We start from the raw sequence: 113,163 nt of genomic DNA, 5'->3' as shown, positions 1-113,163 counted from the left end.
TCCGTGCGTGTCACCAGGCGTGTGCCGTGTTCGCAGGTGACGAGGCGACCGAGACGGTCTCGGGTCTGGCCGTTGGAGAAATTCGACGGCGCACGAAAGGTGGAGAGCCCGCCATCCGGCGACCATCGCAATATGCGGTCGTTGGGGATGTCGGAAAACAGGAGGCAGTTGAGGTCCCCGAACCAGACCGGACCCTCGACCCAGTCGAAGCCGGTCGCCAGTTGCTTCACCGGCGCATTGCCCAGCACATAGGTCGAAAACACGGGATCGATAGCTTCGAAAAACGACATGGCGCTCTAACTCCTCTCTCTAGGCTTTCCCCACCGCGCTCCCTTATCTGGGGCGACGAGGAGATTTGTCATGACGGGTACGGACCTTTCCCGACTGTATCGCGACTATATCGGTTGTCTCAACCGGCAGGACTGGGATGTGCGCGCCGGTCGGTGATCGACAAGGCGGCCATCGAGGCGCAAATTCCGGATCGCCGTCAAACGGCAATGACGACACGAGTGGAGACAGAAGAATGAGCCTGGACCTTTTCGACCTCACCGGGCGCCGTGCTCTGGTTACCGGATCTTCGCAAGGCATCGGGCTTGCACTGGCGCGCGGGCTTCAGTCGGCAGGCGCGGAGGTGGTGCTCAACGGGCGGGACGCGGCAAAGCTGGCGGCGGCGGTTGCCGGGGTGCCGGGCGCACGCAGCCTCGCTTTCGACGCGACGGATCATCATGCCGTGCGGGCCGCCATCGACGGGTTCGAGGCTGAAGTCGGGCCGATCGACATTCTCGTCAACAATGCGGGCATGCAGCACCGGGCGCCGCTCGAGGATTTTCCGGCGGAGGCCTTCGAGCGGCTGTTGCAGACCAATATCGCCAGCGTCTTTCATGTGGGGCAGGCGGTGGCGCGTCATATGATCGGCCGTGGCACAGGCAAGATCGTCAATATCGCCAGCGTCCAGAGCGCGCTTGCCCGCCCGTCGATCGCGCCCTACACCGCGACGAAGGGAGCGGTTGCGAACCTCACCAAGGGCATGGCGACGGACTGGGCGCGATACGGCCTCCAGTGCAATGCGATTGCGCCCGGCTATTTCGAGACGCCGCTGAACGCCGCGCTGGTTGCGGATCCGGAGTTCTCGACGTGGCTCGGCAAGCGCACGCCGGCAGGGCGGTGGGGGCAGGTGGAGGAACTGGTCGGCGCCTGCGTGTTCCTGTCGTCCGCCGCATCCTCCTTCGTGAACGGCCATGTCCTCTATGTCGATGGCGGTATTACCGTTTCTTTGTGATCGATCGAAGAGCCGGGCGCGGTCCGCATCGGCTTGCCTGCGCGGCGCAACGCATCGAGCGCGATGACGAGGAGCAGGAGGCTTGCCGCAAGAAGCAGCACGCCGCCTACAGACTGGTAGATCAGAACACCCGCAACGCCGCCGCTGAAGAAGGCCCCGATCGTATAGACGTGCAGCCGTAGCTTGGCGCGGTTGCTGGCCGCCTCGCCTGATACGTCGCGACCGCGCAGAATGTCGATGGCAATGGCAATCTCGATGCCGATATCGGTGGCCATGCCCGAAACATGGGTGGTGCGCACGCGGGCATCGGAGATGCGGGTAACCGTTGCATTCTGCAAGCCCATCAGAAAGGCGAGGCCCAGAACCAGGATCTCGACGCGCCACGTGGCCGTGACGAAAACATCCGCAAGGCCGAGCGGTGCGAGCAGCAGCGCCTCGAGCAGGATGCACCACGCATAGATGCCGCCGATGCCGCGTCTGCGGCCGGCATTGATGATCAGCGACGATACCGTCGAGCCCAGAATGAAGACGAGCACGATCGACAGGTAGAACAGGCTGGACCAGCCCTGAAACGTGGCGATGTGATCGGAAAGGGCGGAGACGTTGCCTGTCATGTTGGCCGCAAAGAAGCCGATGGCATAGAAGGCAGCCGCATTCAACGCGCCCGCGATGCCGGCAAGCCAGCAGGCGAGAAAGACGTCTATCCGTTCGTTGCGGGCTGCGCCCTGATGAATCAGCATGCGAAAGCTTATGCCGCGAACGCCTTGCGCGAAAGCGGCGGTGCTTCAGAGCGGGTGCAACCACGACGGTGCACTGCCGCATTTTCCCGTTGTGCCATATCGATCAAGCTGACACACTCCCTTCATGAAGGCCTCGGGAAGGCTGTAACGAGGGAACGAAGATGAAGCGTTTCGACATGAGCACGACCCGGGTGGGCACGATCCGTGGGATCCGCGCGATCCTGACCGGGGCAGCGCTTTGCACGGCGCTGCTCTTCTCTTCCGAAGGTGCATTGGCTGCCCGGACATCGCTGGTGCTCGGCATGTCGGTCGAGCCGCAGGGCCTCGATCCCACCGTCGCAGCACCGGTCGCCATCGGACAGGTGACCTGGCAGAACGTGTTCGAGGGGCTGGTCGCCATCGACCGCGAGGGCAAGATCGTGCCGCAGCTCGCCCGTAGCTGGGAGATCTCGCCGGATGGGCTGACCTATACGTTCAAACTGCGGGAGGGTGTGACCTTCCACGATGGCGAAGCTTTCGACAGCGGGGTCGCGAAGTTCTCGCTCGATCGTGCCCGGGGGCCGGATTCGACCAATGGACAGAAGCGCTTCTTCGCCGCGATCGACACGATCGAGACGCCGGACAAGACGACGCTGGTGCTGAAGCTGAAGAAGCCGCAGGGAAGCCTTATCTACTGGCTCGGCTGGCCGGCCTCCGTCATGGTCGGCACGAAGAGTGCCGCGGATGACAAGATCAAGCCCGTGGGAACCGGCCCCTTCACCTTTGTCAGCTGGACCAAGGGCGACCGGGTGGAGCTGGCGGCCAACCCGAACTACTGGAACAAGGACACGAAAATCCGGCTGGAGACCGTGACCTTCCGTTTCATCCCCGATGCGCAGGCGCAGGCCGCGGCCGTGACGACTGGCGGCGTCGACGCCTTTCCGGAGTTCGCCGCGCCTGAGCTGATGGAAAGCTTCAAGGACAAGTCCGACCTCGTGACCGTCATCGGCAATACCGAGCTGAAGGTCGTCGCCGGCATGAACAATGCCCGCAAACCTTTCGACGACAAGCGCGTGCGGCAGGCGCTGATGATGGCGATCGACCGGCAGACCGTGATCGACGGCGCATGGTCCGGCCTCGGCACGGCTATCGGCAGCCATTATACGCCGAACGATCGTGGCTATGTCGATCTCACCGGCACGCATCCCTACAACGTGGAGAAGGCAAAGGCGCTTCTGGCGGAGGCGGGTTATCCCGACGGCTTCGCCTTTACGATCAAGACGCCGCAGATGGCTTACGCGCCGCGCAGCGCGGAAGTGATGCAGGCGATGCTGGCCGAGATCGGCGTGACCATGACCATCGAGCCGACCGAGTTTCCGGCAAAATGGGTGCAGGACGTGCTGAAAGGCGCGGATTACGACATGACCATCGTCGCCCATGCCGAGCCGATGGACATCGATATCTACGCTCGCGATCCCTACTACTTCAACTACAGGAACCCGGCATTCTCGGCGATCATCGACAAGATCGAGGCGACGACCGATGTGGGCGAGCAGGATGCGCTCTATCAGGATGCGCAAAAGGTCCTCGCCGAGGACGTGCCGGCGCTGTTCCTGTTCGTCCTGCCGAAGCTTGGCGTGTGGAACGCCAAGCTGAAGGGCCTCTGGGGGAATGAGCCGATCCCTTCGAATGTGCTGAGCGAGGTCTATTGGGAGGAATGACAGCGAGTGTGTCATGCGCGATGGCGGCAGTGGAGGCGAGAGCGTGCTCGGCGTTCGCGGGCGTAAATGGCGCGTGCCACTCGTGGCACCGGGATGAGGGGCCGCCCTACCGCAGACGCCGAGCTCCCTGGCAGCCCCTCACCCTAACCCTCTCCCCGCTTGCGGGGAGAGGGGACGTGGCATGCGCCTCGGTCGCGGGTTTGGAAAACGGTCGCTCCATGTCCCTTCTCTCCGTCCTGACGGGGAGAAGATGGCGGCAGCCGGATGAGGGGCCGGCCGCGGGCGCGACGATCGAGGTCGACCCGACGCCGTCATCATACCTCTCTCGCTGTCGGTCGATGCCATGACCGGCCTGCTTCTGCGGCGTTTCGCCAGCCTGTTCCTGACGCTCCTTGCCGTCTCCGCCCTGATCTTCCTCGTCATGGACGTGCTGCCGGGCGATCCTGCGGCTATCATGCTGGGGACGTCGGCAACGCCGGAAACGCTGGAAGCTCTGCGGCGGGAGCTTGGGCTCGATCAGCCATTGCCGCTGCGATATCTCTCATGGCTCGCCGGCGTCGCGACGGGCGATCTGGGCACGTCCTATACCTATGGCGTACCCGTTGCCGGCTTGATCGCCGAGCGACTGGCGGTGACGCTGCCGCTCGCCTTTATCGCCATCCTCCTTTCGGTCGCCATCGCCATTCCACTCGGCGTCGCATCGGCTGCCCGGCGGAATGGCGCGGTGGACTACGCGGCGGGCCTGCTGTCGCAGATGTTCATCGCCGTTCCCGGTTTCTGGGTGGGGCTGCTGCTGGTGCTGGTCTTTTCCGTTTCGCTCGGCTGGGTTCCCTCCGGCGGTTTTCCCGGCTGGCAGGCAGGGTTGATGCCGGCGCTCGGCGCGCTGGTGCTGCCGGCGGTCGCGCTCGCTCTGCCGCAGGCGGGCGTGCTCACGCGGGTCACGCGCTCGGCCGTCATCGAGGTGATGAACGAGGATTTCGTTCGGACGGCGCGCGCCAAGGGGCTGCCACGGCATAAGGCGCTGTGGCGTCATGCGGTGCCGAATGCTCTGGTGCCGGTGGTGACCATTCTCGGGCTGCAGTTCACCTTCCTGATCGCCGGCGCGGTGCTGGTCGAAAATGTCTTCAACCTGCCGGGGCTCGGGCGTCTGGCTCTTCAGGCATTGTCCCAGCGCGACATTATCGTCATGCAGGATGTCGTTCTCTTCTTCGCCGCGCTGGTCATCGTCATGAATTTTCTTGTCGATCTCTCCTATCTCGCGCTCGACCCGCGCCTGAGGAAGCGCGCATGAGCGCGGTGATACCCTCCGGCACAGGCCAAATCGTGCCATCGCGGGGAAAACTGCGGCGGGCGGTATCGCGTGGCAATCTCGTGATCGGAGGCCTGCTGATCGGCCTCATCGGTGCGATCGCACTGCTGTCGCTCGTCTGGACGCCGCTGCCGCCGGGCAAGCTGAACATCGTGCAAAAACTGAAACCGCCGTTGGCGCAGGGACTGCTCGGTACGGACCATCTTGGCCGTGACCTTGCCTCCATGCTGATGGTCGGCGCCTGGAACTCCCTGTCGATCGCTGTTCTGGCCGTTACGATGGGTGCGTTCGCCGGCACGCTCATCGGGGTCACGGTTGCGGCGCGGCGCGGCTGGTTCGAGGCGATCATGATGCGGGCGAATGACGTGATCTTCGCGCTGCCACCCATCCTCTCAGCCATGATGCTTGGCGCGCTGCTCGGCACGGGCCGCCGCACCGCCATCATCGCCATTGCCGTGTTCATGGTGCCGGTCTTTGCGCGCGTGACGGCCAGCGCCGCGTTGCAAGTCTTGTCGCGGAACTATGTGCTTGCGGCGCGCGGCGCTGGCAAGGGCGGCATCCGCATCACGGTCGATCATGTCCTGCCCAACATCGCCAACCAGATCATCGTGCAGGTGACGATCCAGCTCGGTCTTGCGATCCTCACCGAAGCCGGCCTCAGCTTCCTTGGTCTCGGCATGGCGCCCCCTGCGCCGACATGGGGACGGATGCTCGCCGATGCCCAGACCTATCTCGGTCGCGCGCCGTGGCTCGCCATCCTGCCCGGCCTTGCCATCGCGCTGACCGTGCTCGGCTTCAACATGCTCGGCGATGGCCTGCGCGATCTGCTCGACCCGCGCGAGAAGGGCCGCTGATGGTATCGCCGCTGCTCCAGATCGAAGACCTCGCAATCTTCATCGACGTGGCCGATGGCGGGCGACAGCCGATCCTGACCGATATCGATGCCACGCTTTATGCCGGTGAGACGCTCGGCATCGTCGGAGAGAGCGGCTCCGGCAAGTCGCTGTTGTCACTCGCCATCATGGGGCTCCTGCCACCGGCGGCGCATGCGACGGGCCGTATCCTGCTGGAGGGCCGCGACCTCCTGGCGATGGACGAGAATACGCTCTGCACTGTCCGCGGACGCAGCATCGGCATGATCTTTCAGGAGCCGCTAACGGCGCTCAATCCCTCTATGACGGTCGGCGACCAGATCGCCGAGGGGCTGGTGGTTCAGGAGGGTCTTTCCTGGCAAGCGGCGCGGCGCGAGGCGATCACGCTTCTCGACCGCGTGCGGATGCCGGATGCCACACGGCTCTCGCGGACCTATCCGCATGCGCTTTCCGGCGGGCAGCGACAGCGGGTCGGCATCGCCATTGCGCTCGCCATGAAGCCGGCCTTGATGATCGCGGACGAGCCGACGACCGCGCTCGACGTGACGGTGCAGGCCGAGGTGCTGGATATCCTCGACGACCTCACCCGGGATGCCGGCATGGCGCTCATCCTCGTCAGCCACGATCTTGGCGTGATCGCCCGCATGTGCGCCCGCACCCTCGTTCTCTATGCTGGCCGGCGCATGGAGGAGGGGGTGACGCGCGACGTGCTGACATCGCCGCTCAATCCCTACACCCGCGGCCTGCTGCGGGCCGTACCCCGGCGCCACGCGTCGGGCGCGCGGCTTCAGACCATTCCCGGCGCGGTTCCCTCTTTCGCGGCGCTTCCGCCCGGCTGCTGCTTTTCCGACCGCTGTCCCGACGTCGTAACCGCTTGCCATTCCGGCGAGCCGGCGTGGACGCTCGTCCGGCCCGGTCGCGGCGTGCGCTGCATCCGGGCGCTTGAGGAGGCCACGTCATGAGCGCGGTGCCGCTTCTCGATATCCGCAACCTGTCGCGCAATTACGCAAGCGGTGGCCTGTTCGGCGGCAGGCAGACGACCCGCGCGCTGGATGATCTGAGCATGACCGTTGCGCCGGGGACGATCCATGGCATCGTCGGCGAGTCCGGCTGTGGCAAGTCGACGCTTGCCCGTCTCGTCATGGCGCTCGACCGGCCGACCTCCGGTAGCGTGTCGTTCGACGGCGAAGACCTGTTTCGCCTTTCGGATCGGGATCTCAAGCGAAAGCGGCGCGACTTCCAGATGGTGTTCCAGGACCCGTTCGGCTCGCTCGATCCCCGCCATACGGTCGGTCGCATCGTCGCCGAACCGCTGCATGTGCTGAAGGTGAAGCCGGGCCGTGCGGAGCGCCGTGACCGGGTTGCCGCGATGCTGGAGGCCGTGGGTCTTTCGCCCGACCATGCGGCACGCTATCCGCATGCGTTTTCCGGCGGGCAACGCCAGCGCATCGCGATTGCCCGGGCGCTGATCACCGAGCCGAAGCTGGTCGTGGCCGACGAGGCGGTCTCCGCGCTCGATCTTTCGGTGCAGGCGCAGGTGCTGAACCTGTTGATGGACCTGCGCGACCGGCGCGGGGTGACGTTTCTCTTCATCACGCACAATCTCGCCGTCGTCGATGCCGTCGCCGACCGCGTGGGCGTGATGTATTGCGGGCGTCTGGTGGAGAGCGGCCCGGCGCAGGCCGTCTTTGCGCGTCCGCTGCATCCCTATACGAGGCTTCTCGCCGATGCCGAGCCGGATGTGACCCGCTTTGGCCGGCCGGATCGCCCGCCCGTGACGGTGGCGGAGCCGATCGATTTCGGCGTGGGGTGCAGCTTCCGAAACCGCTGTCCGCTCGCCATGAGACGATGTGCGACCGAGCGGCCGGAATTGCGCAGTCTCGAGGGCGGGCCGCAGATGCGCGATCGCCAGACGGCCTGCCACTGTGCGGAAATGCTGCTGGAAATGAACACGCCGGTATGATGGACACGATATGACCGACCTTCTCGATGCCACCATTCCGCAGCTGCGCGCCCGTTTCGCGGACCGCTCGCTATCGCCTTCCGAATACTGGCTGGCCGTCGAGGCGCGGATCGCGGCCTTCGAGCCGTCCGTGGCGGCGCTCTATGCCTATGACCCGGAAGAGGCGCGAGCCCAAGCGGCAGTGTCCACCGCGCGCTGGCTGAGGGCCGAGCCGCTTGGGCCGCTCGACGGCATTCCCGTGACGCTGAAGGAGCTGATCGCCACGAAGGGTACGCCCGTGCCGCTCGGCACGGCCGCGACGGTCCTGACGCCGGCCGAGGCCGACGCGCCCGTTGCCGCCCGGATGCGGGAGGATGGCGCTGTCATCTTCGCCAAGACCACCTGTCCCGACTACGGCATGCTGTCCTCCGGCCTGTCGAGTTTTCACCCCTTGAGCCGGAACCCCTGGAATACGGCCATGAACCCTGGCGGATCGAGCGCCGGTGCCGCTGCGGCCGGTGCGGCCGGATACGGGCCGCTGCATATCGGCACGGATATCGGTGGATCGGTTCGCCTGCCTGCCGGCTGGACGGGGCTCTTCGGCTTCAAGCCTAGCAATGGCCGCATCCCGATCGATCCCTATTACGTCGGCCGTTGCGCCGGGCCGATGACGCGAACGGTCGAGGACGCCGCTTTCGCCATGTCGACGCTGTCCCGACCGGACGAACGCGATGCCACGAGCCTGCCGCCGAACGCCATCGACTGGATGGATCTCGACATCGACGTCAGGGGCATGCGGATCGGCCTGATGCTGGATGCCGGCTGCGGGCTGGACGCAGAGCTGGAGGTAAAGGCAGCCATTATCGCAGGTGCCCGGCACTTCGAGGCCGCGGGAGCCGAGATCATCGAGGTCGGGCCGGTGATGACGCGGGCAATGCTGGACGGGCTCGACCATTTCTGGCGAGCGAAGTTCTGGGGCGACATCCGGGGCCTGACAGCCGAGCGCCGCGCAATGATCCTGCCCTACATCCATGCCTGGGCGGAAAAGGGTGCCGACGTGACCGGGGTTCAGGCCGTTGCAGGCTTCGGGCAGACGATGGAGATGCGCAGGGCGGCGGCAAAGCTCTTTTCAAAGGTGGATGCCGTCATCTCGCCCACCAATCCGGTCGTCTCGTACCCGGCCGACTGGGCCTCGCCGACGAACGATCCGGAACGACCGTTCGAGCACATCGCCTTTACCGTGCCGTGGAATATGTCGGAGCAGCCGGCGGCGTCGATCACTGCGGGCTTTTCCATCTCGGGAATGCCGATCGGGCTGCAGATCGTGGGTCCGCGTTTTGCGGATCTCGCGGTGCTGAAGCTGTCGAAGCTGTTCGAGACCCTGACAGGCGGGATCCGCTGCTGGCCGCGCCCAGGCTGAGCGGCTTTACTCGGCGGCCACGACCTCGGGACGGTCGAGTGTGACGGCGATATGCGGCCAGAGCGGTTCGGTATCGGCGATCAGCGCCGCCGTGCCGGCAGCAATCCACGGGACATCGGTGCCGGGTCGCGTGCCGATGCGCACCTCGAGCCCCGCCTCGCGGGCGATGACGGCGCCGCCGGCAATGTCCCACATCGTCGTGTACATCTGAAGGTGGCCATCATAGGTCCCGCGTGCGGCAAAGAGCAGGCCGATAGAGGTCGAGCGGATCGACTGCACCACCCAGCCGGCATGACGCAGGCCGACGGTGAGGGCTGCGACCTCTTCGGCCTCATCAGGCGAGGCGTCACCTAGCGACATGACCCTGACATCCTCGAACGGCACGGTGCGCGTCACCGGCTTGCCGTTGCGCATCAGGCCCGTGCCGTCGGCTGCGGCGTAGATCTCGCGAAACACCGGCATGGCGACGACGCCGAGATCCGGCCGGCCGTCGGTGACATGGCCAAGCGAGATGCCCCAGAGCGGTGAGCCTCGCAGGAAGTTCGCCGTCCCATCGATCGGGTCGATGATCCAGTAGGCATTGCCGCCGACGCCGCCCATTTCCTCGCCGACCACAGCTTCGCCCGGAAAGGCCTCCGCCAGCCGTTCGCGGACAAGCCGCTCGACGCTCGTGTCGGCCTCGGTCACGAAGTCCTGAAAGCCTTTGGCGCCCGTCGCAATCGTCGCGCGGGTTTCGAAGAAGCCAAGCGCCATCTCCATCGCCTCCTCGATCACGGCAACGGCCTTCTCCAGTCGGGTCTGCGTCATCGTCATGTCGGTATCCCTGATTGTTTCGGGCCGTTCGCCCCGGCGCCTTCCGTCGTCTCTATCGCGGGTTTTGTGCGCTGTGCAAGAGCCTCGTGAACCTCTGTTTCGCTGCTGTGGCATCCCATTCCACATGCTTCGAATGACGTTCCGAACGCACGTGATGCCGCCGAGATTGACAGCATCAAGGCTGTTAACTACAGTTAACAAATGATCGAAGTCCGCCAAACCCCTGTCTTTGCCAAATGGGTCGGCGACCTTCGCGATCACAACGCCGTGGCACGAATCGTCACGCGCATTCGCCGGATAGAAACCGGCAACTTCGGTGATGTGAAGCCAGTCGGTGAGGGTGTCAGCGAGTTACGAATTCCCTACGGTCCCGGTTATCGCATTTATTTTCTACAGCAAGGCCGTCAGGTCGTTATCCTCCTGTGTGGTGGCGATAAATCGAGCCAGGCCAAGGACATCGTTGAAGCCAAGAAACTGGCAAAGGAGATTTGAACATGCCCATCGAAACGACGAAATTTGATATTCAGGATCATCTTAAGAGCGATGAACAGCGCCTTGCCTATCTTGAAGCGGCCCTAGAAGAAGGTGATGCAAAATTCGTCGCGGTGGCGCTTGGCGACATCGCCCGTGCAAAGGGCATGTCAGCGGTCGCAAGGGACAGCGGTCTTACCCGTGAAGCGCTGTACAAGGCGCTGAGTGAAAAGGGCGACCCCAAGCTTTCGACCCTCTTCAGCGTCATGAAGGCTCTCGGTTTGAAGGTTTCCATTACCGCGTAGTCGACGATGATCGCTCTGTCGTTCAAACGTGTTTGCGAGGTGAAGATGTGTTCTCTCGGCCAAAGCTAACGGCGCTGAAATGCACCTGTTTGGACGCAGGAGGTGGTGCAAAGGCAGCGTGCGGAAGGGTGTTGACAAAAACCGTTTTGTTTTCATAGGTAGGCGGCATTCCGACGGGTGTCCTTTCGAGGGCTGAGATGGCGAGAGCCGAACCGTTATGAACCTGATCCGGGTCATACCGGCGTAGGAACGGAAACAGGTGTCCGCACTCGGCCCTTTCTCTCTTCTCCGCTCGCCTGGATCTCCGTCGTCAATGTGGAGATCGCTCATGCCGTTCCCTGTCCATACGCTTTTCCCGTCGCCTTACGTCTGCGCCTAGCCATGCGGGCACTTCATGCGGCGCTCGGGCTCGGCGTGCTGGTTCTGCTGTGGCAGGCTGGAACCGCCATGTTCTCGCCGCCGGCCTATCTGCTGCCATCGCCGCTCGCTGTCGCCAGGGTATTTCGGGATCAGTCGGCGTTTCTGCTGTCTCAAAGCCTTGTTACGCTGTCGGAAATTCTCATCGGGCTTGTGGCCGGTGCGGTGCTCGGCGCGGGAACGGCGTTCGTCCTCGCAGCCAGTCCACGCATCGGACCCTTCGTGTGGCCGACGATCCTCATTCTTCAGGCGCTGCCGGTTTTCGTGCTGGCACCTATTCTCGTCGTCTGGCTCGGTTTCGGCATGGCCTCCAAGGTCGCGATGACCGTGCTCATCATCTTCTTTCCCGTCGCCTCCGCCTTTGCCGACGGGTTGAACCGGACGGAGCGGGACATTGTGGACGCGGTGTCCTTGACGCAGGCCTCGCACTGGCAGGCTCTGGTGTCCGTGCGCGCGCCGCTGGCGTTGCCGAGCCTCGTGTCCGGCCTGCGCGTCGCTGCACCCCTGGCGCCGCTCGGCGCTGTGGTCGGCGAATGGGTCGGCGCATCCGCGGGCCTCGGCTTCGTGATGGTGCAGGCCAATGCCCGCATGCAGACCGCGACCGTTTTCGCCGCCATGGTCGTGCTTGCCGTCATGACGCTTCTGCTGCGCCTTCTGGTCGATCTCTTCACCCGCCGCCTCGCGCCGTGGGCGCGCGAGGGTGGCCGTCTTCATCCCGAACGTCGAACCTCTCAAACCGCCTCATTCTGGAGATCTTCATGATCCGTCTTTTCATCGCGACGATGCTTGCCCTGACGAGCCTCTTCGCCACCACCTCCGCGCAGGCAGCCGACAAGCTGACCGTGTTGCTCGAATGGTTCGTCAACCCAGACCATGCGCCCATGGTTATCGCGCAGGAAAAGGGCCTGTTCGCCAAGGCGGGGCTCGACGTCGAACTCGTGCCGCCGGCCGATCCCTCCGTGGTGCCGCGGCTGGTGGCCGCAAAGCAGGCGGATATCGGCATCCACTACCAGCCCAATCTCTATCGCGATCATGAAGCAGGTCTCCCGCTCGTGCGCTTCGGTACGCTGGTGGAGACGCCGCTGAACACGGTGACGGTGCTGGCCGACGGGCCGATCAAGAGCCTCAAGGACCTGAAGGGCCGGAAGGTCGGCTATTCCGTTTCCGGTTTCGAGGACGTGCTGTTGCAGCGCATGCTGGCATCGGAAGGCCTCGGCAAGGGCGACGTCGAACTTGTGAACGTCAATTTCTCGCTGTCGCCCTCGCTGATCTCAGGCGCCGTCGACGCGACGATCGGCGGATATCGCAATTTCGAGCTGACGCAGATGAAGCTCGAAGGGCATCCCGGCCGCGCCTTCTTTCTGGAGGAGCATGGCATCCCCGTCTATGACGAACTCGTCTTCGTCACCCATCGCGACCTCGTGAAGGACGATCGCCTGCCGCGCTTCCTGTCGGCCGTCGAAGAGGCTTCGATCTTCCTCACCAACCACCCGGACGAGGCCTGGGCGCTGTTCTCCAAGGCCTATCCGAACCTGAACGACGAGCTGAACCGGACGGCTTTCTTCGATACGCTGCCGCGCTTCGCCAAGCGTCCCTTCGCGCTCGATACCGGCCGCTATGCCCGGTTCGGCGCCTTCATGCAGGCAGAGGGGTTGATCGCGAAGGCACCTGATGTCGCCGATATCGCCGTGGAGCTGAAATGAGCGACATCACACCGCAGGCCATCGCAGGCATGCTGGCGCGGGTGCGGGAGGCGCGGCCGCGCGTCCATTGCCTCATGAACAGCGTGGTGCAGAAGTTCACTGCCGACGGTATCACCGTCGTCGGGGGCATCCCCTCGATGACCGGTTCGCTGGAGGAGGTGGAGAGCTTCGTCGGTCGCGCCGATGCGCTGACCGTCAATCTCGGAACGCTGGATGCGGAGCGGCGCGAGGCGATCCGGCTCGGCGTGGCGGTCGCGCGGGAACAGGGCAAGCCGTGGATCGTCGATCCCGTCCACTGCGACTACTCGCCATCCCGGCTGGCCTTCGCGCGGGAGCTGATCGCGCTGCAACCGACTGTCGTGCGCGGCAACCGTGCCGAGACGGCGCTGATCGGGGAAACGCCGGGTATTCTGCGGATCGTCACGGGGCCGGTCGATCTCTTGCAAATCGGTCGTGCTTCCGTCGAAATCGGCAACGGGCATCCCTTCATGGCGCAGGTGACCGGCACCGGCTGCCTCTCGGGCGGCGTCATCGCCGCGTTTCTGGCCACCGAGCCGGATGCGCTTGCGGCGGCGTCGGCAGCGCTGACGGTGACCGGTGTTGCGGCGGAGCTGGCAGCGCCCCATGCACGCGGCCCCGGCACGTTCGCTGCGGCCTTTCTCGATGCGCTGGCAACTGTCGGCGACACCGACATTCTTCATCTCGCAAGGATCCGACATGATCACCATGAACACTAGCAAGGTCGACGACCGCCTCAACGCGATCGTCGATGCATCGCTGGCGGGTATCGCGCCGCTGCATGAACTGGCGCTGCTGGCCGCCCGCAATGGCGCAACGTTGATCCAGTATCGCGACAAGACGGCCTCAACGCGTCTCATGGTCGAGCGTGCGAGCACAATCCGGGCGGCTCTTGCCGGCACGGGTGCTGCCTTTGTGGTCAACGACCGGGTGGACGTGGCACTGGCGGCGGGGGCCGACGGCGTACATCTCGGGGCCGACGACATGGATGCGGAGACGGCGCGGCGGTTGCTCGGCGACGCCGCCATCATCGGCCTCACGGTGAAAACGGCTGGAGATGCGGAGCGGGCCGGGCGGGCACCGGTGGACTATGCCTGTATCGGCGGTGTGTTCGAGACGCTTTCCAAGGTCAATCCGGATCCACCGGTCGGTCTGGAAGGATTGCGCGCTCTGCGCGAGACGATCCGCGCCCTTCGGCCTGATATGCCGGTCAGCGCCATTGCCGGCATCGGCCTGTCGCGCGTGCCGGAAGTGATGGGCGCCGGCGCGGATGGCGTGGCGGTGATCTCGGCGATCTTCCGGGCCGATGATATCGCCGGGGCGAGCCGGGCGTTCCGCGCGGCTGTGGATGCCGCGCTGGAGGGTCTGGCATGACGGCGATCGCGCTGACCATTGCCGGCTCCGACAGCGGCGGCGGTGCCGGCATCCAGGCCGACATCAAGACGTTTTCCGCGCTGGAGACGTATGCCACGAGCGTCATCACCGCCGTGACGGCACAGAATACGACAGGCGTGACGGCGGTCGAGGATATCTCGTGCAGTCTGATCGCCGCGCAGATGGCAGCTGTATTCGCCGATATGGATGTCCGGGCGCTGAAGATCGGCATGGTGTCGCGGGCCGAAACCATCGAGACGATCGCGGCGGGTCTCCTGGGTTTCGCCGGGCCCGTCGTGCTTGACCCGGTCATGGTCGCGACCTCGGGCGACCGGTTGCTGCAGGAAGAGGCCATCGATGCGCTTCGGACCGTGCTCGTGCCACGGGCCAGGATCGTGACGCCGAACCTGCCGGAAGCGGCGCTTCTGACGGGGCTGCCGATCGCGCATGACCGCGCCGGTATGACAAAACAGGCGGAGGCCCTTCTGAAAGCCGGAGCGGCGAGCGTGCTCATCAAGGGCGGGCACGGCGATGGGCCGGAGAGCACCGACCTCCTGTTCGACGGCGAGAGCGTGCGAACCTTCGCCGCACCGCGCATCGCCACGCGCAACGACCACGGCACCGGCTGCACGCTGGCTGCCGCCATCACCGCCCATCTTGCACGCGGTTATGCGCTGGTCGAGGCCGTCAGCCTGTCGAAGACCTACCTGCATCAAGCGCTGGAAGCCGGTCGCGGCACGTCGATCGGCAGGGGGCGGGGTCCGGTGCACCATTTCTACAGGTGGTGGACCGCGTGACGACGGCGCGCATCGCCCGTGCAATTCTGCGCGTGCTCGACCGTGTTCTCGGCACCCTGGCGGGGCTCGTCCTCGCGATCATGCTGGCGGTCGTGCTTGCCGGTGTCGTGCTGCGCTACGGTTTTGGAACCGGCCTGATGGGTGCGGAAGACCTCGGGATCTGGCTTCACATCGCATTGATCGCGCTCGGCGCGCCGCTGGCGCTGAACGGGCCGCTCGCCATGCGGCTCGATATTCTCGTGTCGCGGCTGCCGCCTTTGCCGCAGCGGCTCGTCGGCATCGGGGCGGACGGTGTGTCGGTGCTTGCCGGTCTCGTGCTTGTTTACGGCGGCAGTGCGGTCATGGCGATGGTCGGTGGCACGTCTCCGACGCTGGGCGTGCCCGAGGCGTTGCGCTTTGGCCTGCCTGTGCTGGGGGGCGCGGCTCTGATCGTCATGCTGGTTCTCACCCGGGTCGCCGAAGGCGACATGGCGCGTGCGGTCGCCGGACCGGTGCTGGGCGTCGCGGCTCACCTTTTTGCGGGCCATGTCGCCATCGATACAGCGTGGCCGCCGAGCCTGTGGCTGGCAGTGGTTGCGGGGCTCGGGCTCCTCATGTCGGCGCCGCTGGCGCATGCGTTTCTTGCGGCGGCCGCATTCGCGATCACCTTCGGCAGCAGCCTGCCGGAGCCGGCGATCCTGTCGACAACGGTGGCGGGCCTGTCCAAATTCCTGCTGCTCGCCGTGCCGTTCTTCCTGCTGACGGGGTCCTTGCTGACGGCATCGGGTGCTGCGGACAGGCTGGTGCGGTTCGCGGCAAGCCTCGTCGGGCACCGCCGCGCAGGGCTTGCGCAGACCGTGCTTCTGACCGGTGTCCTCTTTTCGGGCGCTTCCGGCTCCTCGGTTGCGAATGCAGCCTTCGGGGCTGCGACGTTCCAGCCGGAGCTTGTGCGTCACGGCTATCCTCCGGCGCAGGCAGGCGCCATCGTCGCTGCAACCTCCGTGCTCGACAACGTCATCCCGCCGTCGATCGCCTTCCTGCTCCTCGCCGCCGCGACCAACCTGTCGATCGGCGCGCTGCTTACCGGCGGCTTTGTCGCAGGCGGGCTGATGGCATTGTGTCTTGCGGTCGCCATTGCGATCACGGCCGGCGATCACGGACGCATGCCGCGTGTCGGGCGCAGCATCCGGATGCGTGCGGCGCTCTCGGCTCTTCCCGCCTTCGGGCTCGGGCTCATCGTCGTCTTCGGCATCCGCATCGGCATCGTCACGACGACGGAGGCTGCGGCGCTGGCGGCAGCCTATACGCTCGGCCTCGCGCTTTTCGCTCGAGGTGACATGCTCGGCATCGCCGGCGTTTTCCGTCAGGCGGCGGTGGAGGCATCCGCCATCGGCCTTCTCATCGGCACCGCCGCACCCTTCGCTTTCCTCCTCGCGGTTGACGATATCGCTGGCGCGATGCAGTCCGTGGTAACCCTGCTCGGCGGCAGCGCGCTTGCGGTGCTGCTCCTGTCGAACATCGTTCTTCTCGTGCTGGGACTCATCCTCGACATCGGCGCGGCGATCCTTCTGATCGGGCCCGTGCTGCTGCCGGCCGCGGTCGCTGCCGGTATCGATCCGGTGCATTTCGGGGTGATCCTCGTGGTCAACCTGATGATCCACGGCCTGACGCCGCCGCTTGGCCTCCTCGTCTACGTCGTGTCCGGGGTCACCGGGGTGCCGGCGTCTGCCCTGTTCCGGGCCGTGCTTCCCTATCTCGGCGCGCTTCTCGTCGCCCTCTTCATCCTGTCCGCGCTCGCGCTCGTCTTCCGCCCCTGAGGAACCAAAGATCATGCCCACCATCGCCCGACGCTCCTTCCTGACATCCACCGTTGCTGCCGCACTCTTCGCACCGGCGCTCGTGCGCCCGGCTGCGGCGAGAACGACGAGCCTCACCGTTGCCTCGCTGCTCGGGGAGGACAAGCCGGAGACGAAGATCTGGCGGCACATCGCCGAGCGGGTGGAAAGCCGCATGCCCGGTCGCTTCCGGTTCAACATCGTCGCCAACGGAGCTCTCGGCGGAGAGAAGGAGGTGGCCGAGGCGACAAGGCTCGGCGCGGTACAGGCCAGCCTGTCCACGGTTTCCTCGCTGTCCGGCTGGGTGCCGGAGTTGCAGATCCTCGACCTTCCGTTTCTCTACCGCGATGCCGCGCATATGGCGCGCGTCGTGAATGGCGAGACCGGTGCCGAACTCGCTGGCAAGCTCGAAGCAGAGGCCTTCATCGCCACCGGCTTCATCGATTACGGCGCCCGGCATCTGCTCGCCAAGGAACCGATCCTGCGGCCGCAGGATATGGTTGGACGGAAGATCCGTGTGATCCAGAGCCCGCTGCACACCAAGCTCTGGTCCGGCTTCGGCGCCGTACCGGTCGGCATTCCGATCACCGAAACCTACAACGCGCTATCGACCGGCGTCGCCGACGCCATGGACCTGACGAAGTCCGCCTATGCCGGTTTCAAGCTCTATGAAGTGGTGCCGGTGATGATGCTGACGGGTCATATCCGCGCGTCCGGCGTCGTCTATTTCGCCGGCAGCTTCTGGAGCGGGCTCTCGCCGGAGGAGAAACAGGTCTTGGCGGAAGCGTCCCGTGAGGGTGCCGCGTTCTTCAACGCGCTGATCGTTGCCGACGAGGAGAAGAGCGTGGCGACCGCGCTTTCGCATGGCGGGCAGGCGCTGGATGTGCCCGACATCGCGGAATGGCGGCTGGGCGCGCGGGGCGTGTGGGAGGCGTTCGCGCCCGTCGTCGGCGGGCAGGCGCGCATCGACGCTGTCGAGGCGATCTGATGCCCGAGAGGGCGAAGCGAGTGCTTCGCCCGTCAGTTCCGTCACGCGACCGGCTGCGTCGGGCCGGGAGCAGGCACGGTGAACCATTTCGGGCCCGTCTCGGTCATGTAGATGTGATCCTCCAGCCGGATTCCGAACCGGTCGGGGAAGACGACCATAGGCTCGTTGGAGAACACCATGCCCGCGCGGAGGGCCAGGGTGTTGCCACGCACGATGTAGGGATGCTCGTGAATCTCGAGCCCGAGGCCGTGGCCTGCGCGGTGGGGCAGGCCGGGCAGCGTATAGTCGGGGCCGAGGCCGTGGCGGACGAGCACCGCGCGGGCGGCATCGTCGAGGCTGTGGCAGGGCGCGCCGATGCGGGCGGCATCGAACACGGCCTGTTGCGCCTCCCGCTCGATGCCCCAGGCACGGGCGAATTCCGGCGTCGCTTCGCCCAGCATGTAGGTGCGGGTGAGGTCCGAGTGATAGCCGTCGATCTGCGTGCCGGTATCCACCAGGATTGCATCGCCCTCCGAGAGAACCTGATCGCCATCCGCGCCGTGAGGCAGGGAGGTCGCAGTGCCGAAGGAAACGATGCAGAAGGTGGAGCCGGAACCGGCCAGCGCACGATGCTCACGGTCGATGAAGCGCACGATATCGGACGCCCGCACGCCCGGCGCCATCTGCGCATGGGCGCGCTTGTGCACCTCCAGCGTGATGTTCATGGCGTGCTGGATGATGGCGATTTCGGCCGCCGATTTGACGATCCGGATGTCGCGAATGACAGGACCGCCATCCACGAGACGCTCGGCGCCGAATGCCGTTGCCAGCGGATGGTAGATGGCGAGAGGCAGGGCATCGTCGAGCGCCAGCGTGCCTTGCGCGCCGATCATTCGGCGAACGAGATCGGCGGGGCTCTCTTCTTCCTGCCAGACGGCGATCTCGCCCGGCACATGCGGCAACGTCTCGACGCGGCTCTGCTCGAAGCCGGGGACGATGTAGTGAAGTGCTGTCGGCGTGACCAGTGCGCCCAGCAGGCGCTCGCTCGCATGCCAGTGAAGGCCTGTGAAATACTGCAGGCTCTTGGACGAGCCGAGGAGAAGACCGGCAAGGCCCTGAGCGTCAAGGCCCGCGCGCAGGCGGTCCAGACGCTCCCGCCGCTCGGCATCGGAAATGAAGGTTGGGAGACCAAGGTCGGAGGGGGACATCATAAGCTTTCTGTCTGTATGGCGCGGTGAGGGGCGAGCCGGCCTTGGCCGTCGCTCAGAGGTTCTGGATGGCGGTCGCCTTGCCCATGTCGCGGGCGACATATTCCTGGATCTGCCGCACGATCTGCGCGGCATGGGCCATGGCCAGCCGGTCGCATTCTTCCACGTCGCCGGCCTCGATCGCGACGATGAACGCCTCGTGTTCATCGACATATTGCCGGGGAAGACGGTCGTCGAAGGTGGAGTAGTAGAGCCGCAGGATCCGCCGTCCCTCGTCCAGCAGGCGGCTGAAGAAGGTGACGTAATAGGGATTGCCGCCGAGGACGGCGATGGCGACGTGAAACTCGCGGTTTGCCTCGATCATGCCATAGGCATCATGTGCTTCGACCGCTTCGGCAAAGGCGCGTTGATGCCGGCGGATCTCCGTCATCTGCGCGGCGTCGCGGCGCGAGGCGGCCGCCCGGGTCGTGACGCGGTACATGAGGGTCAGCGCATCGAAATAGGTGGGAAGTGCTGCAAAATCGATGGTGGCGACGATGGTGTTGCGGTTGGGAAGCGTCGTCACGAGACCGTCGGCAGACAGGCGCAGCAGCGCCTCGCGGATCGGTGTTCGCGACATGCCGAAACGCTCTGACAGCCGGACCTCATCGAGGGGGCTCCCGGGCGACAGCGCCATGGAGAGAATCTCGGCCCTGAGAGCGGCATAGACGCTCTGGGTTCCCGAGCCGCGAGCGCGAACCGTTTCCGGGGAGATGGCTTCCGTCATGAGACCCCTCTGTGCGTTCCGATACACCCTTCGTGATGAGGGCCTATGCCGGTTCTAACATGGGGTAATACAGGCTGTCGACATAATGACTGCATCCGGCACGACGAAAAACGGCGCGGCAGATATGCCGCGCCGCTGAGGCCTGATCGGTTACGGGAGACCGGTCAGAGGTTGACCTTGGCGTTTTCGCCCATGTCGGGCTTCGTGTTGGAAACAGCGGCGGCTGCCATCTTGATGTAGCTGATCACGGTGCCGGGGCTGTCCCAGTATTCCGCGAAGGATGGCGTCACACGCAGGATGCGGATCTTCGGATCATCCGGGCTGTCCCACCAGGCCTTGGCCGGTGTGCCCCAGAGTTCCTTGATCTTTTCGCGGTCGTTTTCGATGGATGCGGTGCCGGACAGCGAAACGTATTTCTGGCCCTTGGTATCCGCGAAAGCCAGGCAGACGTTCGGATGCGCTTCGACCTCGTCGTCTTTGTGACTGTCGGCATCCGTCAGAAAATATACGGAATTTTCCATGCGTTCGACATAGGCCGCCATCGGCCGGGCGCGAATATCGTTGCCTGTCTCGGTCGCGAGCATGCAGAAGCCGATCTTGTCGATCAGATCCCAGACCTTCGTCGTGTCATCGGTATGCGCCATGTGGGTCTCCTTGGGTTCGTTTCGCCAGGAAGAACAGCGGAGACCGGCTTTCTGTTCCGTCTGTCGTCGGATGGGATGTCCAAACGGCGGCCGGTGACTCAGGCTATCTGGTTACTCAGGCTATCTCCAGCAAGCCCCGCGCAGCCGCCTCGTCCGTGATCAGCGTGTGGCACCCGGTACGCGCCATGGTCGCACGAATGGCCGCGACCCGTTTGCGACCGCCGGATGCGATGACGACATGACGGGCCTTGGCGACGGCGGAGAGGCCCACGGACATCACGCGCCGGTTCAGCGGATGATCGACGCTGTTTCCCGCCGCATCCAGAAAATGACAGAGCGTATCGCAGACCGTGCCTGCCGCCAGCAGCGCCTTCAGATCTTCCGGCAACAGGAAGCCCGGGGAGAGCGACGAGCCGTGAGCGCTGAAATCGCCGCAGCTGACGACAGCGATGTCGAGCATTTCAGCCGTCGCGAACAATCGGTCCAGTCCGCAGCGCTCGATGAGGCGTGCCTTGGTTTCTTCCGAATCCACGATCAGTGGCGCCAGCATCAGCATGCAGTCCGCGCCGAGCGCGCTCGCCAGCCGCCACGAGTAGTCGACCGGATTGAGCGTTGATGTCTCGACCAGCCCGCCCAGCAGCGAGACGATCTTGGCGTTCTCCATGCGTGGGGGGCGGAAGGTCTGGAGCGAGGCACTGAGCGTGCGGCCCCAGCCGACCCCGACGACATTGCCGTCGCGGATCACCTCCGACAGGAAGGTGCCGAGCGCCGCCCCGACATCGCGGGCGGTTTCATCCACATCGCCTTCGCCCGGCACGACGATCGCCTCGTCCAGGCCCAGCTTTTCCTCGAGACGCAGCGCCAGGCCGGTGCAATCCTCCGGTGTTTCGTTGATCCAGATCTGCACCTCCGCGCGCTTCACGGCCTCATCCAGCATGCGAATGACGGTTGCGCGGCTGATGCCGAGGTTTTCGGCGATGTCCTTCTGGGTCAGGCCTCTGTTGTAATAGAGCCAGGCCGCCCGCAGGCGCAGCGAGCGTGTGTCGAGCAGGATATTGGGATTGGTCCGGTCCAGTCTGGCCAAGGCGTCTTCCTTCCGCGGATCGCGGTCTGAGGTGCCTCAAAAACAGGAGATTTCCCACCGGAATTCTCGCAAGAGAGGCACAACTTTTGAATAAACGATTTGACAAAAGTCATCAAGCTACTCATATCGGGACGTGCCGGAAGCGGAACCCGATGCTCGTATTCCCGTTCGGTCTCATGATCCGTCGCGTCGCGGCGGAGGTCCTATCGAGGGCAGTCGTGTGGCTCCGAAGAGGCCGCATGCAGGACCCTCCGACAAAAGATGACGAAAGGCGAAGATGATGTCCAAGCTGGAACAATTACGCGGCATCACGACCGTTGTGGCCGACACCGGTGATGTCGAGGCCGTTGCCCGCCTCAAGCCGGTGGATTGCACGACCAATCCGACCATCGTGCTGAAGGCTTTGGGAACGCCGCTGTTCGACGAGATCAATGCCGAAGCTGTGACCTGGGCCAAGAGCCAGTCGACCTCCGGCGATGCGCTGGTGAGCGCCGTTGCCGACCGTCTGGCCGTGTCCGTCGGCGCCGAGCTTTCCAAGCTCGTTCCCGGCCGTGTCTCGACCGAGGTCGACGCCGACCTGTCCTTCGATACGGAAGGCTCGATCGCCAAGGGCCGCGCCATCATCGCAGCCTACAAGGAGCGCGGCATTGAACGCGACCGCATCCTGATCAAGCTCGCCTCCACGTGGGAAGGTATCCGCGCGGCCGAAGTGCTGCAGAAGGAAGGCATCGACTGCAACCTGACGCTGCTTTTCAGCATGGCCCAGGCCGTCGCCTGCGCCGATGCGAAGGCTTTCCTGATTTCGCCCTTCGTCGGACGTATTCTCGACTGGTATGTCAAGTCCACCGGCGAAAAGTACACCTCGGAAACCGATCCGGGCGTCGTCTCCGTGCGCGAGATCTACAACTACTACAAGGCCAACGACATCAAGACCGTCGTCATGGGCGCCTCGTTCCGCAATATTGGCGAGATCGAAGCGTTGGCCGGTTGCGACCGCCTGACGATCAGCCCCGCGCTGCTTGAAGAACTCTCCAAGGATGACGGCAAGCTCGAGCGCAAGCTTTCGCCCGAGAACGTTACGCCGGTGGATAAGATCCACATGGACGAAAAGACGTTCCGCTGGATGCTGAACGAAGACGCGATGGCGACCGAGAAGCTTTCCGAAGGCATCCGTGCCTTTGCCAAGGACCTGCATGCGCTGCGCGATCAGGTTTCAAAGCGTCTCGCTGTCTAAGCAGGCGGGAGCGTTATTCGACGTCCATGAGGGCCGGTGCATCGATGCATCGGCCTTCTTGCTGTCATGCTGCCGTGGCAATCTGCACCCGCTCGCGCGGGTCACGTGACGTCCATGCGGAAAACCAAAAGTTCTCTGTTTACAAAAGTATTACAATATGATTTTTCTGTCCGCGCCGTTCGAGGAACGGCATTCTTCGGGAGGGGAATCAGGATATTGCTGCATGCGCGTCGGCGGGCTCTATAGCTGCGTCGATCATGTCATGCACGGTGGGCGTTGTCGGTCCGGGAGGTCGGAACCGCATCGCACCTGACCTCCCTGCTGCGATCCCAGCGCGTGTCTGCACAGCGCGTTGTGGTCGCCGCAGTCCGTGACATCTAGGCAGGCTGACGTTTCGCATTTTTCTGGAGCTTTCATGTTCACTCTCGGTATCGACTACGGCACCAACTCGGTTCGCGCCCTTATCGTGCGCGCGTCCGACGGCAAGGAATACGGCACGGGCGTCGTGGATTATCCGAGCGGGACGCAGGGCGTGTTGCTCGATCCTCGCGACCACAATGTCGCCCGCCAGAGCCCGGCCGATTATCTCTACGGCCTGCAGGAAAGCGTGGCGCGCGCGTTGAGCCAAGCCGTTTCGCAGCCGGATTTCGACGTGTCGAAGGTCGCCGGCATCGGTGTAGACAGCACGGGCTCGAGCCCCCTGCCGGTGGATGCGAGCAACCAGGCTCTTGGCATGCTGCCGCAGTTCCAGGCCAACCCGAACGCGCAGTGCTGGCTGTGGAAGGATCACACGAGCTGGCGCGAGGCGGCCCGCATCACGGAACTCGCGGGCGAACACCGCCCGCAATATATCGCGATGGTCGGCTCGACCTATTCGTCGGAATGGTGGTGGTCTAAGATCTGGCGCTGCCTGACGGTTGCCCCGGATGTGTTCGCCGCCGCCCATTCCTGGGTCGAGCTTGCCGACTGGGTGCCGTCGGTCCTCGCCGGGGTCAAGAACCCGAGCGACATCGTTCGCGGCGTCTGCGCGGCCGGTCACAAGGCGCTCTACAACAAGGCGTGGAACGGGCTGCCGGACAAGGAATTCCTGGCGATGCTCGATCCGAAAATTGCGGATCTGCGCGACCGTCTGTACGACAACGCCCATGACGCCGCGACACCGGCCGGCGCTCTCTCTGCGGAATGGGCCGAGAAGCTGGGCTTGCCAGCCGGCATTCCCATCGCTGTCGGCGCGTTCGACGTTCATTACGGCGCTATCGGCTGCGGCGTCGAAGAGGGCACGCTGGTCAAGGTCATCGGCACGTCCACCTGCGACTGCGCAGTTGTTCCCGTGAAGACGCAGCCGGGCGATATTCCCGGTATTTGTGGCATCGTGGAAGGCTCGATCCTGCCCGGCTTCTTTGGCGTCGAGGCAGGTCAGTCGGCTGTCGGCGATATCTTCAAGTGGTGGGTCGAGGGCGTCTGTGGCGGCTCCGGCGCGCTGCACGGCGAGCTGACGGCGGAAGCCGAGCAGCTGAAGCCCGGCCAGACTGGCCTTCTCGCGCTCGACTGGAACAACGGCAACCGCACGATTCTGGTCGATCAGCGCCTGTCCGGCCTGATCCTCGGCCAGACGCTCTACACGACCCGCGCTGAGATCTACCGCGCTCTGGTCGAGGCGACGGCGTTCGGCGCGCGCGCGATCATCGAGCGCATCCGCGAATATGGCGTCGCGGTCGACCGCGTCGTCTGCACCGGCGGCATTGCCGAGAAGAACCCGATGCTGATGCAGATCTATGCCGACGTGACGGGCTGCACCATGCTGGTCGCCGGCTCCAGCCAGACCTGCGCGCTTGGTGGCGCGATCGCGGCTTCGGTTCTTGCCGGCGGGCATGCCGATTTCGAAACCGCGCAGTCTGCCATGACGTCGCTGCGCGAGGAGCGCTACGCGCCGATTGCAGAAAACCAGGCGGTCTATAACGATCTCTACAAGCTTTACCGCGACCTGCATGACAGCTTCGGCGGTCTGAACAAGCAGGCCGATCTCTCGGGCCTGATGAAGAGCCTGATCGACATCAAATACGCCGCCAACAGCTGATAATTCCGCGCCCCTCGGGTGCGACAGGATAGACAACAAGGACTGATACGATGTTTGGTTTGAAGCCCGCTAAAATCTGGTTCGTCTGCGGATCGCAGCATCTCTATGGCCCGGAAGCGCTGCAGCAGGTCACGGCGCATGCCGAGGAAATCGCCAAGGCGCTCGACGCTACGGGCAATTTTCCGCTGGAAATCGTCTGCCGTCCGATCGTAACGACGCCGGAGCAGGCTGCCGATCTCTGCATCGAGGCCAATGCCGATGCGGAGTGCGCCGGCCTTATCCTCTGGATGCACACCTTCTCGCCAGCCAAGATGTGGATCCGCGGTCTGGCGCAGCTTAACAAGCCGTTCCTGCACCTCCACACACAGTACGATCGCGAACTGCCCTGGGCGACGATCGACATGGACTACATGAACCTGAACCAGTCGGCGCATGGCGACCGCGAAGCCGGTTTCATGCACACGCGTCTGCGCCTCGGCCGCAAGGTCGTCGTCGGCCACTGGACGGACCCGGAAGTTCATCAGCGCATCGACGCCTGGATCCGTGCCGTTCGCGCCTGGCATGACTGGCAGGGCGCCCGCTTCTGCCGCTTCGGCGACAACATGCGCTTCGTCTCCGTTACCGACGGCGACAAGGTTTCGGCTGAAATGGCCTTCGGCTTCTCGGTCAACACCTACGGCATCGGCGATCTCGCCGCCCGCATGAACGCCGTCAGCGATGAAGACGTGAAGGCGCTCGCCGCAGAATACGTCAAGCTCTACAACGTCGTGCCGGAACTCGCCGAGGGCGGCGCCCGTCATGACTCGCTGCTCTACAACGCCCGTCAGGAACTCGGCATCCGCGCATTCCTCGAAGAAGGCGGTTTCAAGGGCTTCACCACCACGTTCGAAGATCTGCATGGCCTGACGCAGCTGCCCGGCATGGCGCCGCAGCGCCTGATGGCCGACGGTTACGGCTTTGCCGGCGAAGGCGACTGGAAGACGTCCGCTTTGCTGCGTGCGCTGAAGGTCATGGGCGAAGGCCTGACCGGCGCGACGTCCTTCATGGAAGACTACACCTACCATATGGCGCCCGGCTCCGAGCAGGTTCTCGGCTCGCACATGCTGGAAATCTGCCCGACCATCGCAAGCGGCACGCCGTCGGTCGAGATCCACGCGCTCGGCATCGGCGGCAAGGACGATCCGGTCCGCCTCGTGTTCGACGCCATCAAGGGCCCGGCGCTGAACGCGTCGCTGATCGATCTCGGCAACCGCTTCCGCCTGCTCGTCAACGAGGTCGAGTCGGTCGAGCATCCCGACCTGCCGAAGCTGCCGGTCGCCCGCGCCGTCTGGGAGTGCAAGCCGGACTTCAAGACCGCCTGCACCTCCTGGATTCTCGCCGGCGGCGCGCACCACACGGTCTACAGCTATGACGTGACCACGGAAATGCTGGAAGACTTCGCCACGATCGCCGGCATCGAGCTCGCCGTCATCAACGACGACACGACGCTGCCCGCCTTCAAGCAGGACCTGCGCAACAACGAGGTGTATTATCACTTCGCCCGCGGCATCCGGGGCTGAGGGCGTCATGTCGGTCTATACGGAACTGAAGCGCGAAGCTTACGAGGCGAACGTCTCGCTGCCGCGCCACGGCCTGATCAACCTGACCTTCGGCAATGCGAGCGCGGTCGACCGTGCTCGCGGCGTCTTCGCGATCAAGCCGAGCGGCGTCGATTATTCCGCGATGACGGTCGAGGACATGGTGATCGTCGACTTCGACGGCAAGCGGGTGGAGGGGACGCTCAACCCGTCCTCCGACACGCCGACACATCGCCGCCTGCTGATGGCTTTCGAGGAGATCGGCGGCGTCGTGCACACGCATTCCTCGCACGCGACCGCTTTTGCTCAGGCCGGCATGCCGATCCCGATCTTCGGGACGACGCATGCCGACTATTTCAACGGCGATATTCCGGTAACGCGCAAGATGACCGCTGAGGAAATCGGCACGGCCTATGAATGGGAAACCGGCAACGTCATCGTCGAGTGCCTTGGCAACGCCGATCCGCTCGATTTTCCGGGCGTCCTCGTCAACCGCCACGCCCCATTCACCTGGGGCAAAACGGTGGCGAAGGCGGTGGAAGTTGCCGTCGCCGTCGAGTGCATCGCGCACATGGCGATGATGTCCCTGCAGCTCGCACCGAAACTGCCGCAGATCGAGCCGGAACTCCTTGCAAAGCATTTCAAGCGCAAGCATGGGCCGGGTGCCTATTACGGGCAGAGCGACAGCAAAGCCACATCTTAAGTCGCTGTATTTCAACCACCCGCGCCTCACGGCGCGGGTGGTTTCGCATGGGCTTCAGAGGGCGGAGCGAGACCTCGAAATCTACGCAAAAAATGTCAAATCCCTTTAATTTTGCTCAAGCATCTACTTTACTAAAGTCATATTGTATGACTATATACCGGCATCGCCGAGGGCGATTTTTGGGAGGAAATCATGAAGTTTATCAAGGCACTTAGCTGTGCAACCGTTCTCGCTGGCTGTGTTTTCTCGGGCGCATCTGCTGCTGACATGACGGTCGGCTTCTCGCAGATCGGTTCTGAGTCCGGCTGGCGCGCGGCTGAAACCACGGTGACGAAGCAGGAAGCTGAAAAGCGCGGCATCGACCTCAAGTTCGCCGATGCCCAGCAGAAGCAGGAAAACCAGATCAAGGCGCTGCGTTCGTTCATCGCGCAGGGCGTGGACGCGATTTTCGTCGCGCCCGTCGTTGCGACCGGCTGGGACGAAGTGCTCGGCGAAGCCAAGGATGCCAATATTCCGGTTATCCTGCTCGACCGCACTGTCGATGCCGACAAGAGCCTCTACATGACCGCCGTCACGTCGGATCTCGTCCATGAAGGCAACGTTGCCGGCAAGTGGCTGGTGGACACGACTGCTGGCAAGCCTTGCAACGTCGTCGAGCTTCAGGGCACGACCGGCTCGTCGCCGGCCATCGACCGCAAGAAGGGCTTCGAAGAAGCGCTGAAGGGTCACGACAATCTCAAGATCGTGCGCTCGCAGACCGGCGACTTCACCCGCACGAAGGGCAAGGAAGTCATGGAAAGCTTCCTGAAGGCTGAGAACGGCGGCAAGAATATTTGCGCTCTCTATGCCCACAATGACGACATGGCCGTCGGCGCTATCCAGGCCATCAAGGAAGCCGGCCTGAAGCCGGGCACCGACATTCTCGTCGTCTCCATCGACGCCGTGCCGGATATCTTCCAGGCCATGGCGGCCGGCGAAGCCAATGCGACGGTCGAGCTGACCCCGAACATGGCCGGCCCCGCCTTCGACGCTCTCGCCGCCTTCAAGAAGGACGGAAAGGAGCCGCCGAAGTGGATCCAGACGGAATCCAAGCTCTACACCCAGGCCGACGAGCCGCAGAAGGTGTACGAAGCCAAGAAGGGCCTCGGCTACTAAGACACGAAGCTCGGGTCGGGACCTTGAGGGCCTGACCCTGGTTTCCAGCATGCGACCGGCGGGAGCAAAGGCCTCCGCCGGTTCATGTCTGCCGGTCGGCAATGACGCGTTCTGTTTCAGCGCTTCCGACCGCCGTCGCGCCGTATATCAGGCTGTATCTTCTCCTTGAACCGGAGAGGTGGGTCCTGCCCGGGCGACACCATCCACTGACAGCATTGGAGCGATCCGGGCGCATGAACGCCGACGGGCGCTCCGGGAGGGATCATGCAGCCAGATCCGGATACCATTCTATCCGCCAACCGCATCGACAAGGTGTTTCCGGGCGCCAAGGCGCTCAGTAATGTGGATTTTTCTCTCCGGCGCGGCGAGGTGCATGCGCTTCTCGGCGAGAACGGTGCGGGCAAGTCCACGCTCGTGAAGTGCCTGACAGGCGCCTATCATCGCGACGGTGGCACGATCCTGCTCGAAGGGGCCGAGATCGACCCGCGTGATACGCTGGATGCGCAACGGCTGGGTATCGGAACCGTTTATCAGGAGGTCAACCTTCTGCCCAATCTCAGCGTCGCCGAGAATCTCTTCCTCGGTCGTCAGCCCCGCCGATTCGGCCTGATCGATACGGCCGCCGTCAACCGCCAGGCGCGGGCGCTGCTGGCCGAATACGAACTCGACATCGATGTGACCGACGGTCTCGACAGCTTCTCGGTCGCCATTCAGCAGGTGATCGCCATTGCGCGCGCTGTCGATGTCTCCGGCAAGGTGCTCATCCTCGACGAGCCCACCGCCAGCCTCGATGCCCATGAAGTCGCCATGCTGTTTCGCGTCGTGCGGCGGCTGAAGGCGAGGGGGCTCGGCATCATCTTCATCACGCACTTCCTCGAACAGGTTTACGAGATCACCGACCGCGTCACCATTCTGCGCAACGGCCAGCTGGTCGGCACGCGCGAGACGGCGAGCCTCGAGCGGCGCGAACTGATCGCCATGATGCTCGGTCGCGAGCTGGCCGCGGAGGTTCACGACGAAGCGGGCACGGCGAAGACAGCCGATGGTCCGGTGCGCTTCCAGTTCCGCGACTTCGGCCGCAAGGGTCGTGTCAATCCCTTCAATCTCGATGTCAAGGCGGGCGAAGTTATCGGCATTGCCGGCCTTCTCGGCTCCGGCCGCACGGAAACGGCCGAAGTTATGTTCGGAGCGCGCCGCGCCGACAGCGGCACGGCGACGATCGACGGCAAAGCAGCCGATCTTTCCTCCCCGCGTGCCGCGATCCGCCATAAGTTCGGCTTCTGCCCCGAGGACCGCAAGACCGATGGCATCATCGGCGACCTCTCGGTGCGCGAGAACATCGCACTTGCGCTCCAGGCCCGGCGCGGCTGGGCGCGGCCCATCCCGCGTGCGGAGCAGGACCGGCTGGCAGCCGAGTACATCAAGGCGCTCGACATCCGCACGACGGATGCGGAAAAGCCTATCCGGCTGCTTTCCGGCGGCAACCAGCAAAAGGCGATCCTTGCCCGGTGGCTTGCGACCAATCCTGAGTTTCTCATTCTCGACGAGCCGACGCGCGGCATCGATGTCGGTGCGCACGCCGAAATCATCCGGCTCATCGAAACGCTGTGCGAAAAGGGCATGTCGCTCATCGTGATCTCGTCCGAAATCGAGGAACTGGTGGTCTACAGCCACCGCGTTATCGTGCTGCGCGATCACGAGCATGTGGCCGAACTCACAGGTGCCGAAATCACCACCGAGAGCATCGTCAATACGATTGCCGGACCGGCGAAGACGCCATCCAAATCAGCCGCAGCGGCCGGGGAGATCGCGTAAATGTCCATGATCGGTCTCTATGGAAAACGGCTGCTGCCGCAGTTCATCGCGCTTGCCATCATCCTCGGTCTCGTCTCGATTGCCTTTCCCGGTTTCTTCAACCTTCAGATCCAGAACGGCCGGCTCTACGGTTCGCTGATCGACATTCTCAACCGTGGCGCGCCGGTGGCGCTGCTGGCAATCGGCATGACCGTCGTCATCGCCACAAAGGGCATCGACCTCTCCGTCGGCGCCGTCATGGCAATCTGCGGGGCGGTGGCGGCCTCCGCCATCACTTCGGGCTATTCGTTGCCTGCTACGCTGCTCATCACGGTCGGCGTCGGTGTTCTCTGCGGCCTGTGGAACGGAATCCTCGTCGCCGTGCTCGACATCCAGCCGATCATCGCCACGCTGGTGCTGATGGTGGCCGGGCGCGGTATCGCACAGATGGTGACGAACGGCGCCATCCTGACCTTCAACGACGAAGGCCTGATCTTCATCGGCAGCGGCTCGCTGTTCGGCCTGCCGATGCCGGTGGTCATCTGGATCACGGCTGGCATTCTCGTCGCGCTTCTGGTCCGGCGCACGGCGCTCGGCATGCTGATCGAAGCGGTCGGCGTCAACCGCCGGGCGAGCACGCTTGCGGGTGTTTCAACGCCGGTGCTGCTGATCGCGGCCTATGTCCTTTCCGGCCTCTGCGCCTCCGTCGCCGGCATCATCGCGGCTGCCGACATTCGTGGTGCCGATGCCAACAATGCGGGGCTCTGGCTCGAACTCGACGCCATCCTCGCCGTCGTCATCGGCGGCACGTCGCTGCTTGGCGGACGATTCTCCGTCGCGGCGTCGCTGCTGGGTGCCATGATCATCCAGTCGATCAATACCGGCATTCTCCTGTCCGGCTTCCCGCCGGAGTTCAATCTGATCATCAAGGCGGCGATCATCGTCTTTATTCTGGTGCTGCAATCGCCGAAGCTGCAAGGCACGCTTGCCTTCTTCTCCCGGTCGAATGCCGCACCCAAGCCTGCGGAGAGCAAAGCGAAATGAAAGCCAAACATCTCCCTCTGGCTGCGACGATCCTCATCTTCGTCTTGTCCTATGCGCTCTGCGCCTTCCAGTTCCCCAATATCCTGTCGACGCGCGTCATCGGCAACCTCCTGACGGACAACGCCTTTCTCGGCATCGCAGCGGTCGGCATGACCTTCGTCATCCTGTCAGGCGGCATCGATCTGTCGATCGGTTCGGTCATCGCCTTCACCGGCGTCTTCCTCGCCGTGATGATGGAGAATACGTCCATCCATCCGCTCGCGGCCTTCGTGCTGGTGCTCGCCATCACGACCTGCTTCGGCGCGATCATGGGCGCGATCATCCATCATCTGGAGATGCCTGCCTTCATCGTAACGCTCGCCGGCATGTTCCTCGCGCGGGGCATGGCCTTCGTCCTGTCGATCGACAGCATTCCGATCCGGCATCCGTTCTATGCGACGATGAAGAGCTTCTATCTGAAGCTGCCCGGTGGCGGGCGGCTGACGCTGATCGGCGGCATCATGCTGCTCGTCTTCGCGCTCGGCATCCTCATCGCGCACCGCACACGGTTCGGCACCAATGTCTACGCGCTGGGCGGCGGGGCGCAGACGGCGCGGCTGATGGGGGTTCCCACGGGTAAGACGACGATCATGATCTATGCGCTCTCGGGTCTGCTTGCCGGCCTTTCGGGCATCGTCTTCTCGCTCTATACGTCCGCCGGCTATTCGCTGGCCACCGTCGGCGTCGAGTTGGATGCCATCGCGGCCGTGGTTATCGGTGGAACGCTTTTGTCCGGTGGTTCAGGCTTCGTTGCGGGAACGCTGATCGGCATCCTGATCCAAGGTCTTATCCAGACCTACATCACGTTCGACGGAACCCTGTCGAGCTGGTGGACGAAGATCCTCATCGGCTTCCTGCTCTTCGCCTTCATCCTGCTTCAGAAGGGCATTCTTTACCTCTCGCGCAACAATCGCGCGCTTGCAGCCTGATACGACAAGGCCGCGTCAAAGACGCGGCCTTGTCGTATTCCACGTGGCGGGTATCAGGAAGCCTTGCCAGGCTCTCCGGCGCTGGCGTCGCGCTCGTTGAAGTTCAGGTCGAAGTCCTTGCTTTCGCGCTTGGCGCCGGCCGGGCCGCTGTTGACGGTGCTGTCGTCGGAGCCTGTCAGCACGGTTGGCTTCGCGCTCGTGACGCCGTTGTTGTAGCGCCCGATGGTGGGGCGCTTGAAGGCGCCTTTGGCGTCCGTCTCTGCGGCGGGCTTATGGTTGTCCGTCATCATCAGTCTCCCTTGACCTTGCCTGCATCCGTCGCCTTTGCACGTTCCGGCTCTGCCAGCGTCTCGCCGTTCGCGTCGGGATGATGGTCGGGATCGTCGGTCGCCGGCAGGTAACCGCTCGGGCGGCTGGCTTCGGGGCCTTCCCAGCGGGGCTTCTGGTCGATCGTGCCGGCAGCGCCGGTGCTTTTGAATGCTTCTGTCATTTCGGTCTCCTCTCGCTATCTGCAAGGTGAACCGTCCGAATGGCTGGAGGTTCCATCGCCGGGATCCGCGCGGATGTCCGTGGAACTTCGACGGCGGCCCGCGGTTCGCTCTCCTTGTTCAAAACAGGGAGCAGTGCCTGCGCGGACATTTGCAAAGCCTGTGCCGATGATTGCGAACCCGTCGGTGACATGGACGAATGCGTTTCGGCTTGCCGTGCCTGCGCTGAAAGCTGCCGGCAGATGGCGGCCTGACGATCGGGGCCTGACAATCACGAGCGGGACAGCCAGTTCTCGGTATCCAGTATGTCCAGCTGGACCGAGAACCGGTTGCCAAGCACACGCAGCGTCGCATCATGCGTTTCGTCAGCCGAGCTGCAGATCGCGTCCTTGATCAGGATGACATTGAAGCCAAGATCGATGGCGCCGAGCAGCGTCGTCATGACGCAGACATCGGTTTCCCCGCCGGTGATCACCAGCGTCTCCACGCCTTCGGCGCGCAAGATGCGCTGCAGGTCTCCGCCAAACCACGGGGTGTAAACGGGCTTGTCATAGATATGCGCGGGCGGGGCGAAACGGGCCAGTTCCGGCACAAGGTCGAGCATGCCGGGCTCCAGCGCCTCGCGCGTCATGTTGCGCCACTTCTCGTAATAGGCTTTCCACGCGCCGATAGCCTCATTGGGGGAAGCGGGCGGAATGAAGCGGGTGAAGATCGTGCGTTCCGGCGCCCGCTCCACGCAGGCGACGGTGTTGGGAAGGATGCGGCCCATCCAGTCGACATGCCATGGCGTGTCCTCGGCGAACAGGCGTTGCATATCGACGCAGAGATGGCGCCATGTTCCGGTTGCGGGTGTAATCATGCTTCGGGTCGCTTATACGATGTGGTCCGTGGTCTTCCAGTGTTCTGCGATGTCGATGAAGGCCGCCTTGATCTCCTCGCGGCTCCAGCCGGCATGCATGGCGGCTTCCGTCACCTGCTGAACCTTGGCGCCGATCGCCTCGCGGCAATCGAGCGCGCGGTCCGCATAATCTTCCTTTTCCCTTGGCTCCTTGATGGGCTGCATGGTGGCTCCTCCTTATCCTGCACGGACAAGCACCGCCGTCCCGACGGATGGCTGCCGTGCGTCGGCTCTCTATGGGCCGATCTCATCCAGAAGAACCGCGGGCTGTCGCTAAGGTTCCTGCGGCCACTGCGCAACCAATCCGGCGCTTGCCTGTTCGGGATGCTCCATCACAGGTCTCCATCCTCGAGGAACGATCCATGCCAGATTATCCCACACCACCTTTTTCCGCCGAAAAGCAGCCGATGCCCGGCCTGACGCAAGCCATGAACCCGGTGCCGGACCATGGCGAGACGAGCTATGTCGGTTCCGGGCGCCTCAAAGGGCTGAAGGCGCTCATCACCGGCGGCGACAGCGGCATCGGCCGTGCGGTTGCGCTCGCCTATGCGCGGGAAGGGGCTGACGTCGCCATCGCCTATCTCAGCGAAGACGAGGATGCCGAGGCGACGCGCGCGCTGATCGAGAAGGAGGGGCGCAAGGCGCTGGTCCTCAAGGGCGATATTCAGGATGCCTCCCATTGCCGCGACCTCGTGGAGCGCACCGTCCGCGATCTCGGCGGCATCGACATCCTCGTCAACAATGCCGCGCATCAGGCGACGTTCAGCGATATCGGGGAGATCAGCGACGAGGAGTGGGAGATGACCTTCCGCGTCAATATCCACGCGATGTTCTACCTCACCAAGGCCGCGGTGCCGCACATGAAGCCCGGCAGCGCGATCGTCAACACCGCCTCCATCAACTCCGACAATCCCAATCCGTCGCTGCTCGCTTATGCCACCACCAAGGGTGCCATCCAGAACTTCACCGCCGGCCTTGCCCAGATGCTCGCCGAGAAAGGCATTCGTGCGAATGCGGTGGCGCCGGGGCCGATCTGGACGCCGCTCATTCCCTCCACCATGCCGGAAGAGCAATTGCGGAATTTCGGCAAGCAGGTGCCGATGAAACGGCCGGGCCAGCCAGCGGAACTAGCCACGGCCTATGTCATGCTCGCGGATCCGCTTTCCAGCTACGTCTCCGGCGCAACCATCGCCGTCACAGGCGGCAAACCGATCCTCTGATCTCAACTTTCTCCCTCGACGGGCCCGGTGCACTCTTGCTCCGGGCCTTCGCCTTTTCCGCCTCATCGATGAGGCCATTCCAGGATAAGATCATGTCGTACACCGAACCGCGTCTCAAGGCGCTCGCTCTCAACGCGACGCTCAAGCCGTCCACCTCCGACACGCCGTCTTCGACGGAGCGTCTGCTGTCGCTGATTTCCGCCAGCTTCTCGAAGCTCAATGTTCAGACCGAGATCGTCCGGTTGAGCGAGCACAACATCCTGCCGGGCGTGACGTCCGACGAAGGCGAGGGTGACGACTGGCCGGCGATCCGCCAGAAGCTTCTTGCCGCCGACATCCTCATTCTGGGAACGCCGATCTGGCTCGGGCAGCTGTCCAGCATCGCCAAGCGCGCACTGGAGCGCATGGATGCGTTTCTGGACGAGATGGATGGGGAAGGACGCATGGTTTCCTATGGCCGGGTTGCCACCGTCGCAGTGGTCGGAAACGAGGACGGCGCGCACAATGTCTCGGCGCAGGCGTTCCAGGCGCTCAACGATCTCGGCTTCACCCTTCCGGCCAATGCGGTTGCCTATTGGGTTGGCGAGGCGATGGGATCGACCAATTTCTCCGATCTCGAAGAGATACCCGAGGCGGTTACGAATGCCATCGACATGATGACCCGCAATGCCGCGCATCTCGCAGGCCTTCTGCAGGGGAACAACTACCCCGGGGAGGAAGAGACTTAGCGGCTGGCGAAGTAGGCGGAGAGCGCCTGAATGTCGGCCTCATCAAGATTTTCGGCGGCTGTCTTCATCAGGTCCGCATAGGGCCCGCCGCCGCGTTTTCCCGAGACGAACAGGCGGAGCTGGGTCGCGAGATAGGCCGGGCTCTGACCGGAGAGCCGGGGATAGGACGGGTTCCCATCGCGTTTCTCATGACAGGTGAGGCAGGCAGGGATGCGGCGGGCCGCATCTCCGGTCTCGGCGAGCCTGCGGCCGTGATCGAGAGCTTGAGGGTCGGCACTTTCCGGTGCCAGTCTTTGGCGCGGCCGGGCGGCATAGGCAGCGGCAAGCGCGGGAAAATCATCCTTGTCGAGCGCGCTCATGGCGGTCTGCATGACGCCGCTCGGGCGCTTGTCTTCGGCATAGGCGCGCAGGCTCTCGAGAAGATAGGCTACGGATTGCCCGGCGAGCGAGGGAATGAGGCTGCCCGCATCGAGGCGGCTTTCGGCGTGGCAGCTGTCGCAGGTCATGGAGGGCGGCTCGACCGTGCCGGATGGCGTGGCGGAGAGGCCTGCCAACTCGCGATAGGTATCCGCGTGCATGCCCGGCACCTTGCGCAGGAAGGCAACCATCGACCAGACCTCGTCCTCGCGGTTGGTGGTCGGCCAGGCCGGCATGCCGGTGTAGCGAATACCGTGCTGGACGATCTGGAACAGTTCGGCATCGGTCCAGGTCGGCACCACGCGCCCGAGATCCGGAGGCGGCGGCAGCATGGCCAGTGTTGCGGCCGAGCGGCCCTGCGCGGGTGATCCATGGCAGCGGGCGCAGCCCATCTCGAACTGACCGGCCGCCAGCGGCAGGCGGGCGGGATCGTCGAGCGGCGGTGGCGTTTCCACGCGCAGAGCCGCGGTGCGTGTCGAGTTGCGCATGACCCAATGCAGGAACCAGTCGGTGACCGCCCAGTGCCCGCCGCTTGCGCCGAGCGGGATGATGCCGAGCCAGCCGATGAAGAAGCCGAGGAGCGGAAGGGCCACCAGCGTGGCGACGACGTGGCGCCAGCGGATCAGCATCTGGCCTCTCCCGTCTGTTGGTCACGGTTGAGGATGCCGGCGAGCAGGGCGACGCCGCCGATGAGATAGGAGACGGCGCCGACGGCGAGCATGACGACCCCGCCGGCCTGCTGATCGATGGTAGCGCCAAGTGGTATGCCGAAGCAGGTGACGTCGCCCTCGCCATAAAGCGGTCGGGGGCTGAGCGCGAGGAGCACTCCCAGAAGCGTCATGTGCATGGAGGTGAAGAGCAGCCCCAGCGTGCCGGCAAGTTGCCGTCCCATGCGCCCGTCGGCAGCACCGCCGAGGCAGGCAAGCCAGAGGATAAGGCCGCCCGCGAGAAACATTCCCTGCTCCAGAAGACCGAGGGCCGGGCTCGCCTCGACCAGAGCGCGTACCGCCGGCACGTGCCAGAACCAGACGATGACGAGTTCGAGAAGCGAGGCCAGCAGAGGCGTCATCCAGGGCATGCGGCGCAGCGGATCGAGCCGGGTCCCGGACAGTGCGATGGAGAGAAAAGGGGCAGCGATAGCGACGATGGCCATATGCAGGATCATATGGGCGGCAAAGGAGGATTCGTTCCAGCTGGCGACGACCCCGGCTGTTATGGCGGCGAGGACGGCGAAACCGGAGAGAAGGGCTACCTTACGGGCGAGGATCATGACTGGCAGGCTCCGATGAAGAAAAGCGGAACCGTGACGTAGAGGACGGAGACGAAGCTGAGGCCCGACAGCAACAGAGTGGCAAAGCCCTGGAACTTGCGCCGGTCGTCCTGTGTCGGGGCATCGTGGGGCGGCACCTCTGTGCCGAAACCCCATTGCCGCCACGCAAGCCAGGCCGATAGCACGATGACGGCGAGTGCAGCGACCGTGATGCCGCCGAGCAGCCAGCGCATCGTCTCGAAGGACATGGCGAGCGCGCCCTGCTTGGCGCAGTAAACGGCAACGGCGACATAGCAGACGAGGAAATGAAGCGCCCAGACCGTTGGCGCTGTGAACAGCGTCCAGAAGGTCTCGATTTCCTTGATCCACCGCATGTCTCACCTCACCAGCGGAAACAGGCCGAGGACGCCGAAGGACGTCACGGCGGTGATGACCATGAAGTGCCAGTAGAGCACGACATTGTCGATATCCATGTCATAGCGCGCCGTCATGCGGCCGGTCAGGCTGCGGGCAAGACAGTAGAGCTGCATGATGATGCCGACGGCGCCGTGGACGACCGTCCAGATGGCGACGACCCAGACGATGGCGGGATAGACGTAGAGCGTCGGGTCCATCTCGTAGGCAAAGGGACCGGCGAGCCCGGCCGCGCATCCGCCGAGCGACAGAAGCGCGGCTACGCCGAGTGCTGCTTGTGTCAGGCGCGGCCTGTCGTGGGCGTTCAGGCTGCGGGCCGCAAGCATTGCGCCCCAGGCGATGACGAAGAGCGTCAGCGCCACCATCGGCCAGAACACGCCGGGGCCGGCATGGCCGCCGGTGAAGTCGTCATGGATCGTCCAGTAGAAGAAATAGCCGAAAATCAGGCTGGCATAGGCGGTGCCGTCGCCGACCATGGTGATGAACATCGCCCACCAGCCGACGGAGTCCGGGCCGGAGGCATAGACCGGCAGGCGGACGCCCATGCCGACATCATAGTCGTCGGATTCCGGAATGGTCGCCGTGCCTGTCCACAGCCAGTAGAGGATGGCGCCGAGGGTTATCACGGCGCAGGCGATGGTGACCAGCCACCAGTGGAAGGTGAGGGCGATGAAGACACCGCCGAGCGAGAGCGCGGCCACGATGGTCACGACGGATGTGCCACCGACGCGCAGGCACTGGACGGGACGCGCATCGAGTACGGTCGTCACCAGCGTTTCGCGCTGCCCGCTTTGGCTGTCGGGCAGGAAGTAGCGGCCGGCGCTGATGTTTTCGACCAGATCCTTCTGGTCCCAGACGGGGTAGCGGCTGTGGATGACGGGAACGGAGCGCACACCCCATTTCTCGTCAGGCGAGCCGATAAACTCCAGCGTACCGGCATTCCAGGGGTTCTCGGGGCAGCGCGGCTGCTTCTTCTTCGGCCTGACGACGTCGATCACCACGAGCCCGACACCGGCTGCGAAGATGAAGGCGCCGATGGTCGAGATCATATTGAACCAGTCCCAGCCGACATCCGCCGGGTAGGTGAAGACGCGGCGGGGCATGCCGCGCAGACCCGCGAAATGCATGGGGAAGAAGGCGGTGTTGAAGCCGGTGAACATCAACCAGAAGGCGATTTTGCCGAGCCTGTCGGAAAGCTTTTTTCCGTCCAGCAGGGGATAATAATAGTAGATGCCGGCAACGACCGGGAAGAGCATGCCGCCGATCAGGACGTAGTGGAGGTGGGCGACGATGAAGTAGGTATCGTGCGCCTGCCAATCGAAGGGCACCAGCGCCACCATGACGCCGGTCAGGCCTCCGATGATGAAGATGGCAAGCCCACCCGCGCCGAACAGCATCGGCACGGAGAAGATGACCCGCCCGGCCAGCATGGTGGCGATGAAGACGAAGATCTGCACGCCCGTGGGAATGGCGACCGCCTCGGATGCCGCCGAGAAGAAGGCGAGCGACATCTGCGGCAGGCCGGTCGCGAACATATGGTGGACCCAGAGCCCGAAGCTCAGGAACCCGGTGCCGACGGCCGCCAGCACGATCCAGGAGTAACCAACGATGGGGCGCTGCGAGAAGGTGGGCACGACCATGGCCATGATGGCGATGGCGGGCAGGAAGATGATGTAGACCTCGGGATGGCCGAAGATCCAGAACAGGTGCTGCCAGAGCAGGGGATCTCCGCCACGCGCCGCATCGAAGAAAGGCCAGTCGAACATCCGCTCCATCTCGAACAGGATGTCGCCGGCGATCAGCGGCGGAAATGCGAAGAGGATCATACCGGCGACGATCAACAGGTACCAGGCAAAGAGCGGCATGAGATTGATGCGCATGCCGGGCGCCCGGCATTTCATGATCCCGACGATCAGCTCGACGGCGGCGGCAATGGAGGCGACCTCGATAAAGGAGAGGCCGAGCAGCCAGATATCGGCGCCAATGCCGGAATATTCCTTGTCGGTGGCGAGCGGCGGGTACATGAACCAGCCCGTATTGGGCGCGGCGTTGAAGAAGATCGAGCCGCAGACGAAGACGCCGCCGAGCGCAAAACTCCAGAAGCCGAAGGCCGAGAGGCGCGGGAAGGGCAGTTCCCGCGTGCCGAGCATCGAGGGCAGCAGGTAGATCGCCACGGCCTCGAAGATCGGCACCGCAAACAGGAACATCATGATGGTCCCGTGCAGCGTGAACGCCTGATTGAACAGATCGGCGGAGATGAAGGTGTTCTCGGGCACGGCGAGCTGCACGCGCACCATGAGGCCGAGAAGGCCCGCAAAGAGCATGAAGATGAAAGCCGCCGCGCCGTACCAGAGGCCGATCTCCGTATTGTTGACCGAGGTCCAGTAGCGCCAGCCCGATGGCGTCGTCCACACCTTGCGCAGACGTTCCTCCTGCGCGGCACGGATCTCCGGCGGTGCTTCCGGTGCGGGGGCCAAGGGAACGTTCGCGCTCATTTCAGGCCTCCGAGCCAGGCGGCTATGGCTTCGATGTCACCATCGGGCAGCATGCCGAAAGCCGGCATCTCGACGCCGGGCTTGATGGCATCGGGCTCGCGGATGAAGCGGGCAATGTTGTCTTTGGTGTTTGCCAGCGTGCCCGCCGCAATGGTCTGGCGTTCGCCAATGCGGGTGAGGTCCGGCCCGATGCGGCCGATGGCCGGCGTGCCCGCGATGGTATGGCAGGCAGCGCAACCGTGACGGAAGAAGAGGTCTCGGCCGGGATGGGCCGGTTGGGGCATAGCCGCCGCCTCGATGCGCGACTGGCGCCACGCGTCGAAATCCGGGCGCTCCATGACGATCACGGAGAAGGCCATGAGGGCATGCGACGTGCCACAGAATTCGGCGCAGGGGGCGCGATAAACACCCGTCTTCGTCGGCTCCAGCGAGAGCACGTTGTCGCGACCGGGGATCATGTCCATCTTGCCGCCGAGCGACGGGATCCAGAAGGAGTGTATGACATCAGCCGCCTTCAGCCGGAACGTCGTCCGTTCGCCGACCGGGAGCCGCAATTCGTTCGCGGTCTCGAAAGCCGTATTGCCGCCGTCGTCCAGATAGCGCAGGCGCCACCAGAATTGCTCGCCGGTCGCCTCGATCTGCGGCTTGTTGTCCATCAGCGCGGGCATGAAGGGCCGGATCTGCGGCATCAGCCAGACGGCATAGGCGAGCAGGCAGAACAAGACAATTACAGGGAATGCGACGCCACCGCCAAGGATAAGCCAGCTCGCCTTGCGGGCCGTGATCGGCTCCCGCCGGGCGTGACCCGCATACAGCAACAGCCCGACCACCAGCGCCCAGATGATGGCGCCGCCGACGACCATGACGATGAAGAGATGATGGACAGATGTTGCCTCGACGCCGGCGGGATCGAGTGCCGACTGTTTGCCGGAACAACCGGAAAGGAAAACACACCCGGGAAGGACCGCGCTCCTGAAGAGGATCGCCGGCGTCAGGCGACAGTGAATGTGAGGCGGGGTCTGGAGCCGTCCTGAAATCGCCGCGTCTCTCCTGTGTTCAGTAAGTCCATCGTGTCGAAAGCCTGTTTTGGCGATATGTTGCGCAAGCCCGCAATGGCAAGTGGTAAAAACGACGGAAAAACCTGAAAATGGTCATGTTTCCCGGTGCTTGAAAAGCTTTGTCTGCTTTCCGTTTCGGCTCGGGGGGTAAGTTGATGTTGAAGCGGAACCGGTGTGGCCTGAGGTCGTTCCTGTTGCTACCGTCTCTGGAGCTTCCGATATGTCCAACGTGCCCAAGATCACGACCTACGCCGCGCCTGCCGGCGGATGGGGGTCGGTCAAGTCGCTGATGCGCCAGGCGCGGCAGAGCAAGCGGCCGGTTTCCATCCTGCCGGGGCTTTCCAAACAGAACAAGCCGGATGGGTTTGCCTGTGTCAGCTGTGCCTGGGCAAAGCCTGCAAAGCCTCATCCGGCGGAGTTTTGCGAGAATGGTGCGAAGGCGACATTCTGGGAGCTGACGGCCGACCGTGCGACGCCGGAGCTGTTTGCACGCCATACGTTGACGGAAATGAAGAGCTGGGACGATTTCAAGCTCGAATCCACCGGTCGCCTGACGCATCCGATGCGCTACGATGCCGCGACCGATCGCTATGTCGAAACCAGCTGGGAAGACGCCTATGCCGCCATCGGCGCGGAGATGAAGGCGATCCAGGCGGAGGACCCCAAGCGAACCGTGTTTTACGCATCGGGCCGCGCCTCGCTCGAGACGTCCTATATGTATGCCCTGCTGGCCCGGCTTTACGGCAATAACAACCTGCCGGATAGTTCGAATATGTGCCATGAATCGACGTCCGTCGGTCTGCTGGAAAGCATCGGCCAACCGGTCGGCACCGTGCGGCTGGACGATTTCGAGGCTGCGGATGCGATGTTCTTCTTCGGGCAGAACCCGGGCTCGAACAGCCCGCGCATGCTGCATCAGTTGCAGGAGGCCGTGCAGCGCGGAGCGCGGATCGTCACCTTCAATCCGCTCAAGGAGCGCGGCCTCGAGCGGTTCGTCAATCCTCAGGATCCGGTGCAGATGCTGACGCAGAACGCGACCGAGATATCCTGCCAGTACCATCAGGTGAAAGCCGGCGGCGATATCGCGGTAATCGTGGGCATGGCGAAGGCGCTGCTGGAGGCGGACGATGCGGATCTGCAGCGCGGCGGCAAAGGCGTGCTCGACCGCGAATTCCTCGCCGAGCACACGACCGGCGTCGATGACTTCATCGCCTATGTCAGGGCGCAGGACTGGCTGGCGCTGGAGCGGGAATCCGGTCTCAGCCGCACCGCGATCACGGAAGCAGCCGGCGTTTACATGAGCGCAAAGAGCGTCATGGGTATTTATGGCATGGGGCTGACCCAGCACAAGCTCGGCGTCCAGACAGTGCAGGTGCTTGTCAATCTCCTCCTGTTGCGCGGCAATTTCGGCCGTCCCGGCGCGGGCATCTGTCCCGTGCGGGGTCATTCCAACGTACAGGGCCAGCGGACCGTCGGGATTTCGGAGAAGCCGGAACTGGTGCCGCTCGACAAGCTTCGGGAGCTCTATGGCTTCGAGCCGCCTCTCGAGGAGGGGCTGGCGACCGTGGATGCCTGCAAGGGCATCATCGAGGGAACGGTGGACGCCTTCATCGGCCTCGGCGGCAACTTTCTGCGAGCCGTGCCGGAGCAGGGGCTGATGGAGGAGGCATGGCCGCGTATGCGGCTGACGGTGCAGATCGCGACCAAGCTCAATCGCGGCCACCTTTTCAATGGCCGTGTCGCCTATCTCCTGCCATGCCTTGGCCGCACCGAGATAGACCGGCAGGCGAGCGGACCTCAGACCGTGACGATGGAGGACAGTACGTCCTGTTTTCACGGGTCGAAGGGGTTCCATGCGCCGGCCGCCGATACGCTCCAGTCGGAAATCCGCATCGTCGCCGAACTGGCGAAGGCGTCTCTCGCACCGAACCTGCGGGTTCCCTGGGATCGGTGGGTGGACGATTACGCCACCGTGCGCGATGCGATCGAGGCGACCTATCCCGACCTCTTCAAGGACTTCAACAAGCGGATGCACACGCCGGGCGGCATGGAGAAGCCCCTGCCGGTGCGCGACAGGATCTGGAAGACGGAGAGTGGAAAGGCCGAGTTCAAGCTACCGACGTCGCTGTCGGCAAGCTTTTCCGGAGACGGCCCCGACGTACTGCGACTGATGACGCTACGCTCGAACGACCAGTTCAACACGACGGTCTATGGCTATGACGACCGGTTCCGTGGGGTGGACGGCACGCGCATGGTGCTGTTCCTCAACAAACGGGAGATGGCGCGGATCGGAGCGCGGGCAGGCGAGAAAATCGCGCTCGAAACCGTTGCCGATGACGGCGTCGCGCGCCGGATCGATGGTCTGCAGATCGTACCCTACGACATTCCGGACGGATGCTGTGGCGCCTATTATCCGGAGTGCAACGTGCTGATCCCGCTTTGGCAACATGCCGAGCGGAGCAAGGTGCCGGCTGCGAAATCGGTGCCGGTGCGGATCGTGCGATAGCCGGTCTTGGATGCAAAAAAGCCCGCTTGCTGAAACAGCAGGCGGGCTTTTTTGCATGGTCTGAAAGCCTATTGAGGTGGCTGACCGTTGGAGGCGGAGACGCCACCATCAACCGCGATATTGGCGCCGGTGATGAAGCTGGCATCCGGGCTGGCGAGGAAGGCGATAACGGACGCGACCTCCTCTGGCTCGCAGACGCGACCGAGAGGGATGCGCTCGTAGAACGTCTGGAGCAGGGGCTCGTCGTCCATCATGTCCTGCGTCATTCCGGTGCGGGTGAGGCTGGGGCAGACTGCGTTGACGCGGATGCCGCGCTTGCCGAGGTCCATGGCCAGCGCGCGGGTGAAGTTGACGACGGCGCCCTTGGCGGCGTTGTAGGGGCTCATCCCCCAGTCACCGCCCATGCCCGAAACGGAGGCGGTGTTGACGATGACGCCGCCGGTCTTTTCCAGATGCGGGATTGCGGCGCGGCAGCCGTAGAAAACACCGTCCGCATCCGTCGCCATGACCTTGCGCCAGGCATCGTCGGTTATTTCCTCCGGCTTGCCGCTCTCGGCGGTACCCGCATTGTTGACGAGGACATCGATCTGCCCGAAGCGATGGACCGCGGTTTCCACCAGCGCGTCTACGGACGTGGATTGGGAGACATCGGCGACCTGCACGAGGGTGCGATCTTTCGGAAAGGCCTGCGCGGACGTCGTGAGCGTCTCTCCATCCTTATCGACCATAACGACGCAAGCGCCTTCGTCGGAGAAGCGGCGCGCTGTCGCCGCGCCGATGCCGGAGGCTGCACCGGTGATGATGACAACCTTGTCTTTGAAGCGATTCATGCAAATTTCCTTATTCCAGTCTCTGCTGCAGCACGGAAACGCTGCGGCATTCGTATCCCCGCCTTATTCGGCGGCAATGGGACAGCGGGCGCCGGGTTCGCGCACGGGCACGGGGTTGCGCTCCGAGCGGAAGGCTGCGGATTTGTCATAGGCTTCGCGGCGCATCCGCATGATGGAGCCGAGCGGCTGGTGCTCGACGATGCCGTTCCACGGGCGGAAGGACATGCCGTCGTCGATGCGCTTCTGCTTTTCGTCCGTCCAGGCATCCTGCGATCTCACAGTCAGCCTTGCGACCGGGATGAACGGGCTTTCGTCTTCGTCCCAGAGGGCGGACGCATCTTCGACGGGCATGGTTTCCAGATCCGTACAGAGCTGCACGCGCAGTTCCCATGTTGCCGTCTCGCCGCCGAAGAAGCTGCGGACCGCGTGCCGCAGCGCATCTTCGTCCTTGTTCGCATTGATCGGCTGATCCTTCAGGGCTTTCAGGTTCTCGCTCACCGGGACCAGTGCAAACTTGGCGATATAGTCGCCATAGCGATGCGGCAGCTGCGTGAAGAAGCTCTCGCCGAGAATATGCGTTTCGGGATGGCCGCCGAGCGTCTTCAACGTTGCGCTCTCTGCGCCGAACGTCTCCAGCGCGCTTTCCACGGCGCGGAAGACCTTCGATGCCACTTCCTTCGTCCGCTCCATGCGGTCCGTGGTCAGCGCCAGACCCTTGAGGTTTTTCAGGAAGGCCTTGGCGCTCGGCGAGTTGAACTGCTTGCCATTGACCATCAGGAAATCCTGGCTGGTCGAACCTTCCAGTCCGCCCGGCAGGCGCTCTCCATCGACATCGAGGATCTTCAGAGAGAAGCCGCGCGGTGTCGACACGCTGTCGTGGAGGATATCGCCCGGCGACGTCGAGAGGCGAATGACCGCCTTGTGCCGGCCGGACTTTGCGAAGATGCCTTGGGCCAGAGGTGCGGGCAGATCCGGCAGGATGTCCAACTCGCCATCGAGCAGGCCATGGCTCTTCGCATGCACGCTGCGCACGGCGTGGCCGCCATTGCGCCATGTGGTGTGGGCGATGGACAGCAGCGTATCGGCCAGCGCACGGGACGTTTCCGGCTCGTCCTTCTCGATGATCTCGACGTCTGAACGATAGCGTTCAAGCTTTTGGGGAAGCTGGGTCATCAGTGCTTCAACTCGCTTTCGAGGATCTTGTCGATGGTGATGGGGAAGTGGCGGAAGCGGGTGCCGGTCGCATGATAGATCGCATTTGCGACCGCTGAGGCCACACCGACGATGCCGATTTCGCCAAGGCCCTTGACGCCGATCGGACTTGCCTTGTCATCGTGTTCCTCGACGAAGATCACCTCAAGGTCGGGAATGTCGGCGTGAACAGGCACGTGATATTCGGCGAGATTATGGTTCATGATGCGGCCGGTGCGATGGTCGATCATGCCTTCCTCGTGCAGCGCCATGCCGATACCCATGACGATGCCGCCCAGAATTTGGCTGCGGGCCGTCTTGGGATTGAGGATGCGGCCGGCGCCGATGGCGCTGACCACGCGTGTCACCCTGATAACGCCGAGCTGCTCGTCAATCTTGACCTCCACGAACACTGCGGAGTGGGTGTAGCTCACAAACTTGCGCATCTGCAGCATGTCCGGCCCGGCCTTGCCGGGCTCCTCGACGGAGGACAGTTGTTTCGAGGCGAGAATATCCGACAGGGCCACGCCGACCTGGCTGTTGACATCCAGCACCAGCCGTCCATCCCGGATCACGACCTCCTCCGGCGTCGCGTCGGCGAGCGGGGACGCGTCCATGTCCTGCGCCATGTCGAGCAGCGTGGCCTTGACCGCTTCCGCCGCGATCTGCACCGCGGAGCCGGTGGAGGCCGCCGTCCAGGATCCGCCTTCCACGCCTGTGGTCGGCAAGGTCGAATCCGCTATCGCGACGTGGACGGATTCGATCGGCACATCGAATGCCTCGGCCCCCAGCTGGGCAAGGATCGTGTAGGTGCCGGTGCCGATATCGGTTGCCGCGGCAGACACCGTGACCTTGCCGTCGATCGCATAGCGGACTTTTGCCTCCGCCTGCGCCATGCCGGCTTCCCAGAAGCCGGTCGCCATGCCCCAGCCGACGAGATCGTGCCCGTCGCGCATGGAGCGGGGCGCTGTCGACCGCTGGTTCCAGCCGAACGCTGCCGCGCCCTCGCGGTAGCAGGAATGCAGCGCCTTCGACGTCAGCTGCTTGTCGTCGTTCTGGTCGAAGTGGATGAAGTTCTTCACCCTCAGCTCCAGCGGGTCCATGCCGATTTCCGATGCAAGCTCGTCCATGGCGGATTCGAGCGCCAGAACGCCCGTCGCCGCACCCGGAGCGCGCATGTCGCCGGGCGTCGACATATCGACCTGGGCGAGCTCATAGGTCAATTTGGCATTGTCGCATTTGTAGGCAAGGCCCGACCAGTTGACGACCGTCTCCTGATAGTCCTCGTAACGCGATGTCGCCTCGACAGCGTGGTGCATGACCGATTGCAGCATGCCGTCCGCATCGGCAGCCAGCGACACTGTCTGCACGGAGGAAGGCCGCCATGTCAGCGCGAACATCTCCTGTCGCGACATTTCCACCTTCACGGAACGCTTGAGGTCGAGACTCGCCATGACCGCAAGGAAGAGCTGATGCTTCGGGCGCAGGCCCTGGCCGAAGGCGCCGCCGACATAGGCATTCTTGACCACGACATCATCCGGGTCGAGCCCGAAGATGTTGCAGATATAGTCGCGCGAGGCCTGAGACCCCTGCGTCTTGTCATGCACCGTCAGTTGCTTGTCGTTCTCCCAGAACACGGTGGTGGCAAACAGCTCCATCGGATTGTGGTGCTCGCCCTCCATCACGTATTCCGCCGAGATCCTGTAGGCGGCCCCTGCGAAGGCCTCTTCCGGCTTGCCGCGGGGCTTGGGCGGCGGCTGGATGCCGGAGCGCTTCTTCTTCGGCTCGTAGGAATTCGGGTACACCTTGAGAAGATTGGTCTCCGGCGTTTCCGCCTTGTATTCCACGGTGACGAGCGAGGCGGCATCGCGGGCAGCCTCGTAGGTTTCCGCGATGACCAGTGCGACCGGCTGACCGTCGTACTGGATCTGCGGCTTTTCGAGGGGCCGGAACGGGCTGCCGGGCGGGGCGACACTGTCCTGCCACTTGCTGTCCCACCAGGCAGCGCTCGGGCGGTTCTCATGCGTATAGACCTTGACGACACCGGGGAAAGCCTCTGCCTTCGACGTGTCGATGCTGCGGATCTTGCCGCTGGCAATGGTCGAGACGACAACCGCGCCGTGCAGCATTCCCGGCTCGTAGTGCTCGGCCGCATAGGGTGCCTTGCCGGAGACCTTCAGCGGGCCATCGATACGGGAGACCGGCACTCCCACGATTTTGGACGGGTTGAACATGACGGTCTCCTAGCGGATGGCTTTTTCGGACTGGACCTGCGGCGTGCCGCTGGCGGCCTGCGTCAGGGCGCGGATGATCGTCCGCTCAGCCATCGGGATCTTGAAATCGTTGCCGCCCTGACCCTTGGCGCCGGCAAGAAGCCGCTGTGCCAGCTGGCGGAACGTCGCCTCATTGGCAGGCTTCCCGGCGCACTCGGCTTCGGCGAGCGGATCGCGCCATGGCTTGTGCGCGACGCCCCCCAGCGCCACCCTGATATCCACGATCTCGCCGTCCTTCATGTCGATGGCAGCGGCAACCGAGACGAGGGCAAAGGCGTAGGACAGGCGGTCGCGGATTTTCAGATAGCTGTGGTTTGCAGCAAAATGATCCGGCGACAGGCGTAGGGCGACGACCATCTCGTTTGGTGCGAGCGTGTTGTCATGTTGCGGCTCGTCGCCGGGTAGGCGATGGAAGTCGAGGAAGGAAATGTCGCGGCGACCATCCGGGCCCTCGACCTCCACCACCGCGTCGAGCGCCGCCAAGGCAACGCACATGTCGGAGGGGTGCGTGGCGATGCAGGACGCGCTTGTGCCGAGGATCGCGTGGATGCGGTTCACACCGCCGATCGCGCCGCAGCCGGACCCCGGCTCGCGCTTGTTGCACGGGCTTGCCGGGTCGTAGAAATAGTAGCAGCGTGTGCGCTGGAGGAGGTTACCTCCGGTGGTCGCGGCATTGCGCAGCTGGGGGGACGCGCCCGCAAGGACGGCGCTCGCCAGCAGAGGAAAGCGCTCGATGATAACAGGATCATAAGCGAGGGCCGCGTTGCTGACCAGTGCGCCGATCCTGAGTGAGCCATCTTCAAGGGTCTCGATGTCCTTCAATGGCAGGCGGTTGATGTCGATGACCGTAGCGGGGCTCATGACATCGTATTTCATGAGGTCGACCAGATTGGTGCCGCCTGCCAGAAGCTTTGCTTGCGGATCTGCGGCAAGGGCTGCCACGGCGCCCGCGACATCTTCGGCGCGGATGTAAGAGAACTGTTTCATTCCGCAGCCTCCTTGAAGTCTTTGGAAGTCTGGCCCATCACCTGCTCGATCGCATCCGCGATGTTGGTGTAGGCTCCGCATCGACAGAGATTGCCGCTCATCAGTTCGCGGATCTCCTCGCGCGAATGCGCGTGGCCTTCACTCATGAGGCCGGCGGCGGAACAGATCTGTCCGGGCGTGCAGTAGCCGCACTGGTAGGCGTCGTGATCGACGAAGGCCTGCTGCAGCGGGTGAAGGTTTCCGGGCTGTCCAAGCCCTTCGATCGTGGTGATCTCGGCCCCATCGAGTGTGACGGCGAGTTTGAGGCAGGAATTGACGCGCTGTCCGTCGATCAGGACGGTGCAGGCGCCGCACTGGCCATGGTCGCAGCCTTTCTTGGTGCCCGGCAGCTCCATCGGCCCGCGCAGCAGGTCGAGAAGGGTGACCCATGGAGCGACGTTCAGCTGCTCTTGCCTCCCATTCAGCGTGATCACGATGGGAATGGCCATTCGTTCGGCATCGGCTTGAAGCATAGCAAACCCTTTCCTGTTTCGTCCGGCCTGCCTAAATCCGGTTCGCCCTAAATCTGGAGATGCCACTCAACTGGATGCGGGTTGGAATGTTCCGGCCGGAACCTCTGCCCGGCCATTCCGTTTGGTTTGCACACGGAAGCGAACAGAGTAGCGAGGACGCGACGGATGGCACGACGGGCGAGCTGGAAAGGCCAGCTGAAACTGCGAGATCTCACCTGCGCGATCGGTCTCTACACCGCCATCTCCTCGTCGGATAAGATCTCGTTCAACATCATCAATCGCAAGACCGGGCATAGGGTCGAACGGCAGTTCGTGGACAGCGAAACCGGCAAGCCGGTCGAACGCGACGACCAGATAAAGGGCTATCCGCTCGACAATGGCGATTATATCGCGATCGAGGGGGATGAGCTGGCGGCTCTGATGCCCGATAGCGACAAGGTGCTGAAGGTCACGCGGTTCATCGCCATCGATGCGGTGGATACGCTCTATTTCGACAAGCCCTACCATCTCGCGCCTGTCGAGGATCACGACGAGGAAACGCTCGCGCTGATCGCGCGCACGATGCGCGATGAGAACGTTGCCGCGATTGCGGACGCCATCCTCTTCCGGCGCAATCGCACCGTTCTCATCCGCCCTCAGGACGACACGCTGATCGCGACGACGCTCAACTTCGATTACGAGGTTCGCTCGGCGAAGACCGCGTTCAAGTCCATTCCCGAGATCGAATTCGACGATGAAATGCTGGAGCTTGCCGGGCACATTATCGGCACGAAGTCCGGCAGTTTCGATCCGGAGAGCTATTCCGATCGCTATAACGATGCGCTGGCTGAATTGGTGAAGGCGAAGATCGAGGGGCGGACCATCGAAAAGAAGGCGCCGCCGAAGCACAACAACGTTGTCGACCTCAAGGAGGCCCTGCGTCAGAGCGTTGCGCGTTCGGGCACGAAGGAAAAACCCGGTGCCAAGGGCAAGGCTTCAGGCTCCCGGCAGAAGAAGGCGAGTTAGGCATGAGCCTCGACACCTACAACGCCAAGCGACGTTTCGACGCAACGCCGGAGCCGAAAGGCGAGGCTGCCAGATCCGGTAAGCGGAAGGCTGCAGCAAGCGGCGCGAGCTTCGTCATCCAGAAGCACGATGCGACGCGGCTGCATTATGATTTCCGGCTGGAAATGGATGGCGTGCTGAAAAGCTGGGCCGTGACCAAGGGGCCGAGCCTCAACCCGGAAGACAAGCGGCTGGCGGTCCATGTCGAGGATCATCCGCTCTCCTACGGAGATTTTGAAGGGGTGATCCCCAAGGGTCAATATGGCGGCGGCACGGTGATCGTCTGGGATCGCGGCACATGGGCGCCGATCGGCGATCTCGCGAAGGCGTATCGCAAAGGTCATCTGGAGTTCACGCTTGAGGGGGAGAAGCTTCAGGGGCGGTGGCATCTGGTGCGCATGCATGGCCGACCGGGCGAGACGCGCGAAAACTGGCTGCTGATCAAGGGCGATGACGAGGCGGCCCGGGACGACAGCTTCGACATCCTCAAGGAGCGACCGGAATCCGTGAAATCGGGGCGAGACCTGAAGGACGTGGCAGATAACCCCGACGATACCTGGAACTCGAAGAGCACGGCCAAAGGCAAGGCAAGCACATCGAAGCCTGCTGCGCAAAAACGTGGCAAGCCTGCCAAGGTGACGACGGCTGCGGAGGGGCAGGCGCATGCCTGGCCGAAGGGCGCGAAGAAGGCGGCGCTGCCGGATTTCGTGGAGCCGGCGCTGGCGACCCTCAAACCCAAGGCGCCGTCCGGCGAGCGATGGGTGCACGAGATCAAGTTCGATGGCTACCGCCTGCAGGCGCGCATCGAGAACGGCACGGTCCGGCTGCTCACCCGAAGCGGCCTCGACTGGACGGATCGGTTCGGCGATCAGGTGGCAGCGGCTTTCATCGGCCTGCCGGTGGAAACGGCGCTGATCGACGGCGAGATCGTCGTGCAGAAGGACAATGGCGCATCCGACTTTTCTGCTTTGCAGGAGGATCTGAGCGTCGGGCGTAGCGACCGGTTCATCTATTACGCCTTTGATATTCTGCATCTCGACGGGCACGACCTGAGAAATGCAGCGCTGATCGACCGCAAGAACCTGTTGCAGAAGCTCATCCTCGCCGACAGCCCCACTGTTCGCTTCAGCGAACATTTCGAGGACAATGGCGATCTCGTGTTGACGCATGCCTGCCGTTTGAGCCTCGAAGGCGTGGTGTCCAAGGAAAGATCCGGCAAATATCTTTCGGGCCGCAACGGCAGCTGGATCAAGTCGAAATGCTCCGAGCGTCAGGAATTCGTGATCGGCGGCTATGCTCCGTCCTCGACATCGGATCATTCGATCGGTGCGCTCGCGCTCGGCGTCTACGAGGATGGCGAATTGCGCCATGTCGGCCGTGTCGGCACCGGGTTCAGCCACGCGACGGCAGACATGCTGTTCGAGGCGCTTTCTGCAATCGAGCGCTCGGACAATCCGTTCCGTGACAAGTTGACGGCGGACGCGCGGCGCGGCCTGCACTATGTCGAGCCGAAGCTGGTGGCGGAGGTCGAGTTCCGGGCCTGGTCGGCGGATGGCAATTTGCGCCATGCGTCTTTTCGCGGTCTGCGAGAGGACAAGCCGGCAAGCGAGGTACGTCAGGAAAGCCCGGCCGCGGAAAAGGGCCGCAAACCGCCAGCCCTTCCCAAGGCAGCGATCACCCTGACGCATCCGGACAGGGTCTATTGGCCAAGGGAAGGCGTGACGAAGCAGGGACTGGCCGAATATTACGCGCAGGTCTGGTCGTTCATGGCGCCCTATGTAGTGGACCGTCCGCTTTCGCTGCTGCGCTGCCCGGATGGCATAGACGGCAAGCAGCGCTTCTTTCAGAAGCATGCCTGGCGCGGGATCAACAAGGCAATCGACCAGATCAAGGACCCGAAGGACAAAGCGGGCGAGCCATCGTTGCGCATCACCGATTTTGACGGCCTCATCGCGCTCGTCCAGTCCGCAGCGCTCGAGATTCACCCCTGGGGAGCGACGACGCGGAACTGGGAAAAGCCCGACATGATCACCATGGACCTCGATCCCGGGGAGGACGTGAGCTGGGCAGAGATCATCGAGGCCGCTCTTCTCTTGAAGGAAGAGATAGAGGCGAAGGGGCTCGCTGCTTTCGTCAAGACATCCGGCGGCAAGGGCCTGCATGTGGTGGTTCCCTTGAAACCCTCCGCCGGATGGCCGGCTGTCAAAGCCTTCGCCAAGGCACTTGCAACGGATGCGGCGAAGAAGGATCCGGATCGCTACCTCGCGGTGGCGACCAAGGCCAAGCGTCGCGGGCGGATCTTTATAGACTATCTTCGGAACGGTCGCGGAGCGACGGCGGTTGCACCGTACTCAACGCGCGCGCGGCCGGGTGCAGGCGTCTCGGCACCGCTCGAATGGTCGGAACTGTCGGAGGCCATCGGGCCGGATTACTTCACGGTCGATAACATGCCTCCCCGGCTGTCCGCTTTGAAGAAAGACCCTTGGGACGGGTTCTTCTCCGCCGCAAAGGTGCTTCCGAAAGCCTAAGGGAGAACACGGAGAAGCGTGGCCTTAGCCGCTCTTCTCCTGTTGCAGGCTTTTCTTCAGGGCATCCATGATGTTGATGACGTTGCCAGAGGATTTGACGGGAGCACGCGCCTTCGTGGCCGGCTTGCCGTCCTTCTTCTGGCGGCTCTTGATGAAGGCCTTGATTTTCTTCTGGACGGGGTCCTGAACCAGCGTCGGGCTCCACGCCCCCTTGTCCTTCTCGACGAGCTTTGCGAGCGCCGTCATCTCCGCCTTGTCGCCCTTCGCCTTCACGTCGAGTTCCGCGATGGCCTCGCGAACGTCTTCTCCATAGTGCAGTGTCCACAACACGATGCCCTTGCCGTTGGGAACGAGCAGTACGGCGCGCTCCCGGCGATAGAGGACAAGGCGGGCGATGCCGACGACGTTCTTGCGGGTCATCGCCTCGCGGATCACGCAGAAGGCCTCTGCGCCGACCTTGTCTTCGGGTACGAGAAAATGCGGCTTGTCGTACCAGATCCAGTCGATGGAATCGCGGGGTACGAAGGTGGAGATGTCGATGGTGCGTGTGCTCTCGAGACCGACACCCTCGATCTCGTCGTCTTCGAGCAGGACATAGTCGTCCTCGCCTTTGGGGAAGCCCTTGACCTGGTCCTTGTCCGCAACCTTCTTGTGGGTCACGCTATCGATGTAACGACTTTCCACGCGGTTTTTCGTGGCGCGGTTCAGGACGTGGAAGCGGACCTTTTCGCTCTCGGTGGTCGCGGGCGTTAGCGAAACCGAGGCGGTGACGAGCGAGAGCCGGAGGTAGCCTTTCCAGAAGCTGTTGCGGGCCATGTCGGGTTTCTTGTCCTTGATAAGAGGTGGCGGATCATCAACCCGCCACCTCCGAAAAAGTTGCCGAATGGCTGCGCGCGATCAGCCCTGCCGCGCGAGCCTCAGGATGGCCGACGTACCCTCCTTCGGGTTTTCAGTGACGGCATAGATCGCGCCGTCGGGGCCGATCTTCACGTCGCGGATACGGGCATCGAGGGGTATGCGCTCCTCATGGCTGACCTTGTCGTCATCCATGTGCAGCACGACAAGGCCGGTGGAAACGAGGCCACCGATAAGGGCCGCACCGTCCCATTCCGGAAACTCGGTACCGCTGTAGAACACCATGCCGGAGGGGCCGATGACCGGATCCCAATAGTAGACAGGCTGCTCCATGCCGTCCTTCGCGGTGATGCCGTCGCCAATCGCAGAGCCGCTATAGTCGATGCCGTAGGTGATGACCGGCCAGCCGTAGTTGAGGCCAGCTTTCGGCATGTTCAGCTCGTCGCCGCCCTTCGGCCCGTGTTCGACGGTCCAGAGCCGGCCCTTGGCGTCGAGTGCTGCCGATTGCAGGTTGCGGTGGCCGTAGCTCCATATTTCCGGCTGTGCGTCGCCCTTGCCGGCGAACGGGTTGTCGGCGAGCGCCTTGCCTGAGGTATCGATGCGGAAGACCTTGCCGAAGCCGCTCTTCAGGTCCTGCGCGAAAACCCGCGTCTCGCGGTCGGAGCGTTCGCCCACCGTCACGTAGAGTTCGCCATTGTTGCTGAAGACGAGGCGGGAGCCGTAGTGCTTGGTGTTGTCGTAGCCAGGCATCTGGCGGAAGATGACGGTGACATCTTCCAGCGCCGCGCCGCCCTGCTCGTCGGTGACCAGCCGGGCGGAGGCGACGGAGGTGCCATTGCCCTCTTCGCGGGGCTCGGAAAACGAGAAGAAGATGCGGTTGGAGGTGGCGAAGTCCGGAGCGATGGCGACGTCCAGCAGGCCGGCCTGACCGTCCGAGATGACGGCGGGAACGCCTTTCAGCGCCGTACTGGGCTTGCCGTCGGCACCGACGATATGCATGGAGCCCTTCTTGGCGGCGACCAGCATGCGGCCGTCCGGCAGGAACTCCATGGACCAGAGCTGCGGCAGGCCTTCCGCGACTGCCTGATGGGTAACGGTCGGCATCTTGTCCGGCTGCGGCGCGCGCGTCTGGTTCTCGAAGGCAGGTTTCTGGTCGGGAGCGTTCGCCTCTTCCGTCTCGACCGGCTTGCCCGCGGCCTTCACCTCGCCGGTGGCGGGCGGTTGTCCTTCGACATGGTCGATCGGAGAGGTGTCGCCCGTCGACTGCGCCATGATGGGACCGGCGGCGAAGAGTGCGGTCAGGACGGTTCCGGCAAGGAGGCAAGCACGCGTTTTCATCGAAGTTCCTGTCTTTATGACGGCGTCAGGCGACGCATTGACGATGAGCCAAATGTAGCGCGCGGATGACGGAATACTCATCGCGGCCTGTTCAAGAATATTTTATCGCCGCGTCAGCAGGCACACTGACCCGAGCGATCCGACCGGAATCATGTTCGAGCAGAAGCGTTTGGAGGCGGAGGCGAGGATGGTGTAGATCAAGGCGCATGAAAATCGCATTCTACGCCCCCCTCAAATCGCCCCGTCATCCGGTGCCCTCCGGCGACCGGCTCATGTCGAGGCTGATGATGCAGGCGCTGGAGCTGGCCGGGCATCAGGTGACGCTCGTCTCCGAGTTGCGCAGTTTCCTGCGGGCGCCGGAGGACATTGGCGGTATCGAGGCGATGGCGGCCGTTGAGCGTGAACGCATCTCGCAGGATTGGCAAGCGAATGGCGTACCCGACTGCTGGTTCTGCTATCACCCCTATTACAAGGCGCCCGATCTGCTGGGGCCGTCCCTCTCCGGCGCTTATGGTCTCGGTTACGTTACGGTCGAGGCTTCCTATTCCGCACGTCGCGACAGGGACGGATGGGCCGCGGCGCAGGGGGCTCTTCTCGAAACGCTGACGTCGGCATCCGTCAATATCTGCATGACCGAGCGCGACAGGATCGGCATTCTCGACGGTGCGCCGGTTGCGTGCGTCGAGCGGATGCAGCCGTTCATCGATCCCGCGCTCTTCCTCGCCCGTGAACCAGCGCCACATCCCGGTCGTCTCGTCACCGTGGCGATGATGCGTCCGGGTGACAAAATGGACAGCTACCGGATGCTGGCCGATGCGCTTTCGCGCCTGCTGCATCTCCCCTTCACGCTGTCGATCATCGGCGACGGAAAAGCGCGCGCCGAAGTGGAAGCTCTGTTCGCACCGCTTGGGCCCGGCCGGGTCGTGTGGTGCGGCGAGCGATCTGCGGAAGAGGTCGCGGCTCTCCTGTCGACCTCAGCGCTTTATGTCTGGCCCGGCTGCGGCGAGGCTTACGGGCTTGCCTATCTGGAGGCGCAGGCCGCAGGTCTGCCCGTGGTGGCGCAGGCGATTGCCGGCGTTCCCGAAGTGGTGGAAAACGGGCACACGGGCGTGCTGACGCCGCCAAGCGATACGGAGGCCTACGCGCAGGCCATTGCCGGTTTTCTCCGCGATGAGACGCGGCGGCAAGCCATGGGCGTGGAGGCTCGATTGTTTGCAGGGGGGGAACGCGGGCTTGCGCCCGCCGCCGCCCGGCTCGGCGACATTCTCGACCGGCATGTTCATGTGACGCGGGAGCCACGGCCATGAACGCGAGGGCAGATACCGATATCACCGCCGTGCTCGACCGCTTTCAGGAGGCGGGAAAGATCGCCCGCTTCTGGCTGCGCGACGATGACGCCATCGACCCGACGCCGGCGCTCGACCGACTGCTGGACCTGACGGACGCCCATGGTGTTCCCGTGGCGCTTGCGGTCATTCCGGAGCCGACGGGCGAAGCGCTGGTAGAGCGGCTCGAAAATGCACCGCTTGCGAGCGTGACGGTGCACGGGTGGCGGCATGCCAATCATGCGATCGAGCCATTCAAGAAACGGGAACTTGGAGCGGATCGTCCGATAGATGTCGTTCTGGCGGAGCTTTCGTTGGGCTTTGGCAAGCTTTCGGCCCTGCATGGCAGCCGGTTCCAGCCCGTGCTCGTTCCGCCGTGGAACCGGATCGATACGGCGCTCCTGCCGAGCCTCTCCCGGCTAGGTTTCCGGGCTTTCTCGGTTTATGGACCGGAGAAACCCGCAGCGCTGCCGATGATCAACACGCATGTCGACGTGATGGACTGGCACGGCACCCGCGGTTGCCGCGATAGAGATACCTTGCGGCGTGAGATCGTCTCGCGGCTGAACGTCTGTCTGGAGACCGACGGTTGTCTTGGCCTGCTTACGCATCACCTCGTCCATGACGAGGCCGTGTGGGCGTTTCTTGGCCATCTGTTCGAAGCGACGGGGTCACACCCCGCCTGCCGGTGGGTTGGGCTTCCGGATCTGGTCGGGGACATGCCGCCGCCCGAGGAGTAGTGTTCCACGCTCGTGCGCGCTGTCGTGCTGCAGACACCAGGTGAAAACAAACCTCGAAGACGCTTCCTGCTCAGAGATCGACGATCTGCCCGTCGAATGCTGCAAATGCCCCGCTAAAGAGGCCCTTCGCCTGTTTCTCGATCGCATCGAGCGCATCATCGGTGCGGAAGGGTGCGTGGTGCATGAAGGCGACGCGTTTTGCGCCGGCTGCTTTGGCGAGCCGGATGCCATGCTCCCAGGAGGAATGGCCGTAGCCGACATGCCGTTCCATTTCGGCGTCGTCATACATCGCGTCGTAGATGAAGAGATCGCAGCCCTCAATCAGGCCGAGCACCGTCGGGTCGAGCGTGCCGGGGTGATGTTCCGTATCGGTGATCAGGGCGCAGGCGCGCCCGCCCCATTCGACGCGGTAACCGACGGCGCCGCCCGGATGGTTGAGACTGCCGGTGCGAATTTCGACGCCGCGGACGGGCGTGAGAAGATCGCCGGAGCGAAAGTCGCGGGCATCCAGCGCCGCGCGGCAGATATCGGGCTCGACCGGAAACCATGGCGGCCGCATGAACTCGCCGATCATCTGGCGCGTCGACATCCGCCCTGCAAGATGCCCGGACCAGAGCGTCACGTCGGCGGAGTGGTCGTAGAGCGGCGGAAAAAAGGGCAGGCCGATGATGTGGTCGTAGTGACAGTGGGTGAAGAACAGGTTGAACGCGGACACGCCTTCGGCCTTGAGCGCGACGCCAGCCGGCATCAGGCCCGAGCCTGCATCGAAGATCAGGCGTTCGTTGCCGCATTGCATCTCGATGCATACGGTCCGGCCGCCATAGCGCTGGAACTCGGCCCCCGCTACCGGAAGGCTTCCCCGAACGCCCCAGAAACGTACGCGAAACAGATTGTCGTTCACACTTTGCTTCAGTTTCGACACGCCCCCTTTCGGTGGCTTGCCGACGCTGTCCCTCTGCTATCGGTGGGCCAGGATCGACCCTGCCGGCTTCTTGCGTCCGGCCGTATTTTCGCCATGTTATCCAAACTGTCCACATGAAGCGAGACAGGCATTCGCTTTTTCTCGCTTCTCGTGTCACAGACAAGGGCACGCTATCTGATCCCGCTTTCAAAACCGTTGCCTTTGCCATGCCTCTCCAGGAATTTCCGCCGATCGCCGTGATCGCAGACGCCCATGTTCACGACCCCGCTGCCGATTTCGGCTTTCCCGGCGCGGTCCACACCTGTGGCCTTTCCGTTCGGCCTCTGGCGGAGGCAGCGCGGTCCACGCGGGTGTTCAACGAGAGCCTTCAGGCCTTCCGCACGGCGCTCGACGATGTCGCTTCCCGAGGTATCCGTTACGTGGTTCTCCTCGGCGATTATACAGACGACGGGCAGGTCGCGACCACCGCAGCCGTTGCGGCGATTCTCAAGGATTATGGCGAGCGGCATGGTATGTCGTTCTTTGCGGTGCCTGGTAACCATGACATCTTCGCCGACGCCGGCCGACATCGTACCAAGCGGTTTCTGGCGGCGGACGGATCGAGCGCGGTGGTGACGAGCCATCCGGTCAACACCTCGGGCGCCTGCCTGCCGCCGGGGATTCCACACGATCTTCCAGTGACGGTGTCTCCCGACATGTTCTGTCCCGGCTATCCCGACGGGCTGTTGCCGGTCGCGGAGCACGGCTATTTTCCGCAGCCATCCTATCTTCATTGGGAAACACCCTTCGGCATGCAGGGCGCGAGCGCGGAACGCATGTTCACCGCCGTCTCATCGAGCGGATCGACGCAGCGACCTCTGATGGAGGCCTCCTATCTCGTGGAGCCGGTCGAGGGGCTGTGGCTGTTGATGATCGACGCGAACGTGTTCGTGCCGATCGATGGCTCGGACGAGTGGGTCGACAGCACGTCCGCCGGCTGGAATGCGATGCTGGTGCACAAGCGCCATGTGATCGACTGGATGACCGATGTCGGAGCGCGGGCGCGGCGTCTCGACAAGCGTCTCATTGCGTTCTCCCATTATCCAGCGCTCGATCCGCTGGATGGAACGCGGGCGGCGGAAGTCGCGCTGCTCGGGCCTACGGCGACATCGGGCCGCATTCCGGCGGATGCGGTCGGAGGGGCGTTCATCACGGCAGGCATCCCGCTGCATTTCAGCGGACATCTTCACGTCAACGACACGGCGCGGATGCGGCGAGGGGACGGAGCCTTCGTGAACGTCGCCGTTCCCTCGCTCGTCGGGTTTCCCCCGGCCTACAAGATCCTGACGTTGCACGGAGATACCGCCGAGATCGAGACGGTATCTCTCGGCGATATGCCGATGGATCCAGCGATCGGAGCGCTTTACAGCGCTGAAGTGCGGCGCACGGGCGTCAGGACCGGGGGAATGGCCGAGGCGAACCGCTATGGCGACTTTCTTTCGGCTCATGTCGGGCATCTCGCCTGGCGGCGGCACCTGAAGCGGGAATGGCCAGCGCCGCTCGGCGCATTATTGCGTGCGGCCACGCTCGGCGATCTCGCGCGGCTCGCCGTTCGACCCGTCGTTCCGATGGAGGATGCGGTTGCCATGCTTCCGGTGGCGCGCGATCAGACGAACGCTTGCGGCGAGGGCGCCCCGGAGACATTGTCGGCGATCGCGTTCCTTGGCGACTGGTATCGCCTGAGGATGGGAAGCGATCTCGGGTTGGCTTCGGTCTCTTCGCAGCGCCTGCGGTTTTATGACAGGCTTTCGGCACTCTATCTCGCGCAGCCTTGGCCGGAGGGCTCGGCACAGGGTGGCATTGCGGCGATGCTGTCGCTTTTCGAGGCCTATCGCCGGGGTTTGCCCTCGAAAGATTTCCGGATCGATCTGCGGACGGGCGAAATCACGGCATTGATTCCGACACCTTCCGATTAAAGCCTATTCGAGTTCGCGCACGCGGCTGCGGGCTTCCGTCAATTCGCTCGTCGTGTGGCTTAGGCGGTCTGCAAGCACACGCATGATCTCGATGGTGATTTCCGGAAAGTCGGTGAGGAGCTTGATGAAATGGTCCTTGCGGATGCGCAGGGCCTCGACCGCAGTGGTCGTCTTCACGGTTGCCGTTCTCGAGACGTCACACAGGATGGCGATCTCGCCGACGATCGAATTGCGCTCGACTTCGGCTACGCGGATCGGGCCGGTCGAGGATTCGACCAGGATCTCTGCCTTGCCATCCAGCACGACATAGGCTGCATCGCCGGCATCGCCCTGATGGAAGAGCGTTTCGCCGACGCCGTAGCTCACGCGGTCCGAGGTGAAGGCCAGCAGCTTCAGCTTCCCCGCTTCCACGCCGGAAAAGAGCGGCACCCGCCGCAGCATTTGTACTTCGTCCTTCAGCAACATCAGCTCGTCAACTCCCCATATTCGGCGCTGCCTGCCCGTGCGTTCCGGGCAATACATCGGTGTCTGTGCGTCTTTTGGTGCCTTCGACTATCACGAGGTTACCAACTGTTTAAAGACACCGTCATTGTTTACCAGATTGGCGTGCGTGTCATCCTCCACGAGCGCGCCGCGATCAAAGACGAGCACGCGTTCGAACAGCTTCGTCAGTCCGTTGTTCGACAGGACCCAGATGATGGCCGGATTGGCGCCGTTGCGGGTCAGCAGTTTCATAACGTCGCGGACGATTTCGTCCTGAAGCCGGTGATCGAGGCTCGGGAGCGGCCGGTTGAAGACGTAGTAGTCCGAGCGGCGGATGATGGCGCGCGCAAGGTTCAGCTTCTGACGCTGGACAGCCGTCAGGCGCTTGCCGCCAGCACCCAGATTGAAGTCGAGGCCGATATCCAGCACCTGCTCGATCAGGCCTTGCGAGTTCAAAAGGGAAGATACGATGGCGCGGATACGCTTCGAGCCGTCCGTGTGCTTATGGCTGATGCGGCCGAAGAGCACGTTGTCCATGAGGCTGGCGGAGGCGAGATATTTTTCCGGATCGTAGCGCTCGATGTCGTGCTGGAGGTCTTCCGGCATGTTCTCGTGGAACTGACGGCGGACCTCGACGATCTGCGCCATCAGGTCTTCGGTCAGAAGACCGAAGCGGTGGCGGGGCTCGACATAGTTGAAGCTCAGGCGGATGATCTGGTAGCGATCGTCCTCCGTCGCCGTCTCAAGTCCCTTGCCGGCATATTTCTGCAGCAGCAACTGGTAGGCCGGGATGTCGTCGGCCGTCATGAAGGTCAGCTGCTGGAAGAACGGATGGTCCGGCGGCAGGTCGGCGAAGAGTTCCACCGCGTTTTCGGCGATCTGGTAGCCCATGTCGAAAAGCACGCGATCGATGCCGGTTTCCGAGACGACCTTGCGGAAATAGGGATTCTTGGCGATCGCGCGGCCGGCCACGCTCGGGGCTGTCGCCGTGCCGAACAGCAGGTTCTCACCGACCGTCGCTTCCATATTGTATTCGCCGGGCTCGAAATAGGCGATCAGCCCGTTGAGGCCGGCTTCTTCGAGCTCCTCGCGCAGGGCCTGGCGCATGTCCACGATGCTGGCCGCAAAGTCCGGCCTGTCCGCCGGGTCGATATTGGTGCGGAGTGCAAGGTCGAGAATGTCCTTCGACAGTTGCACCGTGTCGAGCACTGCAAGGATCGAAGGAAAGAGATCTTCGGCGTGCGTCGCGCCGGCAGCGATATAGTCGATCCAGTCGCTATTGACATCATAGTCGGGATTTCCGGCGAGCTTGGCTTCCACCACCTCCCACTTGCGATGGGCGGCGAGGCTGCCCTCGTAGGTGGCTGCTGCCAGCGGTGCGTGCTTCAGGCCGTAGAGAAGATTGTCACGCAGCGAGCCGTAGAAGAAATATGTATCGGACGATGCATAGGTGATGCTGCGGCCGACGACGGATTCCGGCATGTGAAGGAGGTCTTCGCCGCCAAGCGAGACCTTGCCGCCCTCCGGCCAGATGAGGCGGCCGAAGGCTTCGGCCAGAACGTCGCCACCGCTGGCGGCGCCGCCGATGATCGCCACCTTCTCGCCCGACTTGATCTCGACCGAGACATGCTCCAGCAGGCGGGCACCGCTGTCGTCGGCAAGGATGAGGCCGGATGCTGCAAGGGGGCCGGCTGGAGCGCAGTTCTCGTCCTTGCCACCGGCTGCTCCCGCAGCGCCGGCAACGGCCGCGCCGGCTGCAATTGCGCCAACGGCGGAGATGGCCTGGATCTTCGGATCGATCAGCGGATCGACCGTGAACTGCTCGACCACCTGAACATATTTCACCTGCACGTCCTGACGCAGCTGGTCCCAGTCGATCAGCTCCTTCAGGGGGCCCGGAAGGTCCTTGTAGGCGCTGATGACCGCAACGAGCTGACCGATGTCGAGCTGGCCGCGCAGGGCAAGGTAACCGCCGATGCAGTAGAACAGGAAAGGCGTCAGCTGCGCGAGGAAGTTGTTGATGAACTTCACCATGAACTTCCACTGGTATAGATCGTAGCGGATCTTGTAGATCCGCCCCAGCCGCGCTGCCACATCGGCGCGCTCGTAGTTCGAGGTATCGTAGGCGTGGATGGTGCTGATACCGTCCACGATCTCGCTGACGCGGCCCGCAAGCTCGCGCGCGGTAATCTGGCGTTCGCGGCCGAGCACCAGAAGGCGGCGGCGCATGCGCGGAATGATCGTTGCCTGAATGCCGACCATGAAGGCGGCGATGAAGCCGAGCCACATGTTCTGCATGAAGATGAAGGCGAGCGCGGTCAGCGCCTGCCCGCCGAGCAGAGCGGGCGACACGAAGGCATCGCCCGTGAAGCCGCCGAGCGGTTCCACCTCGTCCTTCACCATGGAGGAGACTTCCGCCCCCTTCATGCGCTTGAACTGGGTCGGCGGGAACCGGAGGATGCGATCCACGAGTTCGAAACGGATGCGGCGCAACAGGCGCTCGCCGAGCCGCCCCTTGTAGGTATTGATGTAGAGCTTGAAGAGACCGTTGATGATGACGAGCAGGAGGAAGACGACGCTCAGCGCATAGAGCGTTTCCATACGCGTCAGGTCGATGCCGTTGAACAGCGTGACGTTGCCGATCCAGGGCAGGGAGAAGGAGATGTCGAAGAACCGCTCGGTCGCGCCCGGTTGCTCGAAACCCTTCCCCTGTATCGGCCCGTTGACGATCTGCTTGGGCAGATCGAACGACAGGAAGTACGGGATCATCGAGACGGCGACGACCAGAAGGATCCACATCTGCTGCTTGCGCGTGTGGGTCCAGATGTAACGGGTAAGGCGTATTTCCATGAAGGGCTGCCATCGAGACGAAGCGGAGACGACGCGGCGGACCAGGTGCTCGTCTGTCTCCTCCGTTCAGGTGGAATCTATAGCAGTCACGGCGGGAAAACCACCGCAAAAGCGTCCTCTCAAAGACTGCCGTATCGTGTCGGGCGTCGCGGCGACCTACAGCATCTCGCGGAGGATATCCGCCGTCCGGTCGGCGCCCTCGAGATCGATCGAAAGATCGCCTGCGGGGAAGGCGGGGGCATCGAGACCGGCGCGAATGGCCATGGCCACCCGTTCCGCCGAAAGATCGGCATCGTCGAGTGCTGTTACGAGGCCGAGGCGTTCCAGACGTTCGGCGCGGGCTGCCTGTTCGGTCTCGCCGCCCGTGGTGAACGGCACGACGATGGCCCGGCAGCGCGCGCGCAGAATGTCGCAGACCGTGTTGTAGCCTGCCTGCGACACCGAGAGGCTTGCGCCGGAGAGAAGGCTCGCGAAGTCCGGGCGAAAGCGGAAGACCTCGACGTTACCGACGACGCCGGCAACGATCGTGTCGTGGTCGGCCTGAGCAAGGTTGGGGCCGGTTATCAGCGCCCAGGGTTTTTCCGGCCGGAGGATGGCCGTCGCGCCGACGACCGCATGCAGCACGTGCCGGCCGACAGCGCCGCCGCCGGCGGAGACGACGACCTCGAAACGGTCTGTCGGCGCGTCTGGCTGCGGCGGGGCGACGAGGCCGGTATAGACCACTTTGTCGGCGATCTCGTCGGCATGGGGAAATGTCTCTTCCAGCCGGGCGAAGGTCGGATCGCCATGAATGAGGATGCGGTCGAAATAGCGGTCGATATAATCGACCGTCTCCCGGTCTCGCTCCGGCTTCGGACGCTTCTGAAGGATATCGCGCACGGAGGCGAAGATCTTCGGCGGCTCGGGCATGGCGCGGGCGGCGTCGAGGAAGGGGAGAAGCTCGAAGCGCATCTGACGCCGGCCGAACGGAAAGGCCTCCGTGAGGATGGCGTGCGGCCTGATCTCGTCGAGGATAGCGAGCAGCCTGTCCCGGCGCATGTCGCGGAAGGCGTCATCGACAGGGTTGCCGTCCATGTCCTGCAAAGCGGAGAAGCCCTCATCGCTCGATACGACGGGCGGCAGCGCGATATGGCGGACGGCAGGGCCGGGAAAGCCGGACACGGGCTTGCCGCCGGTCACGACGGTCACGTCGAAACCGCGGACAGCGAGGGCGTTGGCGATGCGGCTCGCGCGGGTGAGATGGCCGATGCCGAGCAGATGCTGAACGTAGAAGAGAACGCGTTTCGTTTCCGGATCGGTCATTCGGCTGTCCGCCATTCGGTTTCAAAGAGATTGCGAAGCTGGGTGATGCTGGTGTGGTAGTCGAAATCCTGGCGGACACGCCGTTCGGCGGCATCCCCGAGTCGCTGGCGAAGATCGGGATCGCGAATGGCGCGCTCCAGAGCCTTTGTGATCGCTTCCGGATCCTCGGGCGGAACCAGCAGGCCGTTCTCCCCGTCGGACAGAAGCTCGGGCACGCCGGAGATCGTGGTGGAAAGGCAGACGAGCCGTTGGCTGGAAGCCTCCACGATCACGTTCGGCAGACCGTCTCTGTCGCCATCCGCGCCGATGCGGCAGGCGAGCGCGAAGATGTCGGAGGTGCGGTAGCGGGCAAGCACGTCCTCTTGCGCCATCGCGCCCAGCCAGTCGATTCGATCCGCGATGCCGAGACCGGTCGCCATGTCTTTCAGAGACTTCGCGAGCGTGCCGCCGCCGATATGGACGAATCGCCAGGCCAGATCAGCAGGCAGGTCCGCCAGCGCCTTTAGCAGAAGATCATAGCCCTTCTTTTCCACGGCGCGACCGACGCTGAGGATGACGACGGGGTCAGTGGCATCGCTTCCGTCGCGCCGGCGGCGCTCCTGCGTAAAGGGTGCGAAGCGCGCGAGGTCGAGCCCGTGATAGCTCAGATGCACGGTCGTCTTGTCTGCGGCAAGCGTTCTCAGATGATGGAACCCGGTTTCGGTGCAGGTCACGGTCCAGCGATTGGTGGCAAGCTTGTCGGCAAGCTCCCAGTCGGGAGAGGTCCAGATGTCCTTGGCATGTGCCGAGCATGTCCACGGGATGCCGGTCAGGAGGCTGGTATAGGCTGCGACGGAAGCGGGCGTGTGGATGAAATGGGCGTGCAGCCAATCGCCGCCCGCTGGCCACTCCGCCGCGAGAACGGCTGCCTGCCCGAAGCGGCGAACCCTGTTGCGCGAAATATCCCGGGCAAGATCGCGCCGGAAGGCGGCGAAGGCCTTGCGGAAACCGGGACGACGGGTGGCCTTCCACAATCCGCGCAGCACGCGGAGCGGCTCCTGATGCAGATATTCGGGGAGGTAGAGAACCGGCGCGCGGATCTCGTCGTGAACGGGGTGGCGCTTCTTGTCGGTCGGGTGGCGCATCGAGATCAGCGACAGCTCCAGCCCCGACTGTTCCAGACCGAGCAGTTCCTGGGCGATGAAGGTTTCCGACAGGCGCGGATAACCCTTCAGAATGACGACGATCTTGCGGCTTTGCATGAGGTTTCAGGCCTTGACGACGCTCAGATGGTCGCGGTCCCGCCCGTCTAGCATGTTCCCGACGATGCGCGAAATATTGCTCAGGCCATCCAGATGCATGTTGCTGGCATGATGGGAAGGCGGTGCGCGCTGGGGCAGGGCATGGAGGGCAGCGGCCAGCCGCCTGGGGTCGGCGGCTTCCTCCGGCAGCAGCATATCGATGAGCCCGAGTTCACTGGCGCGGCGGGCGCGGATCAACTGTTCCTCGCGCGGGACGACGCGCGGGACGATCAAGGCTGGTTTGTCGAAGGAGAGGATTTCGCAATAGGTGTTGTAACCGCCCATGGCGACGACGCCGCTCGCATTGGCGATCAGCTCTTCCATGCGGTTGTCGAACTCGATCACCGTCAGGTGCGGGGTCAGCGCGCATTTCGATAGCAGCTTGTGGCGCTGCTTGGCCGGCATGTAGGGGCCGAGCACGACAAAGGAGGGGTGCGTCAACGTCGGGTCTGCGCGGTAGGCATCCACCACGTCGTGGATGAGGTCGGAGCCGTCGCCGCCGCCGCCGGTGGTGATGAGGATATAGTCGCCTTTCGGCTTGTGCTCCGAGCTGACATCGAGCGAGACGCTGCGCTGAAGGAAACCGACGAAGTCCATACGGGCGCGGACCTGCGCCGGGACGTCGAGACCGACCAGCGGGTCGTAGAAATCCGGCGGGCCGTAGACCCAGACCGTGTCGTAGAACTGGCCGATCTTGCGCATCACGTCGTTGCGCTTCCATTCGGCGTCGAGCAGATGCGGTGCATCCATGACCTCGCGCAGGCCGAGCACCAGCGTCGTCCCCTGATGCTTGAGATAGCCGAGCGTGTCTTCCACCTCGCCGCGAAGCCCCATCGGCTCCTTGTCGACGATAAAGATGTCGGGCTTGAAGGTCTCCGCGGTGTGCCGGATGATCGAGCGGCGCATTTTCAGCGTCTCGTTCAGATCGATATGCCGGTCCATGGAGGTGTATTCGCCGTTGCGCAGCTTGATGACGCTCGGGATCTTCACGAAATCCACGCGGGCCCGGTAATCATAGGCGCCAGCGATGGTGGCGCCCGAGATGATCAGGACCTGCAGGCCGCGATAGTCCTCCACGAGCGCATGTGCGATCGCCCGGCACCGCCTGAGGTGTCCGAGACCGAACGTATCGTGGCTGTACATGAGGATGCGGGCATTCTCGATGCGACGCGTCATCGGCGCGGCTCCATGCACAGGGCAGGCTTCATCACCATGGAATACTCACTTGTACGGGTCTGCCGCATCTCTAAGTCCATCGCCCAGAAAGTTAAAGGCCAGGATGACGAGAATGACCGGGATGGTTGGGTAGAGCAACCATGGATAAAAAGCGATGGTACTGACGCTGCGCGCTTCCGTGAGGAGAATGCCCCAGCTGGTGATCGGTGGACGTAGACCAAGACCGAGGAAACTCAAGGCGGTTTCGCCGAGAATCATTGCCGGGATCGACATGGTCGCGCTGGCAATCAGGTGCGACATGAAGCCGGGAACGAGGTGGCGGCCGATGATCCGGCTGGTCCGTGCGCCCATCAGCTGGGCTGCGAGCACATAGTCCTCCTCGCGCAGCGCGAGGAGCTTGGAGCGCACCGCGCGGGCAAGGCCGGTCCAGTCGAGCAGGCCGAGGATGGCGGTGATGCCGAGATAGATGACGAGGGGGCTCCACGTCACCGGCATGATGGCCGCAAGCGCCATCCACAGCGGAATGCTCGGAATCGACTGAAGCACCTCGATGACGCGCTGGACGATAAGGTCGAAGACACCGCCCTTATAGCCGGCGAGACCACCGATAACGATACCGAGGATGAAGCTCATCGTTACGCCGAGCAGGCCGATGGTGAGCGAAATTCGCGCGCCGTAGAGAATGCGCGACAGCACGTCGCGACCGAGCCGATCGCTGCCGAGCATAAAGAACTCACCGCCCTGGGCGGGGCAGACGAGATGGAGCGAGGCGGGAACGAGACCCCAGAAATTGTAAGCGTCGCCGCTGCAGAAGAAGCGCAGCTTTTCAATGCGCTCGGGATCTTCCGTATAGACGCGGCGCAGCGTGTCCATATCCAGGTTCATCGTGCGGCCATAGACGAACGGTCCAACGAACTGACCGTCATCGAACAGATGCACCTGTTGCGGCGGCGCATGGATGAAATCCACGTTGCGCGTGTGCAGATTGTAGGGAGCCAGGAACTCGACGACCGTGATCATCGCATAGAGCAGCACGAGGAAGACGAGCGAGATCAGGGCGACCCGGTGCCGCTTGAACTTCCACCACATCAATCGAAGCTGGGATGCCTCATAGACGTGCTTCTGCTCCTCGCTCATGGTTTCCACGGCCATGGGATCGAAGGGCGCTGTGGATACGAAGTGCGTCAGGGGCTGGCCGGATGCGGGCAGGCAGGCGGGAGGCGTATTGGAGGACGTCGTGGACGGCGGATGCGTTGATGTCACTTCGTGCTGCCCCCCTGGAGCCGGATGCGCGGATCGAGCAGCGCCAGCGCGATGTCCGAGACGAGCACGCCGATGACGGTGAGGAAGGCGAGGAACATCAGGAACGAACCGGCGAGATACATGTCCTGGCTTTGCAATGCCTTGATGAGCATCGGGCCGGTGGTTTCGAGCGAGAGCACGATGGCCGTGATTTCCGCACCGGAGATGATGGCCGGCAGGATCGAGCCGATGTCGGCGATGAAGAAGTTCAGGGCCATGCGGAGCGGGTACTTTACCAGTGCGCGCAAGGGATGAAGGCCCTTCGCTTTCGCCGTCACCACATATTGTTTCTGGAGTTCATCGAGCAGATTGGCGCGCAGGCGGCGGATCATGCCGGCGGTTCCGGCTGTGCCGATGATGATGACGGGGATCCAGAGATGCTCGAGGATCGACAGAAACTTGTCCCAGCTCATGGGCTGCGACAGATATTTCTGGTCCATCAAATGCCCGATGGACGTTCCGAACCACATATTGGCGAAGTACATCAGGATCAGCGCGAACATGAAATTGGGAATGGCGAGGCCGAGCAGGCCGAGGAAGGTCAACCCGTAATCACCCCAGCTGTACTGATGCGTGGCCGAGTAGATGCCAATCGGGAAGGCGATGAGCCATGTGAAAAGGATGGTGACGAAGGAGACGAGCACGGTCAGCCAGAGGCGATCGCCCACGACGTCGGCGACCGGCAGCTGGTATTCGAACGAATAACCGAAATCGCCCTGTAGCATGCCTGCGACCCAGTAGAAGTAGCGCATCACCGGCGGCTTGTCGAAGCCGTATTCGGCCCGCAGCGCCTCGATTTCCGCCATATCGACGCCTTCGCCCTGGGCGCGCATCTCCGAGATGTAGCTCTCGAAGTAATCGCCCGGGGGAAGCTCGATGATGGTGAAGACGAGCGCGGAAATAATGACGAGCGTCGGGATCATGGCGCTGACACGCCAGAGAATGTATCGCAGCATCGATCAGCTCACCTTGTCGCCGAGCCAGAACGTATCCGGCATGTAGACCCCGAAGAAGCAGGTCGGATCGAAGCCGTAAAGGCCGTGTTCCGGAACGTTCTGCATGCGCGACGTATGAAGGATCGGCTGGAGCGTGGCGTTCACCATGCCGATGGAATAGACCTGATCCGTGTAGATCGACAGCATCTCGTGCCAGATCCGCGTGCGGCCGGCATTATCCGCTGTGCGCCGCCACTCTCTCAGGAGATCGACAAGCTTCTGCGCCTCGGGAAGCTCCGGCGCATGACCGAACTGCCCGAGCGAAAGATAGTGCATGCCCCAGACCGGCCATTGCAGCTGGACGTCGCTGCTCGGTGCCAGCTGACCGGGGTTCATGTCGGCCGTCGGCACGCCGTTGTCGAGCCCGAGCCACATGGACATCATGATCTCGCCGCCCATGGTGCGGTTTCGAAAGACTTCCCGCTGGGAGGTCTTGATGAAGAGGGGGATGCCGATCTTCGCCCAGTGATCGGTGACAAGTTCGAGAACATCTGTTTCCAGCGAACTCTCGCCGGCGGATTCCACCACGATCTGCGCAAGACGGCCATCCGGCAGAAGGCGCATGCCGTCCTCGTTCCGATGGGTCAGTCCCGCCTCGTCCAGCAGACGGTTAGCCTGCTCGGTGTCATGCTGGGACCAGGCGGCGGCATATTCGGGCTTGTAGAGCGGGCTTTCCGGCAGCACGGTATCCGCGCTTTCCTTGCCGAGGCCGTAGAAGGCGACCATGTTGATCTCGCGCCGGTCTATGGCCAGCGACAGGGCGCGGCGAACGCGGACATCGCGCAGCAGGGCCTGCCAGACGGGATCGCCGTAATTGAGGTTCGGCAGCAAGGCCACCCGTGACCCCTGCGTGCGCTTCCACAGCTTGACCTTCACCGGATACCGCTTTTCGGAATCCTTGATGAAGGCATAGTCGGTGAAGTCGATGTTCTGCGCCTGCAGGTCGGCTTCCCCGCCGCCTGTCTTTGCCGCGATGATGCCGGGTGTCGAGACGTTGAGCACGACGCGGTCGATATAGGGAAGCTGCATCCCGTTTTCGTCCACGCGGTGGAAGAACGGATTGCGGTCGAAGATGAACTGCTCGGCGGGCGATGCCGTCGTGTTCTGCCACGGGTCGAGGGTCGGCAGGTCCGGATTGTCGGGCCGGTTCTGGCGCGACATCTTGATGTGCAGATCCACCCACTTCTTGACCCGGTACTTCTTCATGAAGGTCTTCAGCTGTTCCTCGGTCTGGTACGTCTTGTGGAACTGCTTCATGTAAGCGGCCGGTAACAGCAGGATCAGCGGCAGTGCCGCCGCAAGGTTCGGCAGGAAATCGGGGTTGGGCGCGTCCCAGCTGTATCGCACGGTGCGCTCGTCCAGAACCTCGAACCGGGGCGGCTTTCCCTCAGCCAGAAGCTCCTGCTGCACGCCGCCCTTGCGCAGGTCCTCGTTGAGGACCACGTCTTCCCAGGTATAGCGGAAGTCTTCCGAGGTTAGCGGGCTTCCGTCCGACCAGCGGTGGCCCTCGCGAATATGGAAGGTGAAGATCCTATCCCCTTCGACGTCGCAGGCCTCCAGAATATCCGGCTGGAAATTCAGTTTCTCGTCGTAGCCGACCAGACGGGCATAGCCGTTGATGAACATCACGCGGATGTCCTTCTGGCTGCCGATCAGGATGCGGATGGAGCTGCCATAGCTTCCCGGCGCGCGGCCCATGGCAGCGAGATTGACGACGCGGGGCGTCTTCGGAACCCGCTCGGCCATGGGCGGCATGGTGCCTGCCGCTATCTTTTCAAGAAGGATCTCGGGCTCCGTGCCCGCTGCCATGACGTCGCGCGGCAGCATCAGACGGGGCAGGGCGATGGCGGACGCGAGGAGGCCGAGCGTGGTGCGGCGTTTGATCACGGCTGAAGCTCCTTCACGTCGGCATTCCGGCTCGCCAGCACCCAGTGACCATTGCCGAGATCGGCAGGCGCGAGGCCCGCTTCGCTCTCTTCGGGCCGGAAGGCAGCGTTCCACCGCTTCTTGTCTGAGGCCCCACCGGCACTGAGCGCTGCAAAGTCGAGCGGCCGGTCGAGGTCGGGGAAGGGCACGGCGGCGAGCAGCGCCTTGGTGTAAGGGTGTACCGGCGAGCGCATCAGCTGCTCACGCGGCGCAAGCTCGACGATCCGCCCGGCGCACATGACAGCGATGCGGTCGGCCATGTAATCGACGACGGCGAGATTGTGAGAGATGAAGAGGTAGGTGAGGCCCAACTCCGTCTGCAGGTCCTTGAGCAGGTTGAGGATCTGCGCCTGCACGGACACGTCGAGTGCGGAGACCGGCTCGTCGCAGATCAGAAGTTCGGGCCCGAGTGCCAAAGCCCGAGCGATCCCGATGCGCTGGCGCTGCCCGCCCGAAAAGCTGTGAGGATAGCGGTTCATGTGCCGCTCGCTCAGGCCGATGGCCTTCAGCAGGGCCTTGACGGTCTGCTGCCGGCTCTTCGGATCCCCGCGCCGGTGAATTTCGAGCGGTTCGCTCAGAATATTCTGAACCGTCATGCGTGGCGAGAGCGAAGAGACAGGGTCCTGGAAGATCATCTGCATGCGCGTGCGCAGCCTGTCCAGAGACTTGCCATGAGCCTCTCGGATGTCGATCGGGCCATCCGCGGAGTTCAACATGATCGAGCCGGTATCGGGTGAGAGCGCCCGCATCAGGATCTTGCTGAGCGTGGTCTTGCCGCAGCCGCTTTCGCCAACGAGCCCGAGACATTCGCCACGATGGATGTCGAAGCTGACATCGTCTACGGCGCGATGCTGGCTGGCCTCGCCCTTTTTCCACCAACCGGCTTTGCGGCTGGAAAACGTCTTGCCGACATGTCGAACGGAAAGAAGCACGTCTTCCCCCGGCGCCGGAAGCATGTCCTCCACCCGGGGCAGCGGGCGCGCGGGTGCGGCTTCGCCCTTGCGCCGCACGATCAGGCTTTCGACATTCACCGGAACTTCGCGCAGCGCCTTCAAGCGGTCGCCCGGCTTCATGTTGAAATGCGGCACGGCGGCCATCAGCCCCTTGAGGTAGGGATGCGACGGATCGCGGAAGATGTCCTCGACCGAACCGGCCTCCATGATCTCGCCATGATAGATCACCACGACCTCGTCAGCCATATTGGCAACGATGCCGAGATCGTGGGTGATGAGCAGCACGGCCATGTTGAAGGTCGATTGCAGATCCTTCAGCAATTGCAGGATCTGCGCCTGGATCGTGACGTCGAGCGCCGTCGTCGGCTCGTCGGCAATCAGGAGCGACGGCTTGCAGATCAGCGCCATGGCGATCATCGCGCGCTGGCGCATGCCGCCGGAGAGTTCGAAGGGATACATGCCGAAGGCGCGCTTGGGATCCGGAAAGCCGACGAGACGCAGCATCTCCTCGGTCTGTTCACGCTGCCCCGGCTTGTCGACGTTGCGATGGATGCGCAGGCTTTCGCTGATCTGGTCGCCAATCGTGTGAAGCGGCGACAGCGATGTCATGGGTTCCTGGAAGATCATGCCGATCCGGTTTCCGCGGAATGCGCGCATGTCGGCACCTTCGGGCGCAAGGGCCGCAAGATCGACGACGCCGCCGGGTGCGGTTTCATCCTTGAAAAGGATCTTGCCGGCGATCCGTGCCGATTTCGGCAGAATGCCCATGATGGCCTGACTGATCACCGACTTCCCGGAACCGGACTCGCCCACGAGTGCCGTGACCTTGCCTGGCAGGACGCGAAGGCTGGCCTTTCGAACCGCATCGATCTGGCCACCGAACATGGCGAAAGAAACGCTCAGGTCCTCGATCCGCAACAGGTCTCCGCCTGATGTCATGCCTGCCATTCCCCACTTATTCTCTCCATCCGGTGCGGATGGTAGCTGGCTTTGCGCCTGAGCTTTGAGGGAAAGACTATCGTAGGCATTTCGGCCTGTCCATGACCGCAATGCAGAGCCCACAATACGCCTTCCCAGCGTCGGCTGCGGGTCTAGCGTCGTCGTGTATCGTTTTTTTGAAATTATTTCCCCGCTGGAGATATAATTTCTACTGGAGGAGTTTGTTCCAGATGTCGCGCTGGGGCGTATTACGGTTCCGATACAGAAGCATGACCTGCTCGGCCTCCGAGCTGCTCTCCTGTGTGCGATGGCGGATGGCTTCCGCCTGATCGATTTTCAGGAGCTTTTCGCTCGGCACCAGCACCGTGAGTTTCTGGCGCACGCCACGCAGCTTTTCCTCGCCGAGCGTTTCCCACTCGCCACCGGCATAGGCGGTGAAGGCCTGGCTGGCGACGATGTGGGTCGAGTGCTTCTTGGTCAGGCCCTGCAGTCGGGAGACCTCGTTGACGGCGGTGCCGAAGGCCGAGAAGGTCAGGCGGTCGCGCAGGCCGACATTGCCGAACATGACATTGCCGATGTGCAGGCCGATTCCGTAGCCGATATCGCTGAGGCCGTTTTCGCGGCGTTCGCGGTTAAGGTCGGCCATGCGGGCAGTGGCCTGCCGCACGGCTTCCATGGCCGCAAGGGCTGCTGCCTGCGACGGCTCGCGGTGGCGCCCGCAGGGATAGACGGCAAGGAAGCCGTCGCCGAGGAAACTCAGAATCTCGCCGCCGCCGCGATTGAAGGGGCTCGCGATGGCATCGAAGAACTGATTGAGCGTGTCGATATAGGCCTGCCGGCCTTCGCGCTCGGCAAGGACGGTGGACTGGCGCATGTCGGCCATGACGAGCACGGCGCGGATGGTCTCTCCATCGCCCCGCCGGATCTGGCCGGAGAGCACGCGCTTGCCGGCGTTCTCGCCGAGATAGGTGGTGAGCATATTATCGGCGAGCTTGCCGAGCACGGCCATCTTGGCGGCAACGGCCAGACTGCTTTGAAGACGCAGCATCGCCTCGATCAGCTGGTCGGAGAAGCCTTCCGGCGCGTCCGTGGTCCAGGAGCCGACCATTCCCTGCCCATGGCTTTCGCTGAAGGACTGGACGAATGCGAAATAGTCGGTCGCGCCGTCGCGCTTCAGTTCCTCGAAAATCGGGAATTCGATCGGCGTTTCCGGCGTGATGCGGCGTCGCAGGTGGTCGAGATCGTGGGAGTAGAGGTAGTAATAGGGGCTGCGCAGAAAACGCTCCGCATCCGTTTCGCTCTGTCCGGCCCGAAAGCCCTCGACCGTGACGCCTTTGCCGCGCTGCCAGGTAAAGCCGAGCGCGTCATAAAGCGGATGGAGCATGGCAAAGCTGAGGTGGACCCTGGAAAGCGGCACACCAGCGGCGGCAAGCCGCTCGCAGAAGCCCGTTACCAGCGTTTCAAGCGAAGCGCCGTTCAGCGCCGTCTGCTTGAGCCACAGGGACACGCGATCGAGCAGATGGGTGGAAACCTGCTGCGTCTGGGTCATGTCGATCTTCCCGCTGTTTGCTGCGAACGATCGCTACAGGCCGATATCAACCCCCCGGCACGACGCGATGGTCATCTGGATATAAACATCCGGTAAGGCGGAAACCAGAACGGGGACGCAGAAAAGTTTGTAAGGGACGACCGAAGTGCGGCGTTCGACGTGCAGGCGGAGCTTGCCTGCGGCACTGTCCAGCCTTGACAGCGGCAGGCCAAATCCGCATCTGCCATGGCTCCGGCGTGCGCCGCACGCCCAACAGGCAAGGCTACCGATGAGCATGTCCTCCCACGCGGTTCTCCTGTCGCGGATCGCCAATCGCACGGCGCATGCCGGCGTCATCGGTCTTGGCTATGTCGGACTGCCGCTCGCCATCGCCATTGCGCGCAAGGGCTTCACCGTCACCGGCTTCGACATCGACCCCGGCAAGATCGTCGCTATCGAGGCCGGCAAGTCCTACATCGAGGCAGTCGGCGACGATGTGCTTGCGGTCGAGCGGAATGCCGGCCGATTTTCCGCGACGGTCGATTTCGATGGACTTGCGGCCTGCGACGTCATCGTCATCTGCGTGCCGACACCCCTCACGCGGCATCGCGATCCCGACCTGACCTATATCGTGAAAACCTGCCAGGACATTGCGCTTCGACTGCGGCCGGGGCAGCTCGTGGTGCTGGAATCCACGACCTATCCCGGCACCACGACGGATGTCGTGCGCCCGATACTTGCCGGCACCGGGCTCGATATCGGCGCCGAGGTGTTTCTCGGCTTCTCGCCCGAGCGCGAGGACCCCGGCAATCGGGATTTTTCGACCACCAGCATTCCGAAGATCGTTGCCGGGGACGGTGCGGCGGCGGCGGAAGCGATGGAAGCCTTCTATTCGGCGGTGGTGGAGCGTGTCGTGCCTGTCTCCACGACGGCCACGGCCGAAGCGGTGAAGCTGACGGAAAACATCTTCCGCGCGGTCAATATCGCGCTGGTCAACGAGCTGAAAACAGTGTTCGAGGCCATGGGTATCGACATATGGGAGGTGATCGACGCGGCGAAGACGAAGCCTTTCGGCTACATGCCTTTTTATCCGGGTCCCGGTCTCGGCGGGCACTGCATCCCGATCGATCCGTTCTATCTCACCTGGAAATCCCGGGAATACGAAATGCCGACCCGCTTCATCGAGCTTGCGGGCGAGATCAATTCTGCCATGCCGAAGCATATCGTCGGGCGGCTTGCCGAAGCGCTCGATATTCACCTCGGCAAAGCGCTCAGCCGCTCGCGCGTGCTGATCATCGGGCTCGCCTACAAGAAGAACGTGCCGGATATCCGCGAAAGCCCGTCTCTGAAGCTGATCGAACTGATCGAGGAGCGCGGCGGCAGCGCGTCCTTCCACGATCCCCATGTGGACGAGATTCCCCGGACGCGCGAATACCTGTCGTTGAAAGGCCGGCGCTCTGTGCCTCTCAGCGAAATTGCCGGGTTCGATGCCGTGCTCGTCGCCACCGATCATGACGATGTGGATTATGCGCTGATCGCGCAGCAGGCGCCGCTGGTCATCGATACGCGCAACGTCTTTGCGCGCCGTGGCATTCAGGACGGAGTGATCGTCAAAGCCTGAGGCTCACACCGCCGGCATCGGCGCCTTCAGCTGGCTTGCCGCCATGGCATAGCCGCCATTGGCGCCATCGATGAAGTGCATGTGGTCGCGGCTGAGCGCTGTCGGTACGATGCAGGTCATCAGCGCCTCGTCCTGCCGGTGGAGGCCATAGCGGCAGACGCCTTCGGATGCCGCGCGGTCCAGCCGTGCCTCTATACTGGCAAGGCGCGCCGCCTCGATGTCGATGGTCATCTTCAGGCCGTCGTCGAACTTGCGGAAATCCGAATTGCTGGCGACGTCCTGACGATAGATTTTCGGATCGAAGCGGCCGAGCGTCATTCCAAGCTTTGCCAGGCCGTAGGTCAGCGCCGCCTCCACGAGGATACGGCCGCGCTGGCGCAGGCGACCGGACTTGTCCACCGTGCGCACTTCCGTCTCCAGACCCTCGCGGTTGAGGCCGAGCGTCGGGCCCTCTGCCGGCACCGGATGACCTTCACGTTCCTCGCCGGAAGCAAGCGCAACGATATCGGCGACCAGCATTGCAAACGGACCGGCCTCCTGGCCGGGGCAGGGCACGGCGATGATCGAGACGATGGCACCGTGACGGGAGGCAATCGGGTTCCAGCGACACGAGAGCCCGGTAAGGTCGGGGCGGGCTCCTGCCGGCGCGGGTGCAACGAGATAGCGTCCGGCCTTCATCTCCTTCTCCGCCCATGCGCCTCCGCCGCCGGCAAACATCGCGTAGGACACGTCCTGACTGACCTGGAAGCGCGCCACGCGGACGTCGAGACCGGCAACGCGAATGTCGGAGACCGGAACGAGGGCTGCCCGCAGGTGAAGGTCGAGCTCTTCCCGCGCATAGAGCTGCACGGCGGCCAGCGCGGAGGTTGTCGCGACAAGGGCCGAAGGCGGCAATGCCACGAGCGCACCATCGCCGCCGAAGACGAAGGGAAGGTCGAAATGGCCGACCGCGTTGAGAACCGCGGAGATGACGCTGGCGCCGGCCATGTTCACGGCCTTGTACCGACCGGCGTCGATGGCGCCGGTGGAATCGACGATGTCGGCGCTGGCGATCCACCAGTCGATGGGTAGCGGACGATAGTTCTCCGCATCCGCCACGCCCTCGAACGCCGTGAAAACGGGGAGGGTGGAAAAGAACCGGTCGCTCTGCATCTGTGCCATGCGATCCAAGGTAGCACAGGGTTTTGCGTCCGACAGGGCCTCATCGCATGACTTTTGCGTGGGGCTGGCTCGCGATGTTGCCTGTTGGATTGCCGGCACCCTATAGAGAGCGTTCAAAGCAACGGGAAGCGCCTTCATGAGTCGTCTGGACAGCTTCATCGCCCGCCTGCAGGCGCAGCGCACTATACTCAACCACGTCCGGTACGATATGGCGCTTCCGGCCGAAGGGGCGGTGCTGGAGATCGGGCTTGGAAACGGGCGTACCTACGATCATATCCGCGAGATCTTCACCCACCGCCGCATCATCGCCTTCGATCGCGCAGTGGGTTCGCATCCCAGATCGACGCCCGATCAACGCGACCTCGTGCTCGGTGAAATTTCGGAGACGCTGACCAGCATGGCCGGCATGGGGGCTGCGTTTGCCCATGCCGATATCGGCACGGCTTATCCCGAGGTGGATTCGGAGACGAAACGCTGGTTGCCGCCAGCGCTTGCCGATGCGCTCGCATCCGGCGGCGTCGTCGCCAGCGGCCTACCGCTCACGCATGCCGATCTTGCTCCCCTGCCGGTGCCGGAGGGCATCGATCCGGAGCGCTACTATCTCTACCGCCGCCGCTAAACCGCGTCCGGCAGGAGCAGCAGGTCGAACTGATCCTCGTCCAACGGTATATCGGCGAGAGCCATTTCGCTCATGTCGTTCTCGGTGAAGACGATGCAGCGGGAATAGAAGGTGCCGAGCCACGTTGCGAAAGCGCGGGCCTGATCGCGGCCGTAGAAGACCGGCGAGAATTCGAGATAGAACGGCGTCTGTCGTTCAAGCAGGGGGATCATCGAGCGGGCGGCGACCGGCTCATAGCCCTCGATGTCCATGAAGATCAGAGACACGCCCTCGGCCTGGATGCCGGCGTCCGAAAGGATCTCCATTACGGGGCGCACCGGCACGCTGATCTGCCGGTCGCGCGGGCTCTGCCGCGTGGTGCTGCTTTTGCCGTGGTTGTCGGGGTGCTGGAAGAAATCGATCGTGCCAGCAACGTCACCCGCCGCGCAGGCGACCGCCGTGATGCGGTCTTCCAGACCGTTCTGGCGGATGTTCTGGCTGAGGAGACAGAAATTCCGAGGATCGGCCTCCACCGTCACGATGCGCGGAATATCGCTGCCGAGGGCGAAATAGAGTGTCTGCGTGCCGATATTGCCGCCGACCTCCAGCAGGGCGCCAGAAAGGTCGATATTCCGCTCCCTCAGAACCTTGAGCAGGCGGATGACGTGATCCCGCTCGAACTGGCCCTTCCGGTAGATCTTGCGGCCGATATAGTCGTGCGGCGAGAACGTCATGACATGATCGCCACAGTCCGCCGTCATCGTCAGCACGCGCGGGCTGATGCACTGGATGAGCAGTTCCCGACCGTAGCGGGTCGCGAAGGCGCGGCGTGCGAGCCGGTTGCGCAGCTTGCGGATACGACGCTTCCATCGTTTGAGAACCGGCATGTCGTCAATGAGGGGCATGCGCCACCTTTCCCGGTCGATCGCGTTGCGCGGGTTACACCACAGGCGAGGTCCGAAAAAAAGAGCGGGAAGGGTTGTTTCTTGAGGTGCCGACGCAAGCCATCATCTTAAGGGAACTTTTATCGGACTTCTGCATTCATGAGCGTCACGGTTCTGTTCCCGGGGCATCCGGTTCGTTTTTTTCGGCCCGGAAGGTGGAACGACCCTTGCTGTATCCGAGGTGGAAGTGTCGATATGAGTTGCAATATCATGGTGGTCGAGGACGAGATTTTCGTTGCGACCGAGATTGAGTACGTGGTTGAGGAACTTGGGCATCGCCCCGTTGGTATCGCTGCCGACACGGCTTCCGCTATCAAACTTGGCCCGCTCGCCGATATCGCCCTCGTCGATCTGAACCTGCGCGACGGCGCTACCGGCCGCGATATCGGCCGCATCCTTGCCGAGCGCCATGGCATGACCGTTCTCTTCATGACCGCCAATCCTTCGCAGGTCGGCGAGGCTTTTCCGGGCGCCGTCGGCGTGTTGCCGAAGCCGGTGGCAGAAGACGAGCTCAAGGCAGCCGTTCAGTACACGGTCGCGTTGCGCGAAGCGCGGCAGGCGAGCGCGCCGGCGCGTCTTCGCGTCTTCGCCTGAGGCAGGCCCTCCGCTTTTTCATCGATTACGACCTGCGCCCGAGGCGTCCGCTGCGTGTGAGGGCCTTCAGGGGTATCGAGACTTCGAGACGAAGGCCGTCCGCTTCCCAGAAGCGTTCCAGATGTCCCTCCAGCTGACCTTCGGTGCTGATCTTCATCAGCCGTGATCCGAAGCCATCCCGCTGTGGCGCGGATATGACGACGCCCGGAACCTTTTCCTTCCAGGTCAGGTAATAGGTCTCTCCGTCCATGCGTCCGGTGATCTCAACCCGTCCATCAGCCGTGGAGAGGGCGCCATATTTGGCCGAGTTGGTGCCGAGTTCGTGGAGAAGCAGAGCCAGAGGCGTCGCCGCACTGTCGGCAATGTCGGTATCGTCGCCGTGCAGCCCGATTGCGCCCGTTCCGCCTTCGCCCCAATAGGGCTCCAGCAGTCGTTCGAGAAGGTTGAAGAGCGTCGTGTCCGGCATGGTCGGGCGCGAGGCCTCGCTGTGCGGACGGACGAAATCATGCGCGCGGCCCATGGCATCGATGCGCTTGCGCAATTGTTCGGCGAAGCCCCGCGCCTGCGGCTCCGAGCGCGCGGACAGGCTGATAATGCCGCTCAGGACGGAGAAGATGTTCTTGATCCGGTGGCTGAGCTCGTGGGCCACCACCTCGCGCTCGGCCTGCGCCATTCTGGCGTCGTGAATGTCGGTGCAGGTGCCGTACCAGCGGGTGATCCGCCCGTCGGCATCGCGAATAGGCAGAGCGCGGCCTAGCACCCAGCGATAGGACCCGCTGTGATGACGCAGCCGATATTCGATCTGGTAGGGATCTCCGGTCTCCAGGCTGTGGCGCCAGACGGCCCAGGCGCGGTCCTGATCTTCCGGGTGGAAGATGCCGCTCCAGCCGGTTCCGTCGGTCGAGCCGGGGGGCACGCCGGTGAACTCGTACCATCGGGCATTGTAGTAGTCGTGGAAGCCGTCGGGCCGCGTCGACCACACCATCTGCGGCATGGTATCGGCAAGGATGCGGAACCCGGTTTCCGACTGGGCGTAGGCTTCCGCCACCTCCTTCTGTGAGGTGATATCGACGGCGATGCCGGGAAAGCGGATGCAGGTGCCGTTTTCCAGCAGCGGCTGGCCCTCCGCCAGCACCCAGCGCACGGAGCCGTCCGCTTGAACGAGCCGGTATTCGATCGAGAGCTTCTCGCCTGTTTTCATGACTCCTTGCAGTGCATCCGACACACGGTCCGCATCTTCGGGATGAATGGCGGCGGTGAAGCCGGAGATCGGGACGCCATCCGTCGCGGCCGCTTCGGGGTCTACGCCGTAGAGGGATGCAAACCTGTCGTCGGCATAAACGCGATCGGCAACGACATCCCAGTCCCAGATGCCGACGACGCCGGAGGCCTGCAATGCGAGTGAAAGCTTTTCGCGGTTGCGCGAGAGAGCCTGCTCGGCCTCCACGACCTTGGTGGTTTCCACGACGACCGCCAACACGCCGATGATCGCGCCGTCATCGTCGAAGACGGGGCTGTAGTCGAGATCGAACCAGACGCGCTCCGGCTCGCCGCTGCGGTTCAGCGTCATTTCCATGTCGGCATAGGAAAAGCACGCGCCAGCCAGCACGCCATCGATGATGGTTCGGTTGAAATCGGCGACCTCGGGCCAGCACGAAATGGCCGACATGCCGAAGCATTGCGGATGGCGACCACCGGCGATGGTCGCGTAGCCCGCATTGTAGATCATGATGCCGTCCGCACCCAGAAGCAGCGTCATGGCCACGGGCGACGACAGGACGGTGCGGACAAGGCTCGTCAGGGAAGCCGGCCACGTCTCCCGCGCGCCGAGCGGTGTCCGGCTCCAGTCACGACTTTCGAGGAGGTCCGCGATCTCGCTCCTTGATATCGCAACCGTCGTCCAGTGCCTGCCGGAAACAGGCGGTGCATCGACGGCTTCTGGCGGGGGAGAACTCTGCATAGGGCATCTCGAATATGGGGTCGGTCGCTCCTCGCGTCCTCGCTGAGAGATATAGGCAAGCCAGTGCGAAAGTCATCTGTTTTCATGACGCTACGGGCAGCGTGACGATGGAGATGTCTCCGGCCGCAGCAGTCTGCCGAGACGCGCGTAGCGGCGACCGTTCTTCACCGGGATAAATCGGGGCGCGAGCGGGAACCATGAACCCATGTTAACGTTTTGGGTGCGAGGGCCACCGAGAAAAAGTAGGAATTTCCGAAAACGCCCGGTGGCTTGGAATAAATTGTCTATGAAATCGGTGGAAATCCACGAATGTAGACGCAGAGCCGATCACGGTCGACCTTGCGAAATGTGAACGCGGCTCGCTTATTCTGGAGGATATGATGCGAACGTCGAAACAGGTCCTGCACGTACCCCACGCCCGATATTCAAACGCTGTCTCGACGGCAGCCCTACCAGGCTTGCATGCCGTCCTGCGCACGCTGACGCTCGTTGCAGCCTTCGCCTTCATTGGAGCCTGTGTCTTCGGAGCGATCTAATCGCTTTCTCACATCCCGAACCGGATCGCAGCGTCGTGCTGCGATCCGGTTTCGTCGTTTCAGACAGTTGAATACCCCCCGACGTCAAATGCCCGGAAGCTTGAAGTCCTCAAGGCGCTGGCGCAGAAGGCCGATGGTCTCGACATCCGCATTTGCGAAGGCGAAGCGGAGAAAGCCCTCTTGGATCTCACCGAAATAATCGCCGGGTAGGCACACGACGCCTGCGAGCGTGGCAAGCTTGCCCGCAACGAATTCGGCGCTGATGTCGGGGTAGGGGTGGCGGACATAGGCGAAATAGGCGCCGATGGATTCGAGCTTCCAGCCTTCAAGACCTGCCATCACGGCCTGCATCGCAGCGCTCCGCCTGCCGATTTCCAGTCGATTCTCTTCCCGCCAGTCGGCAAGGGCCGGGATCGCCTTGACCAGCGCGATCTGACCGGCGCGGGGCGGGCAGATCTGCAGGTTGTCCATGATCTTGGCGATCTGGTGGACCGTCTGCATGCCGCAGGTGATCGCGCCGATCCGGTGGCCGGGGATGCAGTAGGACTTGGAGAAGCTGTAGAGGCTGACGAAGTGGTTCTGCCAGCCTTCAATCGAGAAGATCCCGTGTGGCGGCTCGGCCGTGTCGGTCAGGAAGTCCCGATAGGTCTCGTCGAGGATCAGCCAGATATCGTTGCGGCGGCAGAGGTCGAAAATATCGGCAAGAAGGGCGGCGGGATAGACGGCACCCGTCGGATTGTTCGGCGAGACCAGAGCGAGCGCCTTTACGCCTGCATGCAGGGACGCTTCGATGGAGGCCACATCCGGAATGAAGCCGCTTGCGGCATCGCAGGGCACGATATCGACGTTGATGCCGAGCATCGACAGCGTCGTCTCGTGATTGAAGTAATAGGGATTGGTCATCAGGATTGTGTCGCCGGCACCCGCAAGCGCGATGACGGTTGCGACGAAGGCCTGATTGCAGCCGGCGGTGATCTGAACGTTACGGCCGGTGAGCGGCGCGCCGTAAAGCGCGGCGACATGCGTGCCATAGGCGGTGCGCAGGGGGATTTCTCCCTCGATCGGCCCGTAGCCCGCCGCCTGCTTGGAGGCTGCGGCCTCGCCGAGCCATGCCAGCATGTCGGGGTGCGGCGGATAACCCGGAACGGCTTGGCTCAGGTCGAGCAGCGGGCCTCGGCTTCCGTCGTAGCTCTTGGCCCAGGCGGCGACCGAGGGAACGGGCGGCGGCGACAGCCGGGCGACCAGCGGATTGAATTTCGGCATGGGTTCGTTCCTGTGAGGTGACGCTGGGCCGGAGGTTGGGAGGCCGCCGCGGATCAGCGTCGAAAGAAATCGGGCGCCTGAGGGTTCAAGGAGAATGGTGGCTGATTTGCGCCGAAAACGGGTTCGGCCGGAGGTTAAGTCGATTTTCCGGATATTTCCAGAAGGTGGCGGCAAAAGGCCGCTGACGCTTTCGTGCACAGGGTTGTTTTTCCATGCGAAGGAAACCGTTTTGCCGGCAGATCCGTATCATCCTCATGACAGAACGGAGATCATCATGAAGATCGCATCGACCGCCCTTTTCGCCGCCAGTCTTGCCGCATCCCTCTTGTCCGTTTCCAGCGGCGCCTTTGCCCAGAGCGCAAGCGGTATGCGAGAGACCGTCATGGAGCGCTTCTTCAGGGGGCAAACGACGGCAGAGGGCACGTTTCGCGCCATCAACGGCACGCGGCGGGAACTCGATATCGCACTGCGCGGCACGGTGACGAAGACCGGGCTCACGCTGCGGGAGGACATCCGCTACAATGACGGGCAGAAGGAGCGCAAGACCTGGCATTTCGTGCGAACCGGCCCCGCGACCTATAGCGGAACACGTGAGGACGTTATCGGCGGGACAACGGTGCGGGTGGACGGCAACGTCGTGCGATTCAACTACCTCGTCGATCTCGATCCCGGCCCGAAGCAGGATGTCTACCGGTTCTTCGATACGCTGACATTCTCGCGCGACGGCAAGACCATGTCGAACACGGCCGTCGTGTGGAAGACGATCCTTCCCGTCGCGCGGGTCAAGATCGACTTCCGTAAATAGCCGAACGCGACGTGCCCGCCCCCCGGCGCTCGTTATCGGGGGAGCGCACCCAGCCAGCCGGTGATCGTCCCTGCATCCTCGGGCGAAAGTTCATGGCCGGCGGCCAGCGTGACGACGGTCGTCTCCGCGCCTGCCTGCGATAAAGCTTCCACTTGCGCCGGCCGGTACGCGTTGAAGCTGTCGTCGGCTCCCGAGACGATCAGCACGTCGGTGCCCGAGAGGTCCGCCGGCGGGATGGTCTCCAGCGGCATCATGCTCCGCAGAAGCACAGCGCGACGGATAAGGCCCGGCTGCAGGAAGAGTGTCGCGGCGATCATGTTCGCACCGTTCGAGTAGCCAAGGAACGTGGCGCGCGCGAGGTCGATGCCGTAACCGGCCGCCGCACCCTCAACGAAGGCGACGAGAGCCTCTGCTTCGCTTGCGATATCGGCCTGATCGAACGTCGCGGCGCCGAGGCGCCTGTAAAAGCGCGGTGCGCCTTCCTCGAGGCTGCGACCGCGAAGGGCGACAAGCAGCGCATGCGGCGCAGCCTTGCGCGCGAGCGGCAGGAGGCTGAGCTCATTCGCGCCGCTGCCATGAAGCAGGAACAGCGTCGTGCCGTCCGGCTCCGCCGGCTGGTGCAGTCGGTGGATAAAGGGCAGATCGCGGGCAGCGAAACGCTCCTCTCCCGGAAGGCCGAATTGCGGGAGAAGAACGGTGATGTCCTCGTCCGGGCCGTCCTCGCCCTGTCCGGGCACGAACAACCGGGTGCCAAGGGTCGGTTCGTCCTCGTCGATCGTCATGCCGGGCCCGTCGGTCGCGACCTCGATGAGGCTGCCGCCGGGTTCGCGCACATAGAGGGAGAAGAAATAGGTGCGGTCATGCGCGGGTGTCGGGCCGGCGTCTTCTGCGCCAAGACGGTCCCGCAAAGCCTTCACGGCTGCGCGGTCGGGCGCACGCACGGCAATGTGGTCGATGGTGCCGGTGCCGGGCGCAGACGTCCAGAAGCCCGTGGCGTCGCGAACGTCGATCACGTCGCCCGCATCCGAGCGCAGGCGTTCGATCGTTTCGGTTCTCTCGGCCGAGCGGAAGCCCGTGTGACGTTCGAGGAAGGCTGCTGTATCCACAGGTCGGCTGGTCAGAATGGTAGCGCCGCGCAGCGCGCGTATCGCATCTTCTGGCGGGATGTCGGCGGCGTAGGCAGGCTCGGAGCCTGCAATATCCGTCGTTCCCACCAGCTTGACGATAACGCCATCCGGATCTTTCAGACGCAGCACAGGCTCGCCGAATTCCGGTGCCGGACCGGAAACGGGGACGAGGTAGCGCAAGGCGCGTTGCAGCCAGAAGCCGATCGAACCCGGGGCGATGGCAAAGGCAATCTCGCTCGGCTGGCCTTCACCGACACGGCCCGGCCCACCGTCCTCCCAGACGAGGAAGGTGACGAGCGAACCGGGCGTGCCGATACGATCGCCATAAAGGAGGTGCAACTGAGCTGCATCCTCGAAGCCCGCCGTGCGCTTGACGAGGCGCAAACCAAGGAAACCGGCGTAGAAATCGACATTCGCCTGCACCTTTCGCGTGATCAGCGTGATGTGATGGAGGCCGCTGGTGGCGTGCGCGCTGTCAAAGGCGGAGCCCGCTGAAATGTCCGTCATGCGATGTCTCCCGACTGCCGCGGCCGGTCTTTCGTCAGGTAGGTCCGGAAGGCTTCGACATAGTCGGGGTGCCAGCGGGAAAGCGGCGGGCGGTTTTCCACGATATCGCCGGCGGCCCAGAGGATGCGCTTTTCGTCCAGCGCCCGGCTGACGTCGTTGTCCGGGCAGAGGATGTAGAAGTCGCCGTGCGCGATGCCGTCCATCATGAAGTCCACCGTCTGCTCCGGTGTCCATGCAGCATCGGGCTTTTCCGTACGGCCGTTGGCAGTGAGGCCGGTATAGACAAATCCGGGGATGAGAAGATGCGACGCGATCCGGCAGCCGGCCGTGTTGCGCAACTCGTGCTCGAGCGCTTCCGAGAAGGCTTTGACGCCGGCTTTCGCGACGTTGTAAGCGGGGTCTCCGGGCGGAGTGGTGATGCCCTGCTTGGAGCCGGTATTGATGATCAGGCCGGGTTCGCCATGCGCGATCATGCCCGGGCCGAATACCCGCGTGCCATTGATGACGCCCCCGAGATTGACGGCCATCACGCGCTCCCAGTTCTCCAGCGGGCCGAAGAGCGCGCTTCCGGGCTGGATCCCGGCATTGTTCATGAGAACATGGACCTTGCCGAACCGCTCGATCACGTCTTCCTGCAAGGCTTCGAGCGCTTCCAGTTCCGAGACATCCGTCGCGCAGGCGAGAATGCCCTCGCTGCCATGCGGCGAAGCTTCGGCCACAGACCGCGCTGCCTCCGTCAGCCGGTCTCCCTTGCGGTCGGCCAGAACGACCTTCATGCCGAGAGACGCGAAGCGACGGGCGGCGGCGAGGCCGATGCCGGAGGCTGCTCCGGTGACGAGGGCAACGGCATTGGCGGCGAGGGCGGCATGTGTCATGGTGGATCCGAACTCTGCAGCCCCGATTATGAGGCGTGCGGTTAGCAAATTTAATAGTGTCGCGCGCGAAACTAGGTAAGGAGAAGGCTCAAGTCCATCCTCCTGGCTCCGCCTGCCTTCCTCTTGTCCTCCAGCGCCAGACTGCCTAGCCGAGCCTTTTCTTTCGCTTCGTCATCCATCGTCTCCTATTCGAGTCCCAATGTATCCCCCGAGAACGCGCAATAGCCGGCAGACGCCGTGCGACCAATGTCCCCTGCGTCATCTGCCGACTTTCCGCGAATTTCAGCCCGAGGAACTGGCCTTCGTTTCGCACTTCAAGACCGGCGAACTCTCGGTCGATGCGGGAACCACGGTTCTGGTCGAGGGCAGCCACAGTGCGCACCTGTTCACCGTGCTGTCCGGGTGGGGTTTTCGCTACAAGATGCTGGGCGACGGCCGGAGGCAGATCCTGAACTACATCATGCCGGGCGATCTCGTCGGCTTGCAGGGCAGCTTGATGGGGGAGATGAAGCATTCGGTGGAGGCGCTGTCAGCACTGACGCTCTGCGTATTCGAGCGCGAGCGCCTTGGGCAGGTTTACCGCAACCATCCCGATCTGGCTTTCGACGTTACCTGGATCGCTTCCCAGGAAGAGCGGATTCTCGATGAGCATCTGTTGAGCATCGGACGCCGCACAGCACTGGAGCGGGCGGCCTACCTGCTGTCGTTCCTGTCGCAGCGCGCAGGCGCGTCAAACCTCTTCAGAGGCGAGCGCGTCTCGATACCGCTCACGCAGCAACACGTCGCGGATACGCTGGGTCTCTCGATCGTTCACACGAACAAGACGCTGAAGAAGCTGGCCGAACGCAACCTCATCCGCTGGGCAGATCGCGGGTGCGACGTGCTGGATGCCGACGGGCTGATGCGGGTTGCCGATTGGGACGGGCTCGAGGTCGTCCGGCGTCCATTCATTTGATGAACGCCGAGCGAGGGCCTAATAGCTTGGCGAAGAAACTGCGCGAACCGCCATACGCTTCTGGAAAAAGGCGCGGAGCCGGTCCGTAAAGCTCTGCTTTTCCTGAGTTATCAGCGTATCGCCATCGTCGTGACCGAATACGCTTCTCGCTGCTTGTTCCAGTCTTTCAATTTCGCTGGCTGTCATGATATCCTCCCATTATTCCCCGACGACAGAATGCGCCTGAAGGGTTAAAAGTTCCAGTCCGGCATAAGGGATTTCGAAAACACTGGAAGGCTTCTGCGGCTCTATACGAGGCAACGGGGGTAACCTCTTAACGGTAAAGCATCGCGCTCCCCGTTACCTGCGGGCAGTCTTCCATATGTCTTATTTTAATGTGAGCTGGCGCTTTAGGCACTAGTGTTGAATTCGGGGACGTCGAATCATATTTGTGGGCTGGGCAACCCGAACAGCCTCTCAACGAATGGATCTTGGTGCTGCGTTTGGAAACACTATCGTCAATCAAACGCGTCCTCGTGTTGGAAGACAATTTCATCATTGCGATGGAAGCAGAAGATATTCTGCGGACGCTTGGCGTCGAGGCCGTCGATATCGCCACCAATGTTGCACAGGCCAAGCAGTTCGTGGAGGAGCACGCGTTCGATTTCGCGCTCCTTGACGTCAATCTCGGTAGCGAGACGAGCTTCGATTTCGCCAACATCCTCGTCTCTCGCGATACGCCGTTCGGTTTCGTCAGCGGTTATGGCGAAAGCGCAATGTTTCCCGGCAGTCATCGTGACCGGCCGCGCATCACCAAGCCGTTCAACGAGACGTCGATGAGCCAGCTGCTGGCCTCCGTATCGGGCTCGGCGGATGCCGGAGAGACACCCGCCGAAGCTGAAGCCCCTTCTACAGCATCGCGATAAGCACGTCCGTCCGGTCTTCGCCAAAGGTGATGGTGGCGCTTCCCGTATGCGCCAATGTCAAAGTATCTCCGGCCGTCAGGGCTGCGAGACCGGTCGCCGATGCGTCATGACGAGGTGAGGGGCCGGAAAACGCACGTAGCGTCACGATCGTCTGCGTTCCCGACCGCACCGCAAGCGCGAAGGCGCCGATCGGCTCGACCTCAGCTTTGAGGGTGACGAGATAGAGTCCGGTTGCCGGCACGACGAGATTCTTGCCTCCGCCGGGAACGTCCGTCCCGAGCGCGAACCCGCCCTGCGACACCGGCATCGTCGCAAACCCGCTTTCACTGCCGTCCGCCGGAGTTGCCGTGCCCGCCGCCGTGCTTGCGCGAACGACGGGTCGGTGCGGCAGGTGAACACGGCCAGCCGAATCGATGCTCAAGGCTTCCTGCCAGACCGCGCCGTCCGGGCTGGTCTTGATCGCAAATCTATCCGTTCCGTTCAGACCCATTTCCGCACGTCCCGACCAGCCACTCTGGAAGAGGAGGCTGGCGGTGTCGCCGGGGGAAGCCTTGTTGATCTTCAGCTGATGGCCGTGCCCGGCATGGCTGAGCAACGTTGCATCCGCCGACACCGCGAGCCGGTTCACCTCGTCGGCAGTCGCGTTGACGCCCAGCCGCTCGATCCCCGCAACAGCGTCGTAGGGGCGAAACGCCGTGCCGTCGTGGATGTAAAGGCGGCCATCGCTTGCGAAGACGGCGCGCCAGCCGGGACGGGGGGTGACGAAGGTCCAGGTGCCATCCTGCCATATTGCAAGCTTTCCGGCCTTACCCGTCCATTCGTCCGTGGGCGACGGCGCAATCTCGAAGCATGCGCCTTCGCCTGGATTTGCAGGTGGATCGGCCAGATGCGCCGCGATCACGAGTTGCGTCACGGCATCCAGCCGCTGCAGAGCCTCGTTGTGCGTCACATGCTTCTGCGCCTGCGACGGCAGGATAAAGGGCATTTCGAGGTTCGGGGTTATCTCGCTCATCGGCATCTCCTGTCGGGGGTGCCGGCAGTGTGCGCGCCGTCTGGAGAGCGGGGAGCCGCAGGGGGGTGCGGCACTGTTTCTACGAGATTTTTTCCGTTTTCATTCCCCGTGCCGTCACGTCATGAGCGGTGAGAGACGTCACGTGGCAGGACGCCCTATGGCTCAGGCCCGGCCGCGGGAAACGAAATGCGGATTGGCGAAGTCAACGTCATAGATCTGGTTGCGCTTGCCGTAGAAGAGAGGATTGCCATCCATCGTCACGGTTTCCCCGCCGGCAGCGCGCAGTACGGCATCGCCGGCTGCCGTATCCCATTCCATCGTGCGGCTGAGGCGCGGATAGATATCGGCGAGACCTTCGGCGAGAAGGCAGAATTTCAAAGAAGAGCCGACCGACTCGTAATCGGTGACGCCATGTTCCGCGAGATAGGCGATCGTCTCCGCGCTGTTGTGCGAGCGGCTGGCGAGCGCGACGATCCGGTCGCCGCGCTGGCGACAGCCGATGACGGTGGGGACACCGATATCCGTCTGGCCGGACACGACGGATTTGCGGGCCCTGTTGCGCTCCGCGGCATAGAGGATGCCGAGCGCCGGCGCATAGACGACGCCGAGCGTTGGAGTACCCCGTTCGATCAGCGCGATGTTGACCGTGAAATCATGGTTTCGGCCGACGAATTCTTTCGTTCCATCCAGCGGATCGACGAGGAAAAAGTTGCGGCCATCGATATCGGGAATGCGGCCTGCCGAAGCGGCTTCCTCCGCAACCACGGGAATGCCGGGAAAAGCACCCTGAAGATGTCGCAGGATGATGCGCTCCGCGCTCTCGTCCGCATCCGTGACCGGAGACGCATCCTCCTTATAGCGGACTTCCGCAACCACATTATAGACGTCGATGATCGCCCGCCCGGCCTCTATCGCCGCCCTCTCCAACACGTCCAACATCGCGCCTGCCGCGCTCCTTTTCGGCCTTGCGGTGGCCTGCGTCCCGGCGCCTACCGCGTTGTCGCCACAACCATACAGGGTTCTGCCTCATTCGTCAGGCAAATCCCTGTGACCGTGCGTTACAATTCGTGGTGTCATGGACGGATGATGTAAGGGCTGTCTTACCGTCGCGTCACGCGCGGGGCACGTTTGCCAAGCAAATACAGGCCGATATCGGCATGGCCCGCTGGCCGAAAGATCTTGGCGATATGCTGATATGCTTAAAATGTAAGCGGCATCTGCTTTCCTCCCGGCGGATTGCCGAGGAAACCGCCAAAAATTTTCCCGACGGAAAAGAATCTGTTGGGTGCCTCCTTTTTGTGCTTTTCTTTTCGAGCGAAAACAGTATGGAATCCCCGCAAACGTCGGGTCCTAAAAGGACTGCAGAACAAGAGGCCGGACCCGACAAGGGATCTGGTCCAGGGGAAAATAGATGGTGTATTTCGTCCAGCAGCTCGTCAACGGGCTGACTCTCGGATCTATCTACGGCATGATCGCCATCGGTTATACGATGGTCTACGGCATTATCGGCATGATCAACTTCGCCCATGGCGACATCTTCATGCTGGGCAGTTTTGCGGCCCTCATCGTCTTCCTGCTTCTCACATCTCTCTTTGCCGGCATTCCTGTCGTCCTCGCCCTTCTGGTGATGATGATCGTGGCCATGCTGCTGGCGGGTCTGTGGAACTGGACGATCGAGCGGATCGCCTACCGGCCGTTGCGCGGGTCCTTCCGGCTTGCGCCGCTGATCACCGCCATCGGCATGTCGATCGCGCTGTCCAACTTCATCCAGGTCGTGCAGGGTCCGCGTAACAAGCCGATCCCGCCGCTGGTAAACTCCAACTTCCAGGTGCTCGGCATCTCGATCTCGCTGAAGCAGATCGTGATCATCGTCGTCACCGCCGTGCTGCTCACGATCTTCTGGTACATCGTCAACAAGACGCCGCTCGGCCGCGCCCAGCGGGCCACCGAGCAGGACCGCAAGATGGCGGCGCTGCTCGGCATCGACGTGGACCGCACGATCTCCATCACCTTCATCATGGGCGCCGCGCTCGCTGCCGTCGCCGGCACGATGTATCTGATGTATTATGGTGTTTCCGTCTTCACAGACGGCTTCATTCCCGGCGTGAAGGCCTTTACGGCAGCCGTTCTCGGGGGCATCGGCTCTCTGCCGGGCGCCGTTCTCGGGGGCATCCTCATCGGCCTCATCGAAAGCCTCTGGTCTGCCTATTTCTCCATCGCCTACAAGGACGTCGCAACCTTCGTCATCCTCGCGGTCGTTCTGATTTTCAAGCCGACCGGCATTCTCGGCCGGCCCGAAGTGGAGAAGGTATAAGTCCATGGCGAACATTTCCTCTCCCTCTGTTGCCGATCCCCACGAAGAGCCAAGCCTCATGGCGCGCGCCTTCAAGGAAGCCTTCTTCGCGGGCCTCGTCTCGCTCGGCCTCTTCTGCCTGTTCGTGGGTGTGGAGACCTACCAGAACATCAACAACGAGCTCGTCTGGCGTATGCGCTGGGGCCTGCTTGCCGTGTTCGTCGGTGTCGCCGCCGTCGGTCGCTTCCTCAACGTCGCCTTCATCCGGCCGGCGCTGGACAAGCGCAAGCTCGCGAAGGCTAAGAGCGGCATTCTCGACGTTTCCGAGGACAAGGGCTTCTTTCACCGCCACTTCCTGAAGATCGCGTTGATCGCGCTGCTGATCTATCCGCCGGTGTCGGTCATGCTGCGCGGCGTCCAGGGTTCCCTGCTGCTGGTCGACAATTTCGGCATCCAGATCCTGATCTACGTCATGCTGGCTTGGGGTCTGAACATCGTGGTCGGCCTCGCAGGCCTGCTCGATCTCGGCTACGTCGCCTTCTATGCTGTCGGCGCCTATTCCTACGCGCTTCTGTCGACGCATTTCGGCCTGTCCTTCTGGGTGCTTCTGCCGCTCGCCGGTATTTTTGCAGCGCTCTGGGGCATTATCCTCGGCTTCCCCGTCTTGCGGCTTCGGGGCGACTATCTCGCCATCGTGACGCTCGCCTTCGGCGAAATCATCCGTCTCGTCCTGATCAACTGGACGGAAGTCACCAAGGGCACCTTCGGGATCTCGGGTATCGCAAAGGCATCGATCTTCGGCATCTGGTCGTTCGATGTCGGTTCGCCGTCGAATTTCGCCAAGGCCTTTGGCCTGCCGATGTCCTCTGCCTACTACAAGATCTTCCTGTTCTACGTGATCCTGCTTCTTTGCATGCTCACGGCCTATGTCACCATCCGGCTGCGCCGCATGCCGATCGGTCGTGCCTGGGAAGCGTTGCGTGAAGACGAGATCGCCTGCCGCTCGCTCGGCATCAACACGGTCACGACCAAGCTCACAGCCTTTGCCACGGGCGCCATGTTCGGCGGTTTCGCCGGCTCGTTCTTCGCAGCCCGTCAGGGCTTCGTTTCGCCGGAGAGCTTCGTGTTCATCGAGTCCGCCGTCATCCTCGCCATCGTCGTTCTCGGCGGCATGGGTTCGCTGACCGGCATCGCGATTGCAGCCGTGGTCATGGTCGGCGGCACCGAGCTGCTGCGCGAAATGAACTTCCTCAAGGTCGTCTTCGGCCCTGAATTCACCCCGGAACTCTACCGCATGCTCATCTTCGGTCTCGCCATGGTGGTCGTGATGCTGTTCAAGCCGCGTGGCTTCGTCGGTTCCCGCGCACCGTCAGCCTTCCTCCACAAAGCCAAGAACGTGTCGGGAAGCTTTACCAAGGAAGGGCACGGCTGATGGTTACGGGAACGGCGACGACAATGTCCAAGGATCCAATCCTCAAGGTCGAACATCTCTCCATGCGCTTCGGCGGCCTGATGGCCATCAACGACTTCTCGTTCGAAGCCACGCGCGGCGAGATCACCGCCCTTATCGGCCCGAACGGGGCCGGCAAGACCACCGTGTTCAACTGCATCACCGGCTTCTACAAGCCGACGATGGGCATGATCACGATGCGGCAGAAGGGCGGCAAGGAGTTCCTGCTGGAGCGCCTGCCGGACTTCGAGATCACCAAGCGGGCAAAGGTCGCCCGTACCTTCCAGAACATTCGCCTGTTCTCGGGTCTGACGGTGCTGGAAAACCTGCTGGTCGCCCAGCACAATGCGCTGATGCGGGCTTCGGGCTACACCATTCTCGGCCTCTTCGGCTTCCCGGCCTACAAGAAGGCGTCGCTGGCCAGTATCGAGCTTGCGAAATACTGGCTCGACAAGGCATCGCTGACCGACCGTGCCGATGATCCGGCCGGCGATCTTCCCTATGGTGCCCAGCGCCGGCTGGAAATCGCGCGCGCCATGTGCACGCAGCCGGAGCTTCTCTGCCTGGACGAGCCCGCCGCCGGTCTCAACCCGCGTGAGTCGCTGGCGCTCAACACGCTGCTGCGCGATATCCGTACCGACACCGGCACATCGATCCTGCTGATTGAACACGACATGTCGGTCGTCATGGAGATTTCCGACCACGTCGTCGTGCTGGAATACGGACAGAAGATCTCGGACGGCAATCCGCAATTCGTACAAAACGACCCGAAGGTCATCGCGGCCTATCTCGGCGTCGAGGATGATGAGGTCGACGAGGTGATCGCGGAAGTGGAAGAGGTTGCGGCCACGGTCGGGCATGGTACCGGCAGCACGGGAGAGCGCCCATGAGCCCGCTGCTTCACGTCAAGAACGTCGAGACCTACTACGGCAACATCCGCGCGCTCGGCGGCGTCGATGTCATGGTGGAGCCCGGCGAGATCGTCTGCATGATCGGGGCGAACGGCGCCGGCAAATCGACGCTGATGATGACGATCTGCGGCAGCCCGCAGGCGCGCACCGGCTCGGTCATCTTCGATGGTCAGGACATCACCCGCATGCCGACCCACGAGATCGCCCGGCTGCGCATCGCCCAGTCGCCCGAGGGCCGTCGCATCTTTCCACGCATGACGGTTTACGAAAACCTGCAGATGGGTGCGAGCCTCGATAACCTCAAATATTTCAACGAGGATATCGAGAAGATCTTCACGCTGTTTCCGCGCCTGAAGGAGCGCCAGTCGCAGCGCGGCGGCACGCTGTCGGGTGGCGAGCAGCAGATGCTGTCCATCGGCCGCGCGCTGATGGCCCGCCCGAAGCTTCTCCTTCTCGACGAACCGTCGCTCGGTCTCGCACCGCTGATCGTCAAGGGCATCTTCGCGGCAATCAAGAAGCTGAACGAGGAGGAAGGCTTGACCGTGTTCCTCGTCGAGCAGAACGCGTTCGCCGCACTCAAGCTGTCGCATCGCGGCTACGTCATGGTGAACGGACAGGTGACGATGAGCGGCGGCGGCCGGGAGTTGCTGGCCAATCCGGAAGTGCGCGCCGCCTATCTCGAAGGCGGGCACCATTGAGCGCCGCTTCCTTCATCCCTTCCATCGGGAGTTTCTGACATGCAGGGCATTCTTCACGAAGAGCCTTCGATCCTTCAGTTCATGCTGATCACCTGCGTGCTCGGCGGCTGGACCGCCTGGCGCACAGGCAAGAGCGTCGCGGACGGTTGGCAGACCTATACGACCGTCGTGGTCTACACCATGTTGCTCGGTCTCGGCATCCGTTTCGTGCATCACGCACTGTTCAACGGCACGATGTTCAGCCTGCACTACTACGTCGTGGACACGATCATTCTTTTGCTGTTTTCTACCGCTGGCTTCCGTTTCTACCGGACACGCCAAATGGTCAGCAGCTACTACTGGCTTTACGAGAAGGCATCGCCCTTCTCGTGGAAGAATAAATAAAAAGGGAACAGCCGCAGGCGCATCGCCTCGGCCACAACGAACACCGGCGCAGTCAGAGTGGGAACTGCGTTGGCTATGGCAACAGACCCGCTTGAAAATTGGGAGTTACAGGATGAAGAAGTCACTTTTGTCGGCTGTTGCGCTGACGGCGATGGTCGCGTTCAGCGGCCAGGCCTGGGCAGACATCACGATCGCTGTTGCCGGTCCGCTGACCGGCCCGAACGCCGCGTTCGGCGCACAGCTCCAGAAGGGTGCCGAGCAGGCAGCTGCTGACATCAATGCTGCCGGCGGCATCAACGGCGAGCAGATCAAGATCGTTCTCGGCGACGACGTGTCCGACCCGAAGCAGGGCATTTCGGTTGCCAACAAGTTCGTCGCTGACGGCGTGAAATACGTCATCGGTCACTTCAACTCGGGCGTTTCGATCCCCGCGTCGGAAGTATACGCAGAAAACGGCATCCTCGAAATCACGCCGGCTGCAACCAACCCGGTCTTCACCGAGCGCGGCCTGTGGAACACGTTCCGCACCTGCGGTCGTGACGACCAGCAGGGCGGCGTTGCCGGCGCCTACCTCGCTGAAAAGTTCAAGGACGCCAAGGTCGCCGTCATTCATGACAAGACGCCTTACGGCCAGGGTCTTGCCGACGAAACCAAGAAGGCGATGAACGCTGCCGGCATGACGGAAGTCATGTACGAAGGCGTCAACACCGGCGACAAGGACTTCTCGGCCCTCATCGCAAAGATGAAGGAAGCCGGCGTTTCCGTCATCTACTGGGGTGGTCTCCACACGGAAGCCGGCCTGATCATCCGCCAGTCGGCAGACCAGGGCCTCAAGGCAACACTCGTTTCGGGCGACGGTATCGTCTCCAACGAATTGGCCTCGATCGCTGGCGATGCCGTTGCCGGCACGCTCAACACCTTCGGCCCCGATCCGACGCTCCGCCCGGAGAACAAGGAACTGGTCGAGAAGTTCAAGACCGCCGGCTTCAACCCGGAAGCCTACACGCTCTACTCCTATGCCGCTCTGCAGACGATCGCAGAAGCTGCGAAGGCCGCCGGCTCGATCGATCCTGAAACCGTTGCCACCGCGATGAAGGAAAAGGGTCCGTTCAAGACCGTTCTCGGCGACATGTCCTTCGACGAAAAGGGCGACCCGAAGCTTCCCGGCTACGTCATGTACGAGTGGAAGAAGGGCCCGGACGGCAAGTACAGCTACTTCCCGCAGATGTAAGACATAACGGCTTCGGCCGTCATGTTCGAGACGAGGAGAGCCCGGCCCTGTGCCGGGCTTTTCCGTTTTAGAGCATTTCCAGCCGAAGCGGGATCGCTTCGGCGTCGGACAATGCGGAGAAAACAAGAGGATAAAGCATTTCCGGTGAACCCGTGTTCACCGGAAATGCTTGTCTTATGATTTCCGTGCTTCTTCGTGAGATAAAGAAGCGCCGGAGAGGACGGCCATTCTCTTCCGGCGATGGGGGACGGATCGTGAAATGCGAGGCCGCCATTCTGACGAATACCGGGCCGAGTTAGAGTTTGATCGTCCCCATCTTTTCCAATCGTCCTGAACGGATACCCGAGTTTCAAGGCTCGGATGACAAGCATGGGAGATGAGAAAAGATGACGGATATTACCATCGGCGCAGACATCTCGAAAGACCATATCGATCTGCACAGCCTGCCGGACGGAAGAACCTTGAAGGTTGCCAATGACCGCAAGGGTTTTGCCGCCATTGTCCGATGGATCGGCGCACAGGATCGAGCGCCAGATGAAGGCTGTGGACGAGGCCATCATGGCGCTGATCCGTGCAGATGTTTCCCTCAAAGTCAGGTTCGATATCCTCGTTTCGATTCCTGGCGTCTCGCAGATCACAGCCTTCACGCTCCTCATCGAGATGCCCGAACTGGGCGAACTGGATGAGAAGGCTGCAGCCGCATTATGCGGACTAGCTCCCATAAGCCGCCAGTCAGGACGATGGACCGGACGCGCTTTCATTGCTGGCGGAAGGCCCATCGTCCGCCATGCGCTCTATATGCCAGCCCTTGTCGCATGCCGCTTCAACCCGGACCTCAAGACGAAGTACGAAGACCTCGTTAAAGCCGGAAAGCCACCGAAAGTCGCCATAACAGCCGTCATGCGAAAGCTCATTGTCCTCGCAAATGCCTTACTGCGGAAAAATCGAAATGGGCACCAAAACTCGCTTGATCAAAACGGATACTCTAGAGGGTATGGCGGCTCGGACTGTGTTTCGTTCAAGACAGTCGGACGATACCGGCAGATGTCGGCGTGAAGCCGCATGCGCTGTAGAAGGACGTCAGGTGCGGTTCGAAATCGACGTGAAGCCACTGTGCGCCTCTCCCGGACGCAAGGTCTCGCGCTGTCGTGACCATGCGTCGTGCTATGCCTCGGCGCTGAAGCCGCGGGTGGACGCAGGTGTCGAGCAGGAAGGCGTGGATACCGCCATCCCATGCTATGTTGACGAAGCCGACAAGTTCCTCACTATCGTAAGCGCAGACGTGCGCGAGGCTGCGCTGGAGCACGTTCGAGAAATCCCGCGTTGGGCTTTCGTTCCATGCTGCGATCCACAATGCCGCGATCTCGTCCTGGGAGGGGAAGGCATCGATCTGAAGCGTCACCATAGCTGTCTCCTTCACGGCGGAGTGAGGGACCTTACGACGTGATCAACGCATTCGTCGCCTTCACCGCAGCCGATGCCCGGTTCTCGACGCCCAGCTTTACATAGATCTGCTCAAGGTGCTTGTTGACGGTGCGGGCGGAGAGGCCGAGGATTTCGGCGATGTCGCGATTGGATTTGCCCTTTGCGATCCAGACGAGGACTTCGGCCTCGCGCATTGTCAGCGAGAAATGCCGGCGGAGGGCTTCCTCATCTGTGGTCTGGCTGACGGCGGTCAGGCGGAACAGGTATTCGTCGCTGCCGATGGTGCCGAGAAAGGCGAGTTGGAGCACTGGCACGCCAGCGCTTTCGATGACGAGGGGTGCGTCCCTGCCACTGGTGCGGTCGCGCAGGAAAATGGCGATCTGGTCGGAGACGGCATCGAGCCCGTTCTCCGAGCCGATCGCGGCCTCGATCAATCGGGTCGCCTGCGGCGTGGACCAGTGCAGCGCGCCATCGCCACGCACCGCAAGCAGATGCCGGCCGGTAGCATCCAGCGCGACCCGGGCGCTTTGGGTGGAGCGGGCGTTGCCAAGGTGGACGCGGATGCGCGCGCGCAGTTCATCGATATTGATCGGTTTTGAGAGGTAGTCCACCCCGCCGGATTCGAGCGCGTGGACGATGTGCTCCGTCTCGGTCAACCCGGTCATGAAGATCACGGGCACGGGGGCGATGTCGGCAAGGGCCTTGAGCCGCCGGCAAGTGTCGAAACCGTCCATATCCGGCATGACGGCGTCCATGAGCACGATGTCCGGCGTGATCTTGTCGACCACCTTCAATGCGGCCGGGCCGGATGTGGCGATCAGGACCGAAAAGCCGGATTGCTCCAGCGCGTCGGTGAGGAAGCCGAGGGTTTCCGGGCTGTCATCGACGATCAGGACGATGTCGCGGGGGCGGGGGGCGTCACTCACCGGTGGTCTCCTTCGGGCGGCGGATCGCTTCGCACGGCGGCGGTTTCGAGGAAGGTGGCGTAGCCTGCCATGTCGAATGCCTGCACGTAGGCGCGGGCCGCGTCGGCAAAGGGCTGGTAGGCGGCGTCGCGCGCAAGCTCGGTAAGTTTTGCCTCGATGCCCCTGATATAGCCGATTTCGCCGAGCCGGATCAGTTCCTCGATATGCGATGCGTCGGGGACAAGGACGGGCCGGGGTGCTGCGGGCTCGGCCGGCTGTGCGGGGTCGTCATGCGTCCACTCAAGGCCGAGATTGACGGCAATCTTGTCCCTAAGCTGCCGGATGACGAAAGGCTTGGCGAGCGTATCGTTGTGGCCGGTGTGCTGGCTGGCCAGACTGCCGTCCCCTATGTTGGCCGACAGCATGATGATGGGCGCGGTCTGCCCGTGCTCGCGCAGGCGCGAGACCAGCTGCCAGCCGCTCATGCCGGGCATGGAGATATCGACCAGAAAGAGATCGGGCTCGATGCCCTCGATGAGCGTCAGGCACTCGGCGCCGCCGATGGCTGTGAGAACGACGAAGTCGAGCGGGATCAGTACCTCGCGCATGAGTTCGCGGTGATCCTCGTTGTCGTCCACGACGACGATGGTGCGGCGCGGACCGGCATAGCCGGTGACGTCTCGCTGTGGTGTGGGAACGGCCGCAGGGCGGGCAACAGCCGACAGCATCAGCCGCACGCGGAAGGTCGAGCCCTTGTCTCGCTCGCTCGTGACCTGAATTTCGCCGCCCAGCGTTTCGGTCAGAAGCCGCGTGATCGTGAGGCCCAAGCCAAGGCCCGGCATGGGGCGGATCGTTTCGGCCTCGCCGCGCTGGAACGGCTCGAAAATGCGGGGGCGGTCGGCCTCGGAGATGCCGCGACCGGTGTCGGTTACGGTAAAGGTCGCAACCTGACTGCGATAAGCCACCTCGAAGCGCACGACGCCGCGATCGGTAAATTTGACGGCGTTGGAAAGAAGATTGACGAGGATCTGGCGCAGGCGCTTCTCGTCTGTGCGGACATGCGTCGGCAGGCCGGGCGCCCTTACATGCTCGAAGGCGAGGCCCTTGGCCTGAGCCTGGGGACGGAACATATCGACGATCTGGTCGAGGAAATCCAGAATATTGATCTCGTTGGAGAAAACCTGCAGCCGACCGGCCTCGATGCGGGAGATATCGAGGAGGCCGTCGATGAGCCCCGAGAGATGGTCGGCGCTGCGCTTGATGACGCGGATGGCCGCCTGCCGGGGGGCGGGGATCGTCTCGTCGCGCTCCAGGATCTGGGCATAGCCCATGACGGCGTTAAGGGGCGTGCGCAGCTCATGGCTGAGGCCGACGACGTAGCGGCTCTTGGCACGGTTGGCGGCTTCGGCCGTCTCCTTGGCATATTGCAGGGCGGCATCCGTCTTCTTGTGGGCGGCTATTTCCTTCAGGAGAAGCGTGTTCTGGCGCGAGGATTCCTCCTCCGCCACGAGACGGCTGTCGTGGGCGAGCACATAGAACCAGCAGACGACGCCGGTGACGACGGTGAACACGAAGAAGACGATGCCGATGGTGCGGTTGATCACCTCGGCGGCGATCGGCGAAGCGGAACCGGTCTGGTAGGCGATCATGGCGAGGATGGCGCCGATGGCGGAAACGGCGATGACGACGGCGGTGGCATAGCGGCCGAGCCGGCTGGCGAGTGCTGCGACGATCCGCTCGGGCAGGAGCTTGCGGGCGACCGCCGCCGTTTGCGCATTGACCCGCGCATGCGGCTTGCAGATGTCGTGGCAGCGGCTGTCCAGCGAGCAGCAGAGCGAACAGATCGGCGCGGCATAGGCCGGGCAATAGGCCATGTCTTCCGGCTCGAACGGGTGCTGGCAGATGGAGCAGGTTATGGTGGCGCGCATCTTCCAGTGGGCGCGTGGCTTGCGGGCGAGGTAGTAGCGGCCGCGTGTGGCGTAGGCGATAGCAGGCGAGACGAGGAAGGCGATGAGCGTGACATAGGTCGACAGCGATGCCAAGACGGTGCCGAAGAGGCCGAAATGCGCGACAAGCGCAATGCCGGCGGACGTGAACATGGCGCCGAGGCCGACCGGATTGATATCGTAGAGATGGGCGCGCTTGAACTCGATGCCATCAGGCGAGAGGCCGAGCGGCTTGTTGATGAAGAGATCGGCCGAGAGCGTGCAGAGCCAGGACATGGCGATGATGGAAAACACGCCGAGGGTGGCTTCGAGCAGCTTGTAGATGCCGAACTCCATGAGGAGCAGGGCGATGGCGACGTTGAACACCAGCCAGACGACCCGGCCGGGATGGCTGTGGGTGAGGCGGGAGAAGAAATTCGACCAGGCGAGCGAGCCCGCATAGGCGTTCATGACGTTGATCTTCAGCTGCGAGACCACGACGAAGGCCGCCATCAGAACGAGCGCCGCCGTTTCGTTGGGGATCATGTAGCCGAAGGCGGCGAGGTACATGCGGGAGGGGTCGGCCGCCTCGCCCGCGGGGACGCCGGTGGAGAGCGTGAGCACCGCAAGGAACGAGCCGGCGAGCAGCTTCGGCACGCCCACCACGACCCAGCCGGGGCCGGCGAGGAAGACGGCGAGACGATGCCGCCACTTCTTCATGCCTTCCGGCGGCAGGAAGCGCAGAAAATCCACCTGCTCGCCGATCTGTGGCATCAGTGCGAGAATGACGGCGGAGGCGGCGCCGAACTCGATCAGATCGAACGGTGCCGCACCGCCGACCTGCGCATTCGAATGGCCGATGCCGGCAAAAGCGCGCCAGAGGTCGAACTTCTCCCAGTCCGAATAGGCGATGAAAAGGAACGGCAGAATGTTGAGCACAATCCAGAAGGGCTGCGTGATCAGCTGGAAGCGGGAGATGAGCTGCACGCCGTAGATGACGAGCGGAATGACGACAACGGCACTGATAATATAGCCGATCCAGAGGGGAATTCCGAAGGCGAGGTTCAGCGCGCCTGTCATGATCGATGCCTCGATGGCAAACAGCATGAAGGTGAAGCTGGCATAGATCAGTGAGGTGATGGTGGAGCCGATATAGCCGAAGCTCGCACCGCGCGTGAGAAGGTCGATATCCACGCCGTGACGGATGGCGTAGCGACTGATCGGCATGCCGATGACGAGCATGGCGATGGCAGCGGCGATGATGGCATAGAACGCATTGGTCGTGCCGTAGGACAGGGTGATCGTGCCGCCGATCGCCTCCAGCGCCAGGAAGGAAATCGCGCCGATGGCGGTTTGCGAGATACGGCTTGCCGAAAAGCGCCGGGCGCTCTTGGCGGTGAACCGCAGGGCATAATCCTCCAGCGTCTGGTCTGCGACCCAGCGATTGTACTCGCGCCGGACCGGAATGATGCGCTGGCGGGCTGTCATCGTCTGATTGTCATGATGCGGAGGACGATCCTTGTCGGCTGGCGACACTGCGGAGGGCTGAGGTTGCGATGATCTTGAAGGCTCTGCCGGCCCCTGTCCAGACAGACCGCATGTTTCCCGCGGCAACGCACGCTCCGTCTGCGCGTCACACCTACGTCAATTGACGTATGTGCATTGCACGAGGCCTGTCGGATAGTCCCGTTGCGACCCGTTAACACTCTTATAGGGAACGGCGCCAAAGAACGAGAGGGGCTTCTCCGATGTCATTCAAATCCCATATTCTCAGCGCCTTCCTGGCCGGCGCTCTGGCAACCACGGCGTTCTCCGCCGTGAACGCGGCTGACGATACCATCAAGGTCGGCGTCCTGCATTCGCTGTCCGGCACGATGGCCATTTCCGAGACGACGCTGAAAGACGCCATGCTGATGCTCATCGAGGAGCAGAACAAGAAGGGCGGCGTTCTCGGCAAGAAGCTCGAAGCCGTCGTGGTCGATCCCGCGTCGGACTGGCCGCTGTTTGCCGAAAAGGCCCGCGAACTGATCTCGGTGGACAAGGTCGCCGCCGTGTTCGGCTGCTGGACATCCTCGTCGCGCAAGTCGGTCCTGCCGGTGTTCGAAGAGCTGAACTCGATCCTCTTCTACCCTGTCCAGTACGAGGGTGAAGAATCCTCGCGCAACATCTTCTATACGGGTGCAGCACCAAACCAGCAGGCCATTCCGGCCGTCGATTACCTGATGGCGAACGAAGGCGTCGAGCGCTTCGTGCTCGAAGGCACGGACTACGTCTATCCGCGCACGACCAACAAGATCCTGGAGGCGTATCTGATCTCCAAGGGTGTCGCCAAGGAAGACATCATCGTCAACTACACGCCGTTCGGCTTCTCGGACTGGCAGACGGAAGTCGCCAAGATCAAGGAATTCGGTTCGGCCGGCAAGAAGACCGCCGTCGTGTCCACCATCAACGGCGATGCCAACGTCCCGTTCTACAAGGAACTCGGCAACCAGGGCATCAAGGCCACCGATATTCCCGTCGTCGCCTTCTCCGTCGGTGAAGAAGAACTCGCCGGTCTCGACACCAAGCCGCTCGTCGGTCATCTCGCCGCGTGGAACTACTTCCAGTCCGTCGATGCGCCTGCCAATGCCGAGTTCATCAAGCAGTGGCACGCTTATACGAAGAACGACAAGCGCGTGACGAACGACCCGATGGAAGCCGCCTATATCGGGTTCTCCGCCTGGGTGAAGGCCGTTGAGGCTGCCGGCACGACCGATACGGACGCCGTCCTCGATACAATCATCGGCACCTCGGTCCCGAACCTGTCGGGCGGCTACTCCACCGTCATGCCGAACCACCACATCACCAAGCCCGTGCTGATCGGCGAAATCCAGGGTGACGGCCAGTTCGAAATCGTCCAGCAGACCCCCCAGGTGGTTGGCGACGAGTGGTCGGACTTCCTGCCGGACTCGAAGGACCTGATCTCCGATTGGCGCAAGCCGATGTCCTGCGGCAACTTCAACGTTGCAACAGGCAAGTGCGGCGGCAAGGGTTCCTGATCGACCCCCGGGGCCTGTATTTTCTCGGACCGTTTTCATGACGCAAGCCTTTACGGTGCGGCCTTCGGGCCGCTCCGCCACTCTTGATTACAGATGATTTGCGACTGCGTCGTCTCCGTCCGGCCCTCCCGGGCGGAGACGATCTTCTCAAGGGCAGGGACCGTTCGCAGTCGCGGCAGACAGTGATGGCATGGATCATGCATGAGGACCGTATGGCGCGGCGCGCGATGCCTTTCCTGCAATGTCGTACCCGCTTTGGCGCACCGAGACGGTGGTTCCTGCGGAATTCTTGGGCAAACGCGCGTAATCGACCGCCGTCTGCCGCGTGAAGGGGCTTTGAAACATATGCAGCTGACATCGCGCACGCTTCGCATCGTTCTTCTTCTGATCGGTCTGGGTCTCGTCCTTGCAACCGGGGCCCGGGCGCAGGACGCGCTGAAGCCTCTCGTCGATGGGTTGGGCGCAACCGCATTTCCGAAGAAGGTCGAGGCGGTGAAGCAGCTCGCCGCGACTGGCGACCCGAAGGTACCGGAGATCCTCGAAAAGCTCAGCGCCGGTGCGCTCTTTGCCCCCAAGGCAGGCGGCGCCGTCTATCTCGTCGAGGGCGACGTCGTTTCCGACCCGGTCACGGGTGCGCCTGTCGAGGGCGTGGCGGCCGGCGGCCTCCAGAAGATCCGACTGAACAACATGCTGCGCGGCGCCATTGGCGACGCCATGAGCCAGCTGACCCTGCTCAGCCCCGACCGTAATGCCCGGCTCTCTGCCGCGCAGGCCCTGCTTGCCAGCGGCGACTCGGCCAATCTTGCTTTGCTCGATGGGGCGCTCGCCAAGGAAGAGGATGCCGAGGTGAAGGCGGCGATGGAGTCCGCCCGGGCCGTGCTGATCCTGAAGACGGATGCGAGTGCCGAAGACAAGAAAGCAGCCATCGAGAACGTGGCCTCGCGTGGCGATCGCGGCGCGCTGAACATCCTCACCGCTGCTCTCTCCACCGCCCCACCCGAGCTGGTGCCGACGATCCAGAGCCGCATCGACGGCATCACCAGCAGCCTTGCCGTGTGGGATGTCGTGCAGAACGTCTGGTACGGGCTTTCGCTTGGTTCGGTCCTGCTGCTCGCTGCCATCGGTCTTGCCATCACCTTCGGCGTCATGGGCGTGATCAACATGGCGCATGGCGAAATGGTGATGCTGGGTGCCTACACGACCTATGTCGTGCAGCAGACGGTGGCGTCGATCGCGCCGGGGCTCTCCACCTTCTCGCTCGCCTTCGCGGTGCCGATCGCCTTCCTCTTCACCGGGCTGGTGGGCGTCGCCATCGAGCGCGGCATCATCCGCTTCCTCTACGGTCGCCCGCTGGAAACGCTGCTTGCCACCTGGGGCCTGTCGCTGATCCTGCAGCAGACCATCCGCACCATCTTCGGCCCGACCAACCGGCAGGTGGACAATCCGAGCTGGATGTCGGGAACGTTCGACTTCGGCGGGCTCGCCATCACCTGGAACCGCATGTGGATCATCGTCTTCTCGCTGGCGGTGTTCCTGGCGCTGCTGACGCTGCTCAAGCGATCGCGCCTCGGCCTGCAGATGCGCGCCGTCACGCAGAACCGTCGCATGGCGTCATCCATGGGTATCCGCACGCCGATGGTGGACGCGATGACCTTCGGTCTCGGTTCCGGCATCGCCGGCATCGCAGGCGTGGCGCTGAGCCAGATCGACAACGTATCTCCCAATCTCGGACAGAACTACATCATCGACAGCTTCATGGTTGTGGTCTTCGGCGGTGTCGGCAATCTCTGGGGCACCTTTGTCGGCGCCATGACGCTCGGGATCGCCAACAAGTTCCTAGAGCCCTATGCGGGCGCGGTTCTCGGCAAGATTCTGATCCTCGTCCTCATCATCCTGTTCATCCAGCGGCGGCCGCGCGGCCTGTTCGCCCTCAAGGGGAGGTCGATCGAATAATGTTCACGACCCGGCTCATCCACGCTCACGAGAAGAAGGTGCTGGTTCTCGCCGCCCTGATCCTCTTCATCGCCATCGCGGTTCCCGCTTCCAATCTGCTTCTCGATCCGGGCAACCCGCTGCATGTGCCCTCCCATGTCGTGCCGCTGTTCGGAAAATATCTCTGCTACGCGCTGCTCGCGCTCGCGCTCGATCTCGTCTGGGGCTATTGCGGCATTCTCTCGCTCGGCCACGGCGCTTTCTTCGCGCTTGGCGGCTATGCCATGGGCATGTACCTGATGCGCCAGATCGGCGCGCGGGGTGTTTATGCGAATCCGATCCTGCCCGACTTCATGGTCTTCCTGAACTGGAAGGAGCTTCCCTGGTACTGGACAGGCTTCGATCACTTCCCCTTCGCCGCACTGATGGTGCTGCTGGTGCCCGGCGCGCTCGCCTTCGTTTTCGGCTGGCTGGCCTTCCGCTCGCGCGTAACCGGCGTCTACCTCTCCATCATCACGCAGGCGATGACCTACGCGCTGCTGCTCGCCTTCTTCCGCAACGAGATGGGCTTTGGCGGCAATAACGGCCTGACGGACTTCAAGGACATCGTCGGCTTCAACATCCAGGCACCGGAAACGCGTGCGACGCTGTTCGCTATCACCGGTATTGTTCTCGCGTTCGTGCTGCTTCTCTCCTCCGCCATCGTGCAGTCGAAGTACGGCAAGGTGTTGATCGGGGTGCGGGATGCGGAAAGTCGAACGCGGTTCCTCGGCTATCGCGTTGAAAATATGAAGCTCTTCATCTTCACCTTCTCCGCCATGATCGCGGGTGTTGCCGGCGCGCTTTACGTGCCGCAGGTCGGGATCATCAATCCGGGCGAGTTTGCGCCCGCCAACTCCATCGAGGTCGTCATCTGGACGGCGGTCGGCGGGCGGGGCACGCTCATCGGGCCGATCATCGGGGCGGTGCTGGTCAACTTCGGAAAGTCTATCTTCACCGCCGCCTTCCCGGAATTCTGGCTTTTTGCGCTGGGCGCGCTCTTCGTCGCCACCACGCTGTTCCTGCCGAAGGGCATCGTCGGCACAATCCAGCAGGGCTTCGCCTCGCGCCGGGACTACAAAGCCGCCGCCGAAGCCGAGAAGGGCCGTGTCGTCCCGGCTCGCGATGCAGCGAACGTCCAACCTCAGGCCGCGGAGTGAGCGCCATGGACCATAAGATCACCAACAGCCTCCTCTATCTCGACGGCGTTTCCGTTTCCTTCGACGGCTTCAAGGCGCTGAATTCGCTGTCCTTCGTGGTTGCACCCGGCGAACTCCGGGCGATCATCGGTCCGAATGGTGCCGGCAAGACGACGATGATGGACATCATCACCGGCAAGACGCGGCCGGATACCGGCACGGTCTATTTCGACGGGCAGGTCGACCTGACCAAGAAGGACGAGGCCGATATCGCCCAGCTCGGGATCGGCCGGAAATTCCAGAAACCCACGGTTTTCGAGAGCCATACCGTCTGGGACAATATCGAGCTGGCGCTGAACCGCAAACGCGGCGTCTTCGCCACGCTGTTCTACACGCTGACGCCCGCCGACAAGGCGCGGATCGAGGAGATCCTCGAAACCGTGCGCATGACGGCACGGAAGGATCATCTCGCCGGCAGCCTGTCGCACGGGCAGAAGCAGTGGCTGGAGATCGGCATGCTGCTGGCGCAGGAGCCGAAGCTTCTGCTGGTGGACGAGCCCGTGGCCGGCATGACGGACGCGGAGACTTCGGAAACCGCAATCCTGCTCAAGGAAATCGCCAAGACCCGATCGGTCGTGGTGGTCGAGCACGACATGGGCTTCATCCGCGACCTCGGCGTGAAAGTTACCTGCCTTGCCGAGGGATCGGTGCTGGCCGAGGGCTCGATCGACTTTGTGTCGAACGACCCGAAGGTTATCGAAAACTATCTGGGACGGTGAGATCATGCATTACAACGTCTCGATGTTTGCGCTCCAATCGTCGGCTTCCGACGGACCCGGGCGTCACCCTCGCTGCGAAACGCAAGCGTGGCCATCCGGCAGGCCGGAGAGCGCTTTCCTTCCAGCAAGCCCTGCAACCTGCAAGACACCGACCACGCCCACCGAACGAGGCGCCTCATGCTGACTGTCGATAACATCAATCTGCACTACGGCGCGGCGCAGGCGCTGCGTGGCGTCTCCATCACGGCACCCATGGGCAAGATCACCTGCGTGCTTGGCCGCAACGGCGTCGGCAAGACAAGTCTTCTGCGTGCTGTCACCGGTCAACATGCCACAAGTGCCGGCAAGGTGGCCTTCAACGATACGGTCATGAACGGCATGGCGCCCTATAACCGCGCACGCCTCGGCGTCGGTTTCGTGCCACAGGGGCGGGAGGTGTTTCCTCTTCTCACCGTCAAGGAGAACCTTGAGTCCGGCTACGCGCCCGTCGCGCGAAAGGACCGCTTCGTGCCGGAGGAGATCTTCGCGCTGTTCCCCATCCTCAAATCCATGCTGGGCCGTCGCGGCGGCGACCTTTCGGGCGGGCAGCAGCAGCAGCTTGCCATCGGCCGCGCGCTTGTGACGCGCCCGAAAATCCTCGTGCTCGACGAGCCGACGGAGGGCATCCAGCCCTCGATCATCAAGGATATCGGACGGGCGATCCAGTATTTGCGGGATTCCACGGGGATGGCGATTTTGCTTGTGGAACAATACCTTGACTTCTGCCGTGAGCTTGCAGACCATGTCTACATCATGGATCGCGGAGAGATTGTGCATGAAGGCCCGGCCGAAACACTTGATACGCCGGAAGCCAGGCGGCACCTTACGGTTTGATCGCGCACCCCATGTCTGAGGCCATGCCGGAGCCAAGGCCAGAGGGTCTGGCGACAGCGCCGCAACGCGCCTTCGGGCGCGGGCGCCTGGTGGCGAAGTCGGCTGTCGGCCGAACGCGGCTACAGGAGTTCTATCAGGAAGGCTGCGCCAAGCTGCGCCTGCCGACCATGTTCGACGGCAGCATGGAAGCCGTGCTGATCAACAGTTCCGGTGGTCTGACCGGTGGCGACGTGATGGATTGGCGATTCGGTGCCGGCGCGGATACCGAGCTGACGCTGACGACGCAGGCCTGTGAGAAGATCTACAAGGCCAGCGCCGGCACGACGTCGGTCACGACGACCATCACGGCGGAGGCGGGGTCGCGCGTCCACTGGCTGCCGCAGGAGACGATCCTTTTCGACCGGGCCTCGATGACGCGGTCGCTGGATGTCGATCTTGCCACGGATGCCGAGTTTCTGGCCGTCGAGGCCGTCTTGCTTGGGCGTGCGGCCATGGGCGAGCGCATGCGGAACGGTCTTTTTCGCGACCGGTGGCGGATCGTGAAGGGCGGTGCGCTGCTGCATGCGGAGAATATGCGGCTGTCCGGAGACATCGATGCGCTGACGCGGCGCGCTTTCTCGCTGAGCGGCCATGTCGCCTTCGCCACGCTGTTCTTCACGGCGGAGGGGTGCGAGCGGCATCTGAAACCGCTGCGCGCGCTGCTCGACAAGGGTGCGGCCAGCGGGTCGGGCGGCGTCAGCCACGTCGTGGTGGGTGATCAGGAAAAGCTCGTCGCGCGGATCGTGGCAAAGGACGGCTTCGCCTTGCGAAAAATCCTCGTGCCGATGATTTCGCACTTGCGCAGGAGCGCGTCTGTGCCGAAAGTCTGGAGCCTGTAGAGAATGTTGAAGATGATGATGGGTCGCGTCGCATGAACCTTACTCCCCGCGAAAAAGACAAGCTGCTGATCTCGATGGCGGCCATGGTGGCGCGCCGCCGGCTGGAGCGCGGCGTCAAGCTGAATCATCCCGAAGCCATCGCGCTCATCACCGACTTCGTCGTCGAGGGCGCGCGCGACGGCCGATCGGTTCCCGACCTCATGGAGGCCGGCGCGCATGTCATCACGCGCGAGCAGGTGATGGAGGGGATCCCCGAAATGATCCACGACATCCAGATCGAGGCGACGTTCCCGGATGGAACGAAGCTCGTCACCGTTCACGAACCCATCCGCTGAGGTTTCCCATGCTGGCTCTTCGTCCTAATTGCGAGTGCTGCGATATCGATCTGGCGGCGGATAGCCGCGAAGCGATGATCTGCAGCTTCGAGTGCACCTTCTGTGCCGCTTGCGCGAGCGACGTGCTCGGCGGTCGCTGCCCGAACTGCACGGGCGAACTCGTTCGCCGACCTGTCCGCCCGGCGGAAAAGCTGGTCAACAATCCCGCCTCCACAGAGCTCGTGTTGAAGGCGGGCGGATGCGCTGCGGCGGCTTGATGGCGCTGCCTGAGCAACCTCAGCCTGCCATGATCGCCGCGCAGAGCACCTACAGAGACGAACAGGAGTGACAAGATGATCCCCGGTGAAATCCTTGCGGCTGAGGGCGAGATCGAACTGAATGTGGGACTGGAGACGGTGACGATCGAGGTGTCCAACACCGGCGACAGGCCCGTTCAGGTCGGCAGCCATTACCATTTCGCTGAAACCAATGCCGGGCTGACCTTCGACCGTGAGGCTGCCCATGGCAAGCGGCTTGATATTCCGGCCGGCACGGCGGTCCGTTTCGAGCCGGGGCAGACGCGTGACGTGACGCTCATTCCGTTCGCTGGCAAGCGTGAGGTCTACGGTTTTCGTCAGAAGGTCATGGGAGCCCTCTGACATGGTGATGCGGCTCGCATATCCCGGCGCGGCGCTGGCCTTGTTGCTGGTTTTCGGGGCAGGAGCTGCCTCGGCGGCGGGGCCGGACGATGTGGATTGCAGCAACGCAATGACGCAAAGCGACATGACAGCCTGTTCGCAGCAGGACTACGAGACTGCGGACGTGGCACTGAATGCGGCCTATCGCAAGACGATGGCGCGTGCGCAGGCGATGGACAAGGATCTCGCCGATCTGGGCGACGCGATGGTCGGTGCCGTCGAAGCGCTGAAGACCGCGCAGCGCGCCTGGATCGCTTATCGCGACGGGCAGTGCGCGCTTGCCGGGTTCGAGGCGCGCGGCGGCTCGATGGAGCCGATGCTGGTCGCGGGTTGCCTTGCAGACCTGACGACCAAACGGACGGACGAGCTGAACACGGCGCTGGCCGATCGCTGATGGTCGCGATGGCGGCTCGAGAACGAGGAAGACTGCGGGCTCGACCGATCGTTTCGGGATCGACGGGCGGCAGAAAGATAGACGGGAGAACGCTGTGAAGACCGGTGCGCGCATCGTGATCGTTGGCAATGGGCCGGTGCCGGACAGCGCCGCCATGGAGATCGCGTCTGCCGACTGCGTCATCCGGTTCAACGATTGCCGTTCGTATCGCCCGGGCCAGCGCACCGATATCGTTGCCGTCTGCAATACGGGCCGGCCGGCGAAGATGATGCTGGGCGCGTCGACTCCTTCGGCGCCGCACGCCAACATCTTGCCGACAGCGTGGGGCGCGCATCCCGCGGTGGTCGAGGCGGCGAGCATCTGGTGCGTCCGCAACCCCGCGCTCTTTGCAGCGCTCCGGGCAACGCTTGCCATCACGCATCCCGAACTCGACGACTTTTGCGATGACGCGACGGAAGCGTTCGAGGCCTTCGGGGTTGCGACGGGCAAAGTTGTGCGGGTGCTCGACGCGGAAACCCAACGCTTCCTGGAGACGGCGCTCGCGGACTTTTCGTCGGCCCCCTACATCGTGCCGAGCAGCGGCCTCGTCGTCATTGGCGAGGTGCTACGCGCGCATCCGGGCGCGGATCTGGCGATTGCCGGGTTCACCCATGTCGGCTGGGATGGGCATCCCTTTGCGGCCGAAGCGCGACTTGTCGATCGCTGGGTAGCCGAAGGCCGGCTCCGGCGGCTGGAGGCGGTCCCGGTATTTTCTCTCGCGGTCGGGAGCTAGGAGCGCACCATGGGCGAGACGGTCAGGATCAGGGCAGGCACGATCACGGTTCCGGAATCGGTGCTCAGGACCCTCGGCCTCAAGGATGGCGATGCGGTCGAGTTCGTCGCCAACGAAGCCGGCGCGGTCGAGCTTCGCAAGCCGGGAAAGAGTTTCGAGGATTTGCGGGGGATCGTGAAGTTCGAGAGGCCCGTCAGTACCGACGAGCTTATCGGGTGGATCCGCGAGATGCGAGGCGGTGGGGACGACGATGAACGGGATTGACACCAACGTTCTGCTTCGCTGGCTCTTCGGAGATATGCTTGGAGAGGATGTCGAGGCCGAGATGAGTGCGATCCGCAATCTCGTTCTCTCGTCGGAAGCGCCTTTGCACGTCAACCATATCGTGATCGCCGAGACCATCTGGGTGCTCGCCCGGAGAACCAAGCGCAGTCGCGCGGCAATCGTCACCATTATTGATCGTATCCTTGATGCGCCGGAAATCCGCGTTCAGGACGAGGAGGCCGTTCGGGCTGCCGCGCGCGCCTTTGCCCATTCCACGGGCGATTTCTCCGACCACCTGATCGGCGAGATCAACAGCCGAAACGGCTGCCGCACTACTTATACTTTCGATCGCGCCGCTGCGCGGTCACCCCTTTTCTCCGAACTCTCGAGGTAGACCATGTCCTACAAGATGTCCCGCGCCGCCTATGCCAATATGTTCGGCCCGACGACGGGTGACCGGGTGCGGCTGGCGGATACGGAATTGTTCATCGAGGTGGAGAGGGATTTCACCACCTATGGCGACGAGGTGAAGTTCGGGGGCGGCAAGGTCATTCGCGACGGCATGGGGCAGAGCCAGGTGACGCGGGCAGACGGTGCGGTGGACACCGTCATCACCAACGCGCTGATCGTGGACCATTGGGGTATCGTGAAGGCGGATATCGGGCTGAAGGACGGACTGATCGTCGCCATCGGCAAGGCCGGAAATCCGGATACGCAGCCGAATGTGGACATCATCGTCGGGCCTGGCACGGAGGCGATCGCCGCAGAAGGCAAGATCGTCACCGCCGGTGGCATGGACAGCCACATCCACTTCATCTGCCCGCAGCAGATCGAGGAGGCGCTGATGTCCGGCCTCACGACCATGCTCGGCGGCGGCACGGGGCCGGCGCACGGCACGCTTGCCACCACCTGCACGCCCGGCCCCTGGCATCTGGCGCGGATGATCGAGGCGGCCGATGCCTTTCCGATGAACCTCGCCTTTGCCGGCAAGGGCAATGCCTCGCTCCCCGGTGCGCTGGTAGAGATGGTGCTCGG

General features: G+C 63.1%; 106 protein-coding genes, 1 pseudogene and 1 riboswitch (2 of these 108 running past the window's edge). Of the genes and pseudogenes, 60 read left to right on the top strand and 47 right to left on the bottom strand.

The window, feature by feature from the left end:
• On the bottom strand, positions 1–290 hold the 5' end (the start) of the coding sequence (locus BSG19_RS04565) for an SMP-30/gluconolactonase/LRE family protein (RefSeq protein WP_092985196.1). Its footprint begins 601 nt before the window's first position; the window shows 290 of its 891 coding nt (coding positions 1–290); the start codon lies at positions 288–290; the stop codon falls past the left edge of the window.
• A gap of 233 nt (positions 291–523) precedes the next feature.
• Between BSG19_RS04565 and BSG19_RS04560 the strand changes: the two genes are divergently transcribed.
• Positions 524–1,279, top strand: a complete 756-nt coding sequence (locus BSG19_RS04560) for an SDR family oxidoreductase (protein ID WP_092985194.1) — start codon at positions 524–526, stop codon at positions 1,277–1,279.
• On the opposite strand, the gene BSG19_RS04555 is transcribed toward BSG19_RS04560, so the two are convergent.
• Entirely contained in the window at positions 1,246–2,019 is a 774-nt protein-coding gene (locus BSG19_RS04555; protein ID WP_092985192.1) for a YoaK family protein, read from the bottom strand. The two genes, BSG19_RS04560 and BSG19_RS04555, sit on opposite strands and share 34 nt — an antisense overlap.
• A 176-nt stretch (positions 2,020–2,195) precedes the next feature.
• Here BSG19_RS04555 and BSG19_RS04550 point away from each other — a divergent pair, with 176 nt between their 5' ends.
• The 6 genes from BSG19_RS04550 to BSG19_RS04520 all read left to right on the top strand — a co-directional run bounded on the left by BSG19_RS04550 (position 2,196) and on the right by BSG19_RS04520 (position 9,262).
• Positions 2,196–3,719 carry an ABC transporter substrate-binding protein gene (locus BSG19_RS04550; RefSeq protein WP_092985637.1) on the top strand — a complete coding sequence of 508 codons (1,524 nt, stop codon included), beginning with the start codon at positions 2,196–2,198 and terminating at the stop codon, positions 3,717–3,719.
• A 343-nt stretch (positions 3,720–4,062) separates the two neighbouring features.
• The gene (locus tag BSG19_RS04540) at positions 4,063–5,010 is read left to right on the top strand and encodes an ABC transporter permease (RefSeq protein WP_092985188.1); all 948 of its coding nucleotides are present in this window, start codon (positions 4,063–4,065) and stop codon (positions 5,008–5,010) included.
• Complete coding sequence (locus BSG19_RS04535; RefSeq protein ID WP_092985186.1) at positions 5,007–5,882, top strand: ABC transporter permease; 876 nt, start codon at positions 5,007–5,009, stop codon at positions 5,880–5,882. Before BSG19_RS04540 ends, BSG19_RS04535 begins: the two co-directional genes overlap by 4 nt.
• The gene (locus BSG19_RS04530; protein ID WP_170865857.1) at positions 5,882–6,862 is read left to right on the top strand and encodes an ABC transporter ATP-binding protein; all 981 of its coding nucleotides are present in this window, start codon (positions 5,882–5,884) and stop codon (positions 6,860–6,862) included. Before BSG19_RS04535 ends, BSG19_RS04530 begins: the two co-directional genes overlap by 1 nt.
• Positions 6,859–7,863, top strand: coding sequence for an ABC transporter ATP-binding protein (locus tag BSG19_RS04525; RefSeq protein WP_092985184.1), 1,005 nt, complete (start codon positions 6,859–6,861; stop codon positions 7,861–7,863). The genes BSG19_RS04530 and BSG19_RS04525 overlap by 4 nt, the downstream gene beginning before the upstream one ends.
• Before the next feature lie 10 nt (positions 7,864–7,873).
• Positions 7,874–9,262 (top strand): amidase, encoded by a 1,389-nt coding sequence (locus BSG19_RS04520; protein ID WP_092985182.1) that lies wholly within the window; start codon positions 7,874–7,876, stop codon positions 9,260–9,262.
• Between the two features lie 6 nt (positions 9,263–9,268).
• Here BSG19_RS04520 and BSG19_RS04515 read toward each other — a convergent pair whose 3' ends face one another.
• A complete protein-coding gene (locus BSG19_RS04515) occupies positions 9,269–10,069 on the bottom strand; it encodes an inositol monophosphatase family protein (RefSeq protein ID WP_092985633.1) in 801 nt (266 codons plus the stop codon).
• A 207-nt stretch (positions 10,070–10,276) separates the two neighbouring features.
• On the opposite strand from BSG19_RS04515, the gene BSG19_RS04510 reads away from it, so the two are divergent.
• The 9 genes from BSG19_RS04510 (at position 10,277) to BSG19_RS04470 (ending at position 17,962) form a co-directional block, all read left to right on the top strand.
• A complete protein-coding gene (locus tag BSG19_RS04510; protein WP_092985180.1) occupies positions 10,277–10,567 on the top strand; it encodes a type II toxin-antitoxin system RelE/ParE family toxin in 291 nt (96 codons plus the stop codon).
• Positions 10,568–10,569: 2 nt separating this feature from the next.
• A complete protein-coding gene (locus tag BSG19_RS04505) occupies positions 10,570–10,851 on the top strand; it encodes an addiction module antidote protein (RefSeq protein WP_092985178.1) in 282 nt (93 codons plus the stop codon).
• 163 nt (positions 10,852–11,014) lie between these two features.
• Positions 11,015–11,118, top strand: a riboswitch (TPP riboswitch).
• Positions 11,119–11,232: 114 nt separating this feature from the next.
• A complete protein-coding gene (locus tag BSG19_RS04500) occupies positions 11,233–12,030 on the top strand; it encodes an ABC transporter permease (protein WP_092985631.1) in 798 nt (265 codons plus the stop codon).
• Positions 12,027–12,971: an ABC transporter substrate-binding protein gene (locus tag BSG19_RS04495; RefSeq protein ID WP_092985176.1), complete on the top strand. Its 945-nt coding sequence runs from the start codon at positions 12,027–12,029 to the stop codon at positions 12,969–12,971. Before BSG19_RS04500 ends, BSG19_RS04495 begins: the two co-directional genes overlap by 4 nt.
• The gene (locus tag BSG19_RS04490) at positions 12,968–13,708 is read left to right on the top strand and encodes a hydroxyethylthiazole kinase (protein ID WP_092985174.1); all 741 of its coding nucleotides are present in this window, start codon (positions 12,968–12,970) and stop codon (positions 13,706–13,708) included. Before BSG19_RS04495 ends, BSG19_RS04490 begins: the two co-directional genes overlap by 4 nt.
• Entirely contained in the window at positions 13,689–14,363 is a 675-nt protein-coding gene (gene thiE, locus BSG19_RS04485; RefSeq protein WP_244529083.1) for a thiamine phosphate synthase, read from the top strand. Before BSG19_RS04490 ends, thiE begins: the two co-directional genes overlap by 20 nt.
• A complete protein-coding gene (gene thiD, locus BSG19_RS04480) occupies positions 14,360–15,160 on the top strand; it encodes a bifunctional hydroxymethylpyrimidine kinase/phosphomethylpyrimidine kinase (protein ID WP_092985172.1) in 801 nt (266 codons plus the stop codon). The genes thiE and thiD overlap by 4 nt, the downstream gene beginning before the upstream one ends.
• Positions 15,157–16,956: a TRAP transporter large permease gene (locus BSG19_RS04475; protein ID WP_244529082.1), complete on the top strand. Its 1,800-nt coding sequence runs from the start codon at positions 15,157–15,159 to the stop codon at positions 16,954–16,956. Before thiD ends, BSG19_RS04475 begins: the two co-directional genes overlap by 4 nt.
• A 13-nt stretch (positions 16,957–16,969) precedes the next feature.
• Positions 16,970–17,962 (top strand): TRAP transporter substrate-binding protein, encoded by a 993-nt coding sequence (locus BSG19_RS04470; protein WP_092985170.1) that lies wholly within the window; start codon positions 16,970–16,972, stop codon positions 17,960–17,962.
• A gap of 41 nt (positions 17,963–18,003) precedes the next feature.
• On the opposite strand, the gene BSG19_RS04465 is transcribed toward BSG19_RS04470, so the two are convergent.
• The 4 genes from BSG19_RS04465 to BSG19_RS04450 form a co-directional block, all read right to left on the bottom strand.
• The gene (locus BSG19_RS04465; RefSeq protein WP_244529081.1) at positions 18,004–19,152 is read right to left on the bottom strand and encodes a M24 family metallopeptidase; all 1,149 of its coding nucleotides are present in this window, start codon (positions 19,150–19,152) and stop codon (positions 18,004–18,006) included.
• 52 nt (positions 19,153–19,204) lie between these two features.
• Complete coding sequence (locus BSG19_RS04460; RefSeq protein ID WP_092985168.1) at positions 19,205–19,915, bottom strand: GntR family transcriptional regulator; 711 nt, start codon at positions 19,913–19,915, stop codon at positions 19,205–19,207.
• Between the two features lie 164 nt (positions 19,916–20,079).
• On the bottom strand, positions 20,080–20,559 hold the full coding sequence (locus BSG19_RS04455; protein WP_092985166.1) for a pyridoxamine 5'-phosphate oxidase family protein: 480 nt from the start codon (positions 20,557–20,559) through the stop codon (positions 20,080–20,082).
• Positions 20,560–20,674: 115 nt separating this feature from the next.
• Positions 20,675–21,643, bottom strand: coding sequence for a sugar-binding transcriptional regulator (locus BSG19_RS04450; protein WP_092985164.1), 969 nt, complete (start codon positions 21,641–21,643; stop codon positions 20,675–20,677).
• A gap of 277 nt (positions 21,644–21,920) precedes the next feature.
• On the opposite strand from BSG19_RS04450, the gene tal reads away from it, so the two are divergent.
• From tal to yjfF, 8 genes are all read left to right on the top strand, one after another.
• Positions 21,921–22,877, top strand: a complete 957-nt coding sequence (gene tal, locus BSG19_RS04445) for a transaldolase (protein WP_092985162.1) — start codon at positions 21,921–21,923, stop codon at positions 22,875–22,877.
• Positions 22,878–23,292: 415 nt separating this feature from the next.
• Positions 23,293–24,954, top strand: a complete 1,662-nt coding sequence (locus BSG19_RS04440) for a ribulokinase (RefSeq protein ID WP_092985160.1) — start codon at positions 23,293–23,295, stop codon at positions 24,952–24,954.
• 50 nt (positions 24,955–25,004) lie between these two features.
• Positions 25,005–26,513, top strand: coding sequence for an L-arabinose isomerase (gene araA / locus BSG19_RS04435; RefSeq protein WP_092985158.1), 1,509 nt, complete (start codon positions 25,005–25,007; stop codon positions 26,511–26,513).
• 7 nt (positions 26,514–26,520) lie between these two features.
• Positions 26,521–27,234 carry an L-ribulose-5-phosphate 4-epimerase AraD gene (gene araD / locus BSG19_RS04430; protein WP_092985156.1) on the top strand — a complete coding sequence of 238 codons (714 nt, stop codon included), beginning with the start codon at positions 26,521–26,523 and terminating at the stop codon, positions 27,232–27,234.
• Positions 27,235–27,426: 192 nt separating this feature from the next.
• The gene (ytfQ, locus tag BSG19_RS04425) at positions 27,427–28,389 is read left to right on the top strand and encodes a galactofuranose ABC transporter, galactofuranose-binding protein YtfQ (protein WP_092985154.1); all 963 of its coding nucleotides are present in this window, start codon (positions 27,427–27,429) and stop codon (positions 28,387–28,389) included.
• A gap of 264 nt (positions 28,390–28,653) precedes the next feature.
• Entirely contained in the window at positions 28,654–30,204 is a 1,551-nt protein-coding gene (ytfR, locus tag BSG19_RS04420; protein ID WP_092985152.1) for a galactofuranose ABC transporter, ATP-binding protein YtfR, read from the top strand.
• A gap of 6 nt (positions 30,205–30,210) precedes the next feature.
• The gene (locus tag BSG19_RS04415; protein ID WP_092985623.1) at positions 30,211–31,227 is read left to right on the top strand and encodes an ABC transporter permease; all 1,017 of its coding nucleotides are present in this window, start codon (positions 30,211–30,213) and stop codon (positions 31,225–31,227) included.
• Complete coding sequence (gene yjfF, locus BSG19_RS04410; RefSeq protein WP_092985150.1) at positions 31,224–32,195, top strand: galactofuranose ABC transporter, permease protein YjfF; 972 nt, start codon at positions 31,224–31,226, stop codon at positions 32,193–32,195. Before BSG19_RS04415 ends, yjfF begins: the two co-directional genes overlap by 4 nt.
• 53 nt (positions 32,196–32,248) lie before the next feature.
• Here the strand turns inward: yjfF and BSG19_RS04405 are convergent, their stop codons facing one another.
• Positions 32,249–32,482 (bottom strand): hypothetical protein, encoded by a 234-nt coding sequence (locus BSG19_RS04405; RefSeq protein ID WP_092985148.1) that lies wholly within the window; start codon positions 32,480–32,482, stop codon positions 32,249–32,251.
• A 2-nt stretch (positions 32,483–32,484) separates the two neighbouring features.
• Complete coding sequence (locus BSG19_RS04400; protein WP_092985146.1) at positions 32,485–32,685, bottom strand: hypothetical protein; 201 nt, start codon at positions 32,683–32,685, stop codon at positions 32,485–32,487.
• Between the two features lie 138 nt (positions 32,686–32,823).
• On the opposite strand from BSG19_RS04400, the pseudogene BSG19_RS26325 reads away from it, so the two are divergent.
• Positions 32,824–32,937 (top strand): annotated as a pseudogene (locus BSG19_RS26325) (four-helix bundle copper-binding protein); the annotation flags it as partial.
• Between the two features lie 17 nt (positions 32,938–32,954).
• On the opposite strand, the gene BSG19_RS04390 reads toward BSG19_RS26325, so the two are convergent.
• The gene (locus BSG19_RS04390) at positions 32,955–33,542 is read right to left on the bottom strand and encodes a cysteine hydrolase family protein (RefSeq protein ID WP_092985144.1); all 588 of its coding nucleotides are present in this window, start codon (positions 33,540–33,542) and stop codon (positions 32,955–32,957) included.
• Positions 33,543–33,554: 12 nt separating this feature from the next.
• Positions 33,555–33,746, bottom strand: a complete 192-nt coding sequence (locus BSG19_RS04385; protein ID WP_092985142.1) for a hypothetical protein — start codon at positions 33,744–33,746, stop codon at positions 33,555–33,557.
• A gap of 197 nt (positions 33,747–33,943) precedes the next feature.
• Between BSG19_RS04385 and BSG19_RS04380 the strand changes: the two genes are divergently transcribed.
• Together BSG19_RS04380 and BSG19_RS04375 are read left to right on the top strand one after the other, a co-directional pair.
• The gene (locus tag BSG19_RS04380) at positions 33,944–34,801 is read left to right on the top strand and encodes an SDR family oxidoreductase (protein WP_092985140.1); all 858 of its coding nucleotides are present in this window, start codon (positions 33,944–33,946) and stop codon (positions 34,799–34,801) included.
• Positions 34,802–34,893: 92 nt separating this feature from the next.
• Positions 34,894–35,529 carry a flavodoxin family protein gene (locus BSG19_RS04375; RefSeq protein WP_092985138.1) on the top strand — a complete coding sequence of 212 codons (636 nt, stop codon included), beginning with the start codon at positions 34,894–34,896 and terminating at the stop codon, positions 35,527–35,529.
• On the opposite strand, the gene BSG19_RS04370 is transcribed toward BSG19_RS04375, so the two are convergent.
• Genes BSG19_RS04370 through coxB form a run of 5 tightly spaced genes read right to left on the bottom strand, consistent with a single transcriptional unit; the run spans position 35,526 to position 41,108 of the window.
• A complete protein-coding gene (locus tag BSG19_RS04370; protein ID WP_092985136.1) occupies positions 35,526–36,575 on the bottom strand; it encodes a c-type cytochrome in 1,050 nt (349 codons plus the stop codon). The two genes, BSG19_RS04375 and BSG19_RS04370, sit on opposite strands and share 4 nt — an antisense overlap.
• Positions 36,569–37,216, bottom strand: a complete 648-nt coding sequence (locus BSG19_RS04365; RefSeq protein WP_092985134.1) for a cytochrome c oxidase assembly protein — start codon at positions 37,214–37,216, stop codon at positions 36,569–36,571. Before BSG19_RS04365 ends, BSG19_RS04370 begins: the two co-directional genes overlap by 7 nt.
• Entirely contained in the window at positions 37,213–37,590 is a 378-nt protein-coding gene (locus BSG19_RS04360) for a hypothetical protein (RefSeq protein ID WP_092985132.1), read from the bottom strand. The genes BSG19_RS04365 and BSG19_RS04360 overlap by 4 nt, the downstream gene beginning before the upstream one ends.
• 3 nt (positions 37,591–37,593) lie before the next feature.
• On the bottom strand, positions 37,594–40,125 hold the full coding sequence (ctaD, locus tag BSG19_RS04355) for a cytochrome c oxidase subunit I (protein ID WP_092985130.1): 2,532 nt from the start codon (positions 40,123–40,125) through the stop codon (positions 37,594–37,596).
• Positions 40,122–41,108 carry a cytochrome c oxidase subunit II gene (coxB, locus tag BSG19_RS04350; protein WP_280142393.1) on the bottom strand — a complete coding sequence of 329 codons (987 nt, stop codon included), beginning with the start codon at positions 41,106–41,108 and terminating at the stop codon, positions 40,122–40,124. The genes ctaD and coxB overlap by 4 nt, the downstream gene beginning before the upstream one ends.
• Before the next feature lie 295 nt (positions 41,109–41,403).
• Here coxB and BSG19_RS04345 point away from each other — a divergent pair, with 295 nt between their 5' ends.
• A complete protein-coding gene (locus BSG19_RS04345; RefSeq protein WP_092985126.1) occupies positions 41,404–43,689 on the top strand; it encodes an FdhF/YdeP family oxidoreductase in 2,286 nt (761 codons plus the stop codon).
• Between the two features lie 68 nt (positions 43,690–43,757).
• Here BSG19_RS04345 and BSG19_RS04340 read toward each other — a convergent pair whose 3' ends face one another.
• The 5 genes from BSG19_RS04340 to BSG19_RS04320 form a co-directional block, all read right to left on the bottom strand.
• Positions 43,758–44,519: a meso-2,3-butanediol dehydrogenase gene (locus BSG19_RS04340; RefSeq protein ID WP_092985124.1), complete on the bottom strand. Its 762-nt coding sequence runs from the start codon at positions 44,517–44,519 to the stop codon at positions 43,758–43,760.
• A 63-nt stretch (positions 44,520–44,582) separates the two neighbouring features.
• On the bottom strand, positions 44,583–45,692 hold the full coding sequence (locus BSG19_RS04335; protein WP_092985122.1) for a catalase family protein: 1,110 nt from the start codon (positions 45,690–45,692) through the stop codon (positions 44,583–44,585).
• The gene (locus tag BSG19_RS04330) at positions 45,692–47,944 is read right to left on the bottom strand and encodes a xanthine dehydrogenase family protein molybdopterin-binding subunit (protein ID WP_092985120.1); all 2,253 of its coding nucleotides are present in this window, start codon (positions 47,942–47,944) and stop codon (positions 45,692–45,694) included. Before BSG19_RS04330 ends, BSG19_RS04335 begins: the two co-directional genes overlap by 1 nt.
• A gap of 9 nt (positions 47,945–47,953) precedes the next feature.
• Positions 47,954–48,970 carry an FAD binding domain-containing protein gene (locus BSG19_RS04325; RefSeq protein ID WP_092985118.1) on the bottom strand — a complete coding sequence of 339 codons (1,017 nt, stop codon included), beginning with the start codon at positions 48,968–48,970 and terminating at the stop codon, positions 47,954–47,956.
• Positions 48,967–49,482 (bottom strand): (2Fe-2S)-binding protein, encoded by a 516-nt coding sequence (locus tag BSG19_RS04320; RefSeq protein WP_092985116.1) that lies wholly within the window; start codon positions 49,480–49,482, stop codon positions 48,967–48,969. The genes BSG19_RS04325 and BSG19_RS04320 overlap by 4 nt, the downstream gene beginning before the upstream one ends.
• 165 nt (positions 49,483–49,647) lie before the next feature.
• Here BSG19_RS04320 and BSG19_RS04315 point away from each other — a divergent pair, with 165 nt between their 5' ends.
• Positions 49,648–50,487, top strand: a complete 840-nt coding sequence (locus BSG19_RS04315) for a non-homologous end joining protein Ku (protein WP_092985114.1) — start codon at positions 49,648–49,650, stop codon at positions 50,485–50,487.
• A 2-nt stretch (positions 50,488–50,489) separates the two neighbouring features.
• The gene (gene ligD, locus BSG19_RS04310; RefSeq protein WP_092985112.1) at positions 50,490–53,054 is read left to right on the top strand and encodes a DNA ligase D; all 2,565 of its coding nucleotides are present in this window, start codon (positions 50,490–50,492) and stop codon (positions 53,052–53,054) included.
• Between the two features lie 24 nt (positions 53,055–53,078).
• On the opposite strand, the gene BSG19_RS04305 is transcribed toward ligD, so the two are convergent.
• Positions 53,079–53,870, bottom strand: a complete 792-nt coding sequence (locus tag BSG19_RS04305) for a non-homologous end joining protein Ku (RefSeq protein ID WP_092985110.1) — start codon at positions 53,868–53,870, stop codon at positions 53,079–53,081.
• An 81-nt stretch (positions 53,871–53,951) separates the two neighbouring features.
• On the bottom strand, positions 53,952–55,247 hold the full coding sequence (locus tag BSG19_RS04300; protein ID WP_092985621.1) for a PQQ-dependent sugar dehydrogenase: 1,296 nt from the start codon (positions 55,245–55,247) through the stop codon (positions 53,952–53,954).
• A gap of 206 nt (positions 55,248–55,453) precedes the next feature.
• Between BSG19_RS04300 and BSG19_RS04295 the strand changes: the two genes are divergently transcribed.
• On the top strand, positions 55,454–56,554 hold the full coding sequence (locus BSG19_RS04295) for a glycosyltransferase family 4 protein (RefSeq protein WP_092985108.1): 1,101 nt from the start codon (positions 55,454–55,456) through the stop codon (positions 56,552–56,554).
• Complete coding sequence (locus BSG19_RS04290; protein WP_092985106.1) at positions 56,551–57,312, top strand: polysaccharide deacetylase family protein; 762 nt, start codon at positions 56,551–56,553, stop codon at positions 57,310–57,312. The genes BSG19_RS04295 and BSG19_RS04290 overlap by 4 nt, the downstream gene beginning before the upstream one ends.
• A gap of 70 nt (positions 57,313–57,382) precedes the next feature.
• Here BSG19_RS04290 and BSG19_RS04285 read toward each other — a convergent pair whose 3' ends face one another.
• Complete coding sequence (locus BSG19_RS04285) at positions 57,383–58,213, bottom strand: MBL fold metallo-hydrolase (protein WP_092985619.1); 831 nt, start codon at positions 58,211–58,213, stop codon at positions 57,383–57,385.
• Positions 58,214–58,440: 227 nt separating this feature from the next.
• Here BSG19_RS04285 and BSG19_RS04280 point away from each other — a divergent pair, with 227 nt between their 5' ends.
• On the top strand, positions 58,441–60,189 hold the full coding sequence (locus BSG19_RS04280; RefSeq protein ID WP_170865856.1) for a metallophosphoesterase family protein: 1,749 nt from the start codon (positions 58,441–58,443) through the stop codon (positions 60,187–60,189).
• A 3-nt stretch (positions 60,190–60,192) separates the two neighbouring features.
• On the opposite strand, the gene BSG19_RS04275 is transcribed toward BSG19_RS04280, so the two are convergent.
• The 10 genes from BSG19_RS04275 to BSG19_RS04230 all read right to left on the bottom strand — a co-directional run bounded on the left by BSG19_RS04275 (position 60,193) and on the right by BSG19_RS04230 (position 74,944).
• Positions 60,193–60,654: a cyclic nucleotide-binding domain-containing protein gene (locus BSG19_RS04275; RefSeq protein WP_092985102.1), complete on the bottom strand. Its 462-nt coding sequence runs from the start codon at positions 60,652–60,654 to the stop codon at positions 60,193–60,195.
• Between the two features lie 90 nt (positions 60,655–60,744).
• Positions 60,745–63,522, bottom strand: a complete 2,778-nt coding sequence (locus BSG19_RS04270; RefSeq protein ID WP_092985100.1) for an ABC transporter transmembrane domain-containing protein — start codon at positions 63,520–63,522, stop codon at positions 60,745–60,747.
• Positions 63,523–63,678: 156 nt separating this feature from the next.
• A complete protein-coding gene (locus BSG19_RS04265; RefSeq protein WP_092985617.1) occupies positions 63,679–64,824 on the bottom strand; it encodes a glycosyltransferase family protein in 1,146 nt (381 codons plus the stop codon).
• Positions 64,821–66,065: a glycosyltransferase family 4 protein gene (locus BSG19_RS04260; RefSeq protein WP_092985098.1), complete on the bottom strand. Its 1,245-nt coding sequence runs from the start codon at positions 66,063–66,065 to the stop codon at positions 64,821–64,823. Before BSG19_RS04260 ends, BSG19_RS04265 begins: the two co-directional genes overlap by 4 nt.
• A 6-nt stretch (positions 66,066–66,071) precedes the next feature.
• The gene (locus BSG19_RS04255; RefSeq protein WP_092985096.1) at positions 66,072–67,280 is read right to left on the bottom strand and encodes a glycosyltransferase family protein; all 1,209 of its coding nucleotides are present in this window, start codon (positions 67,278–67,280) and stop codon (positions 66,072–66,074) included.
• Between the two features lie 45 nt (positions 67,281–67,325).
• Positions 67,326–68,543, bottom strand: a complete 1,218-nt coding sequence (locus tag BSG19_RS04250; protein ID WP_170865855.1) for an ABC transporter permease — start codon at positions 68,541–68,543, stop codon at positions 67,326–67,328.
• A complete protein-coding gene (locus tag BSG19_RS04245) occupies positions 68,540–69,538 on the bottom strand; it encodes an ABC transporter permease (RefSeq protein ID WP_092985094.1) in 999 nt (332 codons plus the stop codon). The genes BSG19_RS04250 and BSG19_RS04245 overlap by 4 nt, the downstream gene beginning before the upstream one ends.
• A gap of 3 nt (positions 69,539–69,541) precedes the next feature.
• Positions 69,542–71,464: an ABC transporter substrate-binding protein gene (locus BSG19_RS04240; protein ID WP_092985092.1), complete on the bottom strand. Its 1,923-nt coding sequence runs from the start codon at positions 71,462–71,464 to the stop codon at positions 69,542–69,544.
• Entirely contained in the window at positions 71,461–73,395 is a 1,935-nt protein-coding gene (locus BSG19_RS04235) for an ABC transporter ATP-binding protein (protein WP_092985613.1), read from the bottom strand. Before BSG19_RS04235 ends, BSG19_RS04240 begins: the two co-directional genes overlap by 4 nt.
• A gap of 208 nt (positions 73,396–73,603) precedes the next feature.
• Positions 73,604–74,944: an adenylate/guanylate cyclase domain-containing protein gene (locus tag BSG19_RS04230; protein ID WP_092985090.1), complete on the bottom strand. Its 1,341-nt coding sequence runs from the start codon at positions 74,942–74,944 to the stop codon at positions 73,604–73,606.
• Between the two features lie 268 nt (positions 74,945–75,212).
• Between BSG19_RS04230 and BSG19_RS04225 the strand changes: the two genes are divergently transcribed.
• A complete protein-coding gene (locus BSG19_RS04225) occupies positions 75,213–76,544 on the top strand; it encodes a nucleotide sugar dehydrogenase (RefSeq protein WP_092985087.1) in 1,332 nt (443 codons plus the stop codon).
• A 3-nt stretch (positions 76,545–76,547) separates the two neighbouring features.
• On the opposite strand, the gene BSG19_RS04220 is transcribed toward BSG19_RS04225, so the two are convergent.
• Positions 76,548–77,705 (bottom strand): DUF3095 domain-containing protein, encoded by a 1,158-nt coding sequence (locus BSG19_RS04220; protein WP_092985085.1) that lies wholly within the window; start codon positions 77,703–77,705, stop codon positions 76,548–76,550.
• A 136-nt stretch (positions 77,706–77,841) separates the two neighbouring features.
• On the opposite strand from BSG19_RS04220, the gene BSG19_RS04215 reads away from it, so the two are divergent.
• Complete coding sequence (locus BSG19_RS04215) at positions 77,842–78,324, top strand: class I SAM-dependent methyltransferase (RefSeq protein ID WP_092985083.1); 483 nt, start codon at positions 77,842–77,844, stop codon at positions 78,322–78,324.
• Here BSG19_RS04215 and BSG19_RS04210 read toward each other — a convergent pair.
• Positions 78,321–79,208 (bottom strand): FkbM family methyltransferase, encoded by an 888-nt coding sequence (locus BSG19_RS04210; protein WP_170865854.1) that lies wholly within the window; start codon positions 79,206–79,208, stop codon positions 78,321–78,323. The two genes, BSG19_RS04215 and BSG19_RS04210, sit on opposite strands and share 4 nt — an antisense overlap.
• 234 nt (positions 79,209–79,442) lie before the next feature.
• Between BSG19_RS04210 and BSG19_RS04205 the strand changes: the two genes are divergently transcribed.
• The gene (locus tag BSG19_RS04205) at positions 79,443–79,841 is read left to right on the top strand and encodes a response regulator (RefSeq protein ID WP_170865853.1); all 399 of its coding nucleotides are present in this window, start codon (positions 79,443–79,445) and stop codon (positions 79,839–79,841) included.
• A gap of 25 nt (positions 79,842–79,866) precedes the next feature.
• Here the strand turns inward: BSG19_RS04205 and BSG19_RS04200 are convergent, their stop codons facing one another.
• Both BSG19_RS04200 and BSG19_RS04195 read right to left on the bottom strand, forming a co-directional pair.
• Complete coding sequence (locus tag BSG19_RS04200; RefSeq protein WP_092985079.1) at positions 79,867–81,801, bottom strand: PAS domain-containing sensor histidine kinase; 1,935 nt, start codon at positions 81,799–81,801, stop codon at positions 79,867–79,869.
• Positions 81,802–82,421: 620 nt separating this feature from the next.
• A complete protein-coding gene (locus BSG19_RS04195) occupies positions 82,422–83,600 on the bottom strand; it encodes an aminotransferase (protein WP_092985077.1) in 1,179 nt (392 codons plus the stop codon).
• Between the two features lie 274 nt (positions 83,601–83,874).
• Between BSG19_RS04195 and BSG19_RS04190 the strand changes: the two genes are divergently transcribed.
• Entirely contained in the window at positions 83,875–84,405 is a 531-nt protein-coding gene (locus BSG19_RS04190) for a DUF3833 family protein (RefSeq protein ID WP_092985609.1), read from the top strand.
• Between the two features lie 32 nt (positions 84,406–84,437).
• Here BSG19_RS04190 and BSG19_RS04185 read toward each other — a convergent pair whose 3' ends face one another.
• Together BSG19_RS04185 and BSG19_RS04180 are read right to left on the bottom strand one after the other, a co-directional pair.
• Positions 84,438–86,039, bottom strand: a complete 1,602-nt coding sequence (locus BSG19_RS04185) for a VOC family protein (protein ID WP_092985075.1) — start codon at positions 86,037–86,039, stop codon at positions 84,438–84,440.
• A complete protein-coding gene (locus BSG19_RS04180; protein WP_092985073.1) occupies positions 86,036–86,914 on the bottom strand; it encodes an SDR family NAD(P)-dependent oxidoreductase in 879 nt (292 codons plus the stop codon). The genes BSG19_RS04185 and BSG19_RS04180 overlap by 4 nt, the downstream gene beginning before the upstream one ends.
• A 199-nt stretch (positions 86,915–87,113) precedes the next feature.
• On the opposite strand from BSG19_RS04180, the gene BSG19_RS04175 reads away from it, so the two are divergent.
• Positions 87,114–87,869 (top strand): Crp/Fnr family transcriptional regulator, encoded by a 756-nt coding sequence (locus BSG19_RS04175; protein WP_092985071.1) that lies wholly within the window; start codon positions 87,114–87,116, stop codon positions 87,867–87,869.
• An 18-nt stretch (positions 87,870–87,887) separates the two neighbouring features.
• Here the strand turns inward: BSG19_RS04175 and BSG19_RS25975 are convergent, their stop codons facing one another.
• Positions 87,888–88,055 (bottom strand): hypothetical protein, encoded by a 168-nt coding sequence (locus BSG19_RS25975; RefSeq protein ID WP_170865852.1) that lies wholly within the window; start codon positions 88,053–88,055, stop codon positions 87,888–87,890.
• Positions 88,056–88,384: 329 nt separating this feature from the next.
• Between BSG19_RS25975 and BSG19_RS04170 the strand changes: the two genes are divergently transcribed.
• Positions 88,385–88,774: a response regulator gene (locus BSG19_RS04170; RefSeq protein WP_280142385.1), complete on the top strand. Its 390-nt coding sequence runs from the start codon at positions 88,385–88,387 to the stop codon at positions 88,772–88,774.
• Here the strand turns inward: BSG19_RS04170 and BSG19_RS04165 are convergent.
• Entirely contained in the window at positions 88,758–89,786 is a 1,029-nt protein-coding gene (locus BSG19_RS04165) for a DUF2793 domain-containing protein (protein ID WP_092985069.1), read from the bottom strand. The genes BSG19_RS04170 and BSG19_RS04165 overlap by 17 nt on opposite strands.
• A 162-nt stretch (positions 89,787–89,948) precedes the next feature.
• Positions 89,949–90,725, bottom strand: a complete 777-nt coding sequence (gene cysQ, locus BSG19_RS04160) for a 3'(2'),5'-bisphosphate nucleotidase CysQ (RefSeq protein WP_092985067.1) — start codon at positions 90,723–90,725, stop codon at positions 89,949–89,951.
• 472 nt (positions 90,726–91,197) lie between these two features.
• Between cysQ and BSG19_RS04155 the strand changes: the two genes are divergently transcribed.
• The 6 genes from BSG19_RS04155 (at position 91,198) to BSG19_RS04130 (ending at position 96,753) form a co-directional block, all read left to right on the top strand.
• Positions 91,198–92,100 (top strand): branched-chain amino acid ABC transporter permease, encoded by a 903-nt coding sequence (locus BSG19_RS04155; protein WP_092985065.1) that lies wholly within the window; start codon positions 91,198–91,200, stop codon positions 92,098–92,100.
• A gap of 4 nt (positions 92,101–92,104) precedes the next feature.
• Entirely contained in the window at positions 92,105–93,511 is a 1,407-nt protein-coding gene (livM, locus tag BSG19_RS04150) for a high-affinity branched-chain amino acid ABC transporter permease LivM (protein WP_092985063.1), read from the top strand.
• Complete coding sequence (locus BSG19_RS04145) at positions 93,511–94,419, top strand: ABC transporter ATP-binding protein (protein WP_092985061.1); 909 nt, start codon at positions 93,511–93,513, stop codon at positions 94,417–94,419. The genes livM and BSG19_RS04145 overlap by 1 nt, the downstream gene beginning before the upstream one ends.
• Positions 94,416–95,138 carry an ABC transporter ATP-binding protein gene (locus tag BSG19_RS04140; protein WP_092985059.1) on the top strand — a complete coding sequence of 241 codons (723 nt, stop codon included), beginning with the start codon at positions 94,416–94,418 and terminating at the stop codon, positions 95,136–95,138. The genes BSG19_RS04145 and BSG19_RS04140 overlap by 4 nt, the downstream gene beginning before the upstream one ends.
• A gap of 39 nt (positions 95,139–95,177) precedes the next feature.
• Positions 95,178–95,522 (top strand): DUF6867 family protein, encoded by a 345-nt coding sequence (locus BSG19_RS04135; protein WP_092985057.1) that lies wholly within the window; start codon positions 95,178–95,180, stop codon positions 95,520–95,522.
• Between the two features lie 112 nt (positions 95,523–95,634).
• Positions 95,635–96,753: a branched-chain amino acid ABC transporter substrate-binding protein gene (locus BSG19_RS04130; protein WP_092985055.1), complete on the top strand. Its 1,119-nt coding sequence runs from the start codon at positions 95,635–95,637 to the stop codon at positions 96,751–96,753.
• Here BSG19_RS04130 and BSG19_RS26255 read toward each other — a convergent pair.
• A complete protein-coding gene (locus tag BSG19_RS26255) occupies positions 96,735–97,313 on the bottom strand; it encodes a hypothetical protein (protein WP_210185377.1) in 579 nt (192 codons plus the stop codon). The genes BSG19_RS04130 and BSG19_RS26255 overlap by 19 nt on opposite strands.
• On the opposite strand from BSG19_RS26255, the gene BSG19_RS04125 reads away from it, so the two are divergent.
• A complete protein-coding gene (locus tag BSG19_RS04125; protein ID WP_244529080.1) occupies positions 97,312–97,809 on the top strand; it encodes a transposase in 498 nt (165 codons plus the stop codon). The two genes, BSG19_RS26255 and BSG19_RS04125, sit on opposite strands and share 2 nt — an antisense overlap.
• Here the strand turns inward: BSG19_RS04125 and BSG19_RS04120 are convergent.
• From BSG19_RS04120 to BSG19_RS04110, 3 genes are read right to left on the bottom strand one after another with little or no spacing between them, the layout of a single operon-like run.
• Positions 97,772–98,158, bottom strand: a complete 387-nt coding sequence (locus tag BSG19_RS04120; protein ID WP_092985054.1) for a GNAT family N-acetyltransferase — start codon at positions 98,156–98,158, stop codon at positions 97,772–97,774. The genes BSG19_RS04125 and BSG19_RS04120 overlap by 38 nt on opposite strands.
• Positions 98,159–98,189: 31 nt before the next feature.
• Positions 98,190–99,104, bottom strand: coding sequence for a response regulator transcription factor (locus tag BSG19_RS04115; protein WP_092985052.1), 915 nt, complete (start codon positions 99,102–99,104; stop codon positions 98,190–98,192).
• Positions 99,101–102,496 carry a hybrid sensor histidine kinase/response regulator gene (locus BSG19_RS04110; RefSeq protein WP_092985050.1) on the bottom strand — a complete coding sequence of 1,132 codons (3,396 nt, stop codon included), beginning with the start codon at positions 102,494–102,496 and terminating at the stop codon, positions 99,101–99,103. Before BSG19_RS04110 ends, BSG19_RS04115 begins: the two co-directional genes overlap by 4 nt.
• 260 nt (positions 102,497–102,756) lie before the next feature.
• Between BSG19_RS04110 and urtA the strand changes: the two genes are divergently transcribed.
• The 14 genes from urtA to ureC all read left to right on the top strand — a co-directional run.
• Positions 102,757–104,046: an urea ABC transporter substrate-binding protein gene (gene urtA / locus BSG19_RS04105; protein WP_092985048.1), complete on the top strand. Its 1,290-nt coding sequence runs from the start codon at positions 102,757–102,759 to the stop codon at positions 104,044–104,046.
• A gap of 345 nt (positions 104,047–104,391) precedes the next feature.
• Entirely contained in the window at positions 104,392–105,999 is a 1,608-nt protein-coding gene (gene urtB, locus BSG19_RS04100; protein WP_092985046.1) for an urea ABC transporter permease subunit UrtB, read from the top strand.
• The gene (gene urtC, locus BSG19_RS04095) at positions 105,999–107,177 is read left to right on the top strand and encodes an urea ABC transporter permease subunit UrtC (protein ID WP_092985044.1); all 1,179 of its coding nucleotides are present in this window, start codon (positions 105,999–106,001) and stop codon (positions 107,175–107,177) included. The genes urtB and urtC overlap by 1 nt, the downstream gene beginning before the upstream one ends.
• A 5-nt stretch (positions 107,178–107,182) precedes the next feature.
• The gene (urtD, locus tag BSG19_RS04090) at positions 107,183–107,935 is read left to right on the top strand and encodes an urea ABC transporter ATP-binding protein UrtD (RefSeq protein WP_092985042.1); all 753 of its coding nucleotides are present in this window, start codon (positions 107,183–107,185) and stop codon (positions 107,933–107,935) included.
• A gap of 177 nt (positions 107,936–108,112) precedes the next feature.
• Positions 108,113–108,808 (top strand): urea ABC transporter ATP-binding subunit UrtE, encoded by a 696-nt coding sequence (urtE, locus tag BSG19_RS04085; protein ID WP_092985040.1) that lies wholly within the window; start codon positions 108,113–108,115, stop codon positions 108,806–108,808.
• An 11-nt stretch (positions 108,809–108,819) separates the two neighbouring features.
• Positions 108,820–109,686: an urease accessory protein UreD gene (locus BSG19_RS04080; protein WP_244529079.1), complete on the top strand. Its 867-nt coding sequence runs from the start codon at positions 108,820–108,822 to the stop codon at positions 109,684–109,686.
• A 32-nt stretch (positions 109,687–109,718) separates the two neighbouring features.
• Positions 109,719–110,021: an urease subunit gamma gene (locus tag BSG19_RS04075; RefSeq protein ID WP_062591957.1), complete on the top strand. Its 303-nt coding sequence runs from the start codon at positions 109,719–109,721 to the stop codon at positions 110,019–110,021.
• 8 nt (positions 110,022–110,029) lie between these two features.
• Positions 110,030–110,278, top strand: a complete 249-nt coding sequence (locus tag BSG19_RS04070) for a DUF1272 domain-containing protein (protein ID WP_092985039.1) — start codon at positions 110,030–110,032, stop codon at positions 110,276–110,278.
• Positions 110,279–110,353: 75 nt separating this feature from the next.
• Entirely contained in the window at positions 110,354–110,659 is a 306-nt protein-coding gene (locus BSG19_RS04065; RefSeq protein WP_092985037.1) for an urease subunit beta, read from the top strand.
• Positions 110,660–110,666: 7 nt separating this feature from the next.
• Positions 110,667–111,092 carry a lysozyme inhibitor LprI family protein gene (locus BSG19_RS04060; RefSeq protein WP_092985603.1) on the top strand — a complete coding sequence of 142 codons (426 nt, stop codon included), beginning with the start codon at positions 110,667–110,669 and terminating at the stop codon, positions 111,090–111,092.
• Between the two features lie 115 nt (positions 111,093–111,207).
• Entirely contained in the window at positions 111,208–111,864 is a 657-nt protein-coding gene (locus tag BSG19_RS04055; protein WP_092985601.1) for a Urease operon accessory protein, read from the top strand.
• A gap of 9 nt (positions 111,865–111,873) precedes the next feature.
• Positions 111,874–112,128: an AbrB/MazE/SpoVT family DNA-binding domain-containing protein gene (locus BSG19_RS04050; RefSeq protein WP_092985035.1), complete on the top strand. Its 255-nt coding sequence runs from the start codon at positions 111,874–111,876 to the stop codon at positions 112,126–112,128.
• A complete protein-coding gene (locus BSG19_RS04045; RefSeq protein ID WP_092985033.1) occupies positions 112,115–112,522 on the top strand; it encodes a PIN domain-containing protein in 408 nt (135 codons plus the stop codon). The genes BSG19_RS04050 and BSG19_RS04045 overlap by 14 nt, the downstream gene beginning before the upstream one ends.
• A gap of 3 nt (positions 112,523–112,525) precedes the next feature.
• A protein-coding gene (gene ureC / locus BSG19_RS04040; protein WP_092985031.1) for an urease subunit alpha crosses the window boundary here: on the top strand, positions 112,526–113,163 show its 5' portion. It continues 1,075 nt past the right edge of the window; only the first 638 of its 1,713 coding nucleotides appear in the window; its start codon is at positions 112,526–112,528; its stop codon lies beyond the right edge, outside the window.

The organism is Rhizobium sp. NFR03, from assembly GCF_900111275.1.
In the GTDB taxonomy this organism is placed as follows: domain Bacteria; phylum Pseudomonadota; class Alphaproteobacteria; order Rhizobiales; family Rhizobiaceae; genus Ferranicluibacter.
The sequence above is the reverse complement of the archived record's forward strand: the minus strand, read 5'-3'. Positions and strand labels throughout refer to the sequence as shown.

Excerpts from the sequence above, each read along its gene's own strand:
- urtC (WP_092985044.1), top strand. The coding sequence starts at position 105,999 with ATGTTCACGACCCGGCTCATCCACGCTCACGAGAAGAAGGTGCTGGTT.
- BSG19_RS26255 (WP_210185377.1), bottom strand. The coding sequence starts at position 97,313 with ATGATGGCCTCGTCCACAGCCTTCATCTGGCGCTCGATCCTGTGCGCC.
- BSG19_RS04505 (WP_092985178.1), top strand. The coding sequence starts at position 10,570 with ATGCCCATCGAAACGACGAAATTTGATATTCAGGATCATCTTAAGAGC.
- BSG19_RS04530 (WP_170865857.1), top strand. The coding sequence starts at position 5,882 with ATGGTATCGCCGCTGCTCCAGATCGAAGACCTCGCAATCTTCATCGAC.
- BSG19_RS04380 (WP_092985140.1), top strand. The coding sequence starts at position 33,944 with ATGCCAGATTATCCCACACCACCTTTTTCCGCCGAAAAGCAGCCGATG.
- BSG19_RS04180 (WP_092985073.1), bottom strand. The coding sequence starts at position 86,914 with ATGACACATGCCGCCCTCGCCGCCAATGCCGTTGCCCTCGTCACCGGA.
- cysQ (WP_092985067.1), bottom strand. The coding sequence starts at position 90,725 with ATGTTGGACGTGTTGGAGAGGGCGGCGATAGAGGCCGGGCGGGCGATC.
- BSG19_RS04470 (WP_092985170.1), top strand. The coding sequence starts at position 16,970 with ATGCCCACCATCGCCCGACGCTCCTTCCTGACATCCACCGTTGCTGCC.
- urtB (WP_092985046.1), top strand. The coding sequence starts at position 104,392 with ATGCAGCTGACATCGCGCACGCTTCGCATCGTTCTTCTTCTGATCGGT.
- BSG19_RS04210 (WP_170865854.1), bottom strand. The coding sequence starts at position 79,208 with ATGCCCCTCATTGACGACATGCCGGTTCTCAAACGATGGAAGCGTCGT.
- ytfQ (WP_092985154.1), top strand. The coding sequence starts at position 27,427 with ATGAAGTTTATCAAGGCACTTAGCTGTGCAACCGTTCTCGCTGGCTGT.
- tal (WP_092985162.1), top strand. The coding sequence starts at position 21,921 with ATGATGTCCAAGCTGGAACAATTACGCGGCATCACGACCGTTGTGGCC.
- BSG19_RS04225 (WP_092985087.1), top strand. The coding sequence starts at position 75,213 with ATGAGCATGTCCTCCCACGCGGTTCTCCTGTCGCGGATCGCCAATCGC.
- BSG19_RS04265 (WP_092985617.1), bottom strand. The coding sequence starts at position 64,824 with ATGACCGATCCGGAAACGAAACGCGTTCTCTTCTACGTTCAGCATCTG.
- BSG19_RS04205 (WP_170865853.1), top strand. The coding sequence starts at position 79,443 with ATGAGTTGCAATATCATGGTGGTCGAGGACGAGATTTTCGTTGCGACC.
- BSG19_RS04245 (WP_092985094.1), bottom strand. The coding sequence starts at position 69,538 with ATGCTGCGATACATTCTCTGGCGTGTCAGCGCCATGATCCCGACGCTC.
- BSG19_RS04330 (WP_092985120.1), bottom strand. The coding sequence starts at position 47,944 with ATGTTCAACCCGTCCAAAATCGTGGGAGTGCCGGTCTCCCGTATCGAT.
- BSG19_RS04235 (WP_092985613.1), bottom strand. The coding sequence starts at position 73,395 with ATGACATCAGGCGGAGACCTGTTGCGGATCGAGGACCTGAGCGTTTCT.
- BSG19_RS04220 (WP_092985085.1), bottom strand. The coding sequence starts at position 77,705 with ATGGCACAGATGCAGAGCGACCGGTTCTTTTCCACCCTCCCCGTTTTC.
- BSG19_RS04365 (WP_092985134.1), bottom strand. The coding sequence starts at position 37,216 with ATGATCCTCGCCCGTAAGGTAGCCCTTCTCTCCGGTTTCGCCGTCCTC.
- BSG19_RS04360 (WP_092985132.1), bottom strand. The coding sequence starts at position 37,590 with ATGCGGTGGATCAAGGAAATCGAGACCTTCTGGACGCTGTTCACAGCG.
- BSG19_RS04440 (WP_092985160.1), top strand. The coding sequence starts at position 23,293 with ATGTTCACTCTCGGTATCGACTACGGCACCAACTCGGTTCGCGCCCTT.
- ytfR (WP_092985152.1), top strand. The coding sequence starts at position 28,654 with ATGCAGCCAGATCCGGATACCATTCTATCCGCCAACCGCATCGACAAG.
- urtA (WP_092985048.1), top strand. The coding sequence starts at position 102,757 with ATGTCATTCAAATCCCATATTCTCAGCGCCTTCCTGGCCGGCGCTCTG.
- thiE (WP_244529083.1), top strand. The coding sequence starts at position 13,689 with ATGATCACCATGAACACTAGCAAGGTCGACGACCGCCTCAACGCGATC.
- BSG19_RS04525 (WP_092985184.1), top strand. The coding sequence starts at position 6,859 with ATGAGCGCGGTGCCGCTTCTCGATATCCGCAACCTGTCGCGCAATTAC.
- ctaD (WP_092985130.1), bottom strand. The coding sequence starts at position 40,125 with ATGAGCGCGAACGTTCCCTTGGCCCCCGCACCGGAAGCACCGCCGGAG.
- BSG19_RS04345 (WP_092985126.1), top strand. The coding sequence starts at position 41,404 with ATGTCCAACGTGCCCAAGATCACGACCTACGCCGCGCCTGCCGGCGGA.
- BSG19_RS04315 (WP_092985114.1), top strand. The coding sequence starts at position 49,648 with ATGGCACGACGGGCGAGCTGGAAAGGCCAGCTGAAACTGCGAGATCTC.
- thiD (WP_092985172.1), top strand. The coding sequence starts at position 14,360 with ATGACGGCGATCGCGCTGACCATTGCCGGCTCCGACAGCGGCGGCGGT.
- yjfF (WP_092985150.1), top strand. The coding sequence starts at position 31,224 with ATGAAAGCCAAACATCTCCCTCTGGCTGCGACGATCCTCATCTTCGTC.
- BSG19_RS04230 (WP_092985090.1), bottom strand. The coding sequence starts at position 74,944 with ATGACCCAGACGCAGCAGGTTTCCACCCATCTGCTCGATCGCGTGTCC.
- BSG19_RS04415 (WP_092985623.1), top strand. The coding sequence starts at position 30,211 with ATGATCGGTCTCTATGGAAAACGGCTGCTGCCGCAGTTCATCGCGCTT.
- BSG19_RS04080 (WP_244529079.1), top strand. The coding sequence starts at position 108,820 with ATGTCTGAGGCCATGCCGGAGCCAAGGCCAGAGGGTCTGGCGACAGCG.
- BSG19_RS04125 (WP_244529080.1), top strand. The coding sequence starts at position 97,312 with ATGGCGCTGATCCGTGCAGATGTTTCCCTCAAAGTCAGGTTCGATATC.
- BSG19_RS04340 (WP_092985124.1), bottom strand. The coding sequence starts at position 44,519 with ATGAATCGCTTCAAAGACAAGGTTGTCATCATCACCGGTGCAGCCTCC.
- BSG19_RS04400 (WP_092985146.1), bottom strand. The coding sequence starts at position 32,685 with ATGACAGAAGCATTCAAAAGCACCGGCGCTGCCGGCACGATCGACCAG.
- BSG19_RS04550 (WP_092985637.1), top strand. The coding sequence starts at position 2,196 with ATGAGCACGACCCGGGTGGGCACGATCCGTGGGATCCGCGCGATCCTG.
- BSG19_RS04290 (WP_092985106.1), top strand. The coding sequence starts at position 56,551 with ATGAACGCGAGGGCAGATACCGATATCACCGCCGTGCTCGACCGCTTT.
- araA (WP_092985158.1), top strand. The coding sequence starts at position 25,005 with ATGTTTGGTTTGAAGCCCGCTAAAATCTGGTTCGTCTGCGGATCGCAG.
- BSG19_RS04510 (WP_092985180.1), top strand. The coding sequence starts at position 10,277 with ATGATCGAAGTCCGCCAAACCCCTGTCTTTGCCAAATGGGTCGGCGAC.
- BSG19_RS04075 (WP_062591957.1), top strand. The coding sequence starts at position 109,719 with ATGAACCTTACTCCCCGCGAAAAAGACAAGCTGCTGATCTCGATGGCG.
- BSG19_RS04120 (WP_092985054.1), bottom strand. The coding sequence starts at position 98,158 with ATGGTGACGCTTCAGATCGATGCCTTCCCCTCCCAGGACGAGATCGCG.
- BSG19_RS04195 (WP_092985077.1), bottom strand. The coding sequence starts at position 83,600 with ATGCCGAAATTCAATCCGCTGGTCGCCCGGCTGTCGCCGCCGCCCGTT.
- BSG19_RS04305 (WP_092985110.1), bottom strand. The coding sequence starts at position 53,870 with ATGGCCCGCAACAGCTTCTGGAAAGGCTACCTCCGGCTCTCGCTCGTC.
- BSG19_RS04500 (WP_092985631.1), top strand. The coding sequence starts at position 11,233 with ATGCGGGCACTTCATGCGGCGCTCGGGCTCGGCGTGCTGGTTCTGCTG.
- BSG19_RS04050 (WP_092985035.1), top strand. The coding sequence starts at position 111,874 with ATGGGCGAGACGGTCAGGATCAGGGCAGGCACGATCACGGTTCCGGAA.
- BSG19_RS04200 (WP_092985079.1), bottom strand. The coding sequence starts at position 81,801 with ATGCAGAGTTCTCCCCCGCCAGAAGCCGTCGATGCACCGCCTGTTTCC.
- BSG19_RS04280 (WP_170865856.1), top strand. The coding sequence starts at position 58,441 with ATGCCTCTCCAGGAATTTCCGCCGATCGCCGTGATCGCAGACGCCCAT.
- BSG19_RS04045 (WP_092985033.1), top strand. The coding sequence starts at position 112,115 with ATGAACGGGATTGACACCAACGTTCTGCTTCGCTGGCTCTTCGGAGAT.
- araD (WP_092985156.1), top strand. The coding sequence starts at position 26,521 with ATGTCGGTCTATACGGAACTGAAGCGCGAAGCTTACGAGGCGAACGTC.
- BSG19_RS25975 (WP_170865852.1), bottom strand. The coding sequence starts at position 88,055 with ATGACAGCCAGCGAAATTGAAAGACTGGAACAAGCAGCGAGAAGCGTA.
- urtE (WP_092985040.1), top strand. The coding sequence starts at position 108,113 with ATGCTGACTGTCGATAACATCAATCTGCACTACGGCGCGGCGCAGGCG.
- BSG19_RS04325 (WP_092985118.1), bottom strand. The coding sequence starts at position 48,970 with ATGAAACAGTTCTCTTACATCCGCGCCGAAGATGTCGCGGGCGCCGTG.
- BSG19_RS04140 (WP_092985059.1), top strand. The coding sequence starts at position 94,416 with ATGAGCCCGCTGCTTCACGTCAAGAACGTCGAGACCTACTACGGCAAC.
- BSG19_RS04490 (WP_092985174.1), top strand. The coding sequence starts at position 12,968 with ATGAGCGACATCACACCGCAGGCCATCGCAGGCATGCTGGCGCGGGTG.
- BSG19_RS04070 (WP_092985039.1), top strand. The coding sequence starts at position 110,030 with ATGCTGGCTCTTCGTCCTAATTGCGAGTGCTGCGATATCGATCTGGCG.
- BSG19_RS04110 (WP_092985050.1), bottom strand. The coding sequence starts at position 102,496 with ATGACAGCCCGCCAGCGCATCATTCCGGTCCGGCGCGAGTACAATCGC.
- BSG19_RS04515 (WP_092985633.1), bottom strand. The coding sequence starts at position 10,069 with ATGACGCAGACCCGACTGGAGAAGGCCGTTGCCGTGATCGAGGAGGCG.
- BSG19_RS04465 (WP_244529081.1), bottom strand. The coding sequence starts at position 19,152 with ATGATGTCCCCCTCCGACCTTGGTCTCCCAACCTTCATTTCCGATGCC.
- livM (WP_092985063.1), top strand. The coding sequence starts at position 92,105 with ATGGCGAACATTTCCTCTCCCTCTGTTGCCGATCCCCACGAAGAGCCA.
- BSG19_RS04375 (WP_092985138.1), top strand. The coding sequence starts at position 34,894 with ATGTCGTACACCGAACCGCGTCTCAAGGCGCTCGCTCTCAACGCGACG.
- BSG19_RS04190 (WP_092985609.1), top strand. The coding sequence starts at position 83,875 with ATGAAGATCGCATCGACCGCCCTTTTCGCCGCCAGTCTTGCCGCATCC.
- BSG19_RS04335 (WP_092985122.1), bottom strand. The coding sequence starts at position 45,692 with ATGACCCAGCTTCCCCAAAAGCTTGAACGCTATCGTTCAGACGTCGAG.
- BSG19_RS04555 (WP_092985192.1), bottom strand. The coding sequence starts at position 2,019 with ATGCTGATTCATCAGGGCGCAGCCCGCAACGAACGGATAGACGTCTTT.
- BSG19_RS04300 (WP_092985621.1), bottom strand. The coding sequence starts at position 55,247 with ATGAAAACGCGTGCTTGCCTCCTTGCCGGAACCGTCCTGACCGCACTC.
- ligD (WP_092985112.1), top strand. The coding sequence starts at position 50,490 with ATGAGCCTCGACACCTACAACGCCAAGCGACGTTTCGACGCAACGCCG.
- BSG19_RS04135 (WP_092985057.1), top strand. The coding sequence starts at position 95,178 with ATGCAGGGCATTCTTCACGAAGAGCCTTCGATCCTTCAGTTCATGCTG.
- BSG19_RS04175 (WP_092985071.1), top strand. The coding sequence starts at position 87,114 with ATGTATCCCCCGAGAACGCGCAATAGCCGGCAGACGCCGTGCGACCAA.
- BSG19_RS04390 (WP_092985144.1), bottom strand. The coding sequence starts at position 33,542 with ATGATTACACCCGCAACCGGAACATGGCGCCATCTCTGCGTCGATATG.
- BSG19_RS04320 (WP_092985116.1), bottom strand. The coding sequence starts at position 49,482 with ATGCTTCAAGCCGATGCCGAACGAATGGCCATTCCCATCGTGATCACG.
- BSG19_RS04165 (WP_092985069.1), bottom strand. The coding sequence starts at position 89,786 with ATGAGCGAGATAACCCCGAACCTCGAAATGCCCTTTATCCTGCCGTCG.
- BSG19_RS04270 (WP_092985100.1), bottom strand. The coding sequence starts at position 63,522 with ATGGAAATACGCCTTACCCGTTACATCTGGACCCACACGCGCAAGCAG.
- BSG19_RS04405 (WP_092985148.1), bottom strand. The coding sequence starts at position 32,482 with ATGACGGACAACCATAAGCCCGCCGCAGAGACGGACGCCAAAGGCGCC.
- BSG19_RS04370 (WP_092985136.1), bottom strand. The coding sequence starts at position 36,575 with ATGCTGATCCGCTGGCGCCACGTCGTCGCCACGCTGGTGGCCCTTCCG.
- BSG19_RS04460 (WP_092985168.1), bottom strand. The coding sequence starts at position 19,915 with ATGACGGAAGCCATCTCCCCGGAAACGGTTCGCGCTCGCGGCTCGGGA.
- BSG19_RS04295 (WP_092985108.1), top strand. The coding sequence starts at position 55,454 with ATGAAAATCGCATTCTACGCCCCCCTCAAATCGCCCCGTCATCCGGTG.
- BSG19_RS04255 (WP_092985096.1), bottom strand. The coding sequence starts at position 67,280 with ATGACGCGTCGCATCGAGAATGCCCGCATCCTCATGTACAGCCACGAT.
- BSG19_RS04520 (WP_092985182.1), top strand. The coding sequence starts at position 7,874 with ATGACCGACCTTCTCGATGCCACCATTCCGCAGCTGCGCGCCCGTTTC.
- BSG19_RS04215 (WP_092985083.1), top strand. The coding sequence starts at position 77,842 with ATGAGTCGTCTGGACAGCTTCATCGCCCGCCTGCAGGCGCAGCGCACT.
- BSG19_RS04495 (WP_092985176.1), top strand. The coding sequence starts at position 12,027 with ATGATCCGTCTTTTCATCGCGACGATGCTTGCCCTGACGAGCCTCTTC.
- BSG19_RS04065 (WP_092985037.1), top strand. The coding sequence starts at position 110,354 with ATGATCCCCGGTGAAATCCTTGCGGCTGAGGGCGAGATCGAACTGAAT.
- BSG19_RS04385 (WP_092985142.1), bottom strand. The coding sequence starts at position 33,746 with ATGCAGCCCATCAAGGAGCCAAGGGAAAAGGAAGATTATGCGGACCGC.
- BSG19_RS04535 (WP_092985186.1), top strand. The coding sequence starts at position 5,007 with ATGAGCGCGGTGATACCCTCCGGCACAGGCCAAATCGTGCCATCGCGG.
- BSG19_RS04060 (WP_092985603.1), top strand. The coding sequence starts at position 110,667 with ATGCGGCTCGCATATCCCGGCGCGGCGCTGGCCTTGTTGCTGGTTTTC.
- BSG19_RS04455 (WP_092985166.1), bottom strand. The coding sequence starts at position 20,559 with ATGGCGCATACCGATGACACGACGAAGGTCTGGGATCTGATCGACAAG.
- urtD (WP_092985042.1), top strand. The coding sequence starts at position 107,183 with ATGGACCATAAGATCACCAACAGCCTCCTCTATCTCGACGGCGTTTCC.
- BSG19_RS04130 (WP_092985055.1), top strand. The coding sequence starts at position 95,635 with ATGAAGAAGTCACTTTTGTCGGCTGTTGCGCTGACGGCGATGGTCGCG.
- BSG19_RS04560 (WP_092985194.1), top strand. The coding sequence starts at position 524 with ATGAGCCTGGACCTTTTCGACCTCACCGGGCGCCGTGCTCTGGTTACC.
- BSG19_RS04145 (WP_092985061.1), top strand. The coding sequence starts at position 93,511 with ATGGTTACGGGAACGGCGACGACAATGTCCAAGGATCCAATCCTCAAG.
- BSG19_RS04185 (WP_092985075.1), bottom strand. The coding sequence starts at position 86,039 with ATGACGGACATTTCAGCGGGCTCCGCCTTTGACAGCGCGCACGCCACC.
- BSG19_RS04260 (WP_092985098.1), bottom strand. The coding sequence starts at position 66,065 with ATGCAAAGCCGCAAGATCGTCGTCATTCTGAAGGGTTATCCGCGCCTG.
- BSG19_RS04155 (WP_092985065.1), top strand. The coding sequence starts at position 91,198 with ATGGTGTATTTCGTCCAGCAGCTCGTCAACGGGCTGACTCTCGGATCT.
- BSG19_RS04275 (WP_092985102.1), bottom strand. The coding sequence starts at position 60,654 with ATGTTGCTGAAGGACGAAGTACAAATGCTGCGGCGGGTGCCGCTCTTT.
- BSG19_RS04540 (WP_092985188.1), top strand. The coding sequence starts at position 4,063 with ATGACCGGCCTGCTTCTGCGGCGTTTCGCCAGCCTGTTCCTGACGCTC.